The sequence below is a fragment of the Prochlorococcus marinus str. SB genome (assembly GCF_000760115.1).
GTDB classification, from domain to species: domain Bacteria; phylum Cyanobacteriota; class Cyanobacteriia; order PCC-6307; family Cyanobiaceae; genus Prochlorococcus_A; species Prochlorococcus_A marinus_D.
This window is the reverse complement of the sequence record NZ_JNAS01000002.1, coordinates 172884-286128: the sequence shown is the minus strand read 5'-3', so window position 1 is coordinate 286128 and position 113245 is coordinate 172884. Positions and strand designations below refer to the sequence as shown.

The 113245-nt window shown below is 31.9% G+C and carries 133 protein-coding genes and 4 tRNA genes (2 of these 137 only partly in view); 69 read left to right on the top strand and 68 right to left on the bottom strand.

The genetic code is table 11. The features are described from left to right. Window positions 1-347, top strand: the 3' end of a protein-coding gene (gene pip / locus EV02_RS04710) for a prolyl aminopeptidase (RefSeq protein ID WP_032519565.1). 604 nt of this gene lie to the left of the window's left edge; the window shows 347 of its 951 coding nt (coding positions 605-951); its start codon lies off the left edge, out of view; its stop codon occupies window positions 345-347. Between the two features lie 21 nt (window positions 348-368). Here pip and EV02_RS09505 read toward each other — a convergent pair whose 3' ends face one another. Continuing rightward, window positions 369-542 (bottom strand): hypothetical protein, encoded by a 174-nt coding sequence (locus EV02_RS09505; protein WP_193742622.1) that lies wholly within the window; start codon window positions 540-542, stop codon window positions 369-371. Window positions 543-669: 127 nt separating this feature from the next. Further along, the gene (locus tag EV02_RS04715; RefSeq protein WP_032519564.1) at window positions 670-2166 is read right to left on the bottom strand and encodes an FAD-binding domain-containing protein; all 1497 of its coding nucleotides are present in this window, start codon (window positions 2164-2166) and stop codon (window positions 670-672) included. A gap of 85 nt (window positions 2167-2251) precedes the next feature. Here EV02_RS04715 and EV02_RS04720 point away from each other — a divergent pair, with 85 nt between their 5' ends. After that, window positions 2252-2875, top strand: a complete 624-nt coding sequence (locus EV02_RS04720) for a TenA family protein (protein WP_032519563.1) — start codon at window positions 2252-2254, stop codon at window positions 2873-2875. A gap of 49 nt (window positions 2876-2924) precedes the next feature. After that, window positions 2925-3704, top strand: a complete 780-nt coding sequence (gene thiD, locus EV02_RS04725; protein WP_032519562.1) for a bifunctional hydroxymethylpyrimidine kinase/phosphomethylpyrimidine kinase — start codon at window positions 2925-2927, stop codon at window positions 3702-3704. Between the two features lie 18 nt (window positions 3705-3722). Here thiD and EV02_RS09305 read toward each other — a convergent pair whose 3' ends face one another. After that, a complete protein-coding gene (locus EV02_RS09305) occupies window positions 3723-3908 on the bottom strand; it encodes a hypothetical protein (protein WP_032515599.1) in 186 nt (61 codons plus the stop codon). 182 nt (window positions 3909-4090) lie between these two features. Between EV02_RS09305 and EV02_RS09500 the strand changes: the two genes are divergently transcribed. From EV02_RS09500 to EV02_RS04735, 3 genes are all read left to right on the top strand, one after another. After that, window positions 4091-4234, top strand: coding sequence for a hypothetical protein (locus EV02_RS09500; RefSeq protein ID WP_193742621.1), 144 nt, complete (start codon window positions 4091-4093; stop codon window positions 4232-4234). Between the two features lie 79 nt (window positions 4235-4313). Next, complete coding sequence (locus tag EV02_RS04730) at window positions 4314-4781, top strand: cupin domain-containing protein (RefSeq protein ID WP_052043488.1); 468 nt, start codon at window positions 4314-4316, stop codon at window positions 4779-4781. A 70-nt stretch (window positions 4782-4851) separates the two neighbouring features. Then, entirely contained in the window at window positions 4852-5229 is a 378-nt protein-coding gene (locus EV02_RS04735; protein ID WP_032519560.1) for a hypothetical protein, read from the top strand. A 36-nt stretch (window positions 5230-5265) separates the two neighbouring features. On the opposite strand, the gene EV02_RS04740 is transcribed toward EV02_RS04735, so the two are convergent. Further along, the gene (locus EV02_RS04740; protein ID WP_032520461.1) at window positions 5266-5448 is read right to left on the bottom strand and encodes a hypothetical protein; all 183 of its coding nucleotides are present in this window, start codon (window positions 5446-5448) and stop codon (window positions 5266-5268) included. 200 nt (window positions 5449-5648) lie between these two features. On the opposite strand from EV02_RS04740, the gene EV02_RS0108730 reads away from it, so the two are divergent. The 4 genes from EV02_RS0108730 (at window position 5649) to EV02_RS04750 (ending at window position 7527) form a co-directional block, all read left to right on the top strand. Then, a complete protein-coding gene (locus tag EV02_RS0108730; protein ID WP_152556881.1) occupies window positions 5649-5942 on the top strand; it encodes a hypothetical protein in 294 nt (97 codons plus the stop codon). 132 nt (window positions 5943-6074) lie between these two features. Continuing rightward, window positions 6075-6422 (top strand): hypothetical protein, encoded by a 348-nt coding sequence (locus EV02_RS04745; protein ID WP_032520460.1) that lies wholly within the window; start codon window positions 6075-6077, stop codon window positions 6420-6422. 44 nt (window positions 6423-6466) lie between these two features. Next, the gene (locus EV02_RS0108725; protein ID WP_025887482.1) at window positions 6467-6751 is read left to right on the top strand and encodes a DUF3764 family protein; all 285 of its coding nucleotides are present in this window, start codon (window positions 6467-6469) and stop codon (window positions 6749-6751) included. A 476-nt stretch (window positions 6752-7227) separates the two neighbouring features. Further along, complete coding sequence (locus EV02_RS04750; RefSeq protein ID WP_032519558.1) at window positions 7228-7527, top strand: hypothetical protein; 300 nt, start codon at window positions 7228-7230, stop codon at window positions 7525-7527. Here EV02_RS04750 and EV02_RS04755 read toward each other — a convergent pair. The 3 genes from EV02_RS04755 to EV02_RS0108720 all read right to left on the bottom strand — a co-directional run bounded on the left by EV02_RS04755 (window position 7524) and on the right by EV02_RS0108720 (window position 8292). Continuing rightward, on the bottom strand, window positions 7524-7709 hold the full coding sequence (locus EV02_RS04755) for a hypothetical protein (protein WP_032519557.1): 186 nt from the start codon (window positions 7707-7709) through the stop codon (window positions 7524-7526). The two genes, EV02_RS04750 and EV02_RS04755, sit on opposite strands and share 4 nt — an antisense overlap. 27 nt (window positions 7710-7736) lie before the next feature. After that, entirely contained in the window at window positions 7737-7874 is a 138-nt protein-coding gene (locus tag EV02_RS09495; protein ID WP_193742620.1) for a hypothetical protein, read from the bottom strand. A 226-nt stretch (window positions 7875-8100) separates the two neighbouring features. Beyond that, window positions 8101-8292 carry a hypothetical protein gene (locus EV02_RS0108720; protein ID WP_032519556.1) on the bottom strand — a complete coding sequence of 64 codons (192 nt, stop codon included), beginning with the start codon at window positions 8290-8292 and terminating at the stop codon, window positions 8101-8103. Between the two features lie 481 nt (window positions 8293-8773). Here EV02_RS0108720 and EV02_RS04760 point away from each other — a divergent pair, with 481 nt between their 5' ends. Continuing rightward, on the top strand, window positions 8774-9115 hold the full coding sequence (locus EV02_RS04760; protein ID WP_032519555.1) for a hypothetical protein: 342 nt from the start codon (window positions 8774-8776) through the stop codon (window positions 9113-9115). A 419-nt stretch (window positions 9116-9534) separates the two neighbouring features. Beyond that, on the top strand, window positions 9535-9741 hold the full coding sequence (locus tag EV02_RS04765; RefSeq protein WP_025890999.1) for a hypothetical protein: 207 nt from the start codon (window positions 9535-9537) through the stop codon (window positions 9739-9741). An 18-nt stretch (window positions 9742-9759) separates the two neighbouring features. Here EV02_RS04765 and EV02_RS04770 read toward each other — a convergent pair whose 3' ends face one another. Continuing rightward, window positions 9760-10032, bottom strand: coding sequence for an ArsR/SmtB family transcription factor (locus EV02_RS04770; protein WP_052043505.1), 273 nt, complete (start codon window positions 10030-10032; stop codon window positions 9760-9762). A gap of 166 nt (window positions 10033-10198) precedes the next feature. Between EV02_RS04770 and EV02_RS04775 the strand changes: the two genes are divergently transcribed. From EV02_RS04775 to chrA, 3 genes are read left to right on the top strand one after another with little or no spacing between them, the layout of a single operon-like run. Continuing rightward, window positions 10199-11221, top strand: a complete 1023-nt coding sequence (locus tag EV02_RS04775; protein ID WP_032519552.1) for an ArsJ-associated glyceraldehyde-3-phosphate dehydrogenase — start codon at window positions 10199-10201, stop codon at window positions 11219-11221. Window positions 11222-11232: 11 nt separating this feature from the next. After that, window positions 11233-12492, top strand: coding sequence for an organoarsenical effux MFS transporter ArsJ (gene arsJ / locus EV02_RS04780; RefSeq protein WP_032519551.1), 1260 nt, complete (start codon window positions 11233-11235; stop codon window positions 12490-12492). A gap of 30 nt (window positions 12493-12522) precedes the next feature. Next, window positions 12523-13749 carry a chromate efflux transporter gene (gene chrA, locus EV02_RS04785; RefSeq protein WP_032519550.1) on the top strand — a complete coding sequence of 409 codons (1227 nt, stop codon included), beginning with the start codon at window positions 12523-12525 and terminating at the stop codon, window positions 13747-13749. 46 nt (window positions 13750-13795) lie between these two features. Here chrA and pstS read toward each other — a convergent pair whose 3' ends face one another. The 15 genes from pstS to EV02_RS04835 form a co-directional block, all read right to left on the bottom strand. Continuing rightward, window positions 13796-14770, bottom strand: a complete 975-nt coding sequence (pstS, locus tag EV02_RS04790) for a phosphate ABC transporter substrate-binding protein PstS (RefSeq protein ID WP_032519549.1) — start codon at window positions 14768-14770, stop codon at window positions 13796-13798. Between the two features lie 285 nt (window positions 14771-15055). Then, window positions 15056-16207 (bottom strand): PAS domain-containing sensor histidine kinase, encoded by a 1152-nt coding sequence (locus EV02_RS04795; protein ID WP_241433706.1) that lies wholly within the window; start codon window positions 16205-16207, stop codon window positions 15056-15058. A gap of 2 nt (window positions 16208-16209) precedes the next feature. Next, window positions 16210-16938 (bottom strand): response regulator transcription factor, encoded by a 729-nt coding sequence (locus EV02_RS04800; protein WP_032519547.1) that lies wholly within the window; start codon window positions 16936-16938, stop codon window positions 16210-16212. Between the two features lie 567 nt (window positions 16939-17505). Continuing rightward, on the bottom strand, window positions 17506-18210 hold the full coding sequence (locus tag EV02_RS04805) for a HupE/UreJ family protein (RefSeq protein ID WP_011863180.1): 705 nt from the start codon (window positions 18208-18210) through the stop codon (window positions 17506-17508). Then, on the bottom strand, window positions 18152-18289 hold the full coding sequence (locus tag EV02_RS09490) for a hypothetical protein (protein ID WP_173028028.1): 138 nt from the start codon (window positions 18287-18289) through the stop codon (window positions 18152-18154). The genes EV02_RS04805 and EV02_RS09490 overlap by 59 nt, the downstream gene beginning before the upstream one ends. 792 nt (window positions 18290-19081) lie before the next feature. After that, on the bottom strand, window positions 19082-24274 hold the full coding sequence (locus EV02_RS09100) for an SBBP repeat-containing protein (RefSeq protein WP_052043487.1): 5193 nt from the start codon (window positions 24272-24274) through the stop codon (window positions 19082-19084). Between the two features lie 287 nt (window positions 24275-24561). After that, window positions 24562-25857, bottom strand: coding sequence for a VapE domain-containing protein (locus EV02_RS04810; RefSeq protein WP_052043486.1), 1296 nt, complete (start codon window positions 25855-25857; stop codon window positions 24562-24564). Beyond that, window positions 25844-26323, bottom strand: a complete 480-nt coding sequence (locus tag EV02_RS0108710) for a hypothetical protein (protein WP_032519546.1) — start codon at window positions 26321-26323, stop codon at window positions 25844-25846. The genes EV02_RS04810 and EV02_RS0108710 overlap by 14 nt, the downstream gene beginning before the upstream one ends. Window positions 26324-26572: 249 nt before the next feature. Then, the gene (locus EV02_RS04815) at window positions 26573-26779 is read right to left on the bottom strand and encodes a hypothetical protein (RefSeq protein ID WP_193742619.1); all 207 of its coding nucleotides are present in this window, start codon (window positions 26777-26779) and stop codon (window positions 26573-26575) included. Between the two features lie 80 nt (window positions 26780-26859). Continuing rightward, window positions 26860-27054, bottom strand: coding sequence for a hypothetical protein (locus tag EV02_RS04820; RefSeq protein ID WP_032519544.1), 195 nt, complete (start codon window positions 27052-27054; stop codon window positions 26860-26862). A gap of 289 nt (window positions 27055-27343) precedes the next feature. Continuing rightward, window positions 27344-27505 (bottom strand): hypothetical protein, encoded by a 162-nt coding sequence (locus EV02_RS09485; protein ID WP_193742618.1) that lies wholly within the window; start codon window positions 27503-27505, stop codon window positions 27344-27346. A gap of 46 nt (window positions 27506-27551) precedes the next feature. Next, the gene (locus EV02_RS0108705; protein WP_052043485.1) at window positions 27552-27848 is read right to left on the bottom strand and encodes a hypothetical protein; all 297 of its coding nucleotides are present in this window, start codon (window positions 27846-27848) and stop codon (window positions 27552-27554) included. A 2-nt stretch (window positions 27849-27850) separates the two neighbouring features. Continuing rightward, entirely contained in the window at window positions 27851-29191 is a 1341-nt protein-coding gene (locus tag EV02_RS04825; RefSeq protein WP_052043484.1) for a hypothetical protein, read from the bottom strand. Between the two features lie 139 nt (window positions 29192-29330). Beyond that, window positions 29331-29402, bottom strand: a tRNA-Thr gene (locus EV02_RS04830). Window positions 29403-29412: 10 nt separating this feature from the next. Further along, window positions 29413-29494: transfer RNA gene (locus tag EV02_RS04835), tRNA-Tyr, on the bottom strand. A gap of 101 nt (window positions 29495-29595) precedes the next feature. Here EV02_RS04835 and aroQ point away from each other — a divergent pair. The 10 genes from aroQ to proC all read left to right on the top strand — a co-directional run bounded on the left by aroQ (window position 29596) and on the right by proC (window position 36736). Then, window positions 29596-30036 (top strand): type II 3-dehydroquinate dehydratase, encoded by a 441-nt coding sequence (gene aroQ, locus EV02_RS04840; protein WP_032519543.1) that lies wholly within the window; start codon window positions 29596-29598, stop codon window positions 30034-30036. Beyond that, window positions 30037-30645 carry a tRNA-(ms[2]io[6]A)-hydroxylase gene (locus EV02_RS04845; protein ID WP_032519541.1) on the top strand — a complete coding sequence of 203 codons (609 nt, stop codon included), beginning with the start codon at window positions 30037-30039 and terminating at the stop codon, window positions 30643-30645. Between the two features lie 16 nt (window positions 30646-30661). Continuing rightward, window positions 30662-31417 (top strand): precorrin-2 C(20)-methyltransferase, encoded by a 756-nt coding sequence (cobI, locus tag EV02_RS04850; RefSeq protein WP_032520452.1) that lies wholly within the window; start codon window positions 30662-30664, stop codon window positions 31415-31417. Beyond that, entirely contained in the window at window positions 31417-31902 is a 486-nt protein-coding gene (locus EV02_RS04855; protein ID WP_032519540.1) for a DUF1823 family protein, read from the top strand. Before cobI ends, EV02_RS04855 begins: the two co-directional genes overlap by 1 nt. 74 nt (window positions 31903-31976) lie before the next feature. After that, window positions 31977-33350: a ribosome biogenesis GTPase Der gene (gene der, locus EV02_RS04860; RefSeq protein ID WP_032519539.1), complete on the top strand. Its 1374-nt coding sequence runs from the start codon at window positions 31977-31979 to the stop codon at window positions 33348-33350. Further along, complete coding sequence (locus EV02_RS04865; RefSeq protein ID WP_032519537.1) at window positions 33350-34264, top strand: energy-coupling factor transporter transmembrane component T family protein; 915 nt, start codon at window positions 33350-33352, stop codon at window positions 34262-34264. The genes der and EV02_RS04865 overlap by 1 nt, the downstream gene beginning before the upstream one ends. 19 nt (window positions 34265-34283) lie before the next feature. Further along, window positions 34284-34550 (top strand): PII-interacting protein PipX family protein, encoded by a 267-nt coding sequence (locus tag EV02_RS04870; RefSeq protein WP_032519536.1) that lies wholly within the window; start codon window positions 34284-34286, stop codon window positions 34548-34550. 3 nt (window positions 34551-34553) lie between these two features. Next, window positions 34554-35189, top strand: a complete 636-nt coding sequence (locus EV02_RS04875) for a YggS family pyridoxal phosphate-dependent enzyme (RefSeq protein WP_032519534.1) — start codon at window positions 34554-34556, stop codon at window positions 35187-35189. Window positions 35190-35340: 151 nt separating this feature from the next. Then, window positions 35341-35916 (top strand): cell division protein SepF, encoded by a 576-nt coding sequence (locus EV02_RS04880; RefSeq protein ID WP_032519532.1) that lies wholly within the window; start codon window positions 35341-35343, stop codon window positions 35914-35916. 7 nt (window positions 35917-35923) lie between these two features. Next, on the top strand, window positions 35924-36736 hold the full coding sequence (gene proC / locus EV02_RS04885) for a pyrroline-5-carboxylate reductase (protein ID WP_032520451.1): 813 nt from the start codon (window positions 35924-35926) through the stop codon (window positions 36734-36736). Between the two features lie 5 nt (window positions 36737-36741). Here the strand turns inward: proC and EV02_RS04890 are convergent, their stop codons facing one another. The 4 genes from EV02_RS04890 to hpf form a co-directional block, all read right to left on the bottom strand. Further along, entirely contained in the window at window positions 36742-37899 is a 1158-nt protein-coding gene (locus tag EV02_RS04890) for a glycosyltransferase family 4 protein (RefSeq protein WP_032519531.1), read from the bottom strand. An 85-nt stretch (window positions 37900-37984) separates the two neighbouring features. Next, window positions 37985-38770, bottom strand: a complete 786-nt coding sequence (recO, locus tag EV02_RS04895; RefSeq protein ID WP_032519530.1) for a DNA repair protein RecO — start codon at window positions 38768-38770, stop codon at window positions 37985-37987. Further along, window positions 38771-39427: a deoxyribose-phosphate aldolase gene (locus tag EV02_RS04900; RefSeq protein ID WP_032519529.1), complete on the bottom strand. Its 657-nt coding sequence runs from the start codon at window positions 39425-39427 to the stop codon at window positions 38771-38773. It lies immediately after the preceding gene. A 7-nt stretch (window positions 39428-39434) separates the two neighbouring features. Next, window positions 39435-40019, bottom strand: a complete 585-nt coding sequence (gene hpf / locus EV02_RS04905; protein WP_032519528.1) for a ribosome hibernation-promoting factor, HPF/YfiA family — start codon at window positions 40017-40019, stop codon at window positions 39435-39437. Window positions 40020-40063: 44 nt separating this feature from the next. Here hpf and lipB point away from each other — a divergent pair, with 44 nt between their 5' ends. From lipB to queA, 5 genes are all read left to right on the top strand, one after another. Further along, entirely contained in the window at window positions 40064-40714 is a 651-nt protein-coding gene (lipB, locus tag EV02_RS04910) for a lipoyl(octanoyl) transferase LipB (protein WP_032519527.1), read from the top strand. A gap of 27 nt (window positions 40715-40741) precedes the next feature. Then, window positions 40742-42685 carry an AMP-binding protein gene (locus tag EV02_RS04915; protein ID WP_032519526.1) on the top strand — a complete coding sequence of 648 codons (1944 nt, stop codon included), beginning with the start codon at window positions 40742-40744 and terminating at the stop codon, window positions 42683-42685. A gap of 38 nt (window positions 42686-42723) precedes the next feature. Then, window positions 42724-43167, top strand: coding sequence for a YlqD family protein (locus EV02_RS04920; protein WP_025880659.1), 444 nt, complete (start codon window positions 42724-42726; stop codon window positions 43165-43167). A 218-nt stretch (window positions 43168-43385) separates the two neighbouring features. After that, a complete protein-coding gene (locus tag EV02_RS04925; RefSeq protein WP_032519525.1) occupies window positions 43386-44753 on the top strand; it encodes a dihydrolipoamide acetyltransferase family protein in 1368 nt (455 codons plus the stop codon). Between the two features lie 6 nt (window positions 44754-44759). Further along, complete coding sequence (gene queA, locus EV02_RS04930) at window positions 44760-45884, top strand: tRNA preQ1(34) S-adenosylmethionine ribosyltransferase-isomerase QueA (protein ID WP_032519524.1); 1125 nt, start codon at window positions 44760-44762, stop codon at window positions 45882-45884. A gap of 2 nt (window positions 45885-45886) precedes the next feature. On the opposite strand, the gene cysK is transcribed toward queA, so the two are convergent. The 4 genes from cysK to rpsD form a co-directional block, all read right to left on the bottom strand. Continuing rightward, window positions 45887-46873: a cysteine synthase A gene (gene cysK, locus EV02_RS04935; protein ID WP_002805805.1), complete on the bottom strand. Its 987-nt coding sequence runs from the start codon at window positions 46871-46873 to the stop codon at window positions 45887-45889. An 84-nt stretch (window positions 46874-46957) separates the two neighbouring features. Further along, a complete protein-coding gene (locus EV02_RS04940) occupies window positions 46958-48427 on the bottom strand; it encodes a PLP-dependent transferase (RefSeq protein WP_032519522.1) in 1470 nt (489 codons plus the stop codon). Window positions 48428-48430: 3 nt separating this feature from the next. Then, window positions 48431-49594, bottom strand: coding sequence for a trans-sulfuration enzyme family protein (locus tag EV02_RS04945; protein WP_032519521.1), 1164 nt, complete (start codon window positions 49592-49594; stop codon window positions 48431-48433). 77 nt (window positions 49595-49671) lie between these two features. Continuing rightward, window positions 49672-50280: a 30S ribosomal protein S4 gene (rpsD, locus tag EV02_RS04950; protein ID WP_011817920.1), complete on the bottom strand. Its 609-nt coding sequence runs from the start codon at window positions 50278-50280 to the stop codon at window positions 49672-49674. Window positions 50281-50375: 95 nt separating this feature from the next. Here rpsD and yidD point away from each other — a divergent pair, with 95 nt between their 5' ends. The 4 genes from yidD (at window position 50376) to EV02_RS04970 (ending at window position 53251) form a co-directional block, all read left to right on the top strand. Then, on the top strand, window positions 50376-50612 hold the full coding sequence (gene yidD, locus EV02_RS04955) for a membrane protein insertion efficiency factor YidD (protein ID WP_032519520.1): 237 nt from the start codon (window positions 50376-50378) through the stop codon (window positions 50610-50612). Window positions 50613-50616: 4 nt separating this feature from the next. Further along, on the top strand, window positions 50617-50919 hold the full coding sequence (locus tag EV02_RS04960) for a glutaredoxin family protein (RefSeq protein WP_032519519.1): 303 nt from the start codon (window positions 50617-50619) through the stop codon (window positions 50917-50919). A 10-nt stretch (window positions 50920-50929) separates the two neighbouring features. Continuing rightward, window positions 50930-52465, top strand: coding sequence for a UDP-N-acetylmuramoyl-L-alanyl-D-glutamate--2,6-diaminopimelate ligase (locus EV02_RS04965; RefSeq protein WP_032519518.1), 1536 nt, complete (start codon window positions 50930-50932; stop codon window positions 52463-52465). An 81-nt stretch (window positions 52466-52546) separates the two neighbouring features. Beyond that, window positions 52547-53251: an SDR family NAD(P)-dependent oxidoreductase gene (locus EV02_RS04970; protein ID WP_032519517.1), complete on the top strand. Its 705-nt coding sequence runs from the start codon at window positions 52547-52549 to the stop codon at window positions 53249-53251. 28 nt (window positions 53252-53279) lie between these two features. Here EV02_RS04970 and EV02_RS04975 read toward each other — a convergent pair whose 3' ends face one another. The 3 genes from EV02_RS04975 to EV02_RS04985 form a co-directional block, all read right to left on the bottom strand. After that, a complete protein-coding gene (locus EV02_RS04975; RefSeq protein ID WP_032519516.1) occupies window positions 53280-54455 on the bottom strand; it encodes an aminotransferase class V-fold PLP-dependent enzyme in 1176 nt (391 codons plus the stop codon). Window positions 54456-54485: 30 nt separating this feature from the next. Next, window positions 54486-55280, bottom strand: a complete 795-nt coding sequence (locus EV02_RS04980; protein WP_032519515.1) for a methyltransferase domain-containing protein — start codon at window positions 55278-55280, stop codon at window positions 54486-54488. A 77-nt stretch (window positions 55281-55357) separates the two neighbouring features. Next, window positions 55358-55531 carry a DUF4278 domain-containing protein gene (locus EV02_RS04985; RefSeq protein WP_071813219.1) on the bottom strand — a complete coding sequence of 58 codons (174 nt, stop codon included), beginning with the start codon at window positions 55529-55531 and terminating at the stop codon, window positions 55358-55360. A 255-nt stretch (window positions 55532-55786) separates the two neighbouring features. On the opposite strand from EV02_RS04985, the gene EV02_RS04990 reads away from it, so the two are divergent. After that, a complete protein-coding gene (locus EV02_RS04990; protein ID WP_011375974.1) occupies window positions 55787-56044 on the top strand; it encodes a hypothetical protein in 258 nt (85 codons plus the stop codon). 21 nt (window positions 56045-56065) lie between these two features. Here the strand turns inward: EV02_RS04990 and EV02_RS04995 are convergent, their stop codons facing one another. Then, the gene (locus EV02_RS04995; protein ID WP_002805305.1) at window positions 56066-56311 is read right to left on the bottom strand and encodes a NifU family protein; all 246 of its coding nucleotides are present in this window, start codon (window positions 56309-56311) and stop codon (window positions 56066-56068) included. 70 nt (window positions 56312-56381) lie between these two features. On the opposite strand from EV02_RS04995, the gene EV02_RS05000 reads away from it, so the two are divergent. The 3 genes from EV02_RS05000 to EV02_RS05010 all read left to right on the top strand — a co-directional run bounded on the left by EV02_RS05000 (window position 56382) and on the right by EV02_RS05010 (window position 60667). Then, window positions 56382-57878, top strand: coding sequence for a malate:quinone oxidoreductase (locus EV02_RS05000; RefSeq protein WP_032519514.1), 1497 nt, complete (start codon window positions 56382-56384; stop codon window positions 57876-57878). Window positions 57879-57933: 55 nt separating this feature from the next. Beyond that, window positions 57934-59742, top strand: coding sequence for a translation elongation factor 4 (lepA, locus tag EV02_RS05005; RefSeq protein ID WP_032519512.1), 1809 nt, complete (start codon window positions 57934-57936; stop codon window positions 59740-59742). A 169-nt stretch (window positions 59743-59911) separates the two neighbouring features. Then, the gene (locus EV02_RS05010; protein ID WP_012007248.1) at window positions 59912-60667 is read left to right on the top strand and encodes an ABC transporter permease; all 756 of its coding nucleotides are present in this window, start codon (window positions 59912-59914) and stop codon (window positions 60665-60667) included. A 2-nt stretch (window positions 60668-60669) separates the two neighbouring features. Here EV02_RS05010 and trmH read toward each other — a convergent pair whose 3' ends face one another. Beyond that, window positions 60670-61341, bottom strand: coding sequence for a tRNA (guanosine(18)-2'-O)-methyltransferase TrmH (gene trmH, locus EV02_RS05015; RefSeq protein WP_032519511.1), 672 nt, complete (start codon window positions 61339-61341; stop codon window positions 60670-60672). Between the two features lie 96 nt (window positions 61342-61437). Between trmH and EV02_RS05020 the strand changes: the two genes are divergently transcribed. The 7 genes from EV02_RS05020 to EV02_RS05045 all read left to right on the top strand — a co-directional run bounded on the left by EV02_RS05020 (window position 61438) and on the right by EV02_RS05045 (window position 65889). Beyond that, on the top strand, window positions 61438-61641 hold the full coding sequence (locus EV02_RS05020; RefSeq protein WP_025891460.1) for a hypothetical protein: 204 nt from the start codon (window positions 61438-61440) through the stop codon (window positions 61639-61641). Between the two features lie 177 nt (window positions 61642-61818). Then, a complete protein-coding gene (locus EV02_RS05025; RefSeq protein WP_032519509.1) occupies window positions 61819-62211 on the top strand; it encodes a thiol-disulfide oxidoreductase DCC family protein in 393 nt (130 codons plus the stop codon). A gap of 2 nt (window positions 62212-62213) precedes the next feature. Beyond that, complete coding sequence (locus tag EV02_RS05030; protein WP_002806923.1) at window positions 62214-62450, top strand: TIGR03643 family protein; 237 nt, start codon at window positions 62214-62216, stop codon at window positions 62448-62450. A gap of 3 nt (window positions 62451-62453) precedes the next feature. Beyond that, complete coding sequence (locus EV02_RS09180; protein WP_071813202.1) at window positions 62454-62585, top strand: DUF2256 domain-containing protein; 132 nt, start codon at window positions 62454-62456, stop codon at window positions 62583-62585. Further along, on the top strand, window positions 62582-64072 hold the full coding sequence (locus EV02_RS05035; protein WP_032519508.1) for a cryptochrome/photolyase family protein: 1491 nt from the start codon (window positions 62582-62584) through the stop codon (window positions 64070-64072). The genes EV02_RS09180 and EV02_RS05035 overlap by 4 nt, the downstream gene beginning before the upstream one ends. A 105-nt stretch (window positions 64073-64177) precedes the next feature. After that, window positions 64178-64357, top strand: coding sequence for a hypothetical protein (locus EV02_RS05040; RefSeq protein ID WP_032519507.1), 180 nt, complete (start codon window positions 64178-64180; stop codon window positions 64355-64357). A 215-nt stretch (window positions 64358-64572) separates the two neighbouring features. After that, a complete protein-coding gene (locus tag EV02_RS05045) occupies window positions 64573-65889 on the top strand; it encodes a 16S rRNA (cytosine(967)-C(5))-methyltransferase (protein WP_032520450.1) in 1317 nt (438 codons plus the stop codon). A 9-nt stretch (window positions 65890-65898) separates the two neighbouring features. Here EV02_RS05045 and EV02_RS05050 read toward each other — a convergent pair whose 3' ends face one another. The 3 genes from EV02_RS05050 to petP are packed head-to-tail and all read right to left on the bottom strand — an operon-like array spanning window position 65899 to window position 68850. Next, a complete protein-coding gene (locus EV02_RS05050) occupies window positions 65899-67668 on the bottom strand; it encodes a transglycosylase domain-containing protein (RefSeq protein WP_032520449.1) in 1770 nt (589 codons plus the stop codon). Window position 67669: 1 nt separating this feature from the next. Then, on the bottom strand, window positions 67670-68617 hold the full coding sequence (gene chlG / locus EV02_RS05055; protein WP_011817939.1) for a chlorophyll synthase ChlG: 948 nt from the start codon (window positions 68615-68617) through the stop codon (window positions 67670-67672). Between the two features lie 8 nt (window positions 68618-68625). Next, window positions 68626-68850 (bottom strand): cytochrome b6f subunit PetP, encoded by a 225-nt coding sequence (gene petP, locus EV02_RS05060; RefSeq protein WP_032519505.1) that lies wholly within the window; start codon window positions 68848-68850, stop codon window positions 68626-68628. Window positions 68851-68909: 59 nt separating this feature from the next. Between petP and hisF the strand changes: the two genes are divergently transcribed. Both hisF and ubiE read left to right on the top strand, forming a co-directional pair. After that, on the top strand, window positions 68910-69680 hold the full coding sequence (gene hisF / locus EV02_RS05065; protein WP_032519504.1) for an imidazole glycerol phosphate synthase subunit HisF: 771 nt from the start codon (window positions 68910-68912) through the stop codon (window positions 69678-69680). Window positions 69681-69723: 43 nt separating this feature from the next. Next, window positions 69724-70425 carry a bifunctional demethylmenaquinone methyltransferase/2-methoxy-6-polyprenyl-1,4-benzoquinol methylase UbiE gene (gene ubiE, locus EV02_RS05070; RefSeq protein WP_032519503.1) on the top strand — a complete coding sequence of 234 codons (702 nt, stop codon included), beginning with the start codon at window positions 69724-69726 and terminating at the stop codon, window positions 70423-70425. A gap of 5 nt (window positions 70426-70430) precedes the next feature. Here the strand turns inward: ubiE and EV02_RS05075 are convergent, their stop codons facing one another. Continuing rightward, window positions 70431-70916, bottom strand: coding sequence for a DUF721 domain-containing protein (locus tag EV02_RS05075; protein WP_032519502.1), 486 nt, complete (start codon window positions 70914-70916; stop codon window positions 70431-70433). Window positions 70917-70991: 75 nt separating this feature from the next. On the opposite strand from EV02_RS05075, the gene EV02_RS05080 reads away from it, so the two are divergent. Next, window positions 70992-71741 (top strand): biotin--[acetyl-CoA-carboxylase] ligase, encoded by a 750-nt coding sequence (locus EV02_RS05080; RefSeq protein ID WP_032519500.1) that lies wholly within the window; start codon window positions 70992-70994, stop codon window positions 71739-71741. Window positions 71742-71743: 2 nt separating this feature from the next. Here the strand turns inward: EV02_RS05080 and EV02_RS05085 are convergent, their stop codons facing one another. Beyond that, window positions 71744-72430, bottom strand: coding sequence for an ABC transporter ATP-binding protein (locus tag EV02_RS05085; RefSeq protein ID WP_032519499.1), 687 nt, complete (start codon window positions 72428-72430; stop codon window positions 71744-71746). Window positions 72431-72446: 16 nt separating this feature from the next. Further along, on the bottom strand, window positions 72447-73967 hold the full coding sequence (locus tag EV02_RS05090) for an NAD(P)H-quinone oxidoreductase subunit N (RefSeq protein ID WP_032519498.1): 1521 nt from the start codon (window positions 73965-73967) through the stop codon (window positions 72447-72449). A 175-nt stretch (window positions 73968-74142) separates the two neighbouring features. On the opposite strand from EV02_RS05090, the gene topA reads away from it, so the two are divergent. The 5 genes from topA to EV02_RS05115 are packed head-to-tail and all read left to right on the top strand — an operon-like array spanning window position 74143 to window position 80182. Next, window positions 74143-76749: a type I DNA topoisomerase gene (gene topA, locus EV02_RS05095; RefSeq protein WP_032519496.1), complete on the top strand. Its 2607-nt coding sequence runs from the start codon at window positions 74143-74145 to the stop codon at window positions 76747-76749. A gap of 6 nt (window positions 76750-76755) precedes the next feature. After that, a complete protein-coding gene (locus EV02_RS05100; protein WP_032519493.1) occupies window positions 76756-77355 on the top strand; it encodes a hypothetical protein in 600 nt (199 codons plus the stop codon). A 20-nt stretch (window positions 77356-77375) separates the two neighbouring features. Then, window positions 77376-78014, top strand: a complete 639-nt coding sequence (locus tag EV02_RS05105; RefSeq protein WP_032519491.1) for a DUF2232 domain-containing protein — start codon at window positions 77376-77378, stop codon at window positions 78012-78014. A gap of 11 nt (window positions 78015-78025) precedes the next feature. Then, window positions 78026-79183 carry a nicotinate mononucleotide-dependent phosphoribosyltransferase CobT gene (gene cobT, locus EV02_RS05110; protein WP_032520448.1) on the top strand — a complete coding sequence of 386 codons (1158 nt, stop codon included), beginning with the start codon at window positions 78026-78028 and terminating at the stop codon, window positions 79181-79183. After that, window positions 79184-80182 (top strand): hypothetical protein, encoded by a 999-nt coding sequence (locus EV02_RS05115; RefSeq protein WP_032519490.1) that lies wholly within the window; start codon window positions 79184-79186, stop codon window positions 80180-80182. Here EV02_RS05115 and EV02_RS05120 read toward each other — a convergent pair. After that, window positions 80171-81313, bottom strand: coding sequence for an aldo/keto reductase (locus tag EV02_RS05120; protein ID WP_032519489.1), 1143 nt, complete (start codon window positions 81311-81313; stop codon window positions 80171-80173). The genes EV02_RS05115 and EV02_RS05120 overlap by 12 nt on opposite strands. 112 nt (window positions 81314-81425) lie before the next feature. On the opposite strand from EV02_RS05120, the gene EV02_RS05125 reads away from it, so the two are divergent. Continuing rightward, window positions 81426-82079: a riboflavin synthase gene (locus tag EV02_RS05125; protein WP_032519487.1), complete on the top strand. Its 654-nt coding sequence runs from the start codon at window positions 81426-81428 to the stop codon at window positions 82077-82079. A 10-nt stretch (window positions 82080-82089) separates the two neighbouring features. Here EV02_RS05125 and EV02_RS05130 read toward each other — a convergent pair whose 3' ends face one another. From EV02_RS05130 to coxB, 4 genes are all read right to left on the bottom strand, one after another. Next, entirely contained in the window at window positions 82090-82443 is a 354-nt protein-coding gene (locus EV02_RS05130) for an AbrB family transcriptional regulator (protein WP_032519486.1), read from the bottom strand. Between the two features lie 98 nt (window positions 82444-82541). Then, window positions 82542-83144, bottom strand: coding sequence for a cytochrome c oxidase subunit 3 (locus EV02_RS05135; protein ID WP_032519485.1), 603 nt, complete (start codon window positions 83142-83144; stop codon window positions 82542-82544). A gap of 11 nt (window positions 83145-83155) precedes the next feature. Then, window positions 83156-84775: a cytochrome c oxidase subunit I gene (gene ctaD, locus EV02_RS05140; protein ID WP_032519482.1), complete on the bottom strand. Its 1620-nt coding sequence runs from the start codon at window positions 84773-84775 to the stop codon at window positions 83156-83158. Beyond that, window positions 84772-85575 carry a cytochrome c oxidase subunit II gene (gene coxB, locus EV02_RS05145; RefSeq protein ID WP_032519481.1) on the bottom strand — a complete coding sequence of 268 codons (804 nt, stop codon included), beginning with the start codon at window positions 85573-85575 and terminating at the stop codon, window positions 84772-84774. Before coxB ends, ctaD begins: the two co-directional genes overlap by 4 nt. Window positions 85576-85838: 263 nt before the next feature. On the opposite strand from coxB, the gene EV02_RS05150 reads away from it, so the two are divergent. From EV02_RS05150 to EV02_RS05170, 5 genes are read left to right on the top strand one after another with little or no spacing between them, the layout of a single operon-like run. Beyond that, on the top strand, window positions 85839-86762 hold the full coding sequence (locus tag EV02_RS05150) for a COX15/CtaA family protein (protein ID WP_032520447.1): 924 nt from the start codon (window positions 85839-85841) through the stop codon (window positions 86760-86762). Further along, window positions 86762-87763, top strand: coding sequence for a heme o synthase (locus EV02_RS05155; RefSeq protein ID WP_032519480.1), 1002 nt, complete (start codon window positions 86762-86764; stop codon window positions 87761-87763). The genes EV02_RS05150 and EV02_RS05155 overlap by 1 nt, the downstream gene beginning before the upstream one ends. Before the next feature lie 39 nt (window positions 87764-87802). Next, entirely contained in the window at window positions 87803-88819 is a 1017-nt protein-coding gene (locus tag EV02_RS05160) for an ABC transporter ATP-binding protein (RefSeq protein ID WP_032519478.1), read from the top strand. A 48-nt stretch (window positions 88820-88867) separates the two neighbouring features. Next, window positions 88868-89692, top strand: a complete 825-nt coding sequence (locus EV02_RS05165) for an ABC transporter permease (RefSeq protein WP_032519476.1) — start codon at window positions 88868-88870, stop codon at window positions 89690-89692. Between the two features lie 7 nt (window positions 89693-89699). Beyond that, window positions 89700-90341: a hypothetical protein gene (locus EV02_RS05170; protein ID WP_032519474.1), complete on the top strand. Its 642-nt coding sequence runs from the start codon at window positions 89700-89702 to the stop codon at window positions 90339-90341. A gap of 3 nt (window positions 90342-90344) precedes the next feature. Here EV02_RS05170 and groL read toward each other — a convergent pair whose 3' ends face one another. Next, window positions 90345-92138, bottom strand: coding sequence for a chaperonin GroEL (gene groL, locus EV02_RS05175; RefSeq protein ID WP_032519473.1), 1794 nt, complete (start codon window positions 92136-92138; stop codon window positions 90345-90347). Between the two features lie 131 nt (window positions 92139-92269). Between groL and EV02_RS05180 the strand changes: the two genes are divergently transcribed. Beyond that, window positions 92270-92449, top strand: a complete 180-nt coding sequence (locus EV02_RS05180; protein WP_011862475.1) for a hypothetical protein — start codon at window positions 92270-92272, stop codon at window positions 92447-92449. On the opposite strand, the gene fabG is transcribed toward EV02_RS05180, so the two are convergent. Beyond that, on the bottom strand, window positions 92450-93199 hold the full coding sequence (gene fabG, locus EV02_RS05185) for a 3-oxoacyl-[acyl-carrier-protein] reductase (RefSeq protein ID WP_032519472.1): 750 nt from the start codon (window positions 93197-93199) through the stop codon (window positions 92450-92452). 92 nt (window positions 93200-93291) lie between these two features. On the opposite strand from fabG, the gene ispD reads away from it, so the two are divergent. Then, window positions 93292-93963: a 2-C-methyl-D-erythritol 4-phosphate cytidylyltransferase gene (ispD, locus tag EV02_RS05190; RefSeq protein ID WP_032519471.1), complete on the top strand. Its 672-nt coding sequence runs from the start codon at window positions 93292-93294 to the stop codon at window positions 93961-93963. Here the strand turns inward: ispD and EV02_RS05195 are convergent, their stop codons facing one another. Together EV02_RS05195 and EV02_RS05200 are read right to left on the bottom strand one after the other, a co-directional pair. After that, window positions 93964-94833 (bottom strand): LD-carboxypeptidase, encoded by an 870-nt coding sequence (locus EV02_RS05195; protein WP_032519469.1) that lies wholly within the window; start codon window positions 94831-94833, stop codon window positions 93964-93966. Window positions 94834-94842: 9 nt separating this feature from the next. Then, window positions 94843-95751 (bottom strand): 4-hydroxybenzoate polyprenyltransferase, encoded by a 909-nt coding sequence (locus tag EV02_RS05200; protein WP_032519467.1) that lies wholly within the window; start codon window positions 95749-95751, stop codon window positions 94843-94845. Between the two features lie 104 nt (window positions 95752-95855). Here EV02_RS05200 and EV02_RS05205 point away from each other — a divergent pair, with 104 nt between their 5' ends. Next, on the top strand, window positions 95856-97451 hold the full coding sequence (locus EV02_RS05205) for a Ppx/GppA phosphatase family protein (RefSeq protein WP_032519465.1): 1596 nt from the start codon (window positions 95856-95858) through the stop codon (window positions 97449-97451). On the opposite strand, the gene EV02_RS05210 is transcribed toward EV02_RS05205, so the two are convergent. The 5 genes from EV02_RS05210 to petC are packed head-to-tail and all read right to left on the bottom strand — an operon-like array spanning window position 97444 to window position 101141. Beyond that, complete coding sequence (locus EV02_RS05210; RefSeq protein WP_032519463.1) at window positions 97444-97938, bottom strand: helix-turn-helix domain-containing protein; 495 nt, start codon at window positions 97936-97938, stop codon at window positions 97444-97446. The two genes, EV02_RS05205 and EV02_RS05210, sit on opposite strands and share 8 nt — an antisense overlap. A gap of 55 nt (window positions 97939-97993) precedes the next feature. Beyond that, window positions 97994-98749 (bottom strand): precorrin-4 C(11)-methyltransferase, encoded by a 756-nt coding sequence (gene cobM, locus EV02_RS05215; protein WP_032520446.1) that lies wholly within the window; start codon window positions 98747-98749, stop codon window positions 97994-97996. Next, window positions 98742-99635, bottom strand: coding sequence for a prolipoprotein diacylglyceryl transferase (gene lgt / locus EV02_RS05220; RefSeq protein ID WP_032519462.1), 894 nt, complete (start codon window positions 99633-99635; stop codon window positions 98742-98744). Before lgt ends, cobM begins: the two co-directional genes overlap by 8 nt. A gap of 10 nt (window positions 99636-99645) precedes the next feature. Next, window positions 99646-100578: a cytochrome f gene (gene petA, locus EV02_RS05225; RefSeq protein ID WP_413677147.1), complete on the bottom strand. Its 933-nt coding sequence runs from the start codon at window positions 100576-100578 to the stop codon at window positions 99646-99648. A 26-nt stretch (window positions 100579-100604) separates the two neighbouring features. Then, window positions 100605-101141: a cytochrome b6-f complex iron-sulfur subunit gene (gene petC / locus EV02_RS05230; protein WP_011817974.1), complete on the bottom strand. Its 537-nt coding sequence runs from the start codon at window positions 101139-101141 to the stop codon at window positions 100605-100607. Between the two features lie 123 nt (window positions 101142-101264). Between petC and EV02_RS05235 the strand changes: the two genes are divergently transcribed. Continuing rightward, window positions 101265-101582 (top strand): DUF3067 family protein, encoded by a 318-nt coding sequence (locus tag EV02_RS05235; protein ID WP_032519461.1) that lies wholly within the window; start codon window positions 101265-101267, stop codon window positions 101580-101582. Here the strand turns inward: EV02_RS05235 and tatC are convergent. The 3 genes from tatC to EV02_RS05250 form a co-directional block, all read right to left on the bottom strand. Beyond that, window positions 101551-102309 carry a twin-arginine translocase subunit TatC gene (tatC, locus tag EV02_RS05240; RefSeq protein ID WP_032519459.1) on the bottom strand — a complete coding sequence of 253 codons (759 nt, stop codon included), beginning with the start codon at window positions 102307-102309 and terminating at the stop codon, window positions 101551-101553. The two genes, EV02_RS05235 and tatC, sit on opposite strands and share 32 nt — an antisense overlap. A gap of 80 nt (window positions 102310-102389) precedes the next feature. Then, window positions 102390-102650, bottom strand: a complete 261-nt coding sequence (locus EV02_RS05245; protein ID WP_011376025.1) for a hypothetical protein — start codon at window positions 102648-102650, stop codon at window positions 102390-102392. A gap of 29 nt (window positions 102651-102679) precedes the next feature. After that, window positions 102680-104380, bottom strand: coding sequence for an Rqc2 family fibronectin-binding protein (locus EV02_RS05250; RefSeq protein WP_032520444.1), 1701 nt, complete (start codon window positions 104378-104380; stop codon window positions 102680-102682). A 73-nt stretch (window positions 104381-104453) separates the two neighbouring features. Between EV02_RS05250 and gmk the strand changes: the two genes are divergently transcribed. Beyond that, window positions 104454-105008 (top strand): guanylate kinase, encoded by a 555-nt coding sequence (gene gmk / locus EV02_RS05255; protein WP_032519458.1) that lies wholly within the window; start codon window positions 104454-104456, stop codon window positions 105006-105008. A gap of 14 nt (window positions 105009-105022) precedes the next feature. On the opposite strand, the gene psaJ is transcribed toward gmk, so the two are convergent. Beyond that, on the bottom strand, window positions 105023-105157 hold the full coding sequence (gene psaJ / locus EV02_RS05260; protein ID WP_011862490.1) for a photosystem I reaction center subunit IX: 135 nt from the start codon (window positions 105155-105157) through the stop codon (window positions 105023-105025). A 28-nt stretch (window positions 105158-105185) separates the two neighbouring features. Next, window positions 105186-105740, bottom strand: coding sequence for a photosystem I reaction center subunit III (locus EV02_RS05265; protein ID WP_032519457.1), 555 nt, complete (start codon window positions 105738-105740; stop codon window positions 105186-105188). 74 nt (window positions 105741-105814) lie between these two features. Here EV02_RS05265 and tsaD point away from each other — a divergent pair, with 74 nt between their 5' ends. From tsaD to EV02_RS05280, 3 genes are all read left to right on the top strand, one after another. Next, window positions 105815-106885, top strand: coding sequence for a tRNA (adenosine(37)-N6)-threonylcarbamoyltransferase complex transferase subunit TsaD (tsaD, locus tag EV02_RS05270; protein ID WP_032519456.1), 1071 nt, complete (start codon window positions 105815-105817; stop codon window positions 106883-106885). A gap of 5 nt (window positions 106886-106890) precedes the next feature. Next, window positions 106891-107067: a high light inducible protein gene (locus tag EV02_RS05275; RefSeq protein WP_025933243.1), complete on the top strand. Its 177-nt coding sequence runs from the start codon at window positions 106891-106893 to the stop codon at window positions 107065-107067. A 162-nt stretch (window positions 107068-107229) separates the two neighbouring features. After that, window positions 107230-108426, top strand: coding sequence for a cation:proton antiporter (locus EV02_RS05280; protein ID WP_032519454.1), 1197 nt, complete (start codon window positions 107230-107232; stop codon window positions 108424-108426). 1 nt (window position 108427) lies between these two features. Here EV02_RS05280 and gltX read toward each other — a convergent pair whose 3' ends face one another. From gltX to EV02_RS05310, 6 genes are all read right to left on the bottom strand, one after another. Next, entirely contained in the window at window positions 108428-109867 is a 1440-nt protein-coding gene (gene gltX, locus EV02_RS05285) for a glutamate--tRNA ligase (protein ID WP_032520443.1), read from the bottom strand. 17 nt (window positions 109868-109884) lie between these two features. Further along, window positions 109885-109958 (bottom strand) — tRNA-Asp (locus tag EV02_RS05290). A 149-nt stretch (window positions 109959-110107) separates the two neighbouring features. Beyond that, window positions 110108-110302 carry a hypothetical protein gene (locus EV02_RS05295; protein ID WP_002807701.1) on the bottom strand — a complete coding sequence of 65 codons (195 nt, stop codon included), beginning with the start codon at window positions 110300-110302 and terminating at the stop codon, window positions 110108-110110. 35 nt (window positions 110303-110337) lie between these two features. Next, window positions 110338-110410, bottom strand: a tRNA-Trp gene (locus EV02_RS05300). Window positions 110411-110463: 53 nt separating this feature from the next. Beyond that, window positions 110464-110934: a 50S ribosomal protein L19 gene (gene rplS / locus EV02_RS05305; protein WP_032519453.1), complete on the bottom strand. Its 471-nt coding sequence runs from the start codon at window positions 110932-110934 to the stop codon at window positions 110464-110466. Window positions 110935-110966: 32 nt separating this feature from the next. Next, on the bottom strand, window positions 110967-111275 hold the full coding sequence (locus tag EV02_RS05310; RefSeq protein WP_032519451.1) for a PepSY domain-containing protein: 309 nt from the start codon (window positions 111273-111275) through the stop codon (window positions 110967-110969). Between the two features lie 95 nt (window positions 111276-111370). Between EV02_RS05310 and map the strand changes: the two genes are divergently transcribed. Further along, window positions 111371-112210 carry a type I methionyl aminopeptidase gene (map, locus tag EV02_RS05315; RefSeq protein WP_032519448.1) on the top strand — a complete coding sequence of 280 codons (840 nt, stop codon included), beginning with the start codon at window positions 111371-111373 and terminating at the stop codon, window positions 112208-112210. Between the two features lie 3 nt (window positions 112211-112213). Here the strand turns inward: map and EV02_RS05320 are convergent, their stop codons facing one another. Beyond that, a complete protein-coding gene (locus tag EV02_RS05320) occupies window positions 112214-112933 on the bottom strand; it encodes an SDR family oxidoreductase (RefSeq protein WP_032519447.1) in 720 nt (239 codons plus the stop codon). Between the two features lie 146 nt (window positions 112934-113079). Between EV02_RS05320 and EV02_RS05325 the strand changes: the two genes are divergently transcribed. Further along, a protein-coding gene (locus EV02_RS05325) for a phosphotransacetylase family protein (RefSeq protein WP_032519446.1) crosses the window boundary here: on the top strand, window positions 113080-113245 show its beginning. 944 nt of this gene lie beyond the right edge of the window; only the first 166 of its 1110 coding nucleotides appear in the window; it begins with the start codon at window positions 113080-113082; its stop codon lies off the right edge, out of view.

Below are 113245 nucleotides of genomic sequence, written 5' to 3'. Positions count from 1 at the left end.
GGGAACTCTCAACTAGTCATTTAATAAATAAAAAATTTGATTTTGATAAGTCTGAAGTTAATTCTTTTTCAGATGCCTTTGCAAGGATCGAATGTCATTATTTTATTAATAATATTTTCTTAGAAGATGATTTTATTTTGAAAAATATAAGAGCAATAGAATCGATTCCAACAAAAATAATTCAAGGGAGGTATGACGTTGTATGTCCTGTTAGGAGTGCTTGGGATCTTAATAAGAAATTAAAGAATTCTGAATTAATTATTGTTAATGATGCTGGTCATTCAATGAGTGAAAAAGGTATTACTATCGAATTAATAAAAGCTGTAAAAGGAATTCAAAATCTCTAAAAGAGAATTTTCCTTTAAAAATTAAAGGCCATAATCTTCAATATTTTGTGCAATACTTCTAAGAAGTTCGACGATATCAGAATCTTCGCATTGAGTATCTTCTTTGAGAAAAATGCACTCGTCTCTAATACTTACATTAGTACTCCACCATATACCTGAACTATTGGTATCGTCCCATTCAAATCTTTCAGACATAATTAATAAAATCTAATAAATACATTAAAGCTTGCATTAGTTCATCGTGGATTTATATATTTAATTTCAAAATTTTAAAAGCTTTCCTAGGCGCTAAAAGGAATCTAGAAATTTCTGACAAGAAAATTTAGAAATCTAATTTCAGTTCGTATTGTTTTTCCTTTTCCTTAGAAACAGTTTTTTTATTATTTATATTTTTTCTAAGCCTTTTTCTAGAGCCATGCTTTAAATAAATTTCTTTTGAGATATCCCAATATCCATCCTTTTTAGTGATTTCCTGGATTTTCTTCTTTGCAGTTTTAGTGCTATTTGGGATGTCAATTATTGGTCTTATGTAATTAATTTGTTCATATTCTTCTTGATTAAATCTAGATAATAGCCATGGTTCATGAATGAAATTAAGTGATATATCCTTTAATTCTGGTATCCATTTTTTTATAAATTTTCCTTGAGGATCATGATCTTTTCCCTGCTTAATAGGATTATAAATTCTATTGGTATTTATAGAAGTAGTTCCAGATTGCATTTGGCATTGGTTCCAATGTATTCCAGGCTCATAATCTACAAATTTATTTGCTAATTCAGTACCTGAATCTTGCCATGGTAGCCATAAATTATAGCTAGCAAAAGACATTAACATCGCTCTCATCCTGAAGTTAATCCATCCATTGAAATTTAATGAACGCATACATGCATCTACAAAAGGAAAGCCCGTATTACCTGAACTCCATGAATAAAGTAATTCATTATTTTTTTCTCTAATATTTTTAAAAAAAGGATGGTATTCCCTAAACTCTAGTTCTGGCTCACTTTCAAGTTTCTGAATAAAATGACAATGCCAAGTTAATCTGCTTTTTAAAATCCTTGAATTATTGTTTTTTGATATATTTGCCTTTTTATAAATTTCTTTTAATGAAATGCATCCCCAACAAATATATGGGGATAGTCTTGAACAACTATCAAATGATTTTTCTGGGCTAGATATATCTTTTGAATAAGAATCTAATTTATTACTAAAGAAGTATTGCATTCTCTCTAAACCTTTCTTTCTGCCACCTTTCATTCTTCCTGGACAAGTTGCTTTTTTAAAGGTAAAAATTTCGTCTGAGGGTAATTCTCCAATATTAAAGTTAATAGAATTAATTCTTAATGGAGCTTTAAGTAAGTTTTTTTCGGAATTTTCTTGCCACTTTTTAGACCAATTATTCCTATCTAAATTTCCTCTAAAAACTGAAAATTGCAGAAATTCCTTCCAAATAATATTTTTGCTTAAAGCCCATTCTCTTACTTTTTGATCTCTTTTATAAGTAAGCCAATCTCCGGTTTCTTGATGGCTATATATACCTTTGATTTTAAATTTTGAACTAATTTCATCAAAAATATTAATTACATTCCCAGTCCTAATAATTAATGGTTGTCCAATCTCAGTAAGTGCATTTCTTAAATCTATTAAACTTTCTTTGCAAAATTGCCATTGTCTATCTGAATGAGTATTTTGGCTCCAAATATCTAACTCAATAACATAAATAGGTAAAATATCATTATCTTTTATAGCCTCACAGAGAGCTTCGTTATCAAAAATTCTTAAATCTTTCTTAAACCATAAAATATTTATTTCTTTCATAATTTTTTATTTAATCCTAGAAAAATAAGATTAAGTTTGTAGGTATAAAATATAAAAAATTTTAGAATATCTAAAAATCAAAAAAATGAAAATAACAAAAAAACTTTGGGAGGATAATTATGAGATTGCTTTACTAAGTTTAAATACAAAATTTGTTCAAGGTTTAAAGAATGGAAGTCTCCCTAAAAATATATTTCAAGAATATTTAGCTCAAGATTATTTCTTTTTAGAGACTTTTGCTAAGGCTTATGGTCTTGCAGTTTCTAAATCAAAAGATAAGTACTCAATAAGGAAGTTAAGTGAGCTGTTAATGGGAGTTTCAGAGGAGTTAATACTTCATGAAACGTATGCAAAAGAATGGGATATTGATTTGTCTAATAACTATATAAAAAAAGCCACTAAAAATTATACAGATTTTCTTGATGATACTTCCAAAAGACTTAGCTCTATTGAAATAATGTTTGCAATGACTCCATGTATGCGACTTTATTCTTGGATAGGAAAAAGATTGTATAAGGAGGATTTTGACATTAAATATAAAGAATGGATAATTACTTATTCTGATGAGAGCTTTGAAAAGCTAGCAGATTCGCTTGAAAATCTTATTGAGACTAATAAGGGAACATATGATATTAATCAGGCCAAATATTTATACAGAAGAGCTATGGAATTGGAGTTAGATTTTTTTAATGCATATTCAGATTTCTGATTTAAATTAAAATTTACTTATGGTACTTTCAAAAACAATTTAATAAATTATGTATTCTAAAATTGCACTTTCAATAGGTGGTAGTGACTCCGGTGGTGGAGCAGGTATACAGGCTGACTTGAGAACTTTCATGGCCCTTAAAGTACATGGATGTTCTGTTATTACATGTATTACCGCACAAAATAGTGTAGAGGTTTCGTGCGTTCAGCCAGTAGAGAAGAATACTTTATTAAATCAGTTTGATACTTTATTTGCTGATTTTGGTATTGATGCCTTAAAAACTGGAATGTTATTAAATGAAAGGATAATTAATGATACTGCTTCAAAATTAAATACATACAAAATAACCAAAATTATTGACCCAGTAATGGTTACAAGAACTGGTTCTAAATTACTGGAAGATTCTGCTATTAATGCTTATAAAAATCTCTTATTACCAATTGCTGATTTGGTAACTCCAAATATTTACGAAGCAAATCTACTTTCTGGTTTAGAAATAAGGAGGAAAGAAGATATCGAAAATTCAGCAAGAAAAATTATTGGTCTTGGAGCTAAAGCGGTACTTATAAAAGGTGGCGGTTTAAAAGATATGAAAGGGAAGGATTTTTTCCTTGACTTAAATGGTAGAAAGAAGTGGCTATTTAATAATTTTATAAATACAAAAAATACCCACGGTAGCGGCTGTACTTTGAGTGCTGCTATTTGTGGTTACAAGGCTTTAGGTTTTGATCTATTTGATTCCATAAAAAAAGCAAAATTATTTGTTGAGAAATCTTTAGACAATTCTTATAAAATAGGCTCTGGCCCTGGTCCCTTAGGCCATCATTAATTATTTATAGAAGTGGAGTTAGAACCACCATTTTCTGTAGGGCTTTTTTAAAAATAAGATTTCTTCAGTCTCCCATCCTCCCTCCAACCACTCAAGATGCTCAAGCAATAAAGACTCACTTTCCCTTTTGCTTAATTGGCCAATTCTATTAGCAATACCATCGAACCTTACTTTCATCAATTCCTCAATCTTGATGTTATTCATAGGTTTAATAATAAATTTTTTCTACTCTTACTTGTATACATTTTCTTGTCAACGATTTAATTTTATTTGTTTACTAGCAGTTCTTAAATATGTATTAAATACAACTTTTTAAAATAGATAGTAATTAAGACTTATTCACATAGATTTAATTAAAGACTAATTTATATAAAAATACTTTAACTATGAATAAAAAAGAAACATCAAAGCAAAAAACTATTTTAAATGTAGGCTATTGTGAAACCACCTCTGAATGGCTGAATAGAATCATTACTGAGCTGGCAGATGAAAATAAAAATTTTGTAGATTTGTCAGTTATTTGTGCTTAAGTTTTTGAAAATATAGTTTATTTTGATTTTTTTCAGTTAGCTTTTAAGTATATGAGAAATTTAAAAGATATTTTGTGATGTGAATCCTAATAAAAAAAACATAGAAATAATTAAACAATTCAATTTATCTCCTCATCCTGAGGGTGGATGGTTTAGAGAGATAGTAAGAAGTGAGAATTCTCTAAAAAGGGAAGATGGCCAAAGTAGAAACTTTATTACGGGAATTTATTATCTTTTGGAGAGAGATGCAAAAAGTGCTTGGCACAGAGTAAATAATGCTGATGAAATTTGGATTTATTTAAGGGGCGACCCTCTGAATTTATGGTGCCTAGATAATGATAATAAGTTAATAAGAAATTTAATTTTAGATTCCAATAATCCAGTAGAAATGATCCCATCTGGATATTGGCAAGCTGCAAAAAGTACAGGCGAATTTACATTAGTGAGTTGTTGTGTTGGCCCGGGCTTTGATTTTAAGGATTTTGAATTACTCAAAAATACAAAACATACTTCTAGATTGGATAAAGCAATTAATGATCTTATTTGAGATATTTTTTTGTTTATATTTTTGAAATTATCCTCTAGATTTATAAGGCTACTCAATTAATCTATATTTAATGAATCAAAATTCTGTCAAAACAATTGGTATTAATGATGAACCAAGAAAAGATTCATACTTAGTATATGTAAATCAGGCTGATGGATTAAAAGGCATCCTTAATAGGGATTTTGAAGAATGGTCTAATTTTGATAGTTGGGAAAGTATTTCAGTCCAGCAATGGATTTTTTCAAGAGCTTTGGAGGTTTTCAGAGGTAAGAAAATTGATATTAAATGCGATTGTTGTGAACGTAATGATTTAATCCCAAATGATTTTGAGAGTATTAAAAAAGAAAAATGTTTTGGTAAAAAAAGTGCTTACATGATTGAAAAAGTTGTAGATGAAATTGTTTTAGCTAAGGCAAGAAGAGAAAGTGATGGAACATATTCTGCGTAAGATTCATAAATATTTATGTAGTGAAAAATCTTTTACTTACCAGTGAAAATTATCAGAAGAACCAATCGTTAAATTTCTAGTAGACATCTTATGGAACTTAAAGTGTACCAAATCACTGAACTCCTTTTCATCTGAGTAATTCATAAGATCCACTGGGTCGATGTTTTCATCGAACCATGCATCATATTCAATATGGTTTGGTTCAGCAAAATAACTCATATCCAATTAATAGCTTCCAAAAAGCGCATAAACGGTACATGCGATACAAAATTAAAATTCTTAATTTTTAGATAATCCATATTTTTAACTTGTTCATAAAGATTAGTTGCTAAAAAGATAGGAGAAATATCTATAAATTAATGTCTCTTGATACAACCATGGTTTCTATCCATCCCCACTTCACAATCAAGGATGGGAAGATGGACCAGTGCATAGCTCTTTTAGAAGAAATTTTGGTACTGACAAAAGCTAATGAACCAGACTGCCTTTTTTTTAATATCACTACATGTGGTTCAGATAAGGCTTATGTAAGAGAGGCATATAAAAATGGCGCCGCCGCTATATTTCATCTCAAAAATATGGGACATATGATTCCCAAGCTTTTTGAAGTGTCAGATATTACTGTGCAGGTCCAAGGCCCTGCCAATGAGATTGAACCCTTGAAGGAAATACTGCCAGATGCTGATTTCTATGAAGCAATATCTGGATTCTGATTTAGATTGTATATATTTACAGTCGATCGCAAGGGGCTTTTAGCCCCCTTTTTTTATTTAGGAATTCAAAATAAATTAATCTTCCCTTTACTTATATCAAGTAACTTTATTATCAGCTCAAATATTATTTTTATGGCATCAACTTTTTATATTGTTCATCATGAATTTAAGGCAGGAAAAGCTGAAAAATGGTGGGAAACAGCTTATGCGGCAATGTCACCAAGTGGTGGATGGGATGATGCGGTAGCAGCTAATAAAGAAAAAGGATTTTTTAACCATTCTGCAAATGCCGTAACTAAAAATGGTCCTGTATATTGTTTTTGGGAAGTAAAAGAGGGTATTTCAGCTGAGGAGTTTCAGGAGTTTATAGACGGTCCCTCTGGTCCAGGTTTTGGACAAGATGCTCTGATGAATATCTGTAAACTAATTGATACATCACTAATGAATGGACAAACACCTTATCCATCAGTTTTTTCTTGATTATTGACAGTCGATCTAAAATAAATAGCAATTAGCTTTTTTTTATGACTATTGAAACCACTGTTTTCACCTTTAAACTTTCAAATACATTTGAGGAGTGGGTAAAAATGTTTGATAGTCCAGAGATAGATGAATTTCATAAAACGGTAGGACTAACTCCTCTATATCGTGGCAAAAGTTTAATTGATCCAAAAGAAGTTATTGTTATTCATCAAGCTGAAGAAGGTGTAGCTAAGCATGTTTTTTCAGATCCTGAAACTATTAAGAATATAGAGTCTGGAGGGCATATTTATAGCACAACGAAAATCACAAGTTGGGTTTCTGAGTAGTCGAAATACTAATTATTTAAATCCATACAAATAATTCGAAACACGATTTCCATATAAGATCTTTAAAACAAAATTAGGGTATAGAAGAGTTCAAGGATAAGAGTATTAACTAATTAATTCCATTAAATTATTAATAAGAATCTTAGTGCTAGAGGTAACCATAGACATAGAAGAAGCATTAGTAAAAGAGTAATAGCATGGATATTTGGAATGTAATGCTCTTTTAAAATTTGTGTTTTCATAATTTATCTCGCCTTCTTAAGTTTGATTTCTCTTCTGATAAGCAACGCTATTACCACAACACACATGTTCATTAGAAATACGTCTAATGGCATTTTTTAAAAAAGTCTCTATTTAATTAATAGCAAGATTATTGATCTACGAATCAACAGATGATTACAAATGTTTATTGGCTTAATAAAAGGAATTTAAAAATTAAATTTATGCTTAAATATCTCAGTTCTCATAACTATTAAATGGCTTATTCAGATACAAGAATAGTAATAGGCGGTCTAGCTCATGTTCCTGTTCTTATTTTTATAGCCAATTTCATCAAAGGTAAGTTTGTAATTAAAACTGAAGAGACAAAAGATGCTTTAGTTTATGAAGAGCCAGTTAAAATTATTGAGGTAAAAGATACAGTATTTAAAGAGGGAAAATCAGAAGCTATCAAGGAACTTTCAAATAAGCTGGACAATATTGAACAGAAGGCTGATGAGGTTTATGAAAAGGTAAAGAAGAAAAAGAAAGATAAGAAGAAGAAAAAAAATAACTAAATTGAGATCCTATCAAGCATCAATACATCTTGAGCTTGGATTGTATCTCTCTTATCTTCGTCTTCGGGATCTTTATAAGATTCAATTTCAGCTTGAATTTTTCTCTTGTAAACTCCTTTGATATAGTCCATTTCTCTTTTGTCTTTGTCTAGAATTGAGAATGGTGATCTTTTAAAGTTCATAACTTTCTCTTAAATAAATAAATTTAATCAGCTCCAGTTTTTATCAGATTCAACAAAGCTATCCAATGTTTGCTGATTCCTGATTTCTTCCTCAAGAAGTTCTTCTTCAGATCTTTCTTCAATCTCAGATTTATGATCTTCTTTTAGTGTGGATTTCGTAGACATTTGCTCATGACGACTACATCTATGTTCTAACTAGTTAGAAAGGCCATTCGACTAATAAATATGTACGGTTTGAGGTACTCCCATATACGGATAAAGGATCAACGATTGAATTTAAATATGGGTAAAATGTATTAAAATTTTGATCAATTTCTGCCTCTAAGAATCATCAATAAAGGTAGACCAATAAGCATCAAACTCCCATCAATTAATAAAAAATTATTCAGGTTCATTTATCCATTACTTCTGGGGCATCCCAATTTAGAGAAATTCCTTTTTTAATTGGTTGTCTTTTCATATCATCCATCTTTTTTCTGATTTTGTTGTAGTGGGCCAACTCCTCTGGATCATCAGAACCAAGACCATAATTCATGATTGCTGCAATATATATTTTGTGCATACGATATGACGATAGTGGCATTACTAAAGGCAGACTAGTTTAAATATATTTGAATTCTAGTTAAAATGCTGATCTACGAGATCTCAATTATATTAATCAACTTCTCAAGTGCCCTCGTCGGGACTTGAACCCGAGACCTCTCCCTTACCAAGGGATTTTATGTATTTTAAAATACATTGGTATGACTAGCTTTTAGGAGTAAATATTACAAAGTATTAACTAATTAGAGTGAGAACTAGAGTGAATGGGTCTTTTTTGAATTAATAATAATACTTAAGTGATAGCTATTGATTTAACTCATTATTTAATTATATTTTATCTCTACTAATTAATATTAAGAGGGGGCTGCGCAACACCCCTCTAAGCTGCTCCATGCCTGTTATAGGAACACTTTTATTATACCTATTCTTTATATTTAAGGTATATATTAAGAATATAGTTAAAAAGCTTCCTATCTGCCATCTAGAAGAGCTAGATGCAAAGATAGGCAAACCAAGTAGTAATGACTAAAAGAGCAACTAAACAAGAAACTGAATTAAGAATTGCACATGCTGCTGAACTAGTTGCTGAAGGACGGGCGTATTCATCTATTACTTCCCTTGTTGCCGCGAAATATGGAATATCAAGAAGAAGAGCCAGGCAGATCACTTCTAATGCTTATCTTTTGCTGAAAGATGATATTGAAGAAGGGGACTTAAATCGTCCTGAAATGACAGCAAAATTATTATGTACTTTAGAGACTGCGATGCACAAAGCGATGCAAGAAAAACAATATTCTGCAGTTGCAAGTAATGCAAAAGTTCTTATGAAATTAATAGGACTAGAAACAAAAGTAAAAAGCTAAAGCGGGTGCTTTGGGAGCACTAGGTCGCAGGTTCGAATCCTGTCGCCCCGACCATTTAAAACCAAGTCATACTAGCGAGTCTCCCAACTCGCTTTTTTATTGCTTACTGTCTCATATTGCGAAAGGGTAGCTCTAGGGGTAGCTCATACGAAGTACTTTGATCTACTTTGTGCCTATTTTTCTATATACAAGGAAAGAATTTAAATATCTACAAATCTAGTTGGATTGCCCTCTAGTGCTTCTATTGATTTAAATAATTCTCTAATTTTAGATTTAGTCCTTTTCGCTTTTATTGGTTAAAGTTTTATTTTCTTCTTTTTCTAAGTAAACATCCTTAAACTTAATTTTTTTAATAAAAATCTTTCTTTAACTTTACTTAACCATAAGTGAATATTATTTATTAAATAGAAATTGTGGGGATGTTTAAATACAGGGAATTCATTGCTCAAATCAAATATAAAGAAGTAATATCTTCACCTGTATATTTTATTCCTGTTTTGCTTTTATCCATAATGATTATTATTGAAGGGTTTCACATCTTTAATCACAAACAAAATTGCAAAACTAAAGCTGAGTGGATGGAACAATCAGGAATGACTTATGACAGGGAATCAGAAGTTAATTAATAAAATCTAAAATATAATTTATTCGCAGCAACGTTTTTTATTTGAAGAATAATCTGTCAAAGAAGTTATCCATTCCTTGATCAAAAAGAGAGCTTCTTTATTTAGGCTGTAATACACCCATCTACCTTCTTGTCTGTCTGAGATAAGACCAGCTTCCTTCAAAATTTTTATGTGATATGAAATTCTTGATTGAGATAACTTAGTTAATTTCATAATATCGCAAACACAAACTTCTCCATCCATCATTAGGTCAATTATTTCTAGCCTTAAAGGATCAGAAAATGAAACCATCAATTTAGATATATTTTCTTTTTTTACTTTGCTAATATCTTTTAACAATTTTAAAGTAATTAAATTTTTCCTAAATATAGCTTAAACAAAAAAGATTTCATTAATCAAAACATCTTGATACATCAAAATATTTTGATGTATAATTTTTATAGAAAATTTCAAAGTTATGAAAATTGGAATTAATGGTTTTGGAAGAATTGGCAGATTAGTTTTCAGAGCATTATGGGATAGAGCTGATATAGAAATAACTCATATAAATGAGATAGCGGGAGATTCGAATGCTGCTGCACATCTACTCGAATTTGATTCAGTCCATGGTAGATGGGCGAAAGATATAAAGGTTAATGAAGAAGAAATAATAATTGATGGAAAGAAATTAGCTTACACATCTTTTAAAAATTACCTTGATGTTGCTTGGGAAAAATCTTCTGTAGATATTATTTTGGAATGTACAGGAAAGAATAAAAAGCCAGACAAACTAAATCCCTATTTTGATTCTCTTGGAATGAAAAGAGTAATAGTAGCTTGTCCAGTAAAAGGAATTGTAGCTGGAGAGGAATCACTTAATATTGTTTACGGAATAAATCAAAGTCTTTATGAGCCTTCCAAACATAAATTAATAACTGCAGCTTCCTGCACTACAAATTGTTTAGCTCCGATAGTAAAAGTAATTAATGAAAATTTCTCAATTAAACATGGCGCTATTACAACTATTCACGATGTCACGAACACCCAAGTTCCTGTTGATTTTTATAAAAGTGATTTAAGAAGAGCAAGAGGCTGTATGCAAAGTTTAATACCTACTACTACTGGATCTGCTAAAGCAATAGCTGAGATCTTCCCAGAATTAAAAGGAAAATTAAATGGTCATGCAGTAAGAGTTCCTCTACTTAATGGTTCTTTAACTGATGCAGTTTTTGAACTTAATAATGAAGTGGCAGTTGAACAAGTAAATTTGGCACTTAAGGAAGCTTCAGAAACTTATTTAAAAGGAATTCTTGGCTACGAAGAAAGACCTTTAGTTTCTGCAGATTATGTAAATGACTCTAGAAGTTCAATAGTTGATAGTTTATCAACGATGGTTGTTAATTCAAATTTATTAAAGATATACGCTTGGTATGACAATGAGTGGGGTTACAGCTGCAGACTTGCAGATCTTACTGAATATGTAATCAAAAAAGAAATTTAATTTATGTCTTTATGAAGTTATCTAATATTCAACAATATAGTGTTGTAACAGCAAACTATTGGGCGTTCACTCTCACTGACGGCGCATTAAGATTATTAGTTGTTGGTCACTTTCATGAGCTAGGTTACACAACTCTACAAATTGCTTTACTTTTCCTTTTTTATGAGTTTTTTGGAATAATTACTAATCTTTACGGTGGTTGGATAGGAGCAAGATATGGTTTAAGGCTTACTTTATGGATTGGGACTATCCTGCAAATCATCGCTCTTTTTATGCTTATTCCAGTTAAGGAAAATTGGCCAGAAATTTTTAGCGTCGCATACGTTATGGTTGCTCAAGCAGTTAGTGGGATAGCAAAAGATTTAAACAAAATGAGTGCTAAAAGTGCAGTTAAGACAGTAGTTCCAGAGACAAATGATGGCAATGATACTGGTCAAAAACAACTTTTTAAATGGGTTGCTATTTTAACTGGATCTAAAAATGCTCTTAAGGGAGTTGGCTTTTTCTTGGGTGGACTTTTATATAAGTTATTTGGATTCAATAATGCTGTAGGAATTATGGGTTTTGGACTATGCTTAGCCTTTTTATTGACATTAATTTTGCCTGGAGAAATTGGCAAGATGAAAACCAAACCAGCTTTTAATGATCTTTTTTCAAAATCAAATGCAATAAATATTCTTTCAGCAGCAAGATTCTTTCTTTTTGGAGCAAGAGATGTTTGGTTTGTTGTAGCTCTTCCAGTATTCCTTGATATGGCATTTGGTTGGGACTACATGGAAATAGGATTATTTCTTGGGGCCTGGGTAATAGGTTATGGAATTGTTCAGGCTTCGGCTCCAGTAATTAGAAAGATGTGGGGCCAGAAAGAAAGTCCAGATCGTAAAGCTATCCAATTTTGGAGTGCCGTATTAATGGTCATACCATCTTTGATAGGAGTCGCATTATGGAGAGAAAGTTCACCATCGATAGCAATAATTTTAGGACTCACTATTTTTGGATTTGTTTTTGCAATGAATTCCTCTACACATTCTTATATGATTTTGGCCTACTCTGATAATGAAAAAGTCAGTTTAAATGTTGGCTTCTATTACATGGCAAATGCTGCTGGAAGACTAATTGGAACATTACTCTCTGGCTTATTATTTATGATTGGGAGGAATGCAAGTCTTGGTTTTCAATATTGTCTTTATTTTTCATCACTTTTAATATTCTTATCTTGGATTTCCAGTCTTAAATTACCCTCGTTCAAACAAAGCCTATCAGCTCCATAAAGACTAATTCTTAGGAATTAGAATATTTTAATGGCAAAAATATCCTTAATTGAACTCGCAAAAACTTTTCTAAAAATTGGTATTTTAAGTTTTGGTGGACCCTATGCTCATATTTCCTTATTCGAAGATGAACTTATAAATAATAAAAAATTGATCTCAACTAAATCTTTTGAAAAAGGTATTGGATTATGTCAAATACTTCCAGGACCAATATCTACTCAATTGGCAATATATATGGGTTTAAAAATTAATGGTTATCTTGGTGGATTGGTATCCGGTATAAGTTTCATTATCCCAGGATTCGTTTCGGTATTAGCTCTTAGTTTTTTTTGGCAAATTGGTTCTGGATCAAAATTCTTAACCGATTTAATTTACTTTAATCCGCCTGTTATTGCAGGAATAATTTTTTCATTTTCATTAGTTCTATTAAAAAAAAGATTAAAGTTTGATCGAATATTATTCTCTAGCTCAATATTATTTCTACTTACATTTGCCAAATATAATGGTATTCAATTTCCACTCATAACAATTCTTACTATTGCAGGATTGATAAATATATTTTTAAAGAAATTCAAAAATATTTTTTATAGCTTGGTCCCTTTATCTATATTTTCAACAACCTCAATTTTGATTAACTCGGTCTTTTTAGATATATCAAAGTTTTATAATTTTTTAAGAGAGTCTATAAACTCAAAGTTTTTAGTAGATTATCTAAATCTGTTTTTTTTCTTCTTTAAAACGGGACTTTTTATTTTTGGAGGTGGATTAGTAATCATTCCTCTTATGAGTGATTATGTTATCTCGCAAGGATGGTTAACAAATAATGAATTTATAGATGGAATAATGATTAGCCAAATAACGCCTGGTCCTGTCTTATTAATTACAAGTTTTATTGGATACAAAGCAGGGTTTTCGGTCGGAGGAATAAATGAAGCTTTAAAGTATTCGTTTATATCAACTTTTGCAATTTTTTTACCAAGTTTTTTATTGATTTTTATTTTTGGAAAAGGCTTAATAAAAAACAGTATTAAATCGATTAATTACTTTATCGACGGAGTGATCAATACAATTCCTGGTGCAGTTATTTTCTCTGGATTTAATTTAATGGAAGATGGTTTTTCATCAAAATTCTTTTTAATTAGCTCTATTTTTTTAGTTTTAATCTCCACACTATTATCTTTTTTAAAAATAGTTCCAACATACATACTCATTCTTTTTTCTTTAATATTAGGCTTGTCAAAATATTTGTTTGCATAAAAAAAAGGAGGAAATAAATTCCTCCTTTTAAATATTGTCTTACGATTTATTTACCGATTCTTTTTACAGCAGCTCTTGATTTCTCAAGAATATCGCCTTTCAAAGGAACAAATCCTAGTGATGGTGCTTTATCTTGATACTCATCACTTAACAATGTATTAAAGGCTTCTTTGATAGCTTTAGTGTTTCTACCATTACCCTCTTCATAAGCAAGTATCCATGTTAATGAAGCTATAGGATATGCTCCTTTCGCTGTTGGATTAGGATTTTTACCAGCAAGATTTTCATCTAAAGTAATACCATTAAGAGCCTTAGCTCCTGCCTCAACAGTAGGCTTTACATATTCTCCAGAAAGATTCTGAAGTGCAGCAGCTTTGACATTACCTTTAATGTAGGACTGGTTAACATAACCAATTGCACCAAGAGTATTTTGAATAACACCTGCAACACCAGAATTACCCTTAGCACCAACACCTGCTGGCCACTTAACTGATTTACCAGTACCTAAAGTCCAGGTTTTTGAAAACGCTTCCATAGAGTTTGTGAAAGCTTTAGTTGTACCTGAACCATCAGAACGATGAGTCCAAGTCAATTTTCCAGGTGCACATCCAAGTTCTTGCCAATCTTGTATCATACCCATAGCTACTTGGACTGCTTGTTCTTGGCTAAGTTTCAAATCGCAATCGTAGTTATATCCAAAAGCAATAGTTCCACCAACCATAGGGATCTGAACTAAACCTCTAGTAACTTTTGCAATATCTTTATCTTTCATAGGATCGTCAGAAGCACCAAAGTTTACAGTCTCATCAATAAATGCTTTTCTTCCAGAACCAGAACCAACAGCTTGATAATTTACTTTTGGACCTCCATCATTTGATAAATCTTTGAACCATCTAGTATAAATCTTGGCAGGGAAAGATGCTCCAGCACCACTTAACCTCACTGAAGAAGTTGAGGTTCCGCAAGAAGCAACCAGAGTCATTGTTGAAGCTAGTAAAAAGACTTTTTTAGCTAATTTCATTTTGAATAATCAAATGATAGACATGATATTTATAGCACTTAATTTGAACACAAATACTCTTTAATTAAAAGTTTATCTTTTAATTAATTAGTTCTTAACCCTCTCTTAAACTAAATCTTGATTAGAGCTTTTTTCGTCTGGATTTAAAAATATTTGAGAATAAAAATAGATTAATTTTTAACTTTTATACAAAAAAATCTCAAAATACGTAAACAATTTTTTTTTAATTTAAGAGATGTGTAAACTCTCTTTAAAATTCTCTATTTGTTTTTTATTCTTACCATCCTATAAATCTGTATTAAGACAAGGAAAGATAGTTTCAAAAATTGCTCCACCATCCTTATGATTAAAAGCTTTAATAAAACCTTTATTGTTATTGATTATTTTTTTTGTTATTGAAAGACCTAAACCGCTACCACTTTTATTAAATTTAGTCCTTGATGGATCCCCACGATAAAAACGAGAAAAAATATCATTAGATTCATTTCCCTCTAGTCCAATGCCTTTATCTCTAACTCTGATAACAACAGAGCTATCTCTCTTAAAAATTTCAATTTGAATTTCTTCATTAACTGGGGAGTAACGAATAGAATTATCTAAAATGTTTATGAAAGCTCTTTTTAAATTTTCGATATCACCAGATATATAATATTTTGTTGGTATAAATAAATTTATTTTTATATCTTTTTTTTCTGCAAGCGGTTTTAAGGTTTGCCAAGATTCCATAATCAAATCTGAAATAGATATTTTTTTGTTTTTATTAAAAGTCTCAGTACTTTCTAGCTTAGAAAGCTCTAAAGTCTCCTCCACCATTTTTCTTAATCTTTTAGATTCTTTCTTAAGTCTTTTAACAAGATATCTATCTTTCTTTGATACTACTGCTTCCAATCTTTCGCCTATCAAAATAAGAGATGTAAGAGGTGTTTTCAGTTCATGAGACACATCATTGATTAATTGATTCTGTCTTTTTTTTATGGATTCAATTGATAATTTACTCTCCAACAATATTAAATAATTTTTTTTCCTTGCTCTAACAATATTTACAGAAATGGGTTCCCCCGAAATAGTGCAATCTAGGCTGATTGGGAAATCTTTTTTTCTTGAATATAAAATCTTATTTCTTAGTACTTCGAGATCATTAATATCATTAATTGCTTTTCCAATAACATCTTTATATTTAATAAACTTAATTAGAGATAAACCTTTCTGATTGATAAATTTTATTGTTAGATCAGAAGACAAAATTATCCATCCTTGAGATGAATAATCTAACCAAGATAAAAGTTGGTGTGGTTTAACTTTATCAAATGGAAAATCAAAAATTTGTTGGTTCTTATTTTTAGTTAATTCAATATTTTTATTATTTTTTGAAAATCCTTTAACCTTGGCTTTCCCTTTCTCATAAAAGAAAGTTAATAACTCTTGTAGCGTTTTCATTCTCATCCGAACTTATATCCAAAACCTCTAACAGTTTTAAGAAACTTTGGGGCTGAGGGATCTTCTTCTAATTTCTCTCTGAGCCACCTAACATGAACATCTACAGTTTTAGTATCACCGATAAAGTCAATTTCCCATATTTTTTCAAGTATTAAATCTCTTGACCATACCCTTTTTGGATTTTTCATAAATAATTCTAATAATTTAAATTCTTTTGGAGATAATGTTATTTCTCTATCGAAAGAAGTTACCCTACATTCTTCCAGAAACATTTTTATATGATTAAACTCTATGACGGTTTTTGAGTTTTCTATATTTTTTTTATTACGTTTAGATCTTCTTATTAAGGCTCTTGATCTAGCAATTAATTCATTTAAACCAAAAGGTTTTGTTAAATAATCATCTGCACCAACCTCTAAACCAAGAACCCTGTCTGATTCATTATCTTTAGCACTCAAAATTAGTATGGGTGTATAATTTTCTTCATTTCTTATTTTTCTGCATAACTCTAATCCATTTAACCCTGGCAACATTAAATCGAGAATTATTAGGTCAACATCATTTTTATAATCATTAGTAATAAAATCTAATGCAATTAAACCATCTTTGAAACTTAATACTCTAAAACCTTCACTATTCAATGTCTCACTGACTGTCAGCCTAATACTCTTATCATCCTCTACAAGAAGAATTTTTGAGTCTTGCAAACTTTTATGATCTTTAATAGCCATTTAAAACCCAACAAATTAATTTTATATTATCAAATTTATTTGATGTAATTATTTCATATTTACTTTACATTCAATACTTATTTTTTATTTAATCTTATTTCCTTTTTAATTTCCCCTTAAACCTTTTTACTTATTTTTAGATTGTCTCCAATGATCTATCGCCTTGAATCTTGGAGACATATTTCATGGAAGGCACTAGGTCGATCACGGGGTAGCTGTAGGGGTAGCTGAGGCTATATACCTTGTATGTAGAACTATATACTTTTACAATATTGAGACTCAAACCCACTCGCACCACTTACCTATACCCTAGTTATAGTAAGGAAATATTGAGTTTTTACGTATGATAGATCGAGTGCTTTGGGAGCACTAGGTCGCAGGTTCGAATCCTGTCGCCCCGATCAGTCATACCAATAGATTAGAAATAATATAACTCGTCTCATATTGCGAAAAGGTAGCTAGAGGGGTAGCTAGGATACAGTTGTTGCGATCGTCACTTACTTATCTAGTGCCTATTATTGACAATTCCATCAATTAGGTTGTTCCCCAAAAATTTTAGAACACTTATTAGTCAATAAGTGCAACCCATGAAAAGGCTGCTCCAATACCAATTAAAATTCCCGAAACCAAATTTTTATTCTTTAAAATTTTTCCAATATGCTCTGATAAGTATAGGACTATTAAGAGCAAAGATCCTTGCCCTATAAATATTCCTAAAAAGTAACTTAATAGAGGACTTTGCTCAGCACCAACAATTGCACCTCCTATCAAGTAACCATGCAAAGAGATCATGGGTAAAAGTAATGAGCTAGGTAAATAGCCCAAAATTATCAAACTTTCTAAAACTAAGCTTAAAGATACTAATGCTTCTGCGTAGGGAATCATAAATTCTGGCAATGACAAAATTTGCGCAATAGCACTTCCAATTAAACCAAAACCTAATAAAGGTAATATCCATTTTTTTGGGAATCTCAATCCAATAAGACTTATTGCCAAAATAAAAAGGAGATGGTCTGGACCTAATAAGGGATGACCAATACCACTGATAAATCCCTGCCAGGAAGTTAATGTGGAACTCTCACCCATACCAAATGGATGATGAGCAAATACTGGATTATAGATACTAATAAAAAACAAATATACAGGGAAGATTATTAAAGAGACTTTTAAGTTCTTATGAAAAAAATTTTTAGAATTCATTTTTCTATTTAAATTAATGATCTTTGCATGGTGAACATTCTTCACAATCTGTACATTCGCAAGGACAAACACAACCACAACCTGGACAAACTTCTTTCTCGTTTAAAATCAAAGTATCTGTTAATAAATGTTTTGTAAAAGTAATAACCATAATTTAAAAATTTATTTCTAAATATAAACAATATATCACTAAAAGTCAATGCTAGTAATAATTTATAAATTTTATAAAATAAAAATAAAAAACGATTATCATTTTTATTTAATAAAGAAATATATTATTTAACAAACTTTAAAAATGATAATCATGTTCATGAATATTATTTAGCAAAACAATAACAAACCTTTTAAATAATATTTTGATAATGAAAATCATATTCATGATTATTATTTAAAAAGAAAACTTCACTCAGCCTCTATTTCAATAATTCTTTTACCTTCCAAAGCATTAATTCTTTCTTCTTGGAATTCAATAGCGACTATCAATTATTTTTTGGGGTGATAACTACAAGAAGGCACTCGGGTGTAAAAGGGGTAGCTAGAGGGGTAGCTAAGTGACGATCTCATGCGAATTCATGCGATCGCAAGGCATGAATTTGAGACTCAGAAACATTCCAACACAATAGAAAACCTTAGTTATAATCAATATTCTTATATTTTTCTCAAAGTTACATACAAGTGCTTTGGGAGCACTAGGTCGCAGGTTCGAATCCTGTCGCCCCGACTCTTAAAAACCAAGTCATACTAGCGAGTCTCCCAACTCGCTTTTTTATTTCTCATTTGTCTTAAAATCTCTGCGGGCGCGGAATGGGCGAGGATTTGTATAGCTTTGGATAACTTTGGAGGTTAGCTCGCCCCTTTATAAATGCCATTTTGACTCAGTAACCTTATCTAAAAGTCTCTATCCAAATCAAAAAATAAAATCAGATATTGATCCATCTTTAATTTAAACAAGAATATCTGTTATACCTACACCATTTAAATCCGATAAATTGTAGCCATAAACTATTGCCAACAAATCACTTTTATTTTCATCTGTATAGACCTTAAGATTTTTGCCACTGTCAAAAACTCCGAGTTGATTATTATCAATACCATTTAAATTTACTTTATCTCCTTCTTCAAAATCTCTAATTCTGTCGTAACCACTTCCTGGAGTTAATACAAAAACATCATTTCCACTACCACCATAAAGATCATCTTTACCTAAACCACCATACAAAATATCATCGCCATCTTCTCCTTTTAATAAGTCATCGCCACTTTCTCCATATAAGGTATCTCCATCATCTCCGCCTCTTAGATAATCATCATCTTCCCCACCATATAGATCATCTGCTCCAGAGTGTCCTTTTAGGTAATCATCACCTGTATCACCATATAATTGATCTGCTCCAGCACCACCATAAAGTTTATCGTCACTTGTTCCTCCATGTAATTCATCATTACCATTACCTCCAGAAAGCATATCTTTACTAGTGCCACCTTCTAAATAATCATCCCCATCTTGACCATAGAGTTTATCAGCACTAGATCCGCCATATAATTGGTCATTACCAACTCCTCCATAAAGTTTATCGGCACTAGAACCTCCATCTAAATAATCGTCACCAACTCCTCCATACAGAGAATCTGCACTAGATCCTCCGTATAATTCATCATCTCCATCTTCTCCATATAACTTGTCAGAACTAGATTCTCCATAAAGTTTGTCATTATCCTCTCCTCCTCTTAGCCAGTCTTTACCAGTACCTCCCCAGAGAATGTCATTACCAGAATGTGCTTTTAGATAATCATTACCGCTGTCTCCATAAAGAATGTCGGCTCCCTCTGAGCCATATAATCTATCGTTACCTTTTCCTCCATATAATGTGTCATCACCACTTTTGCCATAAAGCTTGTTCGCTTTATCATTTCCAGTAAGCGTATTAGCTAGATCATTACCAGATCCTGAGATATTGCCTTTACCAGTAAGGGTTAGATTCTCTACATTGCTAGATGCTGTAAATGTAACTGAGGAATAAATTAAATCAGTTCCTTCATTCTCTTCTTCTGTGACACTGTCACTTTTACTGCTCACATAATAAGTATCATCTCCATCTCCTCCATACATTTTGTCGCTGCCGGATTCTCCTTTTAACCGGTCATCTCCAGCTCCGCCATAGAGTTCATCAGAACTAGATCCTCCCCTTAAATAATCATTACCATTACCTCCATAAAGTTTATCGGCACTGGAGTGTCCCTTTAAATAATCATCTCCATCTTCTCCATAAAGAATGTCAGAACTGCTACCACCATAAAGCTTGTCCTCATCATCTCCTCCATAGAGTTCATCAGAACTTGTTCCACCATATAAAATATCATTTCCACTACCACCATATAATTTGTCAGCACTGGATTCTCCATATAATTCATCATCTCCTTCTCCTCCATCAAGCATGTCGGAGCTTGTTCCGCCCAATAAAGTATCGTCTCCTGCTCCTCCATATAATTTATCTTTGCTGTAATGTCCTTTTAAGTAATCATCACCATCTTCTCCATAAATGATATCTTCTCCCTTCCAGCCATAAATTTTATCATTACCTTCTCCTCCATAAAACTTATCATCTCCATCTTTTCCATAAAGTTTATTATCTCCAGAATTTCCTCTAATCGTATTATCTAACTCATTACCATGAGCATTAATATGGGATGTGCCTGTAAGAGTTAAATTTTCAATATATTTAGTTTCAACAAGAGACCACTCAACAGAGGATTTTACAGTGTCTTTCCCTTCTCCTGATTTTTCTGTAACACGATCATCTTTGCTATCAACATAATAGGTATCATCGCCATCTCCTCCTTTTAAAGAATCATCTCCAGATCCTCCATCAAGAATATTATCACCAGAATTTCCAGTAATAATATTGTCTAGAGAATTTCCCGTAGCATCATTATTCTCTTCACCTGTAAGAGTTAAATTCTTGAATTCATCTTTTAATGTCATTGAAGATGAAGATTTTACTGTTACATCAAGATCATTTGCTTGGCTTTCTAGTGAAGCTATATCATCTTCTATTTCTTCTTCTCTATCTTTTTTACTACTTTCTACTTTTTTAACAGCGCTGGCTATATCAGAAATTGCTTTTTTAACTGTTTTGTAATACTGATTCCCAATATCATTTCCATAAAGAGTTTTCAATTGACTTTTCATTTGACTCCAACTCACATTTCCTAAATAACCTGGAAATGATTTCATCTTTCTCAAAAAAGAGCTAGAAGAATATTCATTTCCACCAATATTTATTTTCTCAATACCCTTATTTTCTAAAGCATCCATAATGATAAGGCCATGACCTCCATCTGTAGCAAAAAGATGCTTTTTATCTATAGTGCCAAAGATTCCATAGTAATAATAATTGCTTCCTAAATAAATCTTGTCTTTACTACCATGATTTGGGGCTTCATAGATCACAGTTGCCCCATATGCCCCATTGTCTATTTCGTAAGTATCGTTGCCACTTCCTCCTAAAAGAATTTGTTCGTCTGTATAACCAGATCCATCTGCTTCCAGATAATCATTTCCTTTTAGTCCCCAAATAATTTCAAACCCATCAGAACTGCGCATAGTATCTCCGCTAGAAGAGCCAAATCTATGCCTATAACCGGTAATATCTAGATCACTATAATAAGTAACATCCTCTAATTCTTCTTCTAAACTTTCAATTGAGGATTGAATAGAGTGCTTTTCTATATGAATCGAATCAGTTGTTACTGACCCGCTAAATCCTTGATCATCTTCATATGAGACCAAAGCTCTTATGTATTTATCAGAGTCATCATATTTAATATGGTAATAAGACTCTTCGCTCTCATTAGTCCATGAATTTCCATCTAATGATGACTGCCATTGATAAGATAGTGAACCGGTTCCATCGGGATCTGCTTCATCTTCAGAAATATTTAATATATAAGATACTTCTTTAGTTCCATCTAAAGAAAATACAGCTTCTCCATCATTTTTAATTGCAGAAACAATAGAAGAAGAGGTTATGACTAATTCATCAAAACCTTGATCATCTTCGTAAGAAATTACTGCTCTTAATGATTTACCTTCTTCAATTGCTCCAACTGTATAGGTACTATCTGCCCCGACAACACTCCATATGGAATTATCTAAAGATGTTTGCCAGCTATAAGATAAATTTCCTGTCCCATCAGGATCGGCCGTATCTACACTAATACTTAAAGTATTTCCTACTTCTGCATTTCCACTAATAGAAAATTCTGCAATCCCATTGTTGAGAATAGGAATAGCAGAGGTGGAAGTAATTACAGCTTCATCAAAACCTTGAGCATCCTGATAAGAAATTACAGCCTTAATTGATTTACCCTCATCACTTCCAGAGACTTCATAAGTACTATCTGTGCCGACAACACTCCAGGTGGAATCATCAGAAGAAATTTGCCAGCTATAACTTAAAGTGCCAGTTCCATCCGGATCTTTAGAATCTTTACTAATACTTAATGTATTTCCAACTACTGCAGTTCCAACGATAGAAAAACTTGCATCTCCATCATCTACATAAGGAATACTAGAACTAGAAGTAGTAACTGTTTCATCAAAACCTTGAGCATCTTCATAAGATATTACTGCCTTTATAAATTGTCCTTCATCTTTAGATAATACTGTGTAAGTATTTGAGGTACTTACTTCTTGAACAAAAGAGGGATTTGTAAATTGAATTAGGAAAGAATCATAACCACCAATATTCTCTTTGCCGACAAATGTCCCATCACTTCCATTTGGATTTAATCTGGTATTACCAATTAGGTAAGATTTATTATTATTAAAAACTAAACTTTTTACCTGATTGCCTGCAAAGGTATAATTGTGTCCATAAAGTTCTGACCAGTTTTGAACGCCGTCTTTGTCAAAACTTTTAATGAAAATATTACTGTTTCCAAAAGTTTCAAACTGAGTTGTGCCTGCACCATAAATATTGCCATCTTTTGAGAAGACTAGTGAATGTAAAGAATCATCACTATATATGGAATCCGCACCAAATATATTCGTCCATAATTTTCTTCCGTCTTCATCGTATTTAATTAGAAAAGCATCAGGTTGACCTAAAGGGCCTATTTTACTTTTATCGTCTAAATTTCCATTTGTATAACCACCAATATAAATATTTTCTTCATCATCAAGAGTTATCGATGACGCTTCGTCAGCAGTCACTGTTCCTGATAATCGAGTCCATACTAGATCCCCTGTTTGATCTATTTTTGAAATAAAAATATCTCGGGATCCTTTATTAATCTCTCCGTTGAGATTACCCTCAGTACTCCCTGTTACATATAAGTTTCCATCTTTTGAAATAACTGAATCACTAACAACGTCACTTTTGTCGGGCGAATTCAGTAATTTAATCCAATTTTGATTTCCTTCATTATCATATTTAGCTATGAAAACTGCTCTAGACCACTCATTTGTTTTTCTGTCTACTAAATCACCATAGGTATAGCCATCAACATAGACAGAGCCATCTCTTCCAATATTTATATTATTTACTCCAGTACTAGTTGAATTAAAAATTTGTGTCCAAACTTTATTCCCATCTTTGTCATATTTTTGAAGATATCCATAACTTCCAATTGGACTGTATCCGTCTAATTTGCCGCGTGCACTTCCACCCACATATATTGAACCATCCAATCCTCTAGCGATAGCAAGAGACGATACATGCGTATTAGAATTTATTTCGATCTCTTCAGTTTCAATAAATTTAGTCCAAATTCTTTCTCCATCTTTATCGATTTTAGAAATGAATCCTCGTGTAAGTAGATCCCCTTTATTTATATGACCGTCAAAAGAGCCACGTGTAGTACCAGAAACATATACATTACCATTTTCTCCAGTTGTTATATCATAAACATAATCATCTAAACCAGAACCAAAAATATTTACGTTCTCTAAATTTAGTTTTGAATTTGTTCCAACTCCTAAAGAGTTGAAATTGTCAGAAGATGTTTGCCAGCTATAAGATAAATTTCCTGTCCCATCAGGATCGGCCGTATCTACACTAATACTTAAAGTATTTCCTACTTCTGCAGTTCCACTAATAGAAAATTCTGCGGAGCCATCATTAACATTTGTCATATTAAATATGAATAATAATTTTTAATGAATATCTAAACTAAGGCAAATTAATAGCCTTTATTTTACATCGACTGTCAATTATGCACTAGATTTCGCACTATTTTGCTTCACTCAGAAGTAGAACGAAGGTATATCAATGGATTTAAGAGATTAATCACTCCCTAAGAGAGGGAAGGGTTCATAATTTAGCCAAGGTTGCCAAGGTAAAAAGCTATAAAGATATTTATTTTTTTAATAGATATATAAGAAATAACCAACTAATTAGGAAAGACGGGTGGCAACCCCGTCTATTTTTGTTTTCTATAGCCTCTTATCTGTTCGCCTCCTATAGTGGGCCTCCCATAATGCCAACCGCATTTGGCCATTATTTTTCTTATCCGAGGAGAATAAGAGGGATTGCTTAAGTGCCTACTATCTAAATCCAATAGTTCATGGATTCTTTCAGTAGTAACAACTTCTAGAGTGGTATCTTTTAAGAATTTTTCGATTTTCTCGAACCAACTATCCACATATTCAAAATCAGAATTTCTTTCAATAATAGAAATCATTTCATCTTTGGTTGAATAGCATTGATAGCCTTTCCTAAATTCCAGATAGGCTCTAGCCCAAATAGCATCAAAAGCATCATTCACTTTCTCGAATGGCAATTCTTTATTGGGAAGATTGATACAAACAAATCTTGTCGAACCGCTTGAATCGTTAAGAGGTGGAGTATTGGAAGTACCCCAGAAAACACTTCTTCGAGGAATCCTTACTGTTCCTCTTCCATATTTTCTACGACTAAAGTCCTCAGTTCTACTAATGAAATCCTTAAAAGCCTCTATTTGAGATTTTCTTGTAATTCCATCTAACTCGGGTAGCTCACAGCACCAAAGCCTCTCGAGAACTGTAACGTCATCTATATCGAATTTCCCCGATATGCCACCGCCATAATATTTCCCGAATAAGGACTTTCCTAACTCAGTTTTCCCTATATTTTGAGGCCCGATTAGAACTGGAATTTGCCTATTCTGGCAAGCTGGTTGGCAGGCTCTTTTGACAGCAGCTACAAGATAGCGAGGCATAAATGCCCGAGCTATTGGGTCATCAATATTAAATAAAAATTGATCTAAATTAAACCAATCTTTATCGGGTAAAGAATCGTACTTACTACTGTTATGCAAGTATGCAGCGATCGGGTCATATTCATTTAGTTCGGCAACAGTAATTACAGCATCAGTCGTAATGTCTTTTGCCCATCTTTGTTTTGGGTTACTTTGTTGCAGATAAAAACGATTTATCTGATCTAAGGAATACTCATTACCACCAATCTCAATAAACCTAGTCCTCACATTCATTACAGGTTTATCGCCAAGAGCATAAACAATTTCCTTTGGATTAGGTTTGTTTTTAAAACGGGGTTTTTCTCTACTTGGAATAGCTACCCCATCAATAAGAGCTAGAGCCTCTTTTGGCCCGATTGTTTTGTTGCCACTTCCCGAAAGAATAATTCCAGTATCGGGGTCTATAACCACTTCAGGAGTTACTTCCTTAATTGGTTCTTCCTCGTTTAGGGCATCTTGAAAGGCTTTAGATGTGGTCACTTCCCACCTCCATCTCTCCCAAGAAATCAACTCGGAACTGTTTAATCTGTTCAGCCCGATTGGATAATTGATGATAAAAGGTTCTTGTTGTCTCAAAAAGATTGGCTAATTGAATGTCATTAATTAGTTGCTGTTGAGAAAACTGTTTGGACATTGCCAAGATTGTTTTTGTCTCAGCTAGTGCCTCAGTAGTTTTTACAGATACCGCCTCCAACTGTTGCAAGTTCAGAAAACTCAATTCAGGTTTTAGGGCCTCTTGTACATTGTCGTAAACAACATTGAACAATTTATTAAGCCTTGGAATAGATACTTTCGGAATATGCTTTTTGATTAGTGGCTTGGCATTGCCGATTGGTTTATCAGGAATAAAAATCCAATGATTTCCACTAAATCCCGCATTTTTTTTAACTAATGCCCAATCTCTAGTTGGCCCATAATCGACATGGAAAACTTCTCCAAGTTTCATACCCCTGGGGGGGTAGTTAGAAATGCCGTTATAGCAATGGATTACTTCACTATTCCAAGCGCATTTATCGTCCTTAGTGCGGTCACAAATAGGGCAGGGGTTCTTCCTACTCGATCGGATAAAACGACCTCTGGACTCTAATTTTCGCTCTAATGAGTGGCTTTTGGAAATGTATTTCCCAGTATTTGCAGGCTTTTTGTCACTAAAAAAGTCTCCCTCATTCAGGGACAGGTTACAGGCTTTGGACATTTATTCCTCTCCCTGCAACACTTGTTTAACCATCTCTCGACCGAGTCGAATAGTTTTCCCACGATCGTGAAAAACTTTCATAATCTCCTCGACATTCCAATAAATCGGGGAGTTTACACTTCCACCAAATCTATAATGAACCTCCTCCTCAAGAAATCCTCCATGAGTGTCTCGGTTCTTTTTTAGATATTGATCTGAGCAGCCCAATATAACCTTGGCTTCAGGTGTTTTGAACCATCTTTGGTTCTTCATTTTTTAAGTCTCCTAAAACGTGAGTTAAAAGAAAATCAAAAAATTATATTGAATTTATTTTTTAGTCCAGTTTTAATTGCCTTTGATAATCGAGGAAATTTATTCCTCCATAAATCAATCTCCTCTGGAGTTGAACGACTCAAAATAAAACCAAGAAAATCAACATTCTCAGAAACACGATTTCGAGAAATTTGTTGAACTTTATTTTTTTGGCGTGGCATTTCGGACATTAAAAATTACTCAATATATTTTCGATTAACCCTGTTTCTTGTTCATCGAGAGATTTACAGTTTTACCAATTTTCAAACCAATTTTTTCTAGAGATGATTAGAGCAAATTGTTTAAATCGTTTTCAAGTAAAAAGTCTTGAGGTGGGAAACTTCAAGCCATCAATGTGGCTTTAGATATTACTGTTATAGCAGCTAATTAGGCTTTGGCTACTAATTGGATATATCTAGCTTTTTAATCCATTTCGCATCTTCCCCCCCCACAAGCAACAAGCACAACAGATCCATATCTTCAAATATCAGGAAGAGGATTATCATCATTAGCATCATTTTCCGAGCGCTTTTCATCGCGCTTTTCTTCACAATGCACACCGCAACCACCATTAGCTTCATTATGAGCAATAGCTGGAACTGAAAAACCTAATAACAAAGGTAGCAATAATAATAGTTTCATTAATACTTAATAGCCATCTGCCAATAAGGATAGCAATTCATAATTACTAATCATATTGGTCGTACCACTCACCCTCCCCATTTAAGTAAGCTCTAGCATTTGGAGTGTCTTTAAAAAATCTACTATCGCAAGTATTACAGCCAAACTTTTCTTGCTCAGGAAATGGGGTAGGTAAGCAACCAATATTAAAAATCTTATCGTTATACCAATCCTCCTCTAGTGGATAACCAAGAACAGCTTTGGCAATAGTTTTATTGCCACAATTAGGACATTTTGAGGGTTTACGATCTATCAAGTACCACTTGTGATCTTCATAATCTTTTATCTCTTCGCAATATGCCATAACTAAACCTCTATCCTATTTTCAGCGTGTCTTTCAAATGCTTTTTCTATAGCAAGATCAGTTGTATAACTTCCATAGTTACTCATGTGAGTTCCTACTTTATGACCCATAGCAGCAGCAGCATCTTTAATACTTATTGGATTATTTGAACCTTTGTGGCATTGATGAGCAAATCTATGACGTAAGGAATATGGAGTAATATCTTTATTCTTTTTCTCTATTTCTTTCCAAACTTTATTCTTTAATAATTGATCTCGAAAGGCTTGGCCAACATCTCCAAATCTGTTCTTCTTTTGGACTAAATTTATTTGAGTCAAAATTGTTGCAGGTAATTTAATTAATTGAGACTTATATAAATGAATTAATTTTTTCCCTAAATTTGGTTTTTCAACTAAATCCATAGCAAATACTCTTCTATCTTTTCTTTTTTGATTGGTGGTATTTTTGTTGTTTTTAACTTGGCCTACATATAAATTTCCCTCTCTAACTTTTAGAACAGCTAACTCGGCAAGTCTTAATCCAAAAATAGAAACTAAACCAGTTGCCAAAAACATCTCAGGGTCACTTGATTCAAGATCATCTAATAATTTAAATAAATCATTCTCCTCTATATAAGGAGTTAATGCCTCTTCTCTTGTTCTTGTTGATGAACCTTTTAATTCTTTCCTGATACTTTCACTTGGTGGAATCCATCTCTTAGGCATTGAATGTCTTTCGATTCCATAATTTAAAATTTCGCACCAACCATCTATATATCTTTTCCTTTGATCGGGGGTTATATCTCCTAAATCTCTAGCTAATTCCTTAACTAATTCTTCTCCCGTTTTTGGTGCATTTCTTTTACTAATTAATTCTAAAAATGGCCTAATTCTTGAATACCAATCTTTCTCCGTTTTACTCGTTAGACCTTGTTTAGTTTGCATAAACTGATCGACAGTTGAGGCTTTTAATTCAGCCTTATATTCCTTAGTAGCCTTATCTAATTCTTTTTTGTTATAGGTATGTTTTGGTGGAATTATTAGAAAATCTTTCCATGCTTTGTTAGGGGTTTTTGTATTTCCTACGAATTGAGCCTGCCATCTTCGAGAGGCTTCCTTAAGAGTAAGATTCTGATTTTGTACTAATGGCTTAATAAATTCTATGGCTTTTAGAATCTCTAATCCGTTAGTTTCTTTCCACTCTATTGAGAGGGTCTTGGCTGCCTTTCTACCATCGAATGGATATTCGTAGGTTAATTTAGTCCGACCAGAATTTTCGCCGATTACATACCAACCTCGGCCATAATTAGAGTGGATTTGTTTTCTTAATAACTTTTCCCATGAATCCCTGCTACTGTTTGCCATTTGAAATAATATCTATTTCCTCTATTAGAGCAGAAATTAGAGTGGATTGCATATATTAGGGATATATCTGGATATATCTGGCATTTATCAAATTATCTCTGATTCTCTTAAACTTTAGTGGTAGTAAGGCTTTTGGGTATGCCCTCGTCGGGACTTGAACCCGAGACCTCTCCCTTACCAAGGGAGTGCTCTACCGCTGAGCTACAAGGGCAATTTTAAAGTGGGCCGGGTTGGATTTGAACCAACGTAGGCAGAGCCAGCGGATTTACAGTCCGCCCCCTTTAACCACTCGGGCACCGACCCCCACTATTTGAACTTATCAGTTAATGGTCACTTTGTGTGAAAATGTTTTGGATTTTTTGTTTCTTTCTAGATAGCATTTAATAGAAAAGACTTTATTGATGATGAATATACTATTGATAAATGGACCAAATCTCAATCTTTTGGGAACTAGAGAACCTGAAATATATGGAAATAAAACATTGGGCGACATAGAAGAAGATTTAACTAAGGTTGCTAAACAAAAAAGTATTAATCTTGAATGTTTTCAAAGTAATCATGAAGGGGAAATAGTAGATAAAATTCAGGATTCTGTAAAAAGTATTCAAGGTATTCTTATAAATGCTGGTGCTTTTACTCATACCTCGATTTCCATTAGAGATGCTTTAATTGGATCAAAAATTCCATTTGTAGAGTTACATATTTCAAATATTTTTAGTAGAGAAGATTTTCGCAAAGAATCTTTTCTTACAGATAAAGCTATAGGAATTATTAGTGGATTTGGTATATCAAGTTATTCCTTAGCTCTTGAAGGAATCATTGGATATTTAAATAGTAAAAATTAAATGCTAGTTGATTTTAAAAGGCCTTCTTCTCATATTAAATATTTATCGTCATTAACCTCAGATAAGTGGATCGAACTCGCATTATCTAATCCAATCGATATTCTTATTGACCATGCTCATTGTGAAAGAAAAGCAGCAGGAGTAGCTATTCAATTGATGTTTAGATATCCATCAGAACCAAATCTGGCAGAAGTTTTAAGCCCAATAGCGAGAGAGGAATTAGAGCATTTTGAAAAAATACTTTATTTTTTAAAGGATCTTGGACATTCTCTTGAGTCCTTAAAACCGCCTCCATATGGGGCTGAATTGTCCAAGAATATAAGAAAGGAAGAGCCCAATAGAATGCTTGATAGTTTCTTAATAGCAGGACTTATTGAAGCAAGAAGTCATGAAAGATTAAGCTTACTTGCGCTGAATTCTGAAGATAAATCATTTAAATCCCTCTATGAGTCTCTGCTTGAGAGTGAGGCAAGACATTTTGGAGTTTATTGGAAATTAGCGCAAACTAAATTCTCTAAAAATCAAACTTTCAAAAGGTTAGAGGAATTGTCTGAAATTGAGTCGTCAATACTAGCTGAAACTTTTGTATTGCCAAGGGTACATAGCTAAAGTTAATAAAATAAAAATGATAATAAACAAGTTCTTAAGTTTACTTAATCGATATAAAACTGATTTACCAACATTCACCATCGTTGGTGTAGGCCCTGGAGATCCATCGCTTTTAACAATTGCGGCTGTAGATGCAATAAAAAAAGCGAAAGTTATAGTTTTCCCAATATCAGATGATAATAAAAAGAGTTTCGCTGCAGAAATAGTCAAGAATTACACCAAATTTAAAAAAAATATACCTATCATCTTTCCCATGGCTAGGAAGGATTTTGATCCAGATGAAATATGGTCTAATGCTGTAGAAAAAATTGTTAAATATATAAAAAATGGAGAATCAGTTGTTTTACTTTGTCTTGGAGATACTTCACTATTTGCAAGTTCCTCTAATATTTTGAGGTTAATAAAAAATAATCATGCTGAAATTATTACCAAAACAATACCTGGTATTTCCTCTATTTCAGCAGCAGCAGCTTTGAATGATTTTGATTTGGTAAAAAAAGGCGAGACCTTGATCATTAAAGAATGCCCTTCTTCAGAATCTGAATTAACAACCCTAATTAGGGAAAGTAAGTCAAATAAAACGGTATTGGCAATTATGAAAGTTGGCAAAAGATGGAATTTAGTCAGAGAAATTTTAAAAAGAGAGGATATCATCAATACATCATTAATAGCTTTAAGTGTTGGGATGCCTGATCAAATTATTCAATATGCATCACAATATAAAAAGGAATTTATGCCTTATTTCTCTTTGATTTTGATAAGGTTCGATTAATGTATAAAAAAGAAGAATTAGTTGAAAATCAATTTACATGGCCAATATGTAAGGATCTATTATTTCTTGTTCTCGAAGATAGGGTTAGTGATGTTTTTGTTTGTGAATTGGTTTGGGAAAGACTTTTTTATACTAAAGAACTCTCTATAGATCATTGGGCCTTTAGCGCATTAACCCCTTCTTATTGGTCAGAAAAATTTGAAAAAGCTCCTCAAATCATTTCAGAGCGACCAGCCTCAGTACATTTGACTCGATCAATTCCAAAAGAGTATAAACAGGGATTGAAAAATTTTCTTAATTTTAAAGGCTATAAGATTAATGAACTTTATCCGAGAAGAACTAGAAGAGCGACGGCAGTAAATTGGTTGATTTATTGGGCGATTGAAAATGATTGTTTTTCAAAAGAAAGTGGATTAATGCCAAGTACTTGTTCACCCCCTGTTAATCCAGTTAAAGGACATTTTGGCGATCCAGAAATTAAATAAGTTTTTCTGAAAAAGGTAAATGATTCTATTAAAGGTATAGTTGTAATGGATACTACTTTCTTTGGAGAGAAGAATTGATTCTTCCTACAATAGCAATTATCGGAAGACCTAACGTTGGGAAATCTACCTTAGTTAATCGTCTTTGCCAAAGTAATGATGCAATAGTATTTGATAAGCCTGGTGTTACAAGAGATAGAACTTATCAAAATGCTTCATGGGGAGGTAAGGAATTTCAAATAGTTGATACTGGAGGTTTAGTTTTTGATGATGATAGTGAATTTCTCCCTGAGATAAGGACACAAGTTTTCTTGGCTCTAGAAGAGGCTTCACTCGCATTACTTGTGGTAGATGGGAATCAAGGCGTTACTGATGGTGATTTATCAATAGCAAAATGGTTAAGAAACTCAAGCTGTAAAACAATTGTTGCTGTTAATAAATGCGAATCGACTACTCTAGGAATATCCTTGGCTTCAGAGTTCTGGAAATTAGGATTAGGAGAACCTAATCCTGTTTCGGCTATTCATGGTTCAGGTACTGGAGATCTTTTAGATCTCGTTATTGGCGAACTTCCTGAAAATAATATCCAGGATGATGAAGAAAAGATAATGATGTCGATTATTGGTAGGCCTAATGTTGGTAAATCTAGTTTGTTAAATTCAATCTGTGGAGAAAAAAGAGCAATAGTTAGTGATATTAGTGGTACGACAACTGATTCAATAGATACGCTTATTAAAAAAGGTGATAATCATTGGAAAATCATTGATACTGCTGGGATTAGAAGAAAGAAAAATGTTAAATATGGTACTGAATTCTTTGGTATTAATAGGGCTTTTAAATCTATAGATAGAAGTGATGTTTGTGTTTTAGTTATAGATGCTGTCGATGGAGTAACTGATCAAGACCAGAAGCTGGCTGGGCGCATAGAAGAACAAGGCAGAGCATGTATAATTGTTGTTAATAAATGGGATCTTGTAGAAAAAAATAGTTCAACAATTTATCAAGTAGAAAAAGAACTTAGATCTAAACTTTATTTTTTACACTGGTCAAAAATGATTTTTATATCTGCCTTAACTGGTCAAAGAGTTGATAATATTTTTGAGCATGCTCTTTATGCTGTAAATCAACATAGAAGAAGAGTTACAACATCAATAGTTAATGAAGTACTTAAAGAATCAATCAGTTGGAAAAGTCCTCCAACGAAAAGAAGTGGCAAGCAGGGTAGGCTTTATTACGGTACTCAAGTAAAAAACAAACCTCCCACTTTTACTCTTTTTGTAAATGACCCTAAATTATTCGGAATAACTTATAGAAGATATATTGAAAAACAAATTAGAGTAAATTTAGGCTTTGAAGGCACACCCCTCATTTTACTTTGGAGAGGAAAACAGCAAAGAGCTTTAAATAAAGAAGTCGAAAGAGAAAATATTGAGTTAATTCAAAAAGATTAATGAATTTGCTAACCAAATTTTCTGTTGGTCAATACGTTCATGGTAATAGAAGTTGGCTCAGAATTATAGATAGTAGATTAAAAATAATTATCGTAATGATATTTTTAATCACTCCAATTTGGGCAGGTCCAATATGGAGATTGAGTTTAGTAGGTTTTTTACTATTAATTACTTTTTTAAGTTTATTGCCATCTAGAGTATGGTGGCGATCATTATTTTTTCTCTCATGTTTATCACTATTAATTGGATGTATATCAATACTTGCCTCGTCTGATATTCAATCTCTTGATGGCTACTTAAGAAATCCCAATGAGTTGCAAGTAGTACTGGAAAGCCAAAAAGAATGGAATATTTTGCAAATTTCTTCGCAGAAGATATGGTTTATTAATTTTGGTCCCTACAACTTATCAAGAAAAGCTTTTGAACTAGGAATAAAAACCTCAACTTTGATATTTACTGTTATTCATAGTGTGAATTTGATGCTTTTAACCACATTGCAGGAAGACATTGTATGGGGATTAAGTTGGTTTATGTATCCATTAAGAAAGATTGGATTGCCTACTAGTAAGTGGCTTTTTCAGTTGTTAATTGCATTACGTTTTATTCCTCTAGTGCAAGAAGAACTTCAAAATATCGTTAAATCAGTGTCGGTTAGATCAATAAATTTTCGAAATTTAGGATTAAAGAAATCCTTTAATGTTTTATTAATCTTAGTGGAGAGGTTATTTCAAAATATATTTCTGAGAATTGATCATGGAGCAGAATCATTACTCTCAAAGAAAAAAATTATTATAAAAACCAATAGATTCAGAACTCTTTATCCTTCAAAATCTCTCAATGTAATTGTTAATACATTATCGATTTGTTTTATTTGCATAGCAATTTTCCTTAGAAAACTGTATGGTGCAATATAAATAACAAAATATTTTAGGTTTGAGTTCTGAGCGTTATTTAAACCATCCAACATTTGGCATGCTATATCAAGTTTCTCCTGGAAACGATGGGAGAGATATTTATGCGACTTTATACGCTCAAAAAATGTTTTTTTTGGTACAAGTTCAACAGAGAGAAGTTTTTTTTGAAGTCATACCTTATTTAGATGCCCGTAATCAGGCTGAATTAAACTTCCAAAAGGCTAGAAGAAAAGGATCTGAAGAACTATCTAAATGGGAGAATTTATTCACGCAAACTTTCTTATAAAAGGTGAACCCTTCAAATTATTTAAAAATAAAAAATAAAATACCATCAAATGTAAATATTCTTGCGGTAAGTAAAGGATTTAAAAGTCAAGAAATCAAGACTATTCAAAATATAGGTCAGAACGATTTTGGTGAAAGTAAGGTTCAAGAGGCCTTTGAAAAACAATTAACCCTAAAAGATCTTAAGCAAATAAATTGGCATTTTATTGGAAGAATACAAAGTAATAAAATAAGAAAAATAGTTCAAAATTTTAAATATATTCATTCAGTAGATTCATTTGAAAAGTTGCAAAAGATTTCTAATATTTCACGTGAAGAGAAGAAAAATCCATCAATAATGTTGCAGGTTAAGTTGAGTGATGACCCAACTAAAGGAGGCTTTAATCCTGAATTTTTGATTTTGAAATGGAAAGAAATTCAAGAGTTGAAAAATATTTCATTAATCGGTTTGATGACTATCAATCCTAAAGGACTTAGCTCTAAAGAAAATTCAGGGTTGTTCAAAAAATGTCGTGCTTTAGCTGATTCTCTACAACTACCAGATTGTTCCATGGGGATGTCAGGTGATTGGGAGGAGGCTATTGATGCTGGATCAACGTGGTTAAGACTAGGATCATTGATTTTTGGAGGTAGATCTTAATAAATTATTTTTTTTATAAAAATCTTATCTATAAACTTGCAGTAAAGTTCAACTAACGTTATTTAAGTATAGGTAGTTTATTCATTTAAAAAATGAATCTATTACTTAAGGTTCTTAAACCTTAGTAATCAATTTCAAGAGGATTTAAAAGGTGTCACTTATTTCTAGATTAAAGGCAGTAGTTGCAGGGGATGAGTATCTCGATGATGATTTTGAAGAGTTGGATTATGCTTCAGAGGATGAATTAAATGATATTAATAATTTCAAACAAAATCCAAAGAATGCAAATGCCCTTGCAAATTCCAATCCATTCGATTTTATGAATAACAACAGATCATCAAAAGTAGTTGGTATGCCTGGAATCTCAAATTCATCATCAGAAGTAAGCTTAATGGAACCAAGAAGTTTTGATGAGATGCCTCAAGCCATACAAGCATTAAGAGAAAGAAAAACTGTAATTCTCAATTTAACTATGATGGATCCTGATCAAGCTCAAAGAGCGGTTGATTTTATTGCTGGGGGCACATATGCAATTGATGGACATCAAGAGAGAGTCGGCGAAAGTATTTTCCTTTTTGCTCCAAGTTGTGTAAATGTAACTAGTTCTTCCCCAGAAGAAGCTTCTCCCTCTTCTGTGTCTACAGAAAACACACCACAATATAGTTTGGGCAAAAATACTACTCCTGAACCGGCATGGGGTAATTCTAAATTAAGTGCTTATTCATGATGAATCTGTGACAGATAAAATTGCGATTATTGGTTTTGGAAATATTGCACGTGCTATAGTTACCCCTCTATTAGATAACAAATTAATTCAGCCAGAGAAAGTTTTTTGTGTAGTAAAATCAGAAAAAAGTTTAGAAAATATAAAAAAAAATTATAAACATAATATAAACGTTTATAAATCAGGTTCAAAAGAGTCAAAAATAATTTGGGATTGTAAATATAAACTTCTTTCGATAAAACCCCAACAATTAAATGACATAAGTGAGGCCCATCATATAAAAAATAAGGACAATTTAATAGTTTCTATTCTTGCCGGAGTTTCAATAAATAGACTTGCTCAAAAGTTTCCTAATCATAAATGTGTGAGGGTGGTTACAAATATTCCAATAACTATTGGAAAAGGTTTAACAGGGGTTTCTTGGGGAGAAGAAATTACAGAAGATCAGAAACAATTCACAAAAAAATTATTTGAAAATACTAGTAAAATTTATGAATTTACTGAAGATTACCTTGATATATTTTTAGCTTTAACTTCATCAGGCCCTGCAATTATTGCTTTGATCATAGAAGCATTAAGTGATGGAGGATTAAGCGGGGGATTACCAAAAAAAATTTCAGAGGAACTTGTTATGGAAATGATTTTAGGGACTATTTGTTTAATAAAGGAAAATAAACTTACTACTTCTGAGCTTAAAAATTTAGTAACCTCTCCAGGTGGAACAACTATCTCTGCTTTAAGGGTTTTAGAAAAAAAGAGTGTAAGGTCAGCATTAATTGAATCAATAGTTTCAGCTAGTAATCGAAGTAAAGAGTTTGGTTAGTGTTTTCAATTATCTTTTAAGTTCATATAAACTTTTTCAAGTGAATTTATATTTTTAGTAATTGTGTATCTCTCAAGTACACGTTCTCTAGCTTTTTCTCCAAGATCTTTTGTAAATGCAGGGTGTTCTACAAGAATTGGGATTATAGTTTTTAATTGTGCAGCCACATTATCAGTTGAAATTACTATTCCTGCTCCGTTATCTAAAACTTCACCATCCGCTCCGGCATCTGTAGCTACACAAGCAGTACCAGCCGACATTGCCTCTAAAAGTGATAATGATAAACCTTCTACTAAGCTTGGCAAGAAAAATACTTCTGCTATTTGCATTATTGCTATCCTAGTTTCTAAATCTAATTCGGCACCCCACCAAATTAATTTCTCATTACCAAGGTTAGAAAAACTATTTTCAAGTGTTGGCTTCATTGGTCCATCCCCAACAATAACTAATTTGCAATTTTGAGTTCTTGTTTGGCGCCAAGAACGTAAAAGTGCCTCTATATTTTTTTCATTTGCAATCCTTCCCATGTATAAAAAGATTCTTTCATTTCCAAGTTTGTTTTTAACTTGATTATATTTTTTACTTTTTTTGTAAAAAGGTCTCCAAACATTCTCATCAACACCGTTTGGAATAATTATTTGTTTTTCTTTAGGGACTCCTAATTTCTCAAGAACATTTTTTTGAGGTTCAGAAAAAATAATTATTTTATCGAACTTTGCTAAAGAGGGAGCATAAAGTTGATATGTTAATTGTTGAGTGCTCGCAGTTAGATTTCTATTTTTTGCATCAAATGGTGGATGAAATGTTCCTATTAGAGGAACATTAATTTCATTACAAAGCTCTGGAAGTCTAAAGTCTAAAGGAGATAAAGTTAGGCTTGCATGTACTATGTCAGGTTTTAATCTTCCCAATGATAGCCTTAGCTCTTTTTCTGCCCTTGGCGAGGGTATTGTATAAACTTGAGATTTAATTAAATATGGGAGACTTACATCAGGATCATTTGCAAGAAATAATGGGTTTGATGAATTTGAACTAGAGGGATTGTCGAAATGAATAAAACTAATTTTATGCCCTCTGGCCTTTAATTCATGAGTAGTTGAATTACCGTAAGTTACATTTCCACAAAAAGGGGATTTTTTCCCCAACCAGGCAATATGAACCACATTAATTAAATTAACTATTAATTAAGTTAACAGGCAAAGGCGCCATGATCATATTTTTTAAATTTTTTAATGCTTCATGAAAATGCTAACTATATATTTCTCTCAACATTTTTAGTGAGGATAGCTCCTTCTCTAATTGAGTAGAGATCCATGTCTCAATAATGAATAATATTTTAAGCCAGACTTTTTTGGGACCCAACAACTCTCCATTAGATTTTATTGGTAATTCTGGGAAAAGAAGTCTCTGTAATAGAGCAACTTCAGATGCATTTATTTTTAGATTACTTTGAGGATCTTCAATTGACGAAAACCCTTCACTTGGCAAATAATAACAACTCCATGCCCAATTTCCTAAAGGCGGAATAATAGGTTCTCCAGTTTTACAGCAATGATGAATTGGTAAATTTATACCTCCAATGGCTAATAGATGGATTAAAGATTGAATACTCATTGAGAGCATTTTAATATCTTCTTCTTTAGATTCTTCATACAAATAAATCCTATCTAGATGTGCGAGTACACAAGTTAAATAGTTTTGTTGCTTATCATTATTACCTACTAATAAAAAAGTTAATTCAGTTATTGCTTGCGCGGCTGCAAGACATTCAATATTTTTCCCTATACCAGAATAGCTTTTTAATATTTTAATTTGACGTACAGATTTAAGATTTCTTTTCCCAAAAATTTGCAGACTTAAATATGTTAATGGAGTAGCTGCGGCAAGACTACTTTTAGGCCGTCTAGCACCAGGTACCGCTAATCGAACAATCCCCTGCTCATCAGTAAGAATAGTTATTAATCTGTCATTCTCGCCTAATGGAGAAGCTTTAATACAGAGACCCTCTAGTCTGCACTCACCAGAACCAGACATTTAAAAATTTACTTCTTGGAAAATCTCACAAAAATTAGAAGTTCCAACGCAACTAATTCCATTATCAAACAAATCAATAACTTGTGTCAGTTTTTTTATACCACCTACAACTTTTATTTGATTTTGAGAGCCTGTTATTTTTAGTATTTCGGGGACATCATTAGATGTAAGAGGAGATCCAAACCCGTCCCCGAATTGAAAATTTTTTATTCCTAATTCCAAACATATTTCTATCGCATTAATAAAAACTTCTTCTTGTAGTTTTGATTTATTTATGATTATTGAAACTGGTAATCCAGATAATTTAACTTGCTCAATTTCAGCAGCGAAAGTTTCTAAATTTCTTTTGGATAAATTGATAAAGTTTGGGATATATTCAATTCCTTTTGCACCCTTATCTTTTGCAAAACAAACTAATTCTTCAATAAATGAAACTGGTAAATCTGCTAAAGGGTAAGAAATAAGTGCGTTTATATCCGCACTGTAATTACCTAAACAGTTTTTAAGATCAGTTAAATAATTTAGTGAAGTAGAAATATTTTTGATATTGTATTTTCTTATTAAATCGCAATTCACACTGAAATCTTCCCATGATAAATAGGGGTTAATAATAATCGCATGAATTTTCTCGTTTAATTCATATTCAATATTGGGCATTTAAAACTTATTTAGATTGAATCAATCCATAACCTCCATGATTCCTTTTATATATAACTTGAAGTTCATTATTTTTCTTGTTTCGAAAAACATAAAAATCATGATCAATTAGATCTAATTGTTTTCTAGCTTCGCCTGATGAAATTGGAGTCATTTCAAAGTATTTATTTTTTATAGATGGCTCAGGCAGACTTGCTTCAGTTCCTTCTTTAAAAAAAGCTTTATCTAAAAAATTTGATTCCATACTTTCAATTGGTAAAGAATCTTTATTTTTAAATTGTTTATTATGAATTGTTTTATTGTTTCTTTCTTTGTATTTGCGTAATTTTCTACAAAGTTTATTTGAAACTAAATCAATGCTTGAGTATAGATTTTCAGTTTTTTCTTCAGCTCTAATTACGGTACCATTTGCAAAAATAGTAACTTCTGCAGTTTGGAACGAGACTCTTGGATTCTTTTCAATTGAAAGGTGTATGTCAGCTTCTTTAACGATATCCTTATAGTGATGTGTTGCTTTTTCTATCTTTGCCTCAGTATATTCTTTTAATGCTCCAGTGAGCTCAAGATTCTTTCCATGGATTAAAATTTTCATAACAAATCTAAAAATATTTACTTACTTTCTAAATCTACTTAAATATGGATAATAGAACAGCAATAATTAAACAACCTGATAATATTTCTTCTTTTAATGATGTTTATAAATTACAAAAAGAATATCAGGAGGCATTGATTTTAGATAATTCTAACCCTGATTTTATTTGGATAGGGGAGCATCAACTCTGTTATACATTGGGGAGAGGATCTAATTACGATAACTTATTATTTTCTCTAAATGATGCTAAATATGATGTTTTTAAGATTGATAGAGGTGGTGAGGTAACTTGTCATATGCCAGGACAATTAGTAACGTATTTGGTTTTAGATTTGAAAAATTTTAATAAAGATTTAAATTGGTACTTAAGAAAAATTGAAGAAATTATTATAAAAATCCTTGGAGCTTTTAATATAGATTGTCACTCTAGAGAAGGGTTTACTGGTGTTTGGATAGGAAATAAGAAAATCGCATCAATTGGGATTGGGTGTAAAAGATGGATTACTATAAATGGATTTTCAATCAATATTGACTGCGAATTAGAAAACTTTAATAAGATTGTTCCTTGCGGAATAGAAAATTGTCTTATGGCAAATATGATTGATTACAACAAAAATTTAAATATTCAAGAAGTCAAGAGAATTGTTAAAAAAACCATCGAGGAAGAATTTAATTTTGATTTTATATCAAAATAGAAATTAAAATTTCAAAATCAATTTAATATGGGTGATTTAGCGTATTGGCCTGCAGCCAAACCTCTTTCTAAAAAAAATACATTTGCCAAAAATAGAGATTTTATTAAGAACCTTGATCATATAGATCAAATTTGGGAAAAATTAAAATTTAAATGTGGTGATACTTTAGCTGTTTGCGATTTAAGAGGGAAATACAAAGAAAAATTTTCTTATTCTGAGCTGGCTGATTTAATAAAAACAGTCTCTTCTTCTTTTGAAAATTATGGTTTAAAAAAGGGGGATGTAGTTACTGTAATATCTGAAAATTCTCCAAGATGGCTAGCAGTAGATCAAGGCTTAATGCGTTTAGGAGCTATAAATGCAGTGCGAGGTATTAATTCTCCTTCAGTAGAATTAGACTATATTATTGGGCACTCTAATTCAGTAGGACTAATAGTTCAATCTAAGGAAATTTGGCTAAAGTTAAACAACAAAGAAGAATTAAAAAAAAGACTGAAATTTATAATCAATTTAGAAGATGAACAATTTGAAAGTTTAATAAGTTGGAGTACATTCATAAGTTCAGTAGAAAAAGAAAATTCACAAAATAATAATCTTGAAAAATTTAATCCAGAAATTGATGACGTCGCTACTATTCTTTACACTTCTGGGACGACCGGAAAACCCAAAGGTGTGCCTTTGACTCATGCAAATTTTTTACATCAAATAATCAATTTAGCCTATATCGCTGATCCAGAACCAGGGACCTCTGTATTAAGCGTTTTGCCTATCTGGCATTCTTATGAGAGAAGTGCTGAATACTTCTTTTTTTCATGCGGTTGTTCTCAATACTATACAATTCCAAAATTTCTTAAAGATGATATTACACAAATAAAACCTGTTGTCATGGCTACTGTACCGAGACTATGGGAAGCAATACATGATGGTTTTTTTCAGGCTTTGAAAAAAATGCCTTCCAAAAAGCAAAAACTTATTAAGTTTTTGATAAGTAATAGTTCGGTTTTTAAAAGAAGTCTTAGAAAGATAAGAAATATAGATATAAATCAAATAACTTTTAAATCAAAAATCCCCTTACTGGGTTCTGTTATTAGCCGATACCCTTTACATAAATTGTCAACTATTTTTTTATGGCCGAATATTCTTAGACAACTATGCGGAGAAAAACTGAAATTTCCTATTAATGGTGGAGGTGCATTGCCAGAACATGTAGATCTTTTTTTTGAATCTTTAGGTGTAGATGTTTTGGTGGGATATGGACTCACAGAAACTAGTCCAGTATTAACTTGTAGGAGAAGAGAATTAAATGTTAGAGGATCATCTGGGCAGCCTCTTTCATTTACTGAAATCAAAATAGTGAATGATGATAAAAAAAAGATTCTTAAGTTCAGAGAAGTCGGAAAAATTCTTGTTAGGGGGCCGCAAGTAATGAAAGGTTATCTTAATAATGAAATAGCTACAAATGATGTTTTATCCAAGGATGGTTGGTTTGATACTGGTGATTTAGGTTTTCTAATACCAAATGGTTCTCTCTTTATAACCGGAAGAGCCAAGGATACAATAGTGCTATCAAGTGGTGAAAATATAGAACCGAATCCCCTAGAGACTGAAATTCTTAGTTCAGAATTTATTAATCAGATTCAATTAGTAGGACAAGATAAGAAATGTTTAACAGCTCTCGTAGTTCCTAATGTCGAAATGGTTAAAAGCAAGTTTTTGGAAGAAGACCTTTCAAAATTAAACCTGAATAAGAAAATTGGTACATTTTTCAAATCACAAATTAATAATTTGCTTAAAAGTCGATTAGGAGCAAGATCAGAAGAACAAATATTAGATTGTTATTTTGTTGATGCCTTTACTCTAGAAAATGGGTTATTAACACAAACTCTTAAACAAAAAAGAAAAGAAATAGAAAAAAAGTATTCATTACAAATAGAAAATATGTATGAAAACAAATTTAGTAAGAAAATTTGATTTGTTCTATCTATATTGAAAAGGAAATTTAATTTTTTATGGAAACAAAAAACTCAATATCTATAAAGCGCTCAATAGCTATTAAAGCTGTAGTTACTCCAACTTGGAAGGAAGATGCTGAAAAAGAATTAAGTAAAGCAATTTCAAACATTGATCAGCAATTATCGCAACTGGAGCAAGAGGGGCAGCAAATAGTAAATAATATTAGATCCCAATCGGTTAATCCCCTAGATCCAAGAGTCCAAGAACAGGTTAGTCAGGTGCAACAACAAGTCGCAGCAAAACGAAATGAAATTGAAGAACAAAAAAGAAATCTTCTTCAACAACAGAGTCAAGTTCGCGAATTAAAAATGGACGAAATTGTTGATCAAGGGCAAGTGGATAGTTTCTGTGATGTCACTGTGGGAGACAATCTTATTGAAAAAATGCAAGTATCGATTACGGTTAAGGATGGAGTTATTCAATCTATAGATAATAATTAAAGAGAAGATTTAGTATTTTTGATAAATATAAGTAAATCTTAATTTCGAAAAGTTTTAAATTCTAATCGATCTAAATTATTACTTTCTTAAGTTTTAAGAGTTCCCACTGTGAACATGATTTCGTATAATTAAAATAAGAGGTTAAAGGGTTCTTAACCATAAAAACTTTAGGAAGTTTGGTAGAAATCCCTTGAAACTTATGCAATAACAATTTTCTTATGTCTCACGAAATATTCATGCCTGCCTTGAGTTCTACTATGACAGAGGGCAAGATTGTGGAATGGTTGAAAAATCCAGGAGATAAAGTTGAAAGAGGTGAATCTGTCTTGGTTGTTGAATCTGACAAGGCAGATATGGATGTTGAATCTTTTCAAGATGGATATCTTGCGGCTGTTTTAATGCCTGCTGGCAGCACTGCACCAGTAGGAGAGACTATCGGTCTTATTGTAGAAAATGAGGACGAGATAGCTTCTGTTCAAGAACAAAATAAAGGAATACAACCCGAAGTTTCTAGTTCGGATCAACTTGAATTGGTAAGCAATAAAACTGAAGAAAAACCTGTGGTTCAAAGTGAAATTGTTGAAAAACAAGAAAAAGAAGTCGTATTAATGAGTGAAAAGGCAGCCTCATCTTTTAATAGTGATCAAATAAATGCTGCTACGATTAATGTTTCTTCGAGGGTGATTGCATCTCCAAGAGCTAAAAAACTTGCCTCTCAAATGGGCGTTGATTTAGCAAAGGTTCATGGATCCGGACCTCACGGAAGGATTCAAGCCGATGATATTTTAAAAGCTAATGGCCAACCAGTCTCTATACCATGGATAGGTGAAGGTGGTTCTCCTGCAAGTATACCTGGTGCAAATTTGGGAGTTGAAAGTAAACCAGAAACTTCAGGAAATAGTTTTGGTAATCCCGGAGAAACAGTTCAATTTAATACTCTTCAAAAAGCGGTAAATAAAAATATGGAATCTAGTTTAGATGTGCCATGTTTTAGGGTGGGTTATTCCATTAACACAGATAAATTAGATAATTTCTACAAAAAAGTAAAACAGAACGGAGTTACTATGACTGCTTTACTAGTAAAGGCAGTTGCAAAGACACTAAAGAAACATCCTCAAGTTAACTCAAGTTTTTCAGAGAATGGAATTTCTTATCCAGAAAATATAAATATTGCTGTTGCTGTTGCGATGGAAGATGGTGGACTAATAACTCCAGTTTTAAAAGAACCATGCAATACTGATTTATTTGAATTGTCTAGGGAATGGAAAGATCTCGTAAAAAGATCAAGATCAAAACAATTAGAACCTGATGAATACTCAACGGGAACCTTCACTTTATCTAACCTTGGGATGTTTGGAGTTGATAGATTTGACGCAATTCTTCCTCCAGGTACCGGTGCTATTTTAGCCATAGCATCATCGAAACCAACCGTTGTTGCTAATAGTGATGGTTCAATATCTGTTAAAAAAATAATGCAAGTAAATCTAACAGCTGATCATAGAGTGATCTATGGAGCTGATGGAGCTTCATTCTTAAAAGACTTGGCTTCCCTAATTGAAGATGTGCCAGAGACTCTTGTATCCTAAATTTAATTGATTTCTCAAATTAATAATGAAGAAAGAGATTTTAAGCTTGAAGCTTATGACTATTTACTTGATCCTTCATTAATTGCTAGTAAACCTTCTGCAATTAGGCATGAATCAAGATTGATGATAGTTAGAAATAGTTTTTTAGAAGAAGACTGTTTAACTAATAAATTTACTAAGAATCTTTTAGATGAATTTAGAGAAGGGGATCTTGTAATTGTAAATAATACCAAAGTTATGAAAGCTAGGTTAAAGGTTGAATTAGAAAATAAGACATTAGTCGAATTATTAGTTTTAGAAAGATCCCATGAATGTGTTTGGTTATGTTTGGCAAAGCCAGCAAAAAAGTTAAAAATAAATAGAAAATTAAAATTAAAATCTCCATTAGCACAAGATATTAATTTGATTGTTGATGGAGTTGATGAAGAAACTGGAGGGAGATTTATTAAATTTCCGGAAAATATAACTTGTCTCAATTCAATGAATGAACTTCTTGATAAATACGGGGAAATCCCTCTTCCTCCTTATATAAAAAATTCCGAAGAAGAATCTTTTCATGAGAAAAGTTATCAAACTGAGTATGCAACAAATCCGGGGGCAGTTGCTGCACCAACAGCTGGTTTACACTTAAGCAAAAGTCTTATTTCCAATCTAAAAAAAAAAGGCGTAATAATCTTACCGATAACTTTGCACGTGGGTTATGGAACATTCAAACCAATTGATCAAGAAGATTTAAGTAACTTAAAACTTCACAAAGAATGGGTAAGTGTTAATAAGGAAGTAGTGGAGGAAATAAAAAGAATAAAGAAAACAGATAGAAAAATAATTGCTATTGGTACAACTAGCGTAAGAGCTCTTGAAAGTTGTTATTCTCACGAAATTAGTGACTTTACTCCCATAGCTAAATACGTAGATTTAGTAATTAAGCCAGGTTATAAATTTAAGGTAGTTGATGGATTATTAACTAATTTTCATCTCCCTAAAAGTTCATTATTACTTTTAGTAAGTGCAATGATTGGTAGAGAAAGATTATTAGATCTATATAAAAAAGCCATAAAAGAAAAATTTAGATTCTTCTCTTATGGCGATGCGATGTATATTTCACCAGATTCACTACTGGAGAAAAAATAGATTTAGGCTTTGACTGGTTCTTGAATGATTCCGCTTGGAACTTCAGTAAACATAATTGATGATAAATACCTCTCTGCTAAATCAGGTAGAACAACTACGATTGTCTTCCCTGCATATTCATCTTGTTCAGCTAATCTAACAGCAGCAGCAGCAGCAGCCCCACAAGATATTCCTACTAATAGACCTTCTTCTTTTGCTAATCTAAGAGCCATCTCGATTGACTCATCATTTGTTACTTGTTCAACCTTATCAACAATTGATAAATCAAGGTTCTTAGGAATAAATCCTGCTCCAATTCCTTGAATTTTATGAGGTCCAGATTTAACCTCTTCTCCATTCATTGTCTGTGTAATAACAGGACTGTGTGATGGTTCTACAGCTACAGAAGTAATATTCTTGCCCTTCTCTTGCTTAATGTATCTTGAAACTCCTGTAATTGTTCCGCCAGTTCCAACCCCTGCAACTAGGACATCAATTTCACCATCGCAATCATCCCAGATTTCTGGTCCAGTAGTTTTGAAATGAATTTCAGGGTTTGCTGGATTATCAAATTGACCTGGCATGAAATATTGAGAAGGATTACTCTCTGCAATTTCTTTAGCCTTAGCTATTGCTCCAGGCATACCTTTAGATGCTTCTGTTAAAACAATTTCTGCACCCAATACTGCCATAACCCTTCTTCTTTCAATTGACATGGATTCTGGCATTGTAAGGATGAGTTTATAACCTCTTGCTGAAGCAGTAAAAGCTAGGGCGATTCCTGTATTTCCAGAAGTTGGCTCAACAATAGTTTTATCTTTTGTAAGCTTCCCACTTTTCTCTGCATCCCAGATCATGTTTGCGCCAATCCTACATTTGACACTATAAGCAGGGTTTCTACCTTCAATTTTTGCAAGTACTGTAGCTTTCGCGTTTTTAGTAACTGATTTTAATTTTACTAATGGAGTGTTTCCAATAGCAAAACTGTTGTCCTCATAAATTTTTGCCATTTATATATTGAGAAAATATATTTTAATACTAACTATTATTTAGAAAAAGAGTATATAAGTTTCTATACGGTAAATACTAGGAATTTAGAAATTATTTAATGCTTCAGAAAAGGTTTTCCATAATTGATCTTGGTCTTCTAATCCAACTGATACTCTAATAAGGTGCGTAGGTATACCAAAACTTTCAGCCCAATCCAACTCGTCATAATGAGCTAGTAAAACATAAGGACAAACTAGAGTAAATTTTGTACCTAAACTAGGTCCTTTAGATACTTGTAGAGAATCATAAAATTTCTTAGCTTTGTTTAATCCTCCATTTAATTCAAATGATAATAAGCAACCGTATCCTCCATCAGAAGTAAGTAAAGAATTATAATTTGGACAATTTTCAGGATGGAAAATATTTTTAATCTCGCTATGGGTCTCTAATCTTTTTTTTAATTCTAAACATGCTTTATTTTGTTCAAAAACTCTTTCATTTACATCTCTACTAACCTTCTCTAGATAAACTATATCTCCATCGGAAAGTATTGGAAGATTAATCTCGTTTAATACATTTCTAAACTGATCAATCCATTTGCTTTTTGGATTTAGTATTAATGATCCGGCAAGAATATCGCCACTACCTGAAAAAATTTTTGTAAGTGAAGTAAAAGCTATATCTGCATGTTCCAGAGAATTTATATTTAAATTCGAACCAATTGTATCGTCAACAATTAACGGAATATTTAGCTTTTTTGCAATTTTTGAAATTTTTTTAATGTTTACGCATTTGAGCATTGGATTACTTGGAAGTTCAATAATTAATGCTGATGGATCTATTCTTTTGATTTCTAATTCAATATCCGCGCAATTTTCTTCTGTAATTAACTTTGCTCCATGAAAGATTTTCATTGGTAATTTAAGTACATCTACATATGGAAACCCAACTTGGAGTGTTGGTTTAGCAGGAAATAATTTATATATGATTTCTAATGATGTATGCAATGCAGACATTCCAGATGAAGTTAAGTGAATATCATTAGAGTTAATTTTTGTAGATTTAGAAATTCTATTTTTTATTCGTTGAGAACATTCATTTACGTAAGATTTTGGAGGGCAATCTTCAAGACCTAGCTCTATAGCGGCAGCTCTTGAAGATAGACCAAGACCAGTATGTTGCCAAAAATATTTTGCATAAATACTTCCTTCTTTTTCAGTTATTAAGAAAGCTAAATTATCTTTTTTTTCTACTAAGGAGAATTGTTCAGAAGTATTTCTATCAATGTATTGTTTAGCTTTAAAAGCTATTCTTTCATTCGGATATGGCCAGATACTTTTATTGTTGTAGTAATTTTGCTTTTTTACTTTTTCGCATAATCTTTTCACTATGGGGTTTAGCCCGAATCGTGGGTAAATGGACTTCAATAAATTCATGCATTCTTGATCTTTTTCCTCGTAATTTATTACATCATTCCAAGTTGGTAATGCTACAGAAACGGCATGAATACTATCAGGAATTGCATATCCCAACTCTAAATTTTTCCATATAGGTTTTTTAAGTAAATCTCTCAATTTTCAGAATTTATTTAAAGCAAATAAAATGTCCGAAATTAAATCGTTTGTATCTTCACATCCAATTGATAATCTGACAAGAGCATCATCTATCCCTAGCAGATTTTTTGTTTTGTCATCAACAGAAGCATGAGTCATCGTTGCAGGGTGACAAATTAAACTTTCAACTCCTCCAAGGCTTTCTGCTAGAGAGAAATATTTGAGAGATTTGCAAAATTTAAAAGTATCCTCTTTATTTAAATTTAATTTTAGGGTGATCATTGAACCTCCAGATTTCATTTGCGATTTTGCTAAATTAAATTGCGGATGTTCTTGATTAAAAGGGTAAATTACTTTACTAATTATTTTATAATTCCCTAATTCTTCAGAAATAAATTGTGCACTTTTAGTTTGTTGTTCGATTCTTAAAGGAAGAGTTTTTACTCCTCTCGTAATGAGCCAACTATCAAAAGGAGATGGTTGAAGCCCGAGAGCTTTTTGAGAGAAAAGCATCTTACTATTCCATTCCTCATTATTTGTCAGTACTGCTCCGCCAAGTGCGTCACTATGTCCATTAATGAATTTTGTGGTGCTTACAACCGATAGTGTTGCACCAAGGTCCAATGGTTTTTGAATAAGCGCTGTAGAAAATGTGTTGTCTACAACTACTGGTATTTCGAGTTTATTCGCTTCATCACAAATCGCCTTAATATCAAGTACCTTCAAAAGTGGATTAGTTGGACTTTCTAGCCATATCAAGGTTGGCTCGAAGTTTGAAATCTTTTTGATATCATTTTCGTTTGTAAAATCTGTGTATAAAACTTCTAGCCCAAATTTCTTGAAAACTTTTTCGAACATCCTCACTGTACAACCATAGAGATTTGACTCGCAGAGTATCTTGTCACCAGATTTTAGTGTTGATGAAATTGCAGTTACCGCGCTAATTCCAGATCCAAAAACTGTACAGTATTTAGAATCTTCTATTGATTTAAGGATGTTTTCTAGAATTCTAAAGTTTGGATTGCCTGATCTGGTGTAGTCGAAATTATCTTTATTTCCATGTTTAAAAGTAGATGTAGAAAAAATAGGAGGCATAACGCATCCGGTGTCTTCTGCAAAAGTTTCCCCATGGTGAATAGATAGGGTCTTAAAACCTGGCTTTTTGATATTATTTTCCTTATTTCCCATTATTTTTAAAAATAAGAATTAAATTAAATCTCTCATTTTTTTTAATGAGAGATTTAATAATCCAAAGAAAAGTAGTATTAAACTTTTCTTGAATAATATTCAACAACTAGTAGTTCGTTTATTTCAAGAGCCACCCACTCTCTATCGCATTTCCCATTTATTTTTCCCGTTAATTTAGGTTTGTCTAAATCAAGATGAGGTGGAACATTTGCTAAGCCAGGGAATTCTATATTACCTTCAACAAGTTTTTTGCTTGCTTTGTTTTCTTTAATTCCGATTACATCGCCTGATTTGCATTGATAACCAGCAATATCAAGAACCTTTCCATTAACGGTTACATGGCCATGATTTACTAATTGTCTTGAGCCTGGAATGGTACCTCCAAAACCTAATCTAAAACAAACATTATCAAGTCTGTTTTCCAAAAGTCTTAGTAGGTTAGTTCCTGTAGATCCTTCTTGAGCTCTAGCTTTTTTTACATAACGAACTAGTTGTTTTTCAGAAACTCCATAATTAAACCTAAGTTTCTGCTTTTCTTCTAGACGAATTGCATATTCTGATCGCTTGCGACGGGCTTGGCCGTGCTGACCTGGAGGATTAGACTTCTTTGAAGCTTTCCTGGTGAGACCTGGTAGTTCTCCCAAGCGACGCGTAACCCTTAATCTGGGGCCGCGGTATCTTGACATAATTTTAAATTAAATAGAAATTTGCAATAAATTGGATAATTGATTAAATTCAATTAAACTAATTACTACTCGAAATATTATTTTACATCATTAAAGTGTTCAAAACTATTAATAAATCAATTACTTCTATACTTCTTTTTATGATTTCGTTTTATCAAAAGTGGTTTTCTCCTTTTTTTGGACCAAAATGCAGATTTATTCCAAGTTGCAGCTCTTATGGATATGAGGCAATTACTAGACATGGTCCTTGGAAGGGAGGGTGGTTAACTTTAAAAAGATTAAGCAGATGTCATCCTTTAACTCCCTGTGGATGTGACCCTGTGCCTGACTAAATGAATGAAAATATTTATTTTTGTTAGGCAGGGATGTTGCCTTTGTGATTCATTAAAAAACAAACTGGCAAAAATAAATCTTAATGAGTTATTCCCTAATCTAGAAGAGCTTAAAGAAATTGATATTGATAGGTTCGATTTATATAAAGATAAATATAAAAAATATGATTATGAAGTACCTGTTATTGCTATTGAAAGAATTAGGTCTGAGGAGATCATAGAATTGCCTCGCATTTCTCCAAGATTAAAAGATGATCAATTAAAGAATTGGTTTAAAAAAAATATTAGTACCATTCTGGAGAAATAATTTTTTTTATATGAAATCTATAAAATTACATAAACTTTTAGATTTAGTAGGAATTATTCCTTCATTAGATTTAATCGATCATGAAATCAATAATATTTCTTTTAACTCTAAAGAAGTACAAAAAGGAACTTTATTTTTAGGAATGCCTGGTTTAAATGTTGATGGAGGAAAATTTTGTATTGAGGCAATTGAAAATGGTGCTGAGGCTGCCATTATTGGGTTTGCTGCAAAAGAGAAAATTGGATCTATTGATCGAGAAAGGATTTTGGTTATTGAGGATAATTTAGATTATATTTTTGGTCAAATTGTCGCTGAGTTTTGGAATAGGCCTTCAAGAAAACTTAAACTTATTGGTGTTACTGGTACTAATGGAAAAACGACAATTACTTTCTTATTGGAATATCTTTTAAAAAAATTAGGGAAAAAGACTGCATTATTTGGGACCTTGTTTAATAGATGGCCTGGCTTCTCAGAAGTGTCTTCTCATACAACTGATTTCGCCGATAAACTTCAAAAGAAATTAAATGCTGCTGTTGAGGCTGAATCTGAATTCGCGATATTAGAGGTAAGTTCTCATTCTATTGCTCAAAAGAGGATATCAGGATGCGAATTTGAGGCGGCTATTTTTACTAATTTAACTCAAGATCATCTTGATTATCACTTAGATATGGAATCTTATTTTCAAACAAAAAGAAAATTGTTTTTCCCACCTTATTTAAAAGAAAAGGATGGAATTTCTGTATTAAATCATGATGACCATTGGATATCTAAATTATCGTCTGATCTTGAAAAAAGATCTTCATTAGTGTCTACAAAGATTACTGAAAGTGAATTTGAAAATGATGATTTTTTTTTCGTAACAGATAAAAAATTTACTGAAAGTGGTTCCACCTGTATTTTTCATACACCTAGGGAAAAAATTCAACTGTTTGTTCCACTTGTCGGTGAATTTAATTTAATGAATGCGACTCAAGCAATAACAATTTTGTATAAACTGAATTTTTCTTTAAAAGATTTATCAAAGCTAATACAATCTTTCCCTGGTGCTCCTGGGAGAATGGAGAAAATACAGATTGATGATAGTGACGTTTCAAGATCTCTTCCAACAGTAATTGTTGATTATGCCCACACTCCTGATGGATTAAAAAAAGTTTTGCAATCAATTAAAAAACTTTGTGAAGGGAAACTAATAACTGTTTTTGGCTGTGGCGGAGATCGTGATCGTAGTAAAAGGCCTTTGATGGGATCAATAGCTGAAGAGTTGTCTGATCAACTTTTTATAACTTCAGATAATCCAAGATCAGAAGAACCCCAAAAGATAGTGAATGATATTTTGATGGGTATAAAAAAAAGAGAAAAAATAACAATTGAAATTGATAGATTTAAAGCAATAAATGAATCTATTAAATTTGCCAATAAAAAAGATATTATTTTAATTGCAGGAAAAGGACATGAAGACTACCAAATTCTCAATGATAAAGTTATTAATTTTGATGATAGAAAAATAGCTTATAAATTATTAAAAGAAAAAAATAAATCTCAATAAAATTTCCCAATCAAATAAGAAAGATTTTTACGCAAATCACAAGAAAAGTTTCTTAGAATAATTGGAGTTATTTTTAATAAAATGAAAGGCTTAGCCTTAGTTGTAGGCGCAGGCGGAATTGGAACACAACTAGCTAAAGATCTGAATGAAAGTGAAAAAGATTTAGATGTTGTTTTGTGTGGAAGAAAAAGTGAATTTAATCCTTTTTGGGAATTAGATATAGAGGATTCTCAATCCCTTTTGCAGTTGAAAAATAAAATATCAAATCATCCTTCAAAATTAAGGCTAGTTGTTAATGCTACAGGTAGACTTCATAGTGATTCTCTTCAACCGGAAAAAAGATTACAACATCTTGATAAAAAGAATATGATGGAAAGTTTTTCAATCAATGCCTTTTCTCCTATTTTATTAGCTAAAGCGATTGAAGAATTTATACCAAAAGATTGCGATTTTAATTTTGCAAGTATAAGTGCAAGAGTTGGTAGCATTGGAGATAATCAAACTGGAGGTTGGTATTCATACAGAGCTGCAAAATCTGCGCAAAATCAATTTTTTAAATCTTTAAGTATTGAATGGGCAAGACGTTTCCCAAAGGCTGCTATCACATTGCTTCATCCAGGAACAGTAGATACTGATTTATCTAGACCTTTTCATAAATTTGTTCCAGAACATAAATTATTTAGTAAAGAAAAATCCTCCCAATTCCTGATAAATATTATTAAAAATCAATCACCAGAATCCACAGGAAAATTTATTGCATGGGACAATTCGGAGATACCATGGTAGACTAAATTTTTTTTATATCAATAGATCTTTAAGTCAATATTTTTTTTATTTCTCTAGCAAGTAAATCAATCTCAGCTTCTGTAGTCATTTGATGTACGCATGCTCTAAACCATTTTGGATCTTCTAAAACTCTAATCCAAATTTTCTTTTCTCCAAGTTTCTTTACATATTTATCCTTATCTTTAATATTTTCGATATTAAAACTAACAATCCCATTTAAATATTTTTTTTCTAAAACTAATTCAACTCCCTTTGATTGATTTAATTCATCCCAAAGTTTTCCACTTAATTTTTTGATATTTTTGTTTTTTTCTTTTTCATGGCAGTCTTTATCCAAAAGATCTAAAGAATTCCGAAGCCCAGCAAGTAAAGGAATACAAGAGGTAGCTATTTCAAATTTCCTTGCATCATCATGAAAAAGATTATCTGAAGGCTTATAAATACCTTGTTCTTTTTTTAATGATTTCCAACCAATTATTGTTGGATCTGTTTCATGAATAAATCTATCTGAGACATAAATGGCTCCAAGTCCTTCTGGTCCACATGCCCATTTATGAGAAGTTATTGAATATAAATCGGAATAAAAAACTTCTTTTTCAATATTTATGTGACCAAAGGTTTGAGCACCATCAACAAGTAAATAAGAATCTTCTCGATTATTTTTTAATTCGATAGAAATTTTTTTTAAAGGGATTTTATATCCAAAGTTCCATAAGATATGAGAAATAATTAGGATCTTAGTCTTACTATTTAGATTTTTCAAAATCTCTAAAATTATATTTTCTTCGTTTAGATTTTTAATTTTTTGGATTGGCAAAATTTTGAATATTAATTTATTTCTCCTGCAAAATTCACGACTTGCAGCCACTACTCCAGGATGTTCACAGTCACTTATTAACAACTCTTCTCCCTCTTTTACTTTTATTCCCCAGAAGGGCAAAATCATACCAGAAGAGATGTTTTCGGTAAGAGCTACATTCTTTGAATTGACACCTAATTTTTGTGCAATGATTCTTTTTGTGGTCAATATTTCTTTATAAATAAAAGGCCACATATCATTAGTAAATGGTCCTAAATCTTGGATAATTTCCCAAGTTTTAACTATTGCTTCTAGAGAAGATTTTGGTAATGGTCCTTGACCACCATAGTTAAAATAATACTTATTTTTTAATGCGGGTATTTGATCTCTTAGATTATTTCTCATGGAAATTTATATTTTAAACTTTTGAATTTTTTAAATATTGCCCACTAAAGTTACTGTTCTAAATTCAATATCCTCAATTACTTTCCAAGGGTCAGCACTTCTTTCTGCAAATTCTAAATTTTTAAATCCTAGTTCTTTAAAATCACTTATAAAGTCTGGTTCATACCATGCTCCACTAATACATCCTGTCCATAGATCATGATCATTTTGCAATCTTAAAGGTACTTTTTTGTTAGAGACAATATCGCTAATTGCAATTCTTCCATTATCGTTTAAAACTCTTTTTATATTTCTTAGAAGGTTATTTCTAGATTCTGGACTTACCAAGTTTAAAACGCAATTACTTAAAATAATATCGACTGATTTGTCGGCGATTAATGGATTTAAATCTTCATCTAATTCATCAAGTTTTTCAATTGATCCTTCAAGAAATTCTGTATTGTTAAAACCTATATTTTTTGTAACTTCTTTAGAGGCTGATCTTGATAAACAAAGCATGTCAGGATTCTGATCAACTCCAATAACTTTCCCTTTTTTTCCAACAATTTGCGCACAAATAAAAGCATTTTTGCCGCTACCACTTCCAAGGTCTAAGACTATATCATTTTTTTGAACATATTTTGTTGGATCACCACATCCATAGTCTCTTTCTATAACCTCTTGAGGAATTGCTTCAAGTAATACGGGATTAAAACCAACTGGTGTACAAAGACAACTTTCTTTTTCAAGTGCGGCTGAACCATATCTTTCTTGAATCGCATCTTTATGATCGAATTGATTAGATGCTTTATTCGATGTGTTTGTATTACAGCAACTTTCAGACATATTTTTTAAAGGACTCTTGATAAATATAGCCAAAAAAAAAGCCCCTGAAAAAGGGGCTTTTAATTTGTTTAATTAAATTATTTAGTGTAATTAACACCTCTGTAATTTAATTCTGCTTTTTCATTACTTGAAGAAGCGTCATCCATTCTGTTGGTGTATACGTTTCTTCTGTAGGTAAGTTCAACAAGTTGCTTTTTAGCAGCTTCTTTGTTTTGAACGTAGTTTTTACCTCTGTAAGTTAAAGTAGTCATGTTTCGATGTGACAACACGGCCATCCCCCGTTCCATGGTATGACTCGAACTGCGCCCTCAAATGAGGGTGAACGAAAAAGTAGCGATTGCTACAAAATTATTATAAGCGTTTTTTTAACTGCATGTCTAGCTTTTACAAATAGAAACGAAGATTTAATGTTTTTTTAATTATTATCTTAGGTAAATTTTTTTATAAATAGTCTCTAAAAAGGATTATGTTTATATTTGGTTTAATCTTCATGTAACTATTTATTTATGACAGGTTTTTTATATTTCTTGGGAAATACTTTAAGGTGGCCAGTGTTAAAGCCAAAAGAATTTTTTTCACTACATGCTTATTTTTCAATTATTTATTTGATAACTTTTACTTTGAGTAAATATGATGTAAGCCAATCAAATTTAGTTTTTACTTTAGGAATTCTTGCACCTCTTTTAATAGCTATTGGTCAAGGACTTCCAATTGATTGCCTTGATATGGAATCATCTTTGTTGAAGGAATTAAAAACTAAATAATATATTTCAGTTAAAAAATTTTTATAAAACCTGGACAACTTCGCTTATTTCAGGAATCATTTCTTTTAACTTTCTTTCAATACCCATTTTGAGAGTCATAGTGCTACTTGGGCAACTACCACATGCTCCTTGAAGTCTGACTTTGACAATTGGACCATCTATTTCTGCAATCTCTACATTACCTCCATCAGAAATTAAAAAAGGTCTTAGCTCGTCAAGGACTTTTTCTACATTTTCGTTTGTCAGCGAGAGTGTTTCAGTACTCATAATTTTGGATTAACTTTATAATAAGCCTAGAAAGAAATCTGATTAATTGCAAAAAAGATAATTTTCTGTTGTGACTTCATCTAAAAATCCCACTAATGACAATAGCCACTTTGATGCAGTCTTAGTAGGAGGAGGGATAATGAGTAGTACTCTAGCCCTCCTAATTTCAGAAGTTTTACCAGATATAAAATTTCTTATTATAGAAAAATTAAATGCTCCAGGAAGTGAAAGTACTGGCGCTTTTAATAATGCAGGTACAGGACATGCGGCTAATTGCGAATTAAACTATACTCCTTTAGATGAAAAAGGAAATCTAAAAATAGATAAAGCGCTCTCAATAAATCGTTCTTTTGAAACATCCATGTCTTTATGGGCCTCATTGTATGAAGCAGGGAAAATTGATATTAAGAAATTTCTAAAATTTATTCCTCATATTAGCTTTGTGTCTGGTCAGGATAATATTTCTTTTTTAAAAAAAAGATTTCAGAAAATGACCGAAAATCCTGAATTTATCGATATGGAATTTTCTTCATCTTTTGATGAAATTTCATCATGGGCTCCTCTAATAACAAAAGATAGAAATCCATCTACTCAAATTGCAGCTACCAGAATAGGCAGAGGAACTGATATTAATTTTGAGGCTTTAACTAAAGAGTATTTGTCATTAGTTTCCTTAAACAAAAATGTTGAAATTAGATACAAAACAGAATTAATAGATTTAAAGAAAATTGATAAAAAACAATGGGAACTAGAAATTAGTTCTGAAGGTAGAAAAACTTCAATTAGAACTGGCTATGTTTTTCTTGGTGCTGGTGGAAAAACAATTAATTATTTGCAAAAATCAAAAATTCCAGAAGCAAAAAGTTATGGTGGATTTCCTGTTAGTGGGAAATGGCTTATTTGCGAGAAAAAAGATCTAACAGAAAAACATAACTCAAAAGTTTATGGTAAAGCTGATATTGGATCGCCACCAATGTCTGTGCCTCATCTAGACACCAGATGGATTAATAATAAAAAACTTCTTTTATATGGACCTTTTGCTGGATTTACAACGAAATTTTTAAAACAAAGTTCATACTTTGACTTATTTAGTTCAATTAAAAAGAATAATATATTTTCTATGTTAGACGTTGGTTTCAAGAATAACGATTTAATTAATTACCTCATATCACAATCATTAAAGAGCCATAACTCAAGAGTTGAGAATTTAAAGAATATGATGCCATCAGCTAATCCTTCTGATTGGTATTTAAAGAATGCTGGTCAAAGAGTCCAAATAATTAAAAAAACTGAAGGCGGTGGCTCTTTGAAATTTGGAACTGAGATTGTGAATTCATCTGATGGATCATTATCTGCTTTGTTAGGAGCATCTCCCGGAGCAAGTACTGCGGTCTCAATTATGGTTGAGGTTCTAGAAAAATCAGTCTTATTTTTAAACGACAAGCATAATCTAAAGAAAAAAATATATGACTTAATTTATCCAGAACGAACAGCCTCTGAAAAAAACAGTACCTTCATAAATGAAATTAAAAAAAGAAACAATTCCATTTTTGGTTTCCATCCATAATTCTAATTAGCTAATATTAATCAAGATGTAAAAAGAGGAGAATTTTTCTTTCTATATGACTGATATATCGGTTTCAAAAATTAGAAATTTCTGCATAATCGCTCATATTGACCATGGTAAATCTACCCTTGCAGATAGGTTGCTTCAAGATACTGGTACTGTTCAGCAAAGGGATATGCAAGAACAATTTTTGGACAGCATGGATCTTGAAAGAGAGAGAGGAATTACTATCAAGTTACAGGCCGCTAGGATGAAATATAAAGCTGACGATTCCCAAGAATATGTTTTGAACTTAATAGATACTCCAGGGCATGTTGATTTCTCTTATGAGGTTAGTAGATCTCTTCAAGCTTGTGAAGGCGCTTTACTCGTTGTTGATGCAAGTCAAGGAGTAGAAGCTCAAACCTTAGCTAATGTTTATCTTGCCTTAGAAAATAATCTTGAAATAATTCCAGTTTTAAATAAAGTTGATTTGCCAGGGGCTGATGCTGAAAAAATAAAACAAGAAATAGAGGAAATTATTGGACTTGATACATCTAATGCAATAAATTGTTCAGCAAAAACTGGAGTTGGTATTAAAGATATTTTGGAAGCAATCGTAAGAAGAGTACCTCCTCCTCAAGATGAAATTAAACTACCTACAAAGGCACTGATTTTTGATTCTTATTATGATCCGTACAGGGGAGTTATTGTTTATTTCAGGGTGATATCTGGGTCTCTAAATAAGAGAGAAAAAATATTATTAATGGCAAGTAAGAAAAATTATGAATTAGATGAGATAGGAATAATGGCGCCTGATCAGCAGCAAGTTGATGAATTACATGCAGGAGAAGTTGGTTATTTAGCTGCTTCTATAAAATCAGTTGCTGATGCCAGAGTGGGAGATACGATTACTCTTTTAAATTCACCTGCCAATGAACCTTTGCCTGGATATAAGACAGCAAATCCTATGGTTTTTTGTGGCTTATTCCCAACTGATGCTGATCAATTCCCAGATTTAAGAGTATCACTAGAAAAATTACAATTATCTGATGCAGCTTTAAAATATGAGCCCGAAACCAGTAGCGCAATGGGCTTCGGATTTCGGTGCGGATTCCTTGGACTTCTTCATATGGAGATTGTTCAAGAAAGATTAGAAAGAGAATATGACTTGGATTTAATCGTAACGGCACCATCAGTTATTTATAAAGTTAATTTAAATCAGAAGGAACATATCTTTATTGATAACCCTTCTACAATTCCTGATCCACAACTTAGAGAATCAATAGAAGAGCCTTATGTGAAAATGGAAATTTATGCTCCCAATGAATTTAATGGAACATTAATGGGTTTATGTCAGGAAAGAAGAGGAGTATTTATAGATATGAGGTACATAACAACAGATCGAGTTACCTTGATTTATGAAATTCCATTAGCAGAAGTTGTTACAGATTTCTTTGATCAAATGAAAAGTAGAACCCAAGGTTATGCATCAATGGAATATCATTTGATTGGCTATAGAAAAAATGACCTTGTTAGATTAGATTTTCTAATAAATTCAGAAAGAGCAGATCCATTAACTTCTATTGTTCATAAAGATAAGGCTTATGGAATTGGCAGAAGTTTAGTTGAGAAATTAAAAGAACTTATTCCAAAACAACAATTTAAAATACCTATTCAAGCATCAATCGGTAGCAGGATTATTGCAAGTGAAAGCATAAGTGCTTTGCGAAAAGATGTTTTATCTAAATGTTATGGAGGAGATATTTCTAGGAAAAAGAAACTTTTAAAGAAACAAGCCAAAGGTAAAAAGAGGATGAAGGCAATGGGTAAAGTTGAAGTCCCTCAAGAAGCTTTTATGGCAGTCTTGAAATTAAACCAGTAATTTCTTTTAATTTAAAATTTTCAGCTATTTATTTTTAAAAGAATTGGGTATATTTCATTTATATCTTTAAAAAAAGATTTTGGATATTAACTCATTTAATCGTGTCGGCGCAAATATCAGAAAAGCTGGATTTTTAATTGTACTTTTTTATCTTCTTGTTGTTTTAATAATGAAATTTTTAGAGGCCAATAATTTTTTTGGCTATTCATTTTCAATGTTAAGCAATGATATCTTTGCCCCTCCTTCTCTTAATCATTTTTGTGGCACAGATAGATTAGGAAGAGATGTTTGCTTAAGAACTTTGCAAGGATCATCATTAGCGATAGAAGTTGTGTTCTTAGCTATTCTTTTTTCATTAAGTTTGGGTTTGCCATTGGGATTATTAAGTGGATATTTTGGTGGGTTTTTTGATAAATGCTTATCACTAATAATGGATACTATTTTTTCAATACCTGTAATTTTGCTTTCAGTTGTTGTGGCTTTTGTATTGGGTAAGGGTATCCTTAACGCGGCTTTGGCGTTGTGTATTGTTTACTCTCCTCAATATTTTAGATTAATCAGAAATCAGACAATATTGGTTAAATCCGAAACTTATGTGGAGGCAGCTCAAGTTGCAGGAGCTGATGTTAAAAAAATTATTTTTAAATATATTCTCCCAAATGTAATAACACCATTGCCTATTCTGCTTACCCTAAATGCTGCAGATGCTGTTTTGGTATTAGGAAGTTTAGGATTTTTAGGCCTTGGCGTTCCTGCAGATGTCCCAGAGTGGGGAAGTGATTTAAATCTGGCTCTTGCCGCTTTACCTACAGGTATCTGGTGGACGGCTTTGTTCCCAGGTTTGGCAATGTTTTTTTTAGTTTTAGGTCTTTCTTTTATAGGAGAGGACCTTGAAGAAATTTTTGATAGTCAAAATTCTGAATAAATTTAGTTATCCGTAATAGGGTCAAGTTCTCCTTGATCATTCAACTTTGGATATTCTTTAGCTGATTTTTTATACACCGCAGCTAATTCTGGGTAACACCATTCAAAAAGAGTTTTTTGATATTCATCCATATTTAATCCTTCTCCATTAGCAGGCAATATACCTTTATTTTTTCTTTGGCGAACAGCTTCAAATAATAATATAGAAGCAGCAACTGAAACATTCAGAGATTGAACCATACCTCTCATAGGTATAAAAATTGATTGATCAACCATTGATATAAGTTCATTACTTAGTCCCCATTTTTCTGCTCCTAAAACAAAACATGTATTTTGAGAATAATCAAAATTTCTATAATCTACTGATTCACTATTAAGAGTCGTTCCATATAATTTAAAACCCTTATTTTTTAAATCAGATATTGCCGTGATAGTGTTTTCATGATTATTCAGTTTTACCCATTTTTGACTTCCTTGAGCAGTACTATTAAAAGTTTTAACGGCATTCGTTTTACTAATAAAATTTGCTTCGAAAACTCCTGCTGCATCACATGTCCTTAATATCGCAGATAAATTATGTGGTTTATTTACATCCTCAACTAAAACAGTCAAGTTTTTCATTCTGCAATCTAAAACTCCTTTGATTCGTTCAAATCTTCTTGGCAAAATTGACATTTATAATTTTTTCACACTTTTAAATTATATTCAAAAAATATTGATTACCTATTAAATCTCTTGGTTTATAATATTTTGGTAGTTTAAATTAACTCAATGGCATACATAGAATGGGACTATACAGTAATAACAAGTATGGTAGAAAAACAAGGGTGGGATTTACCTGATCGTGAGTCCGAAGAATGGAATAAATTTAACGATGAATTAGGAGAAAAAATGAGAGGTGTTGGACTTATTTTTGAAAAATATTGTAAATTTACTCCTGACATAGGAGAAGGAGTGCATCTTCTAGATGATTGATTACAAAAAGTTTTAAACCATTGATGTATCCCTTAATCAATGGCTTATTAATTAATAAGATAATATAATTTCACTAAATTAGAACTGGCAATTATTAAGGCTTTATAAAGCTTGTAATCTAAAAAAAATTTTTTATTCCACAAAAAAGTTATTTAATTTCTATATTTGAATAAAAATATGAAAAATAAATTAACCTTTTTATTCGATGGTGGTTGTCCACTTTGTTTGAGAGAAACAAATTTTCTTAAAAAAAGAGATACCTTAAATCAAATTGCATTTATAGATATTAATAGTAAGGATTATGATCAAAGTCTCTTTTATGACATCTCATATTCAGAAGCTATGTCAAACCTGCATGGGATTATTGAAAATGGTGAAATTATTAGGGGACTAGATGTACTTGCATATTCTTATGAATTAGTTGGTTTAGGTTGGGTTTATTATCCCTTGAAAATTAAGCTATTGTCTCCATTATTGAGATTGGTTTACAGATATTGGGCAAAATATAGACTTCAAATTACAGGTAGATCCGATATTGAAAAAATTTGTACCTCACAATGTGAACAATAAATATGGAAAGTATCGATATAGACAGAATAATAGAAATGTGTTGGGAAGATAGAACACCCTTTGAAGCTATCGAGTATCAATTTGGTTTAAAAGAGGAGGATGCGATAAAAATTATGCGTCAAAATTTAAAACCCAAATCTTTCAAAGTCTGGAGAAAGAGAGTTTCGGGAAGAAATACAAAACATATGGCTCTTAAAGATTCAACCAGATTTAAGTCTACTCATAAAAGAAAATTATAAATTTTGAAAAATCTTTCTACTAAAACTTGTCCTGTTTGCAATAGGCCATTTGAGTGGCGTAAAAAATGGAAAAACTGTTGGGATGATGTTATCTACTGTTCAAAAAGATGCAGTAATAGGAAGTCGCAAAGATGAAACAAGTATCAATTATTTTCCCGAATCAACTTTTTAGAGAAAGCCCAATCTTAAAAATAAATTGTGAAGTTTTGATTTTGGAAGACTCATTATTTTTTGGAAATGATAAATTTCATAAATTAATTAACCATAAAAATAAGTTAGTTTTTCATAGAGCATCTATGCTCGCATATAAAAATTATTTAGAAATATCTGGCTTTAAAGTTTTATATATCGAAAACAAGAATAATGTTTCTACAGTTGATTATTTATCGGAATTTATTAAAAATAAATATCAGAAAATAAATCTGATTGACCCTCATGATTTTTTAATAATGAAGAGGATTAATAATTTTGTTGAAAGTAATAATTTAGCTTTAAATATTTTGCCTTCTCCTATGTTTATGAGCAGTGAAGATTTAAAAAATTTATTTGTATCAAATACAAAAAAACCTCTTATGGGGAGATTTTATGAGAATCAAAGAAAAAGCCAAAAGATATTAGTCAATCCTGATGATACACCTGAAGGTGGTAAATGGAGTTTCGATGAAATGAACAGAAAAAAATTACCAAAAAAAATAAATATACCCGATATACCTAAATTACAAAAAAATAAATTTGTAGTTAATGCAGAAAGGTCATTAGCCAATTTTGATATTGAGTTTATTGGAGAAAGTAATAACTTTTTATATCCAACTAATTTTGAAGAGTCAGATGATTGGTTAAATGATTTTTTTAAACATAGATTTTTCTTATTTGGAGATTATGAGGATGCTATTTCTAAAGAAAATTCTTTTTTATGGCACAGTTTACTTTCTCCTCTTTTAAATAGCGGCTTATTAACCCCAGATTTAGTAGTAAATAAAGCATTACTTTTTGCAAAAAATAATAATGTTCCTATTAACTCTTTAGAGGGTTTTATTCGTCAAATTATTGGATGGAGAGAATTTATTTGCCTCGTCTATAAAAAGTATGGAACAAAGATGCGAAATAGTAATTTTTGGAATTTTGAAGATAAGCCAATTCCAAAATCCTTTTATCAAGGAAATACAGGAATTGAACCAGTAGACGTTGTTATAAAAAATATTATTAAATTTGGTTATTGTCATCATATTGAGCGGCTAATGATTATTGGCAACTTTATGCTTCTATGTAGAATTCACCCCAATCAAGTTTATAAATGGTTTATGGAAATGTTTATTGATTCCTATGATTGGGTTATGGTCCCAAATGTTTACGGAATGAGTCAGTTTAGTGATGGTGGTATCTTTTCAACAAAGCCATATATATCAAGCTCTAATTATGTAAAAAAAATGTCTAATTTTAAAAGTGGCTCATGGTGTGAAATATGGGATGGCTTATTTTGGAAATTTATTAAAGATAATGAAAGCTTTTTTAGAAAGCAATATCGTCTGGCAATGTTAACGAGAAATCTCGATAAAATGTCAGAGGAAAAATTAAATAATCATTTAAAAACGGCCGATAAATTTTTAAGGGATATTCAATAAATTAAGAGTAAAAACCTACAGTTTTCCTTGAAAAATTAAAAGAATATTATGTTATGAAGAAATATTAAGTAAGGATGTTAACTTAGAAAATATTAGATTTATCTAATGGAAATTGGAACACTTTTTTTAAAAAGTAATTCGACTGGAATTATCACTTTTTCTGAATTAGATTGGATAACCACCCATCAATCTAATTTTACTAGGTTGGAGGAATCCATAGCAATTAAATTAGGCAGAATGCTTGATACAGGATCTATCAATATTGGTTGCCGTTTGAAATCCTGAAAAAGTTTTTATTTTAATAATGAAGTATCAAAAAGAGAAAAAAATATTTTTTCGGGAAAGAATCCATTCTTTAAATATCTTTCTTTTTTTAGGATTTAATCTTTCACTTATTTCTATCTTAGGTTTTATTTGGTTTAATTCTGCAATTGAAAAAGTAGTTTAAATTTTTGAATTTTTTGTATATTAAAGTTATCTTTAAAAAAATTATTTATATTTTGAGCATAGGATATTTACAAAGAAAGGCAGCTTGGGAAATTTTATTAAAAGTTAGTTATGGTGATTTTTCTGATCATGCTCTTGAAAAGGTTTTAAAAAATTATCAATTTAATCCTCTTGATATAGCTTTTATTACGGAATTATCTTTTGGATGCATAAGGTATAGAAAATTTCTTGATCTTTGGACGGATCATACATCAAAAATTACTCATAAAAAGCAGCCTCCAAAATTAAGATGGCTTCTACATATAGGTTTGTATCAACTATTGAAAATGGATAAAATCCCATTTCCTGCTGCTATTTCTACCACTGTAGAAGTAGCTAAAAAAACAGATTTAAATGGTTTGGCGGGAACTGTAAATGCGATATTGAGAAATGCATCAAGAAAAATAGAACAAAAAATCTTTCCGGAATTATCTTCTGATAGAAAAGAAAGAATTTCATATCTTGAATCATTCCCATTATGGCTTGTGCAGGATCTTTATAAATGGGTCGGCAATAGCGAGGGTGAAAATATCATTAAGGCATTTAATAAAAAACCATCAATAGATTTGAGAATTAATCAATTAAAAACTAATTTAGATAACTTTTTGAAAGTACTTCATGAAAATAAAATTGATGCTGAAATTATTAATGATTTACATAATGGAATTACTTTAAAATCTAATCCAAGATCTATAAAAAATTTACCAGGATATAGTGATGGACTTTGGACAATTCAAGATAGATCTTCTCAGTGGATAGCACCTCTCTTAAATCCAAAAGAAGGTGAAAAGATTTTAGATGCTTGTGCAGCGCCAGGAAGTAAGTCTACCCACCTTGCAGAATTAACAAATGATAGTGCTGAAATCATTGCCGTAGATAGATCAGCAAAAAGATTGAAAATACTGCAATCAAATTTAGAAAGGTTAAATTTGAAATCTGTTATTACACTTAAGGCTGATGCTACGAGTTTGATTGAATTAAATCCTAAGTTTATATCTTATTTTGATAAGATTTTATTAGATGCTCCATGTTCGGGCATTGGAACTCTTTCCAGGAATCCAGATTCTAGATGGTCTTTAAGTAAAGAAAAAATAAAATCTTTAACTTTATTACAGGAAAAACTTTTGGAGAGTATCTTACCTCTTTTGAAAAAAGATGGTACTTTAGTTTATTCAACTTGTACTATTTGTCCCGATGAAAATAATCTATTAATTGAACGATTTATTGAAAAAAACAAAACTTTAAAATTGGTTAGCCAAAAGCAAATTTTACCTAGCTTTGATTATCCTGGTGATGGATTTTATTCTGCAATAATTTCTTATAAATCTTAAAAATATAATTTATTTTTTAATTGGAATTTTATAAATTTCAGATATGAACTTCTTCCATAAATAAGCTGCATTCCCACTAGATAATTCAGATTCCTTATTATTGTCGTAACCTATCCAGATCCCTGTTGTAAGGTTATCAATGGAACCAATAAACCAGAGATCTTTATTTCCATCAGATGTGCCTGTTTTCCCATAAATTTTCTTTCCTTTTATAGAGGCTGCTTTTGAAGTGCCTTCTTTTACAGATTTTTCAAGAAGTTTATTTATTTTCTTGTTTATTTTGAAATCTAATATTTTCTTGGAAATAGATTTATTTTCCCAAATGGGTTGTTTTTTAAATGATTCTATTTTTTCTATGATTTCAGGGTTTTGAATCTTCCCATTATTGTTTATTGCAGAGTATGCATTTGTGATGTTTAAAAGATTATCTCCGTAGGCACCAATAGCTAATGATGGGAATTCCTCAAACTCTTGCTCGAAACCTAGTCCAAATGAATTCGCTAAATTAATAATATTTTTTAAGCCGATTTTTTTTGTTATTGATATTGGAACGATATTTGATGAACTTTTAAATGATTCAATCAAAGATATTGAACCTCTATAGTCTTCTGAAAAATTTTTTGGGCAATAACTTTCCCAGCATATTGGTAAGTCTTCAAATTTATCGCTTAATTTTATTCCTTCTATTAATGCAGCAGCATAAGGGATTATTTTAAAAGTAGAACCTAAAGGTCTTACAGATGAAATAACTCTATTGTATTCATTAATTGATGGATTTTTGCTGGTTATCATTGTCCTAATTAGTCCTGTGTTTGATTCGATAGATAACAGACTAAATTCAAGTTCTTTAGGTCCTGCGTATCTTGATATTTTTTGACCTTTTTCTTGCCAATCTTTGTTGATAGAAGATTTAATTCTTAAAAACTTATAATCATTTTCACTTCCAATTTTTTTATCTGTTTCCTGAAGAATAAAGTTTATTAGTAATTTATCATCTAAAAAATTATCAGCTGTTTGATAATTTAACTTTATTTTTTCTTTAATAGCCTTATTCTTATTTGCAAGAGAAATATATCCATCAACATACATTGATTCAAGAACTTTATTTCTATTTTTAATAGCTAGTTCTAAATTTTGATAAGGTGAATAAATTGATGGAGCTGGAGCTAATCCTGCAATTAATGCGATCTCTGATAATGTCAATTCTTCTATAAATTTTCCAAAATAAACTTGGGCAGCCTCGTCTACCCCGAATGCTCCTGATCCTAGATAAATATTATTTAAATATAATTTTAAAATTTGATTTTTGTTATATCTAAATTCAAGTATGAGTGATATAAATATTTCTTTGATTTTTCTTTGAAAACTTAAATCATTATTTAGAAAAAGTAATCTAGCAACTTGTTGTGTAATCGTACTTCCTCCCTCTTTAACATAACCACTTCTAATATTTTTAATAAGGGCACGAGAAATACTTTTAAAATCTATTCCATTATGTTTATAAAATCTTTTATCCTCAGAAGATATAAAAGAATGTTTAAGAAAAAATGGAATTTTATGATAACTATTATCTATTTCAAATTTGCGGCTTAATTTGCTTAGTATCTTATTATCAGAAGATGATATTAAGTAAGAATATTTGGTTTCCCTAGACTTTTTATTTTTAGAAACGTCAAATTTTAAGGTACTAAATATTAGACTAAAAAAATAAAAAGATATTCCAGAAAAAAATAATATTGGAATTATTAAAACAAAAGATTTGAATTTAATCTTTTGCACCTTAAGCAACTAAAAAACTATGTCCTATCGCTAAAGCTGTAACTAACATTCCAGTTATAAGGAACGGTTGGGCACTTGCTTGATATTTGACATCAAACTTTAAAGGATCTCTTAGTAACCACATATCTTGAAATGTAATTTGTGGAATTACCAATAAAACCAAAATTACAGAGGCTAAATGTTGACCAATAATCACAAGTACTACAACCATTGCTAATTGAAAAATGTCAATTAGTCCTGCACTTATTCTACTTGCATTTTTAATTCCGAATACTACTGGTAGAGAATTTAAGCCTAGCTTTGAGTCTCCTTCAACACTTTTGAAATCATTAATAACAGCAATTCCAAGTCCTGATAGGCTATAAGCAAGTGTTAGTATCGCCGTTACGATAGTTAATTTCCCAAACAAGGCTTGTCCTGCCCACCAAGGTAAAGCTATATAAGATGCTCCTAATGCATAATTTCCAAGCCAACCATTCTGTTTTAATTTGAGTGGTGGAGCAGAATATATATAACTAACAAAGGAACCTCCTAATGCCAAAAGTAAGACGGAGGGGAAGCTGTGCTTAGCATATAAATCTAATAGAAAAGCAACTATTAAACCTGCTATAAGTAATACCCAGATTTGTATTTTTACATCTTTAATTGAAATTTTGCCAGAAGGAATTGGTCTATTTGGTTCATTAATTGCATCAATTTCTTTATCAAAAAAATCATTTATGGTTTGGGTATAACCAGCCAAAAGTGGTCCACTCATCAACATACATGCCAATGAAGCTAGAACATTACTAAATGTCCATTCAAAATTCCCACTTGCAGCGGCTCCACAAATAACCCCCCATATCAAAGGGATCCACGTTATGGGTTTCATTAACTGTATGCGGAGTTTCCATATGCTTGATGTTTCAGAGGCACCCTTAATTCCTAATAGTTGTTTTGGATCATTCACGTTACTCTTTAACCTTTCTCAATTTCTTCTGGGAAAAACCAATTTTGCTCACCATTCTGAAATTTTGCGGTGATCCCAATACTTCTACCGTCTGTCATTTTATAGCCTGTTATTACGGCTTTCGGATTAGAGGATATTTGATCAATTAATTTAGATGGTAGTCTATCTTTTACTTTGTTAATGTTAATTTTAATTTTACTGCCGATTTTGGGTAATAATTTTGTTTCAGCCATAAGAGGTAAAATGGAAGCTATTATGCAAGATTAACAGCATTTGGACAATTTTTACTAAAATGGTAGCTCTTCGTTTAATTCCTTGTTTAGATGTCGCCAATGGCAGAGTGGTTAAAGGTGTGAATTTTGTTAACTTGAGAGACTCTGGTGATCCTGTTGAATTGGCTTGTAGGTACTCTGATGAAGGTGCAGATGAATTGGTATTTTTAGATATTAGAGCAAGCGTGGAAAATAGGAATACATTAGTTGACCTTGTTTCTAGGACAGCAAAATCAGTAAAAATTCCTTTTACAGTAGGTGGAGGTATAGATTCTGTTTCTTCTATTAATGATCTTTTAAGAGCAGGAGCAGATAAAGTGAGTTTGAATTCCTCAGCCGTAAGAAATCCCTATTTAATTTCTGAAAGTTCTAGAGAATTTGGTAATCAATGCATCGTTATAGCAATTGATGCTCGAAGAAAAGTTGATAATGTTCGAGAGTGGGAGGTTTATGTGAAAGGAGGGAGAGAAAATACTGGTATAGATGTATTAAGTTGGGCAAAGAAAGTTGAGGAGTTAGGCGCAGGGGAAATATTGCTTACTTCAATGGATGGTGATGGAACACAGAATGGATATGATTTAAATTTGACAGAATCTGTTGCAAATATTGTTGATATCCCAGTAATTGCTTCCGGAGGGGCAGGTTGTTTAGAAGATATCTATGATGTTTTCAATGAAGGCAGGGCATCTGCCGCACTTTTAGCATCATTACTTCATGATAAGAAACTTACTCTACAAGAGATAAAAACTTTTCTTCTCGAAAAAAATCTTCCAATTAGACCATATGAATAAAAATTTAATTTAATACCAAAAAAAATAAGTTAAAAATTTAAAAATGAAATTCACAAAAACTATCGAAGTTAAAAATATATTTAATAAAATTTCTTATAAATATGACTTTTTAAATAATCTATTAAGTTTTGGGCTGCACAGATTATGGAAAAGGAAATTAGTTAATTTATTGAAACCTCTAAATGGTGAAGATTGGGCTGATTTATGCTGTGGAACTGGAGATTTAGCATTCTTAATTTATGAGAGAGTTAGTCCAAGGGGTTCAATTACTGGGATTGACAGTGCAGAGGATATCTTAAATATTGCAAAAAAAAAATCAGAGCTTAAAAAAAATAAATTTATTAAGTGGGAAATTAAAGATGTATTAGAAATTAATGATTATTCAAAAAATTTTGATGGAATTTGCATGTCATATGGACTTAGAAACTTAAATAATGTTGAAGAAGGAATAAAAAAAGTTTTTGATCTTTTGAAGGATAAGGGAAGGGCAGGATTTTTGGATTTTAATCACTCAACAAGAAATTCTTTATCCAATATTTTTCAGAAAATTTATTTGAGATTAATTGTAGTAACCATTTCGCGGCTTTTTAATTTAGGTCCAGAGTACGCATATATTGAAAAAAGTATTAGTAATTTTCCAAAGAAAAATGAGCTTATAAATATTGCTAAGGCAGTTGGATTTAAAAAAGCTGAATATAGGACTATTTGGGGGGGGCAAATGGGAATACTAATTTTAGTTAAATAAAGAATTTAGTTTTTTATTTTTCTCCAACAAAAAGAACACTTTCCCCATCTTTTGATTTCGCCCTCAGGAGTAGGGGAATTACAAAGAGTACAAATGCACATATTATTTTGATTGATTCTGCTTGGATGCTTTGCCCAAACTATCTTTGCGTTAGTAGCTTTGATATTTTTATTTTTAATTTCATAATTTTGTATTATTTTTATTTCATTCAAAGTTACTCCAATTTTCTCGATTCTTTCTCTTAATTTGTGCTTGTTATAAATTAAAGCTTGGCGCCATTGTGGATGATTTACTGCAATAGTAAGTATTTTTTTTTCAATAATTAATGGTTTACATTCTTGAAATAGTTCTAATCCGATTAAGTTCTTCCAGTTTTCGTTGATTTTAGAGAGTTTATCTAAGTCTCCGCAGGATTTTTTGAAATTATCAAGACAAATTTTTAATGGGTGTGGATTTCTTCTATTAACTCTTGGCAAATACTTTTTGTCCAATTTGTAAAATTTACTTATTAAGACTAAAGTTAATCTAATCTTCTAAAAGATGCTCGTTGTTTTAATAAAGAATTTGTGAAAGTTATTGGACCTACAGCTAAGACAGTTTTTTATTTAAAAAAAATTCAGGGTCAATATCCAACCTGGACACTTCATCACAAAATAAAATGTAAAAGTACCGAAAATGAGCTATCAAACTTGCTTGAATATTCTGAAATAAAGAAAAATCAGCCATTAGCGATAATCGCAAGAGAACAGTTCTCAGGTGTTGGCCAAAACTCAAAAACTTGGGTTTCTCCAAAAGGCGGGATTTGGTTAAGTGCAGCTTACCCAATATTTTCAAAAGAATTTGCATGTCAAATATTTAATTTGTCTTTAGGTATTAAGTTATGTGAAATGCTCAGACAAGAGAATATAAATGTTTCTTTGAAATGGCCAAATGATATTTTTTTTGGTTCAAAAAAGTTGATTGGATTTTTACCAAGGGTGATAACAAGAGGCAAAGAAATTATCTATGTAAGAGTAGGAATTGGCATGAATGTTTTAAATTACACTCCATCAGAAGGTATTTCATTATCAAAAGTACTTCAAACTAAAAATATTAATCATCATTATTGGACAGCCAAAGTTCTTAAAGCTTTTAATGATGCAATTGAATGTAATAAGAAAAAAGAATATGTAATTAAATCTGCAAATAAGTTTCTTACTAAAAGTTTTTTACCTAGTGGTTATTGTCCTCATTCATGGAAAATTAGAGATATTGATTCAAATGGGAATTTAAGAATTGAAAATGAAACTCAACTGAAGGTAATTAGAAGGTTTTGAATTTAATTAACTTTTAATTCAACTATTCTTCCATCTTTAAATCTGGCTATTTTTTTTGCGCGATTTGCAACTTCATCTTCATGAGTAACTAAAACTATAGTTATTCCAGATTCATGCAGTTTGTCAAAAAGATCTAATACATCTTCAGTGGTTTTTGAATCTAGTGCTCCAGTAGGTTCGTCTGCTAACAAAATTGCGGGGTTATTGATAATAGCCCTCGCTATAGCAACTCGTTGTTGTTGGCCTCCGGATAATTGGTTTGGGCGATTATTCATTCTTTCTGAAAGGCCAACTTTTTTTAAGGCATTCTTACCTCGCTCTAATCTTTGCTCAGGCTCAATACCAGCATAAATCATTGGCAAAGTTACGTTTTCAAGTGCAGTTGCATCCGAAAGAAGATGAAATTGTTGAAAAACGAAGCCTAATTTTTGGTTGCGTATTTCTGCGAGCTCATCATCAGATAAATTCTCAACAGGAATATCATTTAATTTATAAATACCTTCAGATGGTCTATCTAGACATCCAATAATATTCATAGCTGTACTTTTGCCTGAGCCACTAGCTCCCATTACAGCTAAATAATCACCTTTATAAATTTCTAAGTTTATGCTGTCTAAGGCTTTAACAGTTAGATCTTCTTTCCCATATGTTTTAGATATATTTTTTAAACTCGCGACTTTCTTAGACATTTATTGAAGAATTCTTCTAGGAAATATTATTTGCTGTAGCAATAATATCTTGTAAGAAAGGAGTTTCTGAAATTGCTGTATTAGCTAATTTAAAAAGAGGATTAGACAGGATTCCTCCAAGAGCAGTTACTGCGACACAAGTATAAAGTGCAATTCTCAGGGGAGGTAATCCTACAATTCCCCAATTAATTGGGGGATATGATTTGACTATTTCAGAAGCTTCCTGTGGTTCTTTAACTACCATCATTTTTATCACTGAAATGTAGTAATAAATAGATATAACTGAAGTTACTAATCCAACTATTACTAATAGATATTGATGATTTGCCCAACCTGCAAAGAACAAGTATATCTTTCCAAAAAATCCTAACATTGGAGGTAAACCTCCAAGAGATAGAAGACAAAGGCTTAAGCCTAATGTAATGAGAGGATCTTTTTGGTAAAGTCCTGAGTAATCAAGAATTCTGTCAGAACCAGTTCTCAGAGAGAAAAGTATTACACAAGAAAATGCACCCAAATTCATAAACAAATATGCAGCTAAATATAAAACAGCTGCTGATAAACCATCTTGTGTGCCAGATACTATCCCAATCATTACAAATCCGGCTTGTCCAATAGAACTGTAAGCTAGCATCCTTTTCATTGAGGTTTGAGCTAGAGCTACAACATTTCCTAGAGCCATGCTTAATATGGCCAAAATAGTAAATAAAAGTTTCCATTCTTCGTCAAAAGAAGAGAAAGTTGTGCTTAATATTCTTATTGCAAATGCAAAGCCCGCCGTTTTTGAACCAACAGATAAAAAAGCTACTACAGGAGTAGGTGAACCCTCATATACATCAGGAGTCCATTGATGAAAGGGAACAGCAGCAATTTTAAATGCAACTGTTGATAAGACAAATACAAGAGCTAGTGAAGTAATGAAGGATGGCTTATTTATAATCTCTAAGCCTATTGTCGCTAGGTTTGTTGAACCACTTAATCCATAAAGAAAAGAGGATCCATACAAATAAACAGCAGCAGCAGCAGATCCAACAAGAAGGTATTTTAAGGCCGCTTCTGAACTTCTTGGATCTCTCTTGAGATAACCAGAAAGTAAGTAGCTTGCTACAGATAAAGTTTCCAGAGATATAAATACACTAATAAGGTCAGTAGATCCACACAAAAGCATTGCTCCAAGGGTGGCTGAAAGAACTATTGCAGCAAACTCGCCAATAGGGCTACCACTTTGTTCTGTATACCGCCAACTTATAAGTAAAGATACTAAGGTTGATAAAGATATTATTGCTCTAAATGCGATTGCTAAATTATCTGAATTAAAGGACCCAAGGAATGCGCTTTCTGCCGGATTACTCCATTGCAATGCCAAACTAACAAGAGAGCTCCCAATTGATAAATAGCAGATTATTGGTGCCCATTTTGATGCAGTTTTTTCTCCTGCTAAATCTACAAGAAGTGTTCCAACAATACCTAGTAAAATAAAAGCCTCTGGAATAATGGCTTGAGCATTTAAATTAATTGTAAAGATTTCGTTGGGCACTTTATTAAATTGGATTAAATTAGATGTTTGATTGTAAGGGTCTAAGAGTTAATCTTAATTTGATTATAATTTGTGGGTATGATTTTTGAAATTTTCAGAAGAAATTACTTGAAAAAGCTTCAAATAATCATAATATGCCCTAACTGAACAAAAACACCAACTTTTGAAATAAACCTTGGATCACACACTTGTTATTGTTGAAAGTCCCACCAAAGCAAAAACTATAAGAAAGTTTTTGCCCTCTAATTATGAAGTTCTCGCTTCAATGGGACACGTAAGAGATCTTCCAAAAGGAGCTGCTGAAATACCTGCTGCGGTTAAAAAGGAAAAATGGTCAAGGATAGGAGTTAATACAACAGAGGATTTTGAACCACTTTATATAGTTCCAAAAGATAAGAAAAAGGTTGTTAAAGAGCTGAAAGATGCTTTGAAAGGTGCTACCCAACTTTTACTGGCAACTGATGAAGATAGAGAAGGAGAGAGTATTAGCTGGCATCTTCTTCAAATACTGAAGCCTAAAATACCAACTAAGAGAATGGTTTTTCATGAAATTACAAAAAAGGCAATTAATAAAGCTTTAGATAAAACAAGAGAAATTGATATGGAACTTGTTCAGGCTCAAGAAACCAGAAGAATCTTGGATAGGCTTTTTGGATATGAATTATCTCCTTTACTTTGGAAGAAGGTAGCCCCCAGATTATCTGCTGGTCGTGTTCAATCGGTTTCTGTAAGACTTCTTGTTAAAAGAGAGAGAGAAAGAAGATCTTTTAAAAAAGCTAGTTACTGGGGGATAAAAGCTTTACTTGTAAAAGATAATGTTACTTTCGAAACTAAATTATTTAGTTTAAAAGGTCAAAGAATTTCTAATGGTTCTGATTTCAATGAACAGACCGGCAAATTAAAACAAGGAAATAAATCTCTAATAATTGGAGAAGATAAAGTTAATGATTTATTGAAGACTTTTTCCTCCGAGGATTGGAGAGTCTCAAAAATCGAAAAAAAGCCATCCACTCGCAAGCCAGTTCCTCCATTTACAACTAGCACATTACAACAAGAAGCAAATAGGAAGCTTCGTTTGTCTGCAAGAGAAACTATGAGATGTGCTCAAGGGCTATATGAGAGAGGTTTCATTACATATATGAGAACTGATTCAGTTCATCTCTCCGAACAAGCCACAAGAGCTGCAAGGGAATGTGTCAGTTCAATGTATGGAAAAGAATATTTATCTAACTCACCAAGACAATTTAATTCAACTGCAAGAAATGCTCAAGAAGCTCACGAAGCTATTAGGCCGGCAGGTGAGGTATTTAAAACACCAAAGGAAACTAATCTAACTGGTAGAGACTTATCACTTTACGATTTAATTTGGAAAAGAACAGTAGCAAGTCAAATGGCGGAAGCTAGGCTAACAATGATTAATGCTGAAATTAGCGTAGGGGATGGATTATTTAAATCGAGCGGGAAAAGTATTGATTTCGCAGGATTCTTCAGAGCTTATGTCGAGGGAAGTGATGACCCAAGTTCATCCCTTGAACAACAAGAAATTATTCTCCCAAACTTAACAACTGGAACATGTCTTGAAGTTACTAATAAGGAATCTACTTTTCATGAAACTAAACCACCAGCAAGATATACAGAGGCTGCATTAGTTAAAGTTCTTGAAAAAGAAGGGATTGGAAGACCTTCTACCTATGCAAGCATTATTGGGACCATAGTTGATAGAGGTTATGCGAATATATCTTCCAATACTTTGGCTCCAACATTTACAGCTTTTGCTGTTACTGCTCTATTAGAAGAACATTTTCCTGATCTGGTTGATACTACTTTTACTGCAAAAATGGAATCTTCATTGGATGAAATATCTTCAGGCAATCTTGAGTGGCTACCATACCTTGAAACTTTCTACAAAGGTAAAAATGGTTTGGAGGTAAAGGTTCAGAAAACAGAGGGTGATATTGATGGGAAAGCTTATAGACAAGTTGATTTCGAAGACCTTCCTTGCGTAGTCAGAATAGGCTCTAACGGACCTTGGCTAGAGGGTACAAAAATTGATGAATCTGGTAATGAAATACAGGCTAAAGGTAATCTTCCAATGGATATTACTCCTGGAGATTTAGATTTAAAACAAGTTGATCAAATCTTAAGTGGCCCATCGGATCTTGGAACTGATCCAAAAACTGGGGAAAAAGTCTTTTTAAGATTTGGCCCTTATGGACCTTACGTACAATTGGGAAATAATGATCAAGATAAAGCTAAACCAAGAAGAGCTTCATTACCCAAGGAGTTGAAAACTGATGATCTAACTCTAGATGAGGCTCTTGTACTTTTAAGTTTGCCTAGATTGTTAGGAGTTCATCCTGAAGGAGGAGTTGTTGAGGCTGATAGAGGAAGATTTGGCCCATATATCAAATGGATTAAAAATGAAAATGAATCTGAAAACAGATCCTTAAAGAAAGAGGATGATGTTTTTACAGTTGATATAGAACGAGCATTAGAAATTCTTGCGATGCCAAAAATGGGTAGAGGTGGTCAAGAAGTACTTAAAGACTTTGGAAAACCAAAAGAATTTAACGAAAAAATTCAAATATTAAATGGAAGATATGGCGTCTATTTAAAATGTGGTAAAACTAACGTTTCGCTTGCAAAAGATACTGACTTAGAAAAATTTACCATAGATGATGCTGTATCTCTTTTAGAAGAAAAACTAAAAGATAAAAAAGGTTCTACTTTAAAAAAAACGAAGATAAGTAATAAAAAAAGTAGAAGGAAAATGAAAAGTTAGAAAATTATGATTTTTAAAAAAAAAGAATTTTTTTTATTAATTTTTTTAATTTTCTTGCAATCATGCTCTGGAGGGAGGATTGGAAATTTTCTTGAAAGTAGTTTTAATGATTTAGAAAAAACAAGCAAAAATGAAGATTTACAAAATAACTTATTAAATAAAAACGATACAAATTTAGAAAAAGAAAACAAAAAATTTGATGATAAAAAAAATAAAAAAATAAAAAAAGTAGAAAAGCAAAAAAATGTTCCAGAAAATAAAAACGATATAAATTTAGAAAAAGAAAATAAAAAATTTGATGATAAAAAAAATAAAAAAATAAAAAAAGTAGAAAAGCAAAAAAATGTTCCAGAAAATAAAAACGATATAAATTTAGAAAAAGAAAATAAAAAATTTGATGATAAAAAAAATAAAAAAATTAAGAATCTATCAAAAAAAAGAAAAATTGAGCTTCAATCTTACAAGATAATATTCATTTTAAAAGATGTAGATCCAAAAGATCCCACTGAAGAGTTAAGTAACATATTGAGTAATTCTGAGGTAAATTTTGAAATAGAAAAGATTGAACGTATCTTTGATTCAAAAAAAAATATGAATAAAAATTAATTAAAAATACTCAACAAAAAATGAAAATAACAACAAAAACTGAAGCATTAAATATTGTCGAGACCTCTTATTTAGCATCTCTTTCGTCTTTATTATGGGTTGCATTATATTATTTGCCAATTGGAGGAGCTTTATTAAGATTGATTTTACCCCTCCCAATGATACTGTTGCACTTGAGAAGAGGAACTAAAACTGCATTGGAAGGACTCCTAATACAATTTCTACTTTTATTCATAATTATGGGTCCTGTTAGAGGAACTTTATTTTTATTTCCTTATGGGATCTTGGCTTTTTGGTTGGGCTGGTGTTGGTTTAGAGAAAAAAGTTGGAGATTTAGTCTAACTGTAGGAGTTTTTATTGGAACCCTTGGCTTTTTCGTACGAGTAATAGCATTATCTACGTTGGTCGGTGATAATCTTTGGGTTTTAATTACTAGAGCAAGTTATGGTCTACTAGAAAAATTCATTGGATTATTAAATTTACCTTTTTCACCCTCAATTTTAAGTATCCAATTAGGTGCAATTTTTTTAATAATTTTTCAAGAAATAGTTTATGTTTTAACGGTACATGTAGTTGCATATTCTCTGTTTCCAAAATTTAAATTAAATATCCCAGATCCTCCAAGATTATTAAATGGCTTAGTTGATTTTAATAATTGAAAAAAGTAAAAATGTACAGTACAGAATTAGGTATAAATTTTTTTGGAAATGAATCCAACAAAAAAAGAAAATTTAATAAGTTAGAAATACTAAAAAAGAATATTAAAAATTTAAAAATATTTCTTGTAATTGCAGGCACTAATACTTCTCAAATTCCAGGTATTTCTGCTGCAGGTATTAGTGCAAAATCAAGGAGAACAACCGCGCTCGCAGATGCCGAATTTTTGCTTGAGGGTGCTTCAAAAGATCATAAATATAAATTGCCTCTTCTAAATGCAGGAGTAACTCCTGCCCTAATCAGTCATGTTTGTTCAAAGCTCATAAATATTTATCCAGTTGTTGTTCCTCTGGGAATAGGAGCAAAGCCTTATTTTAATCATTTGGTTGTAGAAGATAGAGATATGGGCCCATCAAATTGTCTTACTACTGGTAAATCGATGACTAGAGAGAGAGTTTTAAATCTCTTTGAAAAAGGTCTTGCGATAGGAAAATCCTTAAAACAATCAGTTTTAATTTCTGAATCTGTACCCGGAGGCACCACAACTGCTCAGGCTGTAATGGAAGCTTTTGGGTTGCAGGTGTCTAATTTAGTTGGCAGTAGTTTATTTAAAGCGCCAAGAGAACTGAGAAGACAAGTAGTTAAAAGAGGACTTTTCAATGCAAATTTCAAGGCTGATTTCGACTCTTTTGATGTTGTCGCGGCGGTAGGTGATCCTTTCCAAGCTTTTTCAATGGGTCTATTAATTGGTGCAAGGTTAGCAAAACAACCTGTAATATTGTCTGGCGGAAGTCAGATGTTAGCAGTCATTTTGCTTGTATTAGAATTATTAGATGAAAAAAATAAAAATCAATTTATTGAAGATGTTTTTATTGCGACAACTGGGTGGCTTGTGAAAGATAATTCTCTAAATGATCTAGTAAATCTAATTAATGAAAAATATGATGTCAAATTATTAGGTTTAGCAAGTCCTTTAAATTTCAAATCTTCAAAATACAAAGAATTGAGGGATTATGAATTAGGTCATGTAAAAGAAGGTGTAGGTGCCGGTGGAATATCATTGCTTGCTTTCTTAGATGGATTTAAAAATGAAGAAATAGTTTCATTGTGTCAACAAAATCTGGAAATGATGAGGGGCCTAGGTCAAATTTCTTTAGAGAAGGATTGCTGAATGTTTTCAAAATTTGCATCCAGAAGAGAATTTTTAAATTGTGGTAAGCTTTCGCTTTTATTTTTTTTAAACTCTTGCAGTAATATACCTAATAAAGTAAAAATTGCATTACAAAATTCTTTTTATCCAGAATCTTTTAAAGATACGATTCCAAAAGATTGGAAGCAGGAAAAAATTAATTTTGAAAATATTCGGCTACAAAAAAATAGAAACACAATTTTCAATTCTGACTTTACTTTAATAAATGATGGATGGATTTCTAGTATAGATTTTTCAGTATTTGAAAAAATAAATGTATATGCACTGTTCGAAAATTTGGATAAGAGATCGATAGATTTTTTGGGAAGTTTTAATCAAAATCAGAGGAGTAAATTATTTCCTATTGGAGTAGTACCCTATGCAATTATCATTAAAAATAATAAAGACTTAATAAATTCAGCCAGAACATCTTGGGATTTTCTTCTTTCCAAAAAATTAACTGGAAAAATAATTTTTCCGCAAAGTCCCAGAATAATATTGTCAATTGCTAAAAAAATTAATACATCTAATTCTTTAAAAAAACTCAAAAGCCAAGCAATGATATTTGATGATAAAAATATGCTCAATTGGCTGATTAATTCCGATGCTTGTGTCGCAATAGTTCCTTATAGTCTTTGTTCAAAATATTTAAAAATAGATCCAAGGCTTTCTTTAGTTTTTCCAAGCCAAGGCGTACCTTTGATGTGGCATTTTCTACTTAGCCGATCAAATCTAAATAATGCAATATTAATTCAATGGATTAAATCTTTAGAAAATAAATCAATAGTAGATAAATTAGTAAGCCAGGGTTGGTATCTTCCATTCAGTAGTGATTATTTGCAAAGTAAATATAAATCTGAAATGCTACCCACCTCAGGACCTTCTGAGAAATGTTGGCAAAATAGTTGGTCTTTCCCTGTCTTAACAAATGAACAAAAAATTAATCTTAAAAATATCTGGAATGAGTCCTTATCCCCATAATCTTTTTGTAGGATTTTCAATTAATAAGTTATGAGTTTCCTTTAATAAATTTGGTATATCTAATTTAGTAGGACATCTAGGAACACATTCATTACATTCTTCACAAAATGAGGAATTTTTTTCTTCCCACCAGTGGCCAGCTTTTCCTATTAAATTGTATCTTTCTTTTGAAAATTCTAATTGGCCATAACCAATAGATATATTTCTTAAACGAAGTATTTCTGGAATAGGCACTTCATTTGGACATGGAAGACAAGATCTACATTGTTCACATTTGGTTGAGTTTAATCTTTCATTAGAAACTTCCTCAATTTTATTCAGGGCGCTTTTTTCAAGTTTTGTAAGCTTCTCGAATGAGTTTCTAAGTTTATGCGCAAATTCAAAATCTTTTTTGTTTGTCGCTCCCAAGGATAAAGTTGTAATGCCTTTTGCCAACAGAAATCGATACGCTAACTCTAATGGATGAAAAGGCTTAGAGGCCTCTATCAAAATATCACTTGGAGAATACAATCTGCCGCCTTTATCAGCAGGTGATATTGCTAAAACTCCCATACCTTTTTTTATAGCTTCCTCTGCTAAAGCAATCTTAGATTGATCTAAATAATGTAAATGAAGACTACAAAAAGTAAAAACTTCACAGTTAATTGCATCTTTAATTAATGAATAACTTCCGTGAGAACTAAAACCAACTTGATCAACTAGTTCCTTCTCAAGTATCCAAGATATGAATTTCTTCCCCTCTCCAGCAAGAACCCAATCTAAATGTTGTTTTAAGTTGAGTCCGTGAATTGCAAGATTATTAATTTTCTTACGATTTAAATTTTTAAGAGACTTTTTAAAATTATTTTTTAAAAAGTCAAAATCACCCTTTGGTAAAACTTTGGAAGTAATCACCCAATTCTTTTCTTTTATATTCTCTTCTATTGCTAATTTTTTTATTGAATTTCCAATAAGTGATTCAGCATCACCATAAGAGGGTGCGGTTTCTATGTGGTTAATTCCTACATAATATGCATTTTTTATTATGCTATACATTTTTTCGATACTCTCAGTTGCTCGCATTGTCCCTAAAGTGAATAAGCTCACTTTCGCCCCTCTACCAAATGATCTTTTTTGTGAATTTATAATCATCTAAATATGATCAATTTCTTTTTATTTATTCTTTAATTTATTTATAGTTGAAAATCATTTAAAGTAAATTAAAGTAAATACAAAATTTTGCAAAAATATTTTTCTTAAATCTATGTTTACAGGAATAATTCAATCAGTTGGAAAACTAAGACAAGAAAAAAATTTTTTAGAAATTGAAATTCTAGATAATTTATTTGACATGGCAATCGGTGACAGCATAGCTGTTGATGGAATTTGTTTGACAGTTAAAGAGATTTTTCAAAATAAATTTACTGTTGATGTTAGTGAGGAGACATTAAAAAAAACAACTTTAGGAGTAAAGTCGAACCTGAATCAGATTGTTAATTTGGAGCCCGCTCTTAGAGTGTCTGACCGTCTAGGAGGACATATAGTTAGTGGACATGTTGATGGCCTTGGAACAGTTGAGAATATAGAAAAATTTGAGAAATCATGGCTTTTATCTATAAAGTGGAAAAATAATAATTTTTCGAAATATGTAGTTAATAAAGGCAGTATTTGTATCAATGGTATAAGTCTTACAATTGCAAAATATGAGCAGGAAGGAGAAATATTTACTATTGCGATAATTCCTCATACTTGGCATAACACAAATCTGAATAAATTAAATGTCGGTGACAGCGTAAACCTCGAGGCAGATGCACTTATTAAATATGTAGAGAAATTACTTTTATTTAATAAAAATAATAATCAAGATTTATCTTCAAATAATATTTCTTCGGAATGGCTTAAAGAAAACGGTTGGTAAAATATATTTTTTAATTTAATGGAATTAGATAAATTGTTTTAGACTCTCTTTTAAGATCAATTTTAAATTCCTGACCAGGTTCTAGACCTAATTTTTTGGTGTAAGCATTACCAATTAATAGGTTTCCATTACCATGAACTCTGGTTTTGAATTCTGTCTGTCTGCCTCTTGAAGCTCTATTACCATTTTTCCCCTGACGACCATTTCCTATTTTGTAACCCTTAGCTTCGATAAGCGCCCTATAAAAACTTTTTCTTAAGATTCTTCCGCTAGGACCAACGTACCCACAACCTTTTGCTATCTCTTCTTCAGATTTTTTACTTAATAATTTTGCTTTTTCAAGAAGTTCTTTTCCTTCAAGCATTATCTGACAAATTTCTAATTATATATTCTTACTAAAAAGGAGAACTGTGGCAATATAAATTAATAAAAAATATATTTAATTTTTTAAATTTAGTTTTTTTATAAAAGATATAAGATAATGAACAAAATAACCCATATTCCATCTACAAAATGCCAGTACAATTCAACAGCTTCCAATGGGAACATATTTTGACTAGTTAATCTTCCTCCATTGATTCTTGATTGCCAAGTAATAATTAAAATCATTAAAGTGCCTAAAGTTACATGTAATCCATGAAACCCAGTAAGAGCATAAAAAGTACTTGCGAATAAGTTATCGGTTAATCCAAAAGGTAAATGAAAATATTCAAATAATTGACATATTAAAAATAAAATTCCAAGAAAAGCAGTAATAAATAACCATTTTTGGGAATCAGAGTTTTTATCTTTTAAAAGTGCTTTGCCTGCTTTATGGAAAGTTGCACTACTAACAAGTAACAAAATTGTATTTAGTGTAGGTATTGGCAGTTCTAATTCATAAATAGCACCATCAGGTAATGGATTAACTGCTTTATAAGTTAAATAAGCAGCAAAGAATCCGGCAAAAGTCATTCCGTCCGCAATTAGGAAAGTTATAAGACCAAACATTCTGAAGTCTTCATGAGTTTCATTAACTTCAGAATTATTTTTTTGAATTTCTTTTGAGCTATCTAGAGTTGTCATATGTTTTATTTTTATTCAGAAATTTCTTTACCATAACCATAAGGTTCTTCAACTAATGGAGCTTCTCCTTTCCAATTTTCAACTGGAGGTGGAGAAGATGTTAACCATTCAGGTGTAAGAGCATTCCAAGGGTTATCGCCAGCATCTTTGCCATTTCTCACGCTAAGGAATACATTAATCAAAAAAGGAATTGTACTTATAGCCATCAAAAGAGCCCCAAGGCTACTAATTTGATTAACGAACTGGAATTGAGGATCATATTCTGCAACTCTTCTGGGCATTCCATTTAAACCAAGCCAATGTTGAGGAGCAAAGCATAAGTTAAATCCAATAAAGGTAATGATAAAATGTAAAATTCCTAATTTTTCATTGAGAATTTTTCCAGTTACTTTGGGGAACCAATGATAAATTGAAGAGAAAATAATAAAAACAGTCCCTCCATAAACTATGTAATGAAAATGGGCTACAACGAAATAGGTATCATGTACGTGAATATCAAAAGGTACCTGTGCCAAAGCAACTCCTGTAATACCTCCAAAAACAAAATTTATAATAAACCCGCAAGAGAATAGCATTGCACTATTGATGGAAATTTTACCTCCCCATAATGTTGCAACCCAATTGAAAAATTTTATACCTGTTGGAACAGCAATAAATGCTGTGGCAATAGTAAAGAATAATCTCATCCAAGGGGGAGTTCCACTCGTAAACATATGATGCGCCCAAACAACTAAACCTAAAACTACTATCCCCATTATTGAAAAAACCATTGTTGTATATCCAAAAAGTGGTTTTCTAGCATGTACAGGAAGTATTTCACTAACTAAACCAAAGGCAGGAAGGACCATAATGTATACAGCTGGATGAGAATAAAACCAAAATAAATGCTGATAAACTACGACATTGCCTCCTAAAACAGGATTGAAAAAACCTGTATTAGCGATGATATCGAAGCTAAGTAGAATTAAAGTGCCTGCTAAAACAGGAGTTGACAAAACAACTAGTAGACTTGTCCCAAGCATTGCCCAACAATACATTGGCAATTGCATAAGTTTTAATCCTGGCCTTCTTAATTTTATAATGGTCGCGATAAAGTTTATTCCACCAAATATAGAACTGCCTCCAAGTAATAAAACGCTAAGTATCCAAATAATTTGGCCCGATTGAGGAGTAGTTATGCTCAAAGGTGGATAAGCCGTCCATCCAGCCTGAGCAGCACCCTCTACAAAATAACTTGCTACTAGCATCAAACCTGAAGGAGGAATTAACCAAAAAGCTACGGCATTTAATCTTGGGAATGCCATATCTCTCGCGCCTACATAAAATGGAATTAAATAATTTCCAAAAGCACCGTTTACTACAGGAACTATCCAAAGAAATATCATTATTGTTCCGTGTAAAGTTAAAACTTGGTTATAAACATCTCTTGGCATAAAATCAGACATTGGACTAGCTAGTTCAATTCTTATAGCGCTCGCTAATGTTCCTCCAATTAAATAGAAAAGAAAACCGCAAACTAAATACTGTATCCCAATTACTTTATGATCAAGGCTAAAACTAAAGTATCTAAGCCAACCTTTAGGTTGAAGGCTTTCATTACTAGTTTTTTGTGGATCAATTGATATTGTCATAAATTTACCTCTGGTTTTTTATTTTTGTTAAACCATTCGTTGTAATCAGATTCTTCTTCAACAATTATGGAGGCTCTCATCCCTCCATGATATGGTCCGCATAATTCTGCACAAATTATTGGATATTTTCCTACTTTTGTAGGAGTGAAATTTAGAATTGTAGGTTGTCCAGGAATAATATCCTGTTTAATTCTGAACTCTGGTACCCAAAAAGCATGAATTACATCTTTGGATTCCATTTTCATTGATACTTTTTGATCAACAGGAACGTGTAGTTCTCCTGATATGAAATTGCCCTTGGGATAATTGAATAGAAATGCAAATTGCATAGCTGAGACTTCAATTGATAAATTATTCATTGCTATTTCATTATCAGAAATTTGACTTATTCCTGCCCATATTTTTTCAGTGTTAGAAGTCATCATTTCGTGATTATGATTAAGTTCTTTCATCCCTCCCATTCGATCGTAGATGTTGTAGCTATATAAACCTATTAATAAAACAATTATTGAAGGGATAATTGTCCATACAATTTCTAAGCTTAAATTTCCCTCCAAAGCTATTCCATCGCCTATCTGATCATTTCTTTTCCTAAACTTAAATAAGCTATAAATAACTGCTATTGTCATTCCTATAAAAATAATTAATCCAATGATGAAAAGAATTTTAAAAAGTTCATCGTAAATTGGTGCATTGATACTTGCTTCTGCTGGGAGCAAATTTACATTAAAACCAATCCAAAAAGATATAGCAAAAACGAGTGAAATAATTAGTATTAAATAAATGTTTTTATTTAACAATTGATCTCTAAAAATTTGTATTTATATCCTCAAGATATTCAATTTTTCCAATCCTGCATCCTTTGTTAAAAGAAAAACATTTAAATTCACAACTTCTTAAGATTTATGAAATAAAAGGAGTATTATTAATAACTTTTTAGAGTTAATTGTCAGGGAAAAAAGATTAAATTAGTAAATTATTTTTTAAATTAAACATATTAATTTTTAATTAATGTTTGGTTTTTGAATCTAATTTATTATGCAAAATAATAGGTTTTATCCATTTGATTAATAACCAATTATATAAATCAAAATATCTGACAATTTTTAAAAGGTTGGGAAGTCATAGTGTATTTGCACTTATAGGACTAATCGTAATTGGAGGTGCTACGAGAGTCATGGAGGCAGGACTTGCCTGTCCAGATTGGCCATTATGTTATGGATCTTTTTTGCCTTTTAAACATATGAACCTAAGAGTATTTCTAGAATGGTTTCATCGTCTAGATGCTTTTCTGGTTGGAATATTAATTCTTTTTAAATTTGCGCTTTCAATTATTTGGAAAAATGAAATTCCAAATTGGTTACCTAAAACTTATTCATTATTACTTTTTCTCGTTATTGTCCAAGGATCCTTTGGAGCTTTAACAGTAATAAATCTGCTTGATTCATATACTGTTACTGGCCATCTTTTGATAGCTTTTCTACTTCTAATTACGACAATTTCAATAAATCAAAATTTAGAAAATGAAGACATAGAAGAGCCGTTAATTTGGTGGAGATTATTATTGTTTGTTCCTCTTTTACTTACTCTGATTCAATCTTTTATTGGCGTAAGGCTTTCATCAACCTGGTCAGCACATATTTGCTTATCTTTTAATAAACAATGTCTAATTCTAAATACTCATAAATTATTTGCTTTTCCAATTGCTTTTTCAATTTTGTTGATTATTGCTACTGCAATTTATAAGAGAAGTTTGCTTAATGAAAATTGGAAATATCTCACAACACTTATTTTTCTCTTATTTTCTCAAATTACTTTGGGTGTTTTAAGTCTTAAAACAAATTTGAATGAACCTATTTTTATTATCGGTCATCAACTAAACGCCTCTTTATTTATAGCGATATTAACAACATTAATTTTTAGAAATCCTTTTACCAAAAAAAATCTAAATCACTCCCTTAATCCCCAAACGGTCAGTATCAACTAATGAACAGTAATAACTTAGAAAAATTGAACTATCAATCTTCAATTAGGGACGAAGTTGTACCTTCAAGAAAAAGATTAACTTTGCCTCCTTGGCTTGAAGTAGCAAAACCTAGATTAATCCCACTTTTACTGGCCACAACTTTGGGAGGAATGGCTTTAACAGAAGAATGGCCTTTGTCTTCCCCGAAACTTATCTGTACTTTAGGAGGAGGCGCTTTGGCCGCAGCAGCAGCAGGAGCTCTTAATTGTTTGTGGGAAATGGAATTAGATAAGAGGATGACAAGAACTAGCAAAAGAGCCTTGCCAGCAGGAAAGTTGTCATCTGAGACTGTATTTTTAGCCGCCGTATCATGTACCTTGGCAGCTTCGATGCTTTTAGTAAGTGGTGTAAATTATTTGGCTGCGGGATTAACTCTTCTTGGTTTATTTAGCTACGTAATTTTATATACAGTTATTTTGAAACCTCGTACAACAAAAAACATTGTTTTCGGAGGAGTTGCTGGTGCAATACCACCCTTAGTTGGAGCGTCTGCCGCCACAGGGCATGTAGGTCTTAGTGGTTGGTGGTTGTTTGGTTTAGTGATGTTATGGACTCCAGCTCATTTTTGGGCACTTGCAATTTTGTTGAAGGATGATTACGCATCTGTTGGTATTCCTATGCTTCCTTCTGTTAAAGGATCTGTTTTTACTGCTAAAGCGATTTCTCGTTACGGATGGGCAACAGTTTTAATGAGTATTATGGGAGTCTTTGCTTTACCTGAAGGGGGTTTCTTATACGGAATTATGTTATTGCCATTTAATGGAAGATTTTTGCAATTAATAAATGATTTAAAGAAATCTCCTGATGATCTTTCAAGAGCAAAGTCTCTTTTTAGGTGGTCTATTCTCTACATGTTTGGCATTTGTCTTTTGTTATTAATTTCCAGAACCCAACTATCCGTAGAATTTGAGCAGCAATCTATGCAAATATTTTTATCTATAGTATCTCTGCTTAGTAATTAAATTAGATGTAAAATGTTTTTTAAGTAAATAGTAAGTTTGATGAATTATATAAAAGTTAAAGGGCTCTCAAAATCTTATTCAGATATCAATGCATTAAAAAATTTATCGATGGAAATTGAAGCTGGCACATTATTTGGAATACTAGGTCCAAATGGTGCGGGCAAATCAACACTAATAAAAATACTCGCTACTTTAATAGAGCCTGATAGTGGAGAAGTTTTTATAAATAATATTAATCTGATAAAAAATTCAAGGAAAATTAGAGAATTAATTGGTTATGTTGCCCAAGACATTGCACTTGATAAAATATTGACTGGGCGAGAGCTTTTGGATTTTCAATCAGATTTATATCACATCAACAAAAACAAAAAATTTGAAAGGATTAAGAAATTAATAGATCAATTAGAAATGAATGATTGGATTGATCGTAAGTGCGGAACTTATTCAGGGGGAATGAAAAGAAGAATTGATCTGGCAGCTGGACTTTTACATTTGCCCCAAGTATTAATTTTGGATGAACCTACAGTTGGTTTAGATATTGAGAGTAGAAATATTATATGGCAACTTTTGAAAGATTTGAGAAATAATGGAATGACCATTATTTTAAGTAGCCACTATCTTGATGAAATAGATAAATTGGCTGACAGATTAGTGATAATTGATGATGGAAGAGTTATAGCAAAAGGGACTCCTGCAGAGCTCAAAAATAAATTAGGAGGAGATAGAGTAACTTTGAAAGTAAGAGAATTTAGTAATCAGGAAGAAGCAAAAAATATATGTAAAATTTTATCTTCTATAGATGGAATTAGTCAGATTATAATAAATGAAGCTCAAGGTTTCTCGATAAATTTCGTAGCGGATAAGCAAAAAGATTTACTTACGAAGCTAAAAGTGGAATTGGCCTTCTCAAAGTTTGAAATTTTTTCTCTTACCCAAAGTCAGCCAAGCTTGGATGATGTATATCTTCAGGCGACTGGGAAAACATTATTGGATGCTGAAATTTCTATGGCAGGGAAAAGAGACCTAAAAAAAGAATCAAAGCAATCCATGCGATAAAAAAAATTTTGGTTAACTAACTATAATGAAAAGTAATTACTGCTAATTATGGAATTACAACAGTATAATTTATTTTTTTTATATCAAGAAACATTTGCCTTAACAAAGAGATTATTTATTCAATTAAAAAGGAGACCATCAACTCTTTTAGCAGGAATATTACAACCAATAATTTGGCTTTTTTTATTTGGGGCATTATTCTCTAAAGCTCCTGAAGGTTTTTTACCAGGAGTTGATTCTTATGGGAATTTTTTAGGAGCAGGACTTATTGTTTTTACTGCTTTTAGCGGAGCCCTAAACTCTGGTCTTCCTTTAATGTTTGATAGAGAGTTTGGATTTCTTAATAGATTACTTGTGGCTCCTTTAACCAGTAGATTATCCATAGTTTTATCTTCTTTCTTTTACATAACAATCTTGAGCTTTGTTCAAAGTATTGTAATAATGATTGTTTCATACATTTTGGGTTATGGATGGCCCAACTTATATGGTTTAGGAATTGTATTTACAACACTAATTTTATTAGTTCTTTTTGTGACATCAATAAGTTTATGTTTAGCGTTTGTTTTGCCGGGACATATTGAATTAATCGCTCTTATATTCGTAATAAATTTACCTCTTCTATTTGCGAGTACTGCTTTAGCTCCAATCTCTTTTATGCCAAATTGGCTGGGATGGTTAGCTTCATTAAATCCATTAACTTTTGCTATTGAACCAATTAGGACTGCCTATACACAAACAATGGATTTAGAATTTGTGGCTTTACATGCCCCTTATGGTGATTTAACTTGTAAGAGTTGTATCTCAATTTTATTTTCTTTAACAGTTTTTTCCTTGATTATTATAAGACCTCTGTTAAATAGAAAGTTAAATTAGAAATTTTATGCTTTTAAAAAATCATTTAATAGAAGTTTTTAAAAAAGCCTCTTTAGAAAATAATTTTTTGCTTAAAGAAAATGTTGTTCTTAAGTGGGTCCATAGATTTGGGATTGATTCATTAAATGATTTATTAATCCATAGTTCACTACAAAAACAAAATCAGGGTGAAGAAGAAAATCAAGAACAGATCTCTTTAATTGATGAAGTACATGAAGAAAATCAAGAACAGATCTCTTTAATTGATGAAGTACATGAAGAAAATCAAGAACAGATCTCTTTAATTGATGAAGTACATGAAGAAAATCAAGAACAGATCTCTTTAATTGATGAAGTACATGAAGAAAATCAAGAACAGATCTCTTTAATTGAAGAAGTGCATGAAGAAAATCAAGAACATATATCTTTAATTGATGAAGTGCATGAAGAAAATCAAGAACAAATTAAGCTTGAATTATCAAAAACTTTTGAAAATATTGAAGAAACAAAGATGGAATCAGATGGCCTTAAAACTGCTAGAAACAATGAAATATCTAGCAAAAATCAAAATTCTAATAAAATAAATCAATTTACTGAAACCCCAAAATTACCCCTACCTTATATTAAAAATTTAAGAAAGTGGATTAACAACGATAAAAAAGCTAGTTAGCTTTTACATCATACCCGGCATTCCCATACCACCCATTCCTGGCATTCCCATGCCACCCATTCCTGGCATTCCCATGCCACCCATTCCTGGCATTCCCATGCCACCCATTCCTGGCATTCCCATGCCACCCATTCCTGGCATTCCCATGCCACCCATTCCTGGCATTCCCATGCCACCCATTCCTCCCATTGGATCTCCACCTGGCCCTCCAGAGGCTGCGGCTTCAGGTTCTGGGATGTCAGCCATCGCAACTTCTGTTGTGAGGAGCATAGCCGCAATAGATACTGAATCTTGAAGAGCTAATCTTATTACTTTGGTTGGATCTAATATTCCTGAATCTTTTAAATCCTCATATTGTCCTGAATTAGCATTAAAGCCTTTGTTAAGCCTTTGAATTTCAGCGACAACTACATCACCATTAAAACCAGCATTTTTTGCTATTTGTTTGGTAGGTTCCAAAAGGGCTTCTTTAACTATATTTATCCCCGTTCTTAAATCATCTGAAGATGTTTCACTTAATTTTAAAAGGTCATCCGATATTTCAATTAAAGTTTGTCCTCCTCCAGAAACAACACCCTCTTCAATAGCAGCTTTCGTGGCATTAAGGGAATCTTCGATTCTCAACTTTTTAAACTTCATCTCTGTTTCTGTAGCAGCTCCTACTTTTATAAGAGCTACTCCTCCGGCTAGTTTGGCTATCCTTTCATTGATTTTATCCTGATCATAATCAGATTCAGTTATGTTAACTTCTCTCTTTAATTTCTCTACTCGAGCTTTAACTAAATCTTTAGTGTCTTCGAAGGCAACAATTGTAGTTTTATCCTTTGTGATAGTTATTTTTTTTGCTTTGCCTAAATCATTAATCGATAATTTATCAAGTGTCATCGATTTATCTTCGCTAATTAACTTAGCCCCTGTAAGAATTGCAATATCTTCAAGGGCAGCTTTTCTTCTCTCACCAAATAACGGAGCTCTTACGGAAGCTACATTTAAAACTCCACTATTCTTATTCAAAACCAAAGTGGTTAAAGCCTCTCCTTCGATATCTTCAGCAAGGATTAGAAAAGGTGAGCCTGACTTCTGAATTTCTTCAAGTATTGGAACAAGATCAACTAAAGTTGAGACTTTTTGATCAGTTATTAATATTTTAGGATTTTCAAGTTCACAAACTTGTCTTTCTTGGTCTGTTACGAAATATGGAGAACTATAACCTCTATCAAAAGACATACCTTCAGTTATATCTAATTCTGTTTCTAGTGATTGAGATTCTTCGACAGTTATTACACCATCTGAAGTAACAATATCCATTGCTTTCGAAATTATAGATCCAATTTCTTCATCACCTCCAGCACTAACTGTTGCAACTTTTTGGATATCAGAACCATTTAATGAAATACTTTTGGAACTTAATTTTTCTAAGACAAAAGCTAGGCCCGCCTCCATACCTTTTTTTAACTCCATAGGGTTGGCTCCAGAAGCAATATTTTTTAATCCCTCCTGAACCATCTTCTGAGCCAAAATGGTTGCTGTTGTTGTTCCATCACCAGCACTCTCTTTTGTCTTGGATGCAACTTGTTCTATTAATTTCGCGCCTAAATTAGAAATAGGGTTTTCAATCTCGATCTCTTTAGCAACTGTAGATCCATCTCTTACTATATCTGGCGAACCAAATTTCTTTTCTATTACAACGTTTTTTGCCTTCGGCCCAATAGTAACCTTAACCGCATTAGCTACGAAATTAACACCTTTTTCTAGCGCTTCTCTTGATTCATTAGAAAAACTTAACTGTTTAGCCATGTTTGCTCGATCTTTTGTCTTATTCTAATCTCCCATAGAATCATTTTTAAGGGATATTTAATTAAGTGGGGAAAGCCGAATTTCTTTTAATAGGACATACAAATTAACTCAAATAAGAGTATCTTTAAGTTATGGAAGAAACAAATAATCTTATTTTTACTCTTACCGCAATCCTCGCGATTGCTATGACACTAATATACTTTCCTTTAAGATTTTTCTTAACATTAACTGCTAGAAGTCGAAGGCTAAAACTTTTACAAAAAATTAGAAGGTTGAGAGATGAATTGGGCCAGCCTTATGAAAGTACATAACTAAATACTCATACCCCCGTCTATACTGATTGTTTGGCCTGTAATGTAACTTCCTGCATCACTTGAAACTAAAAATGACACTAAGTTTGCAATTTGAGTACAACTTCCTAATTTTCCTAAAGGGATAAGTTTAAGTATCTCTTCAGTATTAAGTTTTTCAGTCATTTCTGTTTTTATAAAGCCTGGAGCTATTGCATTTACGTTTATACCTCTTGAAGCAAATTCTTTAGCACAAGTTTTGGTGAATCCAATAACTCCTGCTTTAGCAGCAGAATAATTTGCTTGACCGGGATTACCAATTATTCCAACAACAGATGAAATATTTACGATACTACCACTTCTTTTTTTCATCATAAATTTTGAAGCATATTTTGTACAAAGAAAAACCCCTTTTAAGTTTGTATTTAATACATCATCCCATTGTTCCGATTTCATTCTCATCAATAGTCCATCTCTAGTAATACCAGCATTGTTAATAAGAATATCAATGGAACCATTAATTTTTATGATTTCTTCAAAAGCTGAACTGACAGAATCCTCTCTTGATACATCAAATTTTAATTTATGAGCTTTACCTCCCGAATTTTTTATTGAATTTACAACTTCTTCAGCTTTTTCATCAGAAGAAGAGTAATTAATAAAAACTTGTGCTCCTAAGCGGCTTAGTTCTAAAGCAATTTCTTTACCAATTCCTCTGCTAGCTCCAGTGATTAAAGCAACTTTGCCTGATAATGAATCTGTATTGGACATTATGAAATTTTATAATTTTCAATCGTAGTACTATTTGTGTAAAGATATTGCTTTTATTTATAATTGTCTAGAAAATATTAAGTCCTTCTATTGTGCACTTTTTAATACCAGCTGCAGGAAGTGGTAGCAGAATGAAAGCTGGAAAAAATAAATTACTTATTGATTTAGAGGGAGAGTCTTTGATTTATTGGACACTTAAATCTGTATTTTCTGCAAGCTCGACAAACTGGGTTGGAATAATTGGGCAACCGAAAGATAAAAACTTATTACTAAATTCAGCTAAGGATTTTGCCCATAAAGTTCATTGGATTAATGGTGGTGACACCAGACAACAGTCAGTTTTTAATGGTTTAAAAGCGTTACCAAAAGATGCTGAAAAAGTTTTAATACATGATGGCGCTAGATGTCTAATTAATCCTGAATTGATAGACCTTTGTGCCAAGCAATTAGATGAAAATGAAGCTATAATTTTAGCTACTAGGGTAACAGACACTATAAAGATTGTTGATAATGAAGGTTTTATTAAAGAAACACCAGACAGAAATTATTTATGGGCAGCGCAAACTCCTCAGGGCTTTTTAGTAGATAGATTAAAAAAAGCTCATGAGATGGCAATTGATAAAAACTGGAAAGTCACAGATGATGCTTCTTTATTCGAAATGCTTAATTGGAAAGTGAAGATTATTGAAGGAACTTATTCAAATATAAAAATTACATCCCCTATAGATTTGAAAATAGCAAAACTTTTTGTGAAGAACTCCTAGTTAAAAAGGTTTATCGATACTAAGAATGCCGTTGTCACCATTTAAGGTTGCTTCATACCCTAACGGGATGCATGCATTCCCTGATATGTGGCCTATTGGGAGATCAAAAAGAATAGGAAAATCGAACTCTTGAAGTCTTTCAATAATGCAGTTTTTTAGTAAATCTTTCAATTCAAGGTCGCAGGAATCATTAGAAAAACTTCCGAATCCAATACCCGCAATTTCAGAAATTGTTTTAGTCATCCTAAGGTAAGTTAACATGCGATCAATTTTATAAATATCTTCATTAATGTCTTCAAAAATTATTATTTTCCCTTTGCAATCTGGAAAGTGATTAGTACCAATTAAAAAAGTAGCAATAGTTAAGTTAGAAACTATTATCTCTCCTTTCGCTTTCCCACTTCTTAAAGGGATTCCTATTATGTCCTCAACATATCCCTCAAAAAGTAAATTTCTTAATCTCTCAAGACTCCACTCTGGTTCTTTGAAAAGGCTAGTAACCATGGGGCCATGAATAGAACCTATAAATCCTTGAGAATATTTTGATAGTAATAAAGAACATGTATCTGAGAATCCAAGCATTAAACCATGCTGCCAAGAAGGTTCTTTTTCTAAAAGTCTTGCCGAACCCCAGCCTCCTTTTGCAAAAATGATTAGCTTACTATTTTGTGCTTTTTCAAGTTCTTCAAATCTAGTTAGATCATCGCCTGCAAAATAACCAAATTTTTTTGATAGAGAATTATTTTCATTAATTTCCAAACCCCAGTTTTTTAAGATTTCTATGCCTTTTTGAAAGTTTTCGTCTTCATCAATAAAGGAGCCTGGAGCTAATATATCTATTAAATCCCCTTTTTTTAATCTAAAAACCATATTTAGAATTTATGAAGCAATAATAATTCCTAATAAAATGACTCCTCCATAAATTGCTTGATTTTTGAAGTGATTGCCAATATTTTTTATTGATTGCTTTTCCTCAGGAAATACTTTTAGTATATCTTTCTGCATTAAGATTGACGTTGCAAACCAAATTGGCCAAAAAATAAAATCCATTTGATTAATAAATCCGCATATTGCGAGAAAAAAAGAAGTTAAAAAATAACAAATTTGAATGGTTATTCTTGTGTTGTTATGGAGGTTAACTGCAGAACTATTAATTCCAATTTTTATATCATATTTTTTATCTGCTAAAGCATAAATCGTGTCAAAGCCAAAAGTCCAAAAAATGGTAGCTAGCCAGCAAAATAGTAAAACAATACTTTTTAAATTGCCTTCATTTGCGGCCCATGGAATTAAGACAGCAAAACCCCAGCATATGGATAAGATTAATTGAGGATATTTAAACCATCTTTTAGCAGAAGGATAAATTAAAATGATAGGTAAAGCTAAAAAAGCAAGTGAAATTGAAAGGATTCTCCCAGGCTGAGGTAGTGACAAAGTTAGAAAAAAGCTACATAAAATTAAAAAGAAAAGAATTGAATAAGCTGTTTTAAGACTGATTTTATTTGCAGCTAGAGGTCTATTTTTTGTCCTAACAACTCTTTGATCAATTTTTTTGTCCCAAATATCATTAACCACGCAGCCTAATCCACTTACTAGTAGTCCTCCCAGTATTATTCTTAGCAACATAAAAAATGTTGGATTAGCATCTGGGGTTAAATATAAACTCCATCCAGCAGGAATAAGTAAGATCATTCTTCCAGTCGGCTTATTCCACCTTAATAATTCAAAAAAAGTACTTAATTTAATTTGTCGATTTTTATTTTGCATATGACCTATTGTATATTTCATAACTTTAAATAATCTTACTAGGATTAAATGATTTCTATTATTTAATAATCAATGTTGGGTATATTAATTAATGGATTAAAGATATCTTCGTCTTATAAAAAGAAATGATACTGAAACAAGATTTAAGATATTTTCAAGAAAAGCAAATTTTAGTAGCTTCTATAGATATTGGAACTAACTCTACGCATCTCTTGGTAGCAGAAATTAATCTAGGATTAAAATCATTTTCAATAAAATTTACTGATAAATCAACTACTCGTCTTGGAGAAAGAGATGAGGAGGGTAATCTTACCGAAGAATCAATCCAAAGGGCATTAGTTACTCTTAAGCGATTTAAGGAATATTGTAAAAGTAATGGAGTTAAACAAATCGTAACAGCAGCAACAAGTGCAGTTAGGGAAGCTCCAAACGGTCAAGATTTTATTAGAAGAGTTCTTGATGAAACTGATATTCAAATAGAAATGATAAGTGGTTCTGAGGAAGCCAGATTAATTTACCTTGGTGTTCTTTCTGGGATGTCTTTTGAAGATCAGTCTTTTATAATCATAGATATTGGAGGAGGATCTACAGAATTAATACTTGCAGATAAAAAAGATGCTATAGCTCTTACCAGTTCGAGAATTGGTGCGGTAAGACTTAAAAATGATTTTTTAAATAAAGGGTCTATAACTTCAGGAAGATCGAGTTTTTTAACAACTTTTATTAAAGGATCTTTAGAACCATCTGTTCGAAAAATCAAAAGTAGATCTAAGGGAGATAAGCCTTTGTCTATGATTGCAACCAGTGGAACTGCAACCTCATTAGGAAATTTGATTTCAGATGATTTGGGAGAATCTAAACAAAAGTTGCATGGTTATAAATTCAAAAGGGAAAATTTACAAAATGTATTGGAAAAACTAATTAAATTGCCAGTTTCGGAAATCAAGAAAATACCTTCATTAAGTGAGAGAAGAGCAGAAATAATTATTCCAGGAGCATTGATATTAAACACCGCAATGGAGATGTTGAACTTTGATGAATTAATAATAAGTGAGAGGGCGCTTCGAGAGGGTTTGGTTGTGGATTGGATGCTTCGTAAAGGGATAATTAAAAATGAGTTAAATATTCAAGGAAATATTAGAAAAACAACTATAGTTCATCAGGCCAGAAAGTTTGGAGTAGATAATACAAGAGCTGAGAAAGTTATTGATATTGCCTTTCAAATCTATGATCAGACTAAAAATATCTTTCATAGCGATAATGACCCTAAAGCTAAAGAACTTCTTTGGGCAGCTTCTAATCTTTATAATTGTGGGAAATATGTGAATGTTGGTTCATATCACAAACACTCTTGGTACTTAATAAAAAATTGTGAGTTGTTGGGATATTCTGAAGCAGAAACAAATATTATTGCTTCAATTGCTAGGTACCATAGAAAGACTCTACCCAAGAAAAGACATGAGTCTTGGCAAAATTTAATATCCAAAGAAGATAAAACATTAGTTCTTGAAATGTCATTAATCCTGAGACTAGCAGCAGCCCTTGATCAAAGACCTGACAAGGTGATCTCCTCAGTTCAAATAAAATTGCAGGAAAATAATCTTTCATTTCAACTTTTACCTTTAGATAGAAACCACGATCTTCTTCTTGAAAAATGGAACTTAGGATTATGCCGTAATGTAATAAAAGAACTAAAGAATTTGGAATTAAAAGTTATTTAGTTTTTTTAATAAGTTCTTGTTTTGGAGTTTGATTCTGAGAAGAATCTGAAAATAAATTGAAAATTAAGGACGAGGCGATTAGTCCGAGAAAGCCTGAAATTAAAATAAATATTAGGAATCCTATTGGATTAAAATTCTTAGATTCACTAGTTTTATGGTTTTTTTGGGAAACTTCTTCAACTATTTCTTCAATTTTCACTTCTTTCCTCTCTGTCTTGAATTCTTCCATTAAAAATTCTGTATCAAGTTTTAGCTTCTGTGAAATCCTTCTAATCATTGCTTTGATAAATACTTTTTCAGGTAGTTTTTCTTCATTACCTTCCTCTATGGCTTCAAGTTGATGAGCTCCAATTTTTAAATCAGAAGCCAATTCTTCAATTGATTGATTTTTACTTGACCTAGCCTCTTTAATGAAATTTCCGATTCTCTTTAAAGAGGAATCTCCTCCTTTATTGTTGATTCTAGATACAGATTTTATTTCTTTCAAAGCAAATAAATTTTTACTAATTATAGTAATTAATATCTTTCTATCAACTTTAAGATTATTTATTCCTAAAGAGATGCTTATAAGATGGATTATAAAGATTAGATCTTTTTTGAGAATTACTAATTGCTGGGCTAATTATGTAAATGGTTGTTCTAATTAGTTTTTTCTCAATAGAAAATTTTTCCATATCTTTTAATTCTATTAATGATGTCCAACCATCATCCCAAGATACTCTAAATCCAACAATCACTTTAGTCTCTGGAGGGTAAAACTCTAGTAAAGTTTCTTGAGACCTTTTCACATGCCTAGCACTTAGATATAGGCATATAGAGGAATTGTGTTTCGCAAGATCTTTCAGAGATTCTTTTTCGGGCATCCCTGTTCGACCTCCTGCTCTAGTTAAAATTATTGTTTGCGTTATGTTAGGGATGGTTAACTCAGCTTCATGATATGCTGCAGCAACTTGAAAAGCACTTACTCCTGGAACAACCTCGATTTCAATTTTTTTGTTTTTTAAAATTTCGATTTGCTCTCTAATTGCTCCAAAAAGGCAAGGGTCTCCATCATGCAACCTTACAACAGTTTTCCCTGCCTGAAATTTTTCTATCATAATTGAGGTGATTTGCTCTAAGTTGAGCGCACTCGTTTTTATTTTTTCAGAACCTTCTTTAGAAAAATCTAAAATCTTTTCAGGAATTAGAGAATCAGTCCAAATAATGACATCTGCAATTTTTATCTTTTTTAATGCTTTTAAAGTTAATAATTCTGGATCGCCAGGACCAACACCAATAAAGGATATTTTATTATCCATTCTTTCTATTTTTTCCAATATATGTTCTCAATCTTAAAAAAAATATTCCAATTAATCCAGAAGAAAATAGAAAAATACTTATAAATTGAGCCATTCTAATTCCGCCATCACAGAAAGGCGGAAGTCCACCAATGCATAGTGGGTCAGTTCTTAAACCTTCAATCCAGAATCTTCCAAAGCTATAACTTATCAAATAAAGACAGCTAATAATGCCAGGCCTGAAAAAATCTGTTTTACTTTGTTTATTAAAAATAAAAATAAGGAGGATGAAAATTAAGAGATTCCACAATGACTCATAAAGAAAAGTAGGATGAAAAAATTCGTAATTAATAAATTCTAAAGGTCTATTTTGGATAGGAATAAATAATTTCCAAGGCAAATTTGTCGGAACCCCAAAGGCTTCATTATTGAAAAAATTGCCCCACCTTCCTATGGATTGTCCAAGAATAATTGAGGGTATTAAAATATCTATAAAAGTTTTTAAATGAATTTTTTTTGACTTGCAAAAAAAGATAATGGATATTAAACCTCCAATAAGACCTCCATGGATTGCTATGCCTCCTTCCCAAACTGCAAGAAAAGAAGGCATTTTTATGGCGTTGTTGAATAGTTCTAAAGAGGTAAAAAAGTTCTCCCCGATATATTGCCTCCACTCAAAAATTACGTAATAAGCTCTTGCTCCAATTATTGAAAAGATTATTAATGATGGAAGTATTTCACTAATGTATTCGGGGTTAATATTCCTTGCCTTTGCTAGTTTTTTAGAAATAAATAGACCTATTAAGACTGAAACCGAAATAAGTAATCCGTACCATCTAATAGTTATAAAGCCTAAATTTAAAAAAGTTTCTCCTGGAGATTGTATAAAAGCTTGAAATGTAAGCATCTAAGGAAAGTTAGATACCCTCTGCTGCTTGAACTTTTTCTACTTGTTTTTTCTTCAATACTAAAAGTATTTGTGTTAGGCCTACACCAATGAAGAATGCAATTAAGCCAATAACTCTATAAGGGCTCTGAAGCACAACCTCAGCATCTAATTGTCCGAAGCCTCCAACGTTGGGATCATTAGTAAGAGGGTCACCTGCATTAATTTTGTCTTGTGCTTTTACTATAAGTTGAGGACCAACAGGCACTGCTTCAGTAGTTATCTCACCATTATCGTTTTCTATATTGACCTTATAGCTACCATCTTCAATTGTTTCTATTGAGTTTATAGTTCCTGAGGTGGAAGAAGTGAAAACTACATTATTGCTTTTGTCTCCAGTAGGGTATACCTGACCTCTACCTCTATTGCCTCCGATATGTAATGAGTATTTTCCATAGTGATATTCTTTATTAGTGGATGGATCAGGGGAAAGTACAGGGAAAACTATTTCTTTATTAGTATCGCCAGGTAAAGGTCCCACAATGATGATATTGTCTTTCTCTTCACTGTAGTTAGTAAAATAAACCCCTTCTGTTTCCTCTTTGATTTCTTCGGTCCATCTTTCTTGTGGAGCAAGTTTAAAGCCATCTGGCAGCATTACAACAGCACCAACTTGTAATGGGACTTCTGAACCATCAGCCCCTATCTCTTTTAAATCATTTTTGTAGGGTATTTTGACTACAGCTTTGAAAACACTGTCTGCTCCAACAGATTGTGGAACCTCTGCAATTGTAGGCATCTGAGCTAGATGACAATTTGCACAGACTATCTTACCTGTGGCTTCTCTTGGGGATTCGTAGTTTTGTTGAGCCCAAAATGGATAAGCAAAACTGATCTCTGGATAAAATACGATGCTCGAAATAAAAAGCAGAGTACAGATAAATAAACTTGTTTTTTTCATGATTTGATTTTTAAGACCTTTCATTTTTTTTATGCCCACCATGGATTTTCATTAGTTCTAAAGTCAGTTTCAGACCATTGTTTGACGAGTACAGCATCATCTTCAATATCGACATGAGCTAGAGCTAAAGATAAAGGCGCAGGCCCTCTTACTACCTTCCCGTTAGTATCATACTGACTGCCATGACAAGGACATATGAATTTATTAGCGCCACTATCCCATGGGACAACACAACCTAAATGAGTACAAATAGCATTTAAACCAAATTCTCCTATTTCGCCACCCTCATTAACTATTAGATAAGTTGGATCTCCCTTTAGACCCTGAACTAGACTTCTGTCTCCTGCTTGATGGGTAGCTAACCAACCTGTCTTAGTTATTGGATTCCCTAATTCATCTTTAGCAGAAGTTCCGCCACCACCACCACCTGCTCTTAAAGGCATGAAATAATTTGCTACAGGGTAAAGGGCTCCTAAAGCAACACCAGTTGCAGTACCAAATGTAAGAAGATTCATAAATTGCCTTCGACCCATAGAAGGGACATCATTGGAACTTAATTGAGTCATTCGCTACTTGGTTCTGTTATTTATTAGTTATTATGGATCAAATTGTTCAATTTCTGTTGCAAATAGATAGGACTTTTAATAATTTAAAGTAAAAGTTTAGGAAGTCTTAATTAATTGATTTTAATGAACCCATTGCTAGTAGATGAAGTTATACATTATTTGATTCATCGCTGGGGGAGAAAATATGATTTTAGACTCTTTAGAAGAGGAAAATTTGTGTATTTTCAAATGATGTGGGGATTTCTTGGACAGGAATCATTCCCTTTAAGTGAAGATGAATATAAAAAATCGATAGCTGATAAAATCGAGATTTTAAATAGATGTGGCTATTCAGAAGAAGTGAGGGAATGGCTAAAGAAAGTCAATGCTAAGCCAAGATTAGGTAGAGCTGTCAGCTTGCAATTAAATCTTAATGAGAAGATGAAAGAGTTTTTGACTTAAGATTTTCTGATAAGTAAGTTAATCCAGTACCCACAAAAAATAAAAACACAATCGATATAGATAGCAATGACATAGTCAATGGGTCTGTTGAAGGGGTAATCACTGCAGATAATATTGCGGATGAAATTACAACTATCTTCCAATTCGAAATCATTTTTTCTGTTGTGATTATTCCAAGAGAACCAAGAATAAATTGTAATACTGGCAATTGAAAAGCTATAGCAGTGCTAGACATTAATAAGAGAACAAAATCAAAATATCTTTCTATAGACCAAGTTGGTTCAACAATATCAGCACCGAAACTAATGAAGAATTTTATTGCTGCAGGGACTAATATCCACCACGAAAAAATTAATCCTAAAAAAAACAGAAAACCTGAACCAAAAACTGCAGGCAAGATGAGGCTTTTTTCTTTTTTTGTTAAACCAGGAGAAATGAATAATATTATTTGATAAAAAATATAAGGTATAGAAACTATCAATCCGCTGTAACCTGCAACTTTAATTGCGACAAATAAAAACTCTCCTGGAGCAAGTTGTAGTAAATGAATATCACCAGCTGGAATTTCTAAAAAAGATATTAATGGCTTTATGGTGAGAAAACTAAAGAATATTGAAATAAGTATTGAGTAAATTGAGTTTAGTATCCTTTGACGAAGCTCTTCTAAATGATCACTAAAAGTCATCGAATCTGATAATTTTTTTTCACTTTGACCTGTACCTCTCATTATTATTTGATAAAAATTGTGTAAGAAAAAGGTTTAAAACTATTATTGTCAAAGTCCAATTTATTTTTCGATAAACTTAATTATTTGCTTAATTTAGGATTTGTTGGATCTGGTAATAGGAAAGGAGGGGCATCATTTAAAGATGATTCACCATAAGTTTCATATTCTCTATATCCACCCATTTTCCCATTTGTTTTCATTAATGCACTTACGAAGGCAAGTAGTAAGAAAACAGTAGGGGCTCCAATTATTAATGCAGCACCAAATAGATATCCAACAATAAATTCTGGAAAACTATGATTTCCTAAAAATTCATGAGTGCCTAAAAGAAAATCAAACATTTAAATTTAAAAATTTTTTTTATTATAAACTAAATTACTGTTTTAAGATTTTTTTTAATGTAATCTTCTCCTCTTGTAGGATTTCCCCAAATAATTTCTCTATTTTTAAAGGAAACGCAACCCGGTCCTCCGTTTTTGATTTTTTGCAAATCTTTAATCTTTACTAAATTAATTGGAACTTTAATGTTTCTTTTTGCCTTACTAAATAAAGCAGCTAAATCTGCAGCTATTTGAAGATCTTGTTCAGATGCTACTTGAGATGAAGACTTCAAAACCACATGACTGCCTGGTGATTCCTGTGCATGAAACCATAAATCGCCTTTTTTTGAGAACTTAAAGCTTATTAAATCATTTTGCCTCATATTTCGCCCTACCTGAAGCTTTAATCCTGTGGGAGTGTCAACTTGAATTGGTGAAGACTCTATCTCATATGTACTTTTCTGATCTTCTCTTTGCTTCTTGATATTGATATTAAACTCGTTACAAATTTCCTCCATAATTTCTTCAAGTAGTTTGATTCTCATAGAAAGTTTTTCATGATTTAAAGAATTTAAATTTTCTAGAAGCGTAGTGAATTCTTCTAATCTCTCTATATTTGTTTTGTAAATACTTAATCTTTCTTTTATTAATTCTCTAGACCTCTTTAGTTTTTTTGATTTTTTATATAGTTTTTGTCCCTTTATAATGTCTTGTTTTTTAATTTCATGTGAAGAAAAAATAATATCAGCTTTTTCTTTATATATCTCGTAGTTTTCTGATTTTGTAAGAAGATCATATTGAATATTTAAATTCTTTTTCTCAGTATTGGTCTGTTTAAAAATTATCCCTTCAATTTTCTTTTCCAATAATTCAATTTTTTTTTGTTTTAGATGATAATCATAATAATTCTCTAAGCTTGTGCATAAATCTATTTTATTTTCGCAATTAATTTCCTTATCAAAAAACCAAACGCAATAAAAATCTTTGTTGAATGTAGAAAAGTTAAAGTTATTGTTTTTAAACCTGTTTATCCAAATCTTCCAATTTTTAAATATCTCCTTTAAGTCTGAGTTGCTAATGAAATCAATATTTTTTTCCATTATTTCTGAATTAACAGTTGCGCTAACAACGTCTAATTGTTTTGTGAGGATAGGGCTTACTCCTTGATAGGTATTTATTAAACAGTATTTCAAAGACTCAGGCACTATTGAAATTGAGTCTTTCCATGATTGAAAAGACTCATCTTCTCTAGGTTGTTTTTTGAGATTGACTGGAGGGCCAGAATAAATAGATCCTGTTGAAATTGTTCTAAAACTAGATTGACTTGATTTAATTTGTTTACCAACGGCAATTATTTTATGTTTATTATCCAGATAAAAAATATTACTATGTTTTCCCATTAATTCAAAAATTAAATACTTATTAATTTCATCTCCAGGTTTTTTCGCAAAACTAAATTTTATAACTCTCTCAAAATCATCTTGATCAATTGAAATTAAAGCCATATACTTTAATCCGTATCTTATTTGTTTGGAAAGTGTGCTTTCTCTCCCAATCTTTTCTGGCTTATTAATCTTTAGTATTCTTGGAGAGTCTCCATTCCATGAAACTTCTAACCATGTTTGAGAATCAACTCCTCTGAAACATAATTGAATTGTATTAGGCTCTGGTTGTTGGGCAGTCTCAAACTTTGTAGGTAAGATGTTCTTTGTCAAATAATGCAAGACAGATCTAATAGATGTAATATCCATTATCTGTGGAACACCTTTTTGCATTATTCCTTTTTAATTCACTAGATGTCTACTTTACTGTAAAAAATTTAATATGAAAAATCAAAAAAAACTTATTATCCTTACTGGACCCAGCGGGGTAGGTAAAGGAACTGTTGTTAAAGAAATATTAGGTAAAGATAAAAATATTTGGCTTTCAATATCTGCAACTACTAGAGAACCTAGAGAGGGAGAGAAAGACGGGGAAAATTACTATTTTTTAAAACAAGAAAAGTTTAAAGAAATGATTAAACAAAACCTTTTCCTTGAATGGGCTCAATTCGCCGGTAACTACTATGGAACTCCTTTGTCTTCTGTTAATGAGAAAATAAAAAAAGGATTTACTGTACTACTTGAAATTGAAGTAGAGGGTGCAAGGCAAATAAAAAATAAGTTTCCTAATTCATTGTCAATATTTTTACTTCCTCCTAATAAAGAAGAGTTAGAGAGAAGAATAAGAAATAGAGGTACGGAAAAAGAAGAGGCGATTAAAAAAAGACTCTCAAGGGCTAATTATGAGATTTCAGTATCAAATCAATTTGATTTTGCATTAACAAATGTCAATGTTGATGAAACTGCAAAAAAAATAATCAAGTTAATAAAAACTTGATTATTTTCTCTTTATCAGCTCATTGGATGGAATAATAAATCAGGGAAAAACCTATTAAATTCAATAATTATTCCAGCTGTAAGGCTTAGCCAAATTGCTGCTACCACTGGGGCAGATCTGACAAATTTTGTGTTTAGAATTTTGAACATTTGTTTTATAAAAGTTTTTAAAAGATGTTTAGCGAGGACCATTAAGAGTAATATTGTTGTCTTTCTCTCTTAAATCTCCATTTCTACCTTGTTTGTTGGCAAGAAGGGGCCATTGCGCTCCTTTTACAAGACATTTTCTAGCTAAGTCTAGGTCAATAATGATCTCAAGATCTGCTGGATTCTTAGTCTTTTTTGATTCAATCAGATACTCTCTTCCTGACCAACCTATTATTCCAGCAATGTAAATGAACAATACTCCTGGAATAAGTAAATCTCCTTCATGACCTCTATTTAAAAGTGCTCCCCATGGCTCAAGAGGGGGTCCAATAATTAAATGTGGTAGACCATCATCTCCACATGATGCTTTTCCGTATCTTTCAAATCTTGCGATATCTTTTTGAGTAGTTGCAGAATTTGCTCTCTCAATGAATTTAGGATTTTCAGAGCATTTTGTAAGGGCTGAAGCAGTAAATTCTGTGCTAGCTCTATCTGCGTTTAAAGCAGGCCCATTTGCAGCTAGAGCAATTGGAGTAATTCCGAGGAACAGAAAAACTGAGGTTATGATTGAAAAAAAGAATTTCATAAGTTGCAATCTTTAATTCCTTAAAGTGTGTTAAGTAAGAAATTAATATTAAAATAGAACAAGTTGAATCAAAAATGCATAAAGTTTTAGCTATTGAAACAAGTTGTGATGAGACATCTGTCTCAATAGTTTCTAATATTGGCGATACTTTCAGAATACATTCAAATATAATTGCTTCTCAAATTGAAGATCATTCAAAATGGGGAGGAGTTGTGCCTGAACTTGCAGCTAGAAAGCACCTTGAATTATTACCTTTTGTTTTAGATGAGGCTTTAGAAGAATCAAAAATCAAAATTGAGGAAGTTGACTATATTGCGTCAACCGTAGCTCCTGGATTAGTTGGTTGTTTACGAGTTGGCTCCATAACTGCAAGATCACTTTGCATGTTACATTCAAAACCATTTTTAGGAATTCATCATTTGGAGGGGCATTTATCCTCAATTCTATTTTCAGAAAACTATCCAAAGAAATCCTTTCTTACACTACTTGTTAGCGGCGGGCATACTGAATTGATAAAGGTTGATGAAAGAAGGGTAATGCAAAGACTTGGGAAAAGTTTTGATGATGCTGCTGGAGAAGCCTTTGATAAAGTTGGCAGACTGTTAGGTCTTAGTTATCCAGGAGGACCGGCGATCGAAAAGATTGCTAAAAATGGGGACCCAATGAAATTTAATTTACCAAAATGTAGGATTTCTGATAAAAAAGGTGGATTTCTTAAATATGATTTCTCTTTTAGTGGTCTAAAAACTGCCGTATTAAGATTGGTTGAGAGAATAAATTTGGATGGTAATACCGTTCCAATTCCTGATATTGCTGCAAGTTTTGAAAGAGTAGTGGCAGAGGTCTTGGTAGAGAGAACAATAAAATGCGCAACTGATCATAGCTTGGATAATGTTGTTGTGGTTGGAGGAGTAGCTGCTAACAATACATTAAGAAAAATGATGATTAGTGAAGCACTTAAAAAATCTATTAAAGTTCATTTAGCTCCCCTCAATCTTTGTACAGATAATGCGGCAATGATTGGAGCCGCAGCGTTGTTCAGGATAAAATTTAAGGATCATTTAAGTTCCCTTAAATTAGGTGTCGCAGGAAGACTATCAATTGAACAAGCAAATACCCTTTATGAAGAAAATCCTCCTTTCTAACTTCAATGAACAAACAACCTAAAATCGAGATTAAAGAGACAAAAAACTTTGTTGATAAAAAGGAACTGAATTTGTGGAAAAGAGGTTTTACCCCTCAAGCTGAAATATGGAACGGAAGGATGGCAACTGTTGGTATAGGAATTATTTTTATAATTATTGCTTTAATAAGCCAGTTTTCTTAACAGAAATAAAATTAATTTTTTAAAAACTAGTTTTAAAGATTTTATAAAAATTACTCTTGTTAAGCTGATCAATTAAATTAAAAAGTATTGTATTTATTGGACTTCAGATAATATTATTGATTTAATCAAAATAATAAATATTTTTATTATTTATAATTTTTTATGACGCCTGAAAGGCTTGGATTACTTTGGGGAATAACTGTATTTGCAGGTGCTTTTGCTCGATTATTTTCTTCTTTTACAGGATTCCCAAGTGTTGTTATTTTATTGCTTTCTGGATTGTTCATTGGAAGATCAGGCTTAGGACTGGTTGAGCCTTTAGATCTTGGGCAAGGGCTTGAAACTATTGTTGGACTTTTAGTCTGTTTGGTTCTATTTGAAGGGGGACTAAATTTAAAATTGCCTGAGGGGAATATAAGAAATACTGTCTTGAAAATTTCAGTGGTAAGACTTTTTATTTCATTATCAGCTGGAATTTTTATTGCTCATTGGCTGGCAGGCCTCTCATGGCAAGTTGCGGGAATATATAGTGCCATTGTCCTTGCTACTGGACCAACAGTTGTCTCTCCATTAGTAGAACAAATAAAATTAGTTTCCCCTATTTCGGAAGTTTTGAAAGCTGAGGGATTGTTGCTTGAACCAATTGGTGCAGTACTGGCATTACTGCTTTTAGAACTGACTTTAGGGGACCTACGTGGGATTAACGATGTATTTATAGCATTAATGCAAAGATTAGGGGGAGGAGTCTTAATCGGATTAAGTGCAGGATGGTTGCTATCAGAAATTTTAAAAAAAATAAAAAATGAAGCCTCGTTTGGTATAGAGCTTCAAGTTACCCTTGGATTTATTTTCCTTGTGTATGGAATTTGCGAATATTTTCTGCCAGAATCAGGCTTGCCTGCTTCTGTCGCGGCAGGTTTTATTGTAGGGAGAAGAGAAATTATAGATAAGGAGAGATTGGATAATCTAATAGGTGAATTAGCTCAATTAGCAATAACTGTTCTTTTCCCTCTTTTGGCTGCCGACGTTTCTTGGGGTGAATTAAGTCCCCTTGGATGGGGAGGGGTTCTTTGCGTATTTATGTTGATGGTAATTGTTCGCCCTATCTCTATCTGGATAGCAACAATAGGAAGAGAACTTAACTTAAAAGAAAAAGTATTTTTAGCCTGGTTAGCCCCAAGAGGTATTGTTACTGCAGCGGTAGCTTCTCTTTTTTCTATCAGATTAGAGCAGGCTGGTATCCTTGGGGCTGGCCGTCTTCAAGGTTTAGTTTTTCTTACAATACTGATGACAGTAGGAATCCAAGGTCTTTCAGCCAAACCTTTAGCAAATAGGCTTGAATTAGGTCAAAAAAAATAATTTAGAATGATTTAAGACATCTTTCAATTCGAGATCTGTCAGTTTTACTCTCTGAGAAAAGCTCCCAACTTTGAATTAAATCTGGTCCACTTAGAGATCCAAAAAAGGCTACTCTTAGTGATTTCATTAATATCCCTTTTTTAATATTATGCATTTTTGAGATTTCGTTTATTATTTCTTTGGCTTTCTCTTTATTTAGTTTTATAGTATTTTGCTCAATTAAATAATTTAAGATTAGTTTTAGAGATAATTTACTATCATTTTTTTTCAGGAAATCTTGACCTTCTTTTTGAATTGTAGGTATTAAGAAAAATGGTTTTGATTGATCAATTGAATCTTTTAAAAGAGTCATAGAGTCTTTAAGCAAAATTGCTAATTTATACGCCCATTCTTGAGATGGCGGCACCCAACCATTATCATCCCAGTATTTCCTAATGATCTCACAAAGTTTTATTGATTCCATATTTTTTATATATTGAGAATTAATCCAGTTGAGTTTTTCCCAACTGAATTTGGCCCCAGCTTTATTTATGTCTGATAAGTTAAAGATTTCAGATATCTCTTTAATTGAAAGTATTTCTTTTTCGGCAGATTTTGGAGACCAACCTAAAAAGGCCATATAGTTCGATAAAGCCTCAGGTAAGTATCCCATATCTCTAAATTCGTCGATTGAAGTAACGCAATCTCTTTTAGATAATTTTTTCCCTTCACTATTTAGTATTAAGGGTGTATGCGAGAAAGTTGGCAAATTAAATTTTAATGCTTTATAAATCAATATTTGTTTTGCAGTGTTAGAGATATGGTCTTCACCCCTTACAACATGAGTAATATTCATAAAATTATCATCAACTACAACTGCAAGATTATACAAAGGATCTCCAATCTCATATCCCTTTGCCCTTCTTGACAAAACTAAATCACCACCTAAATCCTTCCCTTGCCATTTGATTTCACCTCTTATCTGATCTAACCATTTAATTTCAATTTTTTCATCAATCTTAAATCTTATTACTGAAGTCCTCCCTTGGGATATGAATTTTTCTATTTCTTCTTTTGAAAGACTTCTGTGTCTATTATCATGCTTTGGAGGTAATCCTTTCTTTTTTTGTTCTTCTCTTAATTGATATATTTCATCTTCTGTTGTAAAGCACCTATATGCAGCTCCACATTCCAATAGCTTTTTGATATAACTTTTGTGAATCGAAATTCGTTCACTTTGCTTAATAGGTTCTTCATCCCATTTAAGTCCAAGCCATTTCAAGCCTTCTAATATATTTTTTGTATATTCAGATTTAGATCGAAGAAAATCTGTATCTTCTATTCTGATAAGAAATTTCCCACCTATTTTTTGTGCATACAACCAGTTGAATAATGCTGTTCGCGCTGTCCCAATATGAAATAAACCCGTTGGACTGGGGGCTAGTCTTAAACGTTTTTCCAAATTTCTTTTAGAAAAAACGGGACCGACGGGATTCGAACCCGCAACTTCCGCCGTGACAGGGCGGTGCTCTAACCAGTTGAACTACGGTCCCAGAGTTTTGTTCTAAATTTATTTAGAACTTCTTTCTTAAAATTATCAGATCATAATACTTAATTTATGGTGTTGTAATAAAAAAAATTTATTAATTTGAGGATTTACAGAAATAATTAGTTTTTCAACTGACTTAGTATAAACAACTATTTATTTTTGAGGTCTAAAACCAGCAGGCTCTATCAACCTAACTTGATTGCCTCTAGCAGTAAATTCTCTGCCTTGGTCACTTTGTACGACAACTCTCCCGCCAGACTTAACTCTGATAACTCTTGCGCGAACCCATCCTAAAGCTGCTGATTCGAGGACTTTAACTACGTCCCCAGGTTGAAGATCTAGCTCCATCTTATGAAAAAATGATTTACATGATGTTGATCAAACGCGTCGTGGAGGACTTGAACCCCCGACATCAGGTTTTGGAGACCTGCGTTCTACCAACTGAACTAACGACGCATTTAAATAATTATAAGCGTCTTTGTGACCAATAAGTTGATTAATTTACAACTTTATCGATCAAAGCGTTGTTTTACGCGAGTAGCTTTTCCTACTCTATCTCTCAGATAGAATAACTTGGCTCTTCTTACTTTACCTCTACGTTCAACTTTTAGAGAGGCAACCTGTGGACTATGTAGCATAAATACTCTTTCAACACCTATACCCTGAAAAATTCTTCTAACTGTAATAGTCTGGTTAAAACCTCCATGCCTTTTTGCTATGACAACGCCTTCATAAGGTTGGACTCTTTCTTTATTACCTTCTGTAATTTTTACTCCAACTTTAACGGTGTCCCCAACATATATTTCAGGTAATTCTTTTTTTAATTGTTCACTTTCAAATTCCTTAATAAGATTGGATGTGCTTAAGGTTTGCGTAGTCTTAGAAACCGTATTTTTTTCTTTTTGTTCAACTGCTACATCAACTGATGCGTCAGCTTTAATACCAGTTTCTAATTCCTTCTCTTGTTTCTCTTTGGCCATTTTGGTCTTTATTGTCCTACAAGTTTTATATCTTAACCTTTTGACTCGCCTTTAGTAACCTTTTTGGTAAATGAAATTGTTTTTGAAAACATTTGGAATCCTGTTACGAGCATCCATAAAACTCCAAGAGAATTCAATATTACGTAAATAAGTTCTCCATTATCTCCAAGCCATTCGCCCTCATGGAGAGACATTAACCAATGAACTTGCTCTCTAGAGTATCCTAGTAAATCTTTTGAAACCCTATATAAAAGACCAGTAATTGAAGATATAAATAATGGAAGAAAAACCCAGGGCGCCAAAGCCTTATGAAATTGCCTAGAATTAAATAAAGTTTTCATTTTTGTTTCTTTCCCGTTGTTATTGATAGATTTAAGGTAGCCAAGACCATAAAGGCTATTTTGAATATATTTACCTATTACTATTATTTATTCCAATGAGACATTTTGCAGATCTTTTGTTAAATAAAAATAATTCCAAAGCTAATAATCAAGTTCCTTTTATTCAGAGGAGGAGAGGAATCGAAATAAAGTCTTCACGGGAAATTAAATTAATGAAAAAATCTAGCAGGATTGTAGCAACTGTTTTGAGGGAAATTAATGACTTAATTAAACCTGGAATGAGTACAAAAGATTTAGATGATTTCGCAGAAAAGAGGATAAAAAGTTTTGGAGCTGTGCCAAGTTTCAAGGGCTACCATGGATTTCCTTCTAGTATTTGTTCTAGTATTAATAATGAGGTTGTCCACGGTATTCCAAGTAAAAATAAAATAATTAAAAATGGTGACTTGGTTAAAATTGATACAGGGGCTTATTTAGATGGTTTCCATGGAGATAGTTGTATATCAATTTGTGTAGGAAAAGTTAGTCCACAGGCTCAAAAACTTAGTGACATAGCTTTTAAAGCATTGTATGCGGGGCTTTCCAAAATCAAAGCTGGGAATACACTCTTAGATGTTGCTGGGGAAATCGAGGATATTGTTTTAAAAAATGGTTTTAGTGTTGTTGAAGACTATACAGGTCACGGAGTCGGAAGAAATCTTCATGAAGAACCATCGGTATTTAATTTTCGAACCAAAGAATTGCCCAATGTCGTACTTCGTGAAGGAATGACATTAGCTGTCGAACCTATTGTTAATGAAGGGACTAAATTTTGTAAAACTTTAAATGATAGATGGACAGTAATAACAAAAGATGGAAAATTGTCGGCCCAATGGGAGCATACAATAGTTGTTTTAAAAGATGGTATTGAAATATTGACAGACAGAGATTTCTGAAGACTATGATTTGTACTTATAGATCATTTGGCAATACAAAAAATTAAAAAATTCTTTTAATGGAAAAAGTAGATAGGTCAAAGGATTTGGACTAATTATTATTAAATATTTTTTTGAATTAGCTAAATTATAAATTTTTTTAGAAACAAATTTGGGACTCATTATTCCGATAGGATTTAGTCCTGATTTGAAAGGCCCTAAGATAATTTTTTTAATTATTAATTTTTTCTTTGTATTTTTATCTAAAAGATTTTTTTTGAAAGAGACTAATTTACCAATAAGGGATTTACTAATCTCATATGACGGATTTAGGGCTGGTAATATTTCTGCTTCAGATGTGTTTATCCAAACTTCTTTTTTTATAAGTGAATCATTGCTAAGAGCAATATCTTCAAATAAATTTAAAAATTTGAATTTGCTTAATGCATTTATTTCTATTGAGTTTTCATAATTGGAATTTCCTCTACTCAAATCATAAATACCATGGTTCAAAATTAAGATGTCTATCTTCTCTAATTGTTTTTTTAATGAAGACTCCTTTCCACATTCCCATTTAATCCATTCATTTGGAGATTCAAAATTTATTTCATAATTAGTTTTACTATGAGTAAATCCAATCACCTTATATCCTTTTTGGCGAAACAACTTTGTTAATTCTTTTCCTAGTGCACCTGAGGCTCCAGTAATACCTATAGTTTTTTCGTTTTTGGTTGAATTTATCATTTTGCTTGATTTTAATGAGATACCAAAGAACTAAAATAAATTTACCAAAAAAAGATTATTTATATTTTTTTAAAACTAATAAATAAATATTTGTTTAGTTCTGAAAAAAATATTATCTTAAACCTATTGATGAAAATTTACTAATTATGAGCGATATATTATTAATTGGTTCATGTGAGCCATTTAGTGGTAAGTCTGCAATGGTTCTTGGGATAGCAAAAAACCTTTTACAGAAGAAAAAAAAAGTACGCATTGGAAAACCATTAGCAACATGTATTGAACTTACTAATCTTCCTTCAATGTCTTATGAAG

Bases quoted from the DNA above. Each gene is read 5' to 3' on its own strand.
- EV02_RS04745 (WP_032520460.1), top strand. From the start codon at position 6,075: ATGGCATCAACTTTTTATATTGTTCATCATGAATTTAAGGCAGGAAAA.
- rplS (WP_032519453.1), bottom strand. From the start codon at position 110,934: ATGGCCAAAGAGAAACAAGAGAAGGAATTAGAAACTGGTATTAAAGCT.
- EV02_RS05195 (WP_032519469.1), bottom strand. From the start codon at position 94,833: ATGGTTTTTAGATTAAAAAAAGGGGATTTAATAGATATATTAGCTCCA.
- EV02_RS05235 (WP_032519461.1), top strand. From the start codon at position 101,265: ATGAACCCATTGCTAGTAGATGAAGTTATACATTATTTGATTCATCGC.
- EV02_RS05275 (WP_025933243.1), top strand. From the start codon at position 106,891: ATGAACAAACAACCTAAAATCGAGATTAAAGAGACAAAAAACTTTGTT.
- EV02_RS04770 (WP_052043505.1), bottom strand. From the start codon at position 10,032: ATGGTTTCATTTTCTGATCCTTTAAGGCTAGAAATAATTGACCTAATG.
- pstS (WP_032519549.1), bottom strand. From the start codon at position 14,770: ATGAAATTAGCTAAAAAAGTCTTTTTACTAGCTTCAACAATGACTCTG.
- ubiE (WP_032519503.1), top strand. From the start codon at position 69,724: ATGAAATTCACAAAAACTATCGAAGTTAAAAATATATTTAATAAAATT.
- EV02_RS05120 (WP_032519489.1), bottom strand. From the start codon at position 81,313: ATGATTATAAATTCACAAAAAAGATCATTTGGTAGAGGGGCGAAAGTG.
- EV02_RS04735 (WP_032519560.1), top strand. From the start codon at position 4,852: ATGAATCAAAATTCTGTCAAAACAATTGGTATTAATGATGAACCAAGA.
- EV02_RS04775 (WP_032519552.1), top strand. From the start codon at position 10,199: ATGAAAATTGGAATTAATGGTTTTGGAAGAATTGGCAGATTAGTTTTC.
- EV02_RS04980 (WP_032519515.1), bottom strand. From the start codon at position 55,280: ATGTCTGAAAGTTGCTGTAATACAAACACATCGAATAAAGCATCTAAT.
- EV02_RS04855 (WP_032519540.1), top strand. From the start codon at position 31,417: ATGTATAAAAAAGAAGAATTAGTTGAAAATCAATTTACATGGCCAATA.
- cysK (WP_002805805.1), bottom strand. From the start codon at position 46,873: ATGGCAAAAATTTATGAGGACAACAGTTTTGCTATTGGAAACACTCCA.
- EV02_RS05180 (WP_011862475.1), top strand. From the start codon at position 92,270: ATGGAAGAAACAAATAATCTTATTTTTACTCTTACCGCAATCCTCGCG.
- EV02_RS04965 (WP_032519518.1), top strand. From the start codon at position 50,930: ATGAAATCTATAAAATTACATAAACTTTTAGATTTAGTAGGAATTATT.
- chrA (WP_032519550.1), top strand. From the start codon at position 12,523: ATGGCAAAAATATCCTTAATTGAACTCGCAAAAACTTTTCTAAAAATT.
- EV02_RS04990 (WP_011375974.1), top strand. From the start codon at position 55,787: ATGACAGGTTTTTTATATTTCTTGGGAAATACTTTAAGGTGGCCAGTG.
- EV02_RS05165 (WP_032519476.1), top strand. From the start codon at position 88,868: ATGGAATTACAACAGTATAATTTATTTTTTTTATATCAAGAAACATTT.
- EV02_RS0108725 (WP_025887482.1), top strand. From the start codon at position 6,467: ATGACTATTGAAACCACTGTTTTCACCTTTAAACTTTCAAATACATTT.
- EV02_RS0108710 (WP_032519546.1), bottom strand. From the start codon at position 26,323: ATGAAACTTGGAGAAGTTTTCCATGTCGATTATGGGCCAACTAGAGAT.
- groL (WP_032519473.1), bottom strand. From the start codon at position 92,138: ATGGCTAAACAGTTAAGTTTTTCTAATGAATCAAGAGAAGCGCTAGAA.
- EV02_RS04820 (WP_032519544.1), bottom strand. From the start codon at position 27,054: ATGTCCGAAATGCCACGCCAAAAAAATAAAGTTCAACAAATTTCTCGA.
- EV02_RS05105 (WP_032519491.1), top strand. From the start codon at position 77,376: ATGAAAATAACAACAAAAACTGAAGCATTAAATATTGTCGAGACCTCT.
- EV02_RS04900 (WP_032519529.1), bottom strand. From the start codon at position 39,427: ATGCCCAATATTGAATATGAATTAAACGAGAAAATTCATGCGATTATT.
- EV02_RS09485 (WP_193742618.1), bottom strand. From the start codon at position 27,505: ATGAAACTATTATTATTGCTACCTTTGTTATTAGGTTTTTCAGTTCCA.
- fabG (WP_032519472.1), bottom strand. From the start codon at position 93,199: ATGTCCAATACAGATTCATTATCAGGCAAAGTTGCTTTAATCACTGGA.
- EV02_RS05280 (WP_032519454.1), top strand. From the start codon at position 107,230: ATGACGCCTGAAAGGCTTGGATTACTTTGGGGAATAACTGTATTTGCA.
- EV02_RS09100 (WP_052043487.1), bottom strand. From the start codon at position 24,274: ATGACAAATGTTAATGATGGCTCCGCAGAATTTTCTATTAGTGGAACT.
- EV02_RS04715 (WP_032519564.1), bottom strand. From the start codon at position 2,166: ATGAAAGAAATAAATATTTTATGGTTTAAGAAAGATTTAAGAATTTTT.
- EV02_RS05100 (WP_032519493.1), top strand. From the start codon at position 76,756: ATGATTTTTAAAAAAAAAGAATTTTTTTTATTAATTTTTTTAATTTTC.
- cobM (WP_032520446.1), bottom strand. From the start codon at position 98,749: ATGGATAATAAAATATCCTTTATTGGTGTTGGTCCTGGCGATCCAGAA.
- EV02_RS04915 (WP_032519526.1), top strand. From the start codon at position 40,742: ATGGGTGATTTAGCGTATTGGCCTGCAGCCAAACCTCTTTCTAAAAAA.
- hisF (WP_032519504.1), top strand. From the start codon at position 68,910: ATGGTAGCTCTTCGTTTAATTCCTTGTTTAGATGTCGCCAATGGCAGA.
- EV02_RS05295 (WP_002807701.1), bottom strand. From the start codon at position 110,302: ATGGAGCTAGATCTTCAACCTGGGGACGTAGTTAAAGTCCTCGAATCA.
- EV02_RS09505 (WP_193742622.1), bottom strand. From the start codon at position 542: ATGTCTGAAAGATTTGAATGGGACGATACCAATAGTTCAGGTATATGG.
- EV02_RS09305 (WP_032515599.1), bottom strand. From the start codon at position 3,908: ATGAATAACATCAAGATTGAGGAATTGATGAAAGTAAGGTTCGATGGT.
- EV02_RS09495 (WP_193742620.1), bottom strand. From the start codon at position 7,874: ATGTCTACGAAATCCACACTAAAAGAAGATCATAAATCTGAGATTGAA.
- cobI (WP_032520452.1), top strand. From the start codon at position 30,662: ATGATAATAAACAAGTTCTTAAGTTTACTTAATCGATATAAAACTGAT.
- tsaD (WP_032519456.1), top strand. From the start codon at position 105,815: ATGCATAAAGTTTTAGCTATTGAAACAAGTTGTGATGAGACATCTGTC.
- EV02_RS05250 (WP_032520444.1), bottom strand. From the start codon at position 104,380: ATGGATATTACATCTATTAGATCTGTCTTGCATTATTTGACAAAGAAC.
- EV02_RS04845 (WP_032519541.1), top strand. From the start codon at position 30,037: ATGCTAGTTGATTTTAAAAGGCCTTCTTCTCATATTAAATATTTATCG.
- psaJ (WP_011862490.1), bottom strand. From the start codon at position 105,157: ATGTTCAAAATTCTAAACACAAAATTTGTCAGATCTGCCCCAGTGGTA.
- lepA (WP_032519512.1), top strand. From the start codon at position 57,934: ATGACTGATATATCGGTTTCAAAAATTAGAAATTTCTGCATAATCGCT.
- EV02_RS09490 (WP_173028028.1), bottom strand. From the start codon at position 18,289: ATGGTTATTACTTTTACAAAACATTTATTAACAGATACTTTGATTTTA.
- EV02_RS04755 (WP_032519557.1), bottom strand. From the start codon at position 7,709: ATGAACTTTAAAAGATCACCATTCTCAATTCTAGACAAAGACAAAAGA.
- EV02_RS05320 (WP_032519447.1), bottom strand. From the start codon at position 112,933: ATGATAAATTCAACCAAAAACGAAAAAACTATAGGTATTACTGGAGCC.
- petC (WP_011817974.1), bottom strand. From the start codon at position 101,141: ATGACTCAATTAAGTTCCAATGATGTCCCTTCTATGGGTCGAAGGCAA.
- EV02_RS05265 (WP_032519457.1), bottom strand. From the start codon at position 105,740: ATGAAATTCTTTTTTTCAATCATAACCTCAGTTTTTCTGTTCCTCGGA.
- EV02_RS05040 (WP_032519507.1), top strand. From the start codon at position 64,178: ATGGAAATTGGAACACTTTTTTTAAAAAGTAATTCGACTGGAATTATC.
- lgt (WP_032519462.1), bottom strand. From the start codon at position 99,635: ATGCTTACATTTCAAGCTTTTATACAATCTCCAGGAGAAACTTTTTTA.
- petP (WP_032519505.1), bottom strand. From the start codon at position 68,850: ATGGCTGAAACAAAATTATTACCCAAAATCGGCAGTAAAATTAAAATT.
- EV02_RS05310 (WP_032519451.1), bottom strand. From the start codon at position 111,275: ATGAAAACTTTATTTAATTCTAGGCAATTTCATAAGGCTTTGGCGCCC.
- EV02_RS05245 (WP_011376025.1), bottom strand. From the start codon at position 102,650: ATGTTTGATTTTCTTTTAGGCACTCATGAATTTTTAGGAAATCATAGT.
- EV02_RS05035 (WP_032519508.1), top strand. From the start codon at position 62,582: ATGAAACAAGTATCAATTATTTTCCCGAATCAACTTTTTAGAGAAAGC.
- EV02_RS05205 (WP_032519465.1), top strand. From the start codon at position 95,856: ATGATACTGAAACAAGATTTAAGATATTTTCAAGAAAAGCAAATTTTA.
- EV02_RS04865 (WP_032519537.1), top strand. From the start codon at position 33,350: ATGAATTTGCTAACCAAATTTTCTGTTGGTCAATACGTTCATGGTAAT.
- trmH (WP_032519511.1), bottom strand. From the start codon at position 61,341: ATGTCAATTTTGCCAAGAAGATTTGAACGAATCAAAGGAGTTTTAGAT.
- ctaD (WP_032519482.1), bottom strand. From the start codon at position 84,775: ATGACAATATCAATTGATCCACAAAAAACTAGTAATGAAAGCCTTCAA.
- lipB (WP_032519527.1), top strand. From the start codon at position 40,064: ATGGATAATAGAACAGCAATAATTAAACAACCTGATAATATTTCTTCT.
- EV02_RS04800 (WP_032519547.1), bottom strand. From the start codon at position 16,938: ATGGCTATTAAAGATCATAAAAGTTTGCAAGACTCAAAAATTCTTCTT.
- EV02_RS05160 (WP_032519478.1), top strand. From the start codon at position 87,803: ATGAATTATATAAAAGTTAAAGGGCTCTCAAAATCTTATTCAGATATC.
- EV02_RS04825 (WP_052043484.1), bottom strand. From the start codon at position 29,191: ATGGCAAACAGTAGCAGGGATTCATGGGAAAAGTTATTAAGAAAACAA.
- EV02_RS05030 (WP_002806923.1), top strand. From the start codon at position 62,214: ATGGAAAGTATCGATATAGACAGAATAATAGAAATGTGTTGGGAAGAT.
- EV02_RS04985 (WP_071813219.1), bottom strand. From the start codon at position 55,531: ATGACTACTTTAACTTACAGAGGTAAAAACTACGTTCAAAACAAAGAA.
- EV02_RS04760 (WP_032519555.1), top strand. From the start codon at position 8,774: ATGACTAAAAGAGCAACTAAACAAGAAACTGAATTAAGAATTGCACAT.
- cobT (WP_032520448.1), top strand. From the start codon at position 78,026: ATGTACAGTACAGAATTAGGTATAAATTTTTTTGGAAATGAATCCAAC.
- EV02_RS05125 (WP_032519487.1), top strand. From the start codon at position 81,426: ATGTTTACAGGAATAATTCAATCAGTTGGAAAACTAAGACAAGAAAAA.
- EV02_RS0108730 (WP_152556881.1), top strand. From the start codon at position 5,649: ATGGACCAGTGCATAGCTCTTTTAGAAGAAATTTTGGTACTGACAAAA.
- thiD (WP_032519562.1), top strand. From the start codon at position 2,925: ATGTATTCTAAAATTGCACTTTCAATAGGTGGTAGTGACTCCGGTGGT.
- EV02_RS0108720 (WP_032519556.1), bottom strand. From the start codon at position 8,292: ATGCCACTATCGTCATATCGTATGCACAAAATATATATTGCAGCAATC.
- EV02_RS05130 (WP_032519486.1), bottom strand. From the start codon at position 82,443: ATGCTTGAAGGAAAAGAACTTCTTGAAAAAGCAAAATTATTAAGTAAA.
- recO (WP_032519530.1), bottom strand. From the start codon at position 38,770: ATGTCTGGTTCTGGTGAGTGCAGACTAGAGGGTCTCTGTATTAAAGCT.
- EV02_RS05200 (WP_032519467.1), bottom strand. From the start codon at position 95,751: ATGAAATATACAATAGGTCATATGCAAAATAAAAATCGACAAATTAAA.
- hpf (WP_032519528.1), bottom strand. From the start codon at position 40,019: ATGAAAATTTTAATCCATGGAAAGAATCTTGAGCTCACTGGAGCATTA.
- gmk (WP_032519458.1), top strand. From the start codon at position 104,454: ATGAAAAATCAAAAAAAACTTATTATCCTTACTGGACCCAGCGGGGTA.
- arsJ (WP_032519551.1), top strand. From the start codon at position 11,233: ATGAAGTTATCTAATATTCAACAATATAGTGTTGTAACAGCAAACTAT.
- EV02_RS05020 (WP_025891460.1), top strand. From the start codon at position 61,438: ATGGCATACATAGAATGGGACTATACAGTAATAACAAGTATGGTAGAA.
- EV02_RS04740 (WP_032520461.1), bottom strand. From the start codon at position 5,448: ATGAGTTATTTTGCTGAACCAAACCATATTGAATATGATGCATGGTTC.
- EV02_RS05025 (WP_032519509.1), top strand. From the start codon at position 61,819: ATGAAAAATAAATTAACCTTTTTATTCGATGGTGGTTGTCCACTTTGT.
- EV02_RS04975 (WP_032519516.1), bottom strand. From the start codon at position 54,455: ATGAGAAATAATCTAAGAGATCAAATACCCGCATTAAAAAATAAGTAT.
- EV02_RS09500 (WP_193742621.1), top strand. From the start codon at position 4,091: ATGAATAAAAAAGAAACATCAAAGCAAAAAACTATTTTAAATGTAGGC.
- EV02_RS04945 (WP_032519521.1), bottom strand. From the start codon at position 49,594: ATGGGAAATAAGGAAAATAATATCAAAAAGCCAGGTTTTAAGACCCTA.
- aroQ (WP_032519543.1), top strand. From the start codon at position 29,596: ATGAATATACTATTGATAAATGGACCAAATCTCAATCTTTTGGGAACT.
- EV02_RS05135 (WP_032519485.1), bottom strand. From the start codon at position 83,144: ATGACAACTCTAGATAGCTCAAAAGAAATTCAAAAAAATAATTCTGAA.
- EV02_RS05115 (WP_032519490.1), top strand. From the start codon at position 79,184: ATGTTTTCAAAATTTGCATCCAGAAGAGAATTTTTAAATTGTGGTAAG.
- map (WP_032519448.1), top strand. From the start codon at position 111,371: ATGAGACATTTTGCAGATCTTTTGTTAAATAAAAATAATTCCAAAGCT.
- EV02_RS04750 (WP_032519558.1), top strand. From the start codon at position 7,228: ATGGCTTATTCAGATACAAGAATAGTAATAGGCGGTCTAGCTCATGTT.
- EV02_RS05010 (WP_012007248.1), top strand. From the start codon at position 59,912: ATGAAATTTTTAGAGGCCAATAATTTTTTTGGCTATTCATTTTCAATG.
- EV02_RS04765 (WP_025890999.1), top strand. From the start codon at position 9,535: ATGTTTAAATACAGGGAATTCATTGCTCAAATCAAATATAAAGAAGTA.
- rpsD (WP_011817920.1), bottom strand. From the start codon at position 50,280: ATGTCAAGATACCGCGGCCCCAGATTAAGGGTTACGCGTCGCTTGGGA.
- EV02_RS04925 (WP_032519525.1), top strand. From the start codon at position 43,386: ATGTCTCACGAAATATTCATGCCTGCCTTGAGTTCTACTATGACAGAG.
- EV02_RS04970 (WP_032519517.1), top strand. From the start codon at position 52,547: ATGAAAGGCTTAGCCTTAGTTGTAGGCGCAGGCGGAATTGGAACACAA.
- EV02_RS04995 (WP_002805305.1), bottom strand. From the start codon at position 56,311: ATGAGTACTGAAACACTCTCGCTGACAAACGAAAATGTAGAAAAAGTC.
- EV02_RS0108705 (WP_052043485.1), bottom strand. From the start codon at position 27,848: ATGGCATATTGCGAAGAGATAAAAGATTATGAAGATCACAAGTGGTAC.
- EV02_RS04720 (WP_032519563.1), top strand. From the start codon at position 2,252: ATGAAAATAACAAAAAAACTTTGGGAGGATAATTATGAGATTGCTTTA.
- tatC (WP_032519459.1), bottom strand. From the start codon at position 102,309: ATGAGAGGTACAGGTCAAAGTGAAAAAAAATTATCAGATTCGATGACT.
- EV02_RS05170 (WP_032519474.1), top strand. From the start codon at position 89,700: ATGCTTTTAAAAAATCATTTAATAGAAGTTTTTAAAAAAGCCTCTTTA.
- EV02_RS05085 (WP_032519499.1), bottom strand. From the start codon at position 72,430: ATGTCTAAGAAAGTCGCGAGTTTAAAAAATATATCTAAAACATATGGG.
- EV02_RS04795 (WP_241433706.1), bottom strand. From the start codon at position 16,207: ATGAAAACGCTACAAGAGTTATTAACTTTCTTTTATGAGAAAGGGAAA.
- EV02_RS05155 (WP_032519480.1), top strand. From the start codon at position 86,762: ATGAACAGTAATAACTTAGAAAAATTGAACTATCAATCTTCAATTAGG.
- EV02_RS04960 (WP_032519519.1), top strand. From the start codon at position 50,617: ATGAAAATATTTATTTTTGTTAGGCAGGGATGTTGCCTTTGTGATTCA.
- EV02_RS04920 (WP_025880659.1), top strand. From the start codon at position 42,724: ATGGAAACAAAAAACTCAATATCTATAAAGCGCTCAATAGCTATTAAA.